Below are 115343 nucleotides of genomic sequence, written 5' to 3'. Positions count from 1 at the left end.
GCTTCATTGGTTGCCTGTGCAATCGTATTTGACTGCACGCCATTAAACGCCAAACCGAATGCCACCAACAGACACAATGAGAAAAATATCGCCAGCCAGCGTTTACCTAAACCTTTTTCTATATAATAAGCGGGACCACCACGGTAGACGTTATCTTTGTGTGGCACTTTATATGCCTGAGCCAACGTTGACTCAATAAAGCTGGTCGACATACCGACAATCGCTGTCATCCACATCCAAAACACAGCACCTGGCCCACCGAGGTAAATCGCAATCGCGACCCCAGCCAAGTTACCCGTACCCACACGCGCGGCAAGCGATGTCATTAACGCTTCAAATGAGCTAATCCCACCATCTTTACGGCCTTGATTAGAAACACGTAATAATTTCCACATGTGACCAAAGTGGCGAAACTGAATGAAACGCGTAACCACGGTAAAATAAATACCAGCACCAATCAGTAAGAACATCAATAGTCCGTACCATGGATTACTCGCAATCAACCAGTCATTATTACCCCAAATGATACTAACACCATAATTTACGATGTTGTTAAACCAACCTGCTATGCCCTCATCCCATATCATCACCTTCGATTGCTGATTTATATCTTACTGAGATTTGCACTCAAATCATAAGCTTCGATTACACATTGTTTTAGCACTGCCTACTTATTCTATTTCAGTTTTATACAGTAGCCGTTTTTTATGCCAGATATTCTTAGCATTTACGCTTAGCATTCTTGTATCGTACGCTAACATTTGTCAGTTATACAACTGAGATAACGATAGCCATCAACCCTTACTGTCTCTATCAAATCTTTATTAGAAATAAAAATAGCTTATGCGAAGTATAAACTTTAAAATAACCATAGAGATTAACGATATATTTATCGTATAATGATAGCATTAGAGTCAGTATTATCGTTTCAAGTGCTCTAAACCTTGTAAGACTTCTACTAAATAATTTTTTGTTACACAAAGTAATTTAAAATTATTTATTGTTAATTTTATAAAAATTGTATATATTCCTAATTAGTTTATAAGTGTTGAGTCTCCTAACAAAGTATAAAAACGGAAATCATAATCATTTACAGGCAGCATTTTATACAATAATAACCAACTTTCATATTCTTAACCTTTAATTAATACCATTGAATTTTGAATAAAATATCTAGTCAGGAAGACAAGAGAGATAAAGAACAGCGGAATGTTATACCCTACCAACCTTCCCCTAGAATTATCATCACATTAGTGACACTATAGTTAATATGTAATATGAGATATAACACCTAGCCCACCGTTTTGGCGATTAAATAATATAAAAATAAAACGCTAATTTGGTATATACAAATCGAGTATAAGTTATTAATGGTCGTGGATTATATATTTATCCATATTATTTTACACTCTATTCTATATTTTATTTGTTAGCAGTACTGAGTGTCTTATTGCTACCTCTTATAGATATGAGACCCAAGCGTCTATCATATCTAAAGAGTCATGTAACCTGCACTCATTTTAGTAACTTTGATCATTGATGCTAGTCGATCATTCTGCTTTAGTTGTCTATACCGTATGGCTTTACGATTACGATATACACGATACTGCCTTATGCGGTATGCGCTAAACCACAATGACTTGTTAGGATACAGTCAATGATCTTGTATTTTTTGTCAGGCAAAAGGAGTTGTCCTATGGAGAACCACAACGATCCATCCGGTTATTGGCGCGCCAACGTGCGTCTTATCTTAGGTAGCTTAGTTATTTGGGCACTATGTTCTTATGGCTTTGGAATCTTATTACGCCCTTTATTAGCAGGTATCAAAATTGGTGGTACCGACTTAGGCTTTTGGTTCGCTCAGCAAGGATCCATTGGGGTATTTATCGTTTTAATTTTCTTCTACGCATGGCGTATGAATAAATTAGATAAACAATATGGCGTAGACGAGGAATAGCCCCATGAGTCAATTTACGATTAACATTATTTTTGTGGGTCTATCCTTCGCTCTTTACTTCGGTATTGCGATTTGGGCTCGTGCTGGAACGACCAGTGAGTTCTATGTTGCAGGTGGCGGTGTCCACCCAGTAGTCAACGGTATGGCAACAGCAGCAGATTGGATGAGTGCTGCGTCATTCATTTCAATGGCAGGTATCATTGCCGCTGGTGGTTATGGCGCATCCACTTACTTGATGGGTTGGACGGGCGGTTATGTTCTATTAGCCATGCTTCTAGCGCCTTATCTACGTAAGTTCGGTAAGTTTACAGTACCTGATTTTATCGGTGATCGCTTTTATTCTAAGACCGCTGCTATGATCGCAGTAGTTTGTTTGATTATCGCTTCTACCACTTACGTTATCGGTCAGATGACAGGTGCTGGTGTTGCTTTCTCACGTTTCTTAGAAGTTGAAAACACTACTGGTCTGATTATTGCTGCTGTCGTCGTATTCTTCTACGCGGTACTTGGTGGTATGAAAGGGATTACCTACACGCAGGTTGCGCAGTATGTGGTTCTTATGATTGCTTATACTATCCCAGCGGTCTTTATCTCACTTGAGCTAACTGGTAATCCGATTCCAGGTTTGGGCTTGTTCTCAACCCATACTGAATCAGGTATTCCTTTATTAACCAAGCTTGATCAGATAGTAACTGATTTAGGCTTTACCGCTTATACGGCTGACGTACCCAACAAGCTAAACATGGTACTGTTTACTTTATCACTTATGATTGGTACAGCAGGTCTCCCACACGTCATCATTCGCTTCTTCACCGTACCTAAAGTCGCTGATGCCCGTTGGACAGCAGGTTGGACATTAGTCTTTATCTCATTGCTATACTTCACTGCTCCTGCAGTTGGTGCTATGGCGCGTCTAAACTTGAATGATACTATTTTCCCACAAGGCATTGATCAACCAGCTCTTTCATATGAGCAGCGTCCTGATTGGATGAAAACATGGGAAGATACGGGTCTTATTAAGTATAACGACTTAAATAATGATGGTCGTATTCAAAGATACTTTGATAGCGGGCTTGGTGCAGCTACGATAGCTTTGGCAACAGCCGAAGCTGAAGGCGGCGATGTTACAGCAGCACAAGCTGCAGTTGCAAAAGCACAGGCAGCACATGATCTAGAGCTTGATGGCCGCTTTGCAGAGGCTGGTTGGGCAGGTAATGAGCTTGATGTGAACGCTGATATCTTAGTACTGGCCAACCCAGAAATCGCCCAACTTCCACCTTGGGTTATCGGTCTTATCGCCGCTGGTGGTTTGGCAGCAGCATTATCGACAGCAGCAGGACTATTGCTTGCTATCTCATCTGCCATTAGTCATGACTTGATCAAACGTAACCTTAACCCTAACATCACGGATAAAGGCGAGCTACTAGTAGCACGTATCACCATGAGTGTTGCGATTGTGGTGGCCACATGGCTGGGTATTAATCCTCCAGGGTTTGCTGCACAGGTGGTAGCCTTAGCCTTTGGTATTGCTGGTGCGTCATTGTTCCCAGCGCTAATGATGGGGATTTTCTCTAAGCGTATTAACAACCTTGGCGCTATCGCTGGTATGTTAACGGGCTTGATTACTATCTTAGTCTATATCTTTGTGTTCAAAGGTTGGTTCTTCATCAGTGGTACCGCTAACTTCCCTGATACAGAAGAGTACTGGTTATTTGGTATCTCGCCACTATCATTTGGCGCGGTCGGTGCCTTAATCAACTTTATCGTAGCATTCGCAGTTTCTTATGCGACTGCACCACCACCGGCACATATCCAAGAGTTGGTTGAAAGCGTACGTTCTCCACGCGGTGCTGGCGGGGCAGTCGACCACTAGACACTAAGTGATTTGCAAGTGACTTATATTTACTAGACTAACTATCACTCACAGGCAGCAGCTGCTTGTGAGTGATTTTTTTATCCTATTATCGTTAAAAAACATCATTAAAAAAGATTTTTACTACTGGTGTTTGTTATATTAAATGCGCTTTTCGTATTAAGGAAAATTTTATGCTTTATGAGTTTATCGCGACCATAGCTGCTGCATTTGGCATGGCTGGGTTAGCACTTGTCATAACTCATCTCAGTAAACTGGCAGGAAAACGTGCACCAAAATGGCTGATACCGTTGTTCGCTGCTATCGGTATTTTCGGCTTTCAGATACATCAAGAATATAACTGGTATGATCAGCAGGTCAATCAGCTACCTGATGGAGTGACCGTTGTAAAAACAGCCGAAAGCACGGAATGGTTCCGTCCTTGGTCGTATGTTAAACCGCAAATATTACGTTTTATAGCTGCAGATACTGGCAACGCAACTGCACAAATAAATGACCCAAATATATATCTTGTGAATTTATACTTATTTGAAAGACGTAGAAGTGTGCAACAGATTCCACAAGTCATAGATTGCGCTGCCCCTGCACGCGCAGATTATGTGATACCAGCGAAAGACAATAAGCTGACAATCGACGAACATGTAAAACAAACGACTATGTGGCGACCATTAGAAACAGATGATCCATTATTTATCAATATCTGTAATAAAACCTAACTTTACCGTCGATTAATAACGCTGAACACGGTCCGTATATTGGTGTTTGGAGTTTGCCCCTAATAGTAAACCGGCGCATAGACCACCAAAGTGCGCCGCAAATGAGATTCCTGGCTGCGGCGTTAGACCCTGTTTAATGGTGAGCCAATATCCTGCACCCATCACAATACACGCAAGCAGATAACCCCAGCGTCGAGCGAATACTGCCCCACCTATCATATAACCAAGCATAGCAAAACAAAGCCCTGACGCGCCTATATGAATAGATAATGGCGATCCAAGTAGCCAAGTTACTGCACCTGATGCAACTATAAGTTTCAAAACTGTACGATAGGCATTACTTTCGAAAAGTCCAAATAAAAAGAGAATTTGCAATAACGTCAATGTATTACCCAGCAGATGCGCAAAATTACCATGCATCGTCCATGAAGCAAACACTCCGATCAGACTGCCCACATCAAAAGCACGTGGCACAATACCAAATATATTCCAGAGACCAAACAGTGCTACTTTATTAATGAAATACATTGCCCACATCGGTATTAGCACAAAAGCATATAAGCCAATAACTTGCTTGATCCTAACCATCATCAGTGCTAATAACTGTCGCCATTTCATACCTTGTTTTTTCCTCTGATTATTCTCATGCTCATTCTATTCAGTCTTATATTAATGGTTTATAGAAAAAACAGGCTGTTGTATGGGTGTAAAAGAGAGAGTAGAAACTTCTTCGTCAACGGTCAGATAACGATTGTCATGCAATAAAGAGTTAGAGTGATAAGGCACTAACGCAGTGGGTACAAAACTACGCGCGGCATCGATATGTTTGATCGAGTCATCAAAAAAGATATGTGGGGCAAATGTTTTGAGTACTGCTGTTTTTTCCAGACCTCCCAAGAAAAACGCCATATCCACATCCACACCCCACTCTCTTAGGGTTTTAATCGCACGCAGATCAGCAGGTGCATTACGCGCAGTAACCAAAGCAATCTGTATCGGACTGTGCTGCAATCTTGCTGGCAAACGCTCCTGTAAGTTCGATAGTTTAATGAGCAACTCAGCATAAGGTCCTTTCTCAATTGGCAGATCATGCATCTGTGCTTCACGCGCATGGAAAGCATCTAAGCCCTCTTGCTTATATAAAAGCTCTCCTGAATCATCGAACAATACTGCATCACCATCAAAAGCAATACGCAGCTGTTCAGTGTCAAGCTCATAGGTATTGACAGGGGTAGCATCAAGTATTGCACAGGCACAAATATTGGCATCTGCGACTTGCTGTGCATCTTCGCGATTGGTCGTTAAAAACAAATCAACTTCAAAATCAGCCATATAAGGCGCTACAAGACTACCCGAGATAAAAGCGGAACGGGAAATATTCAGCTTATACTCACGAATAGCATTTAACACCTGAATACCAGTATCAGGACTACTTTTGGAAACAATAACCACTTCAACCAATGGCGCTTCTATGTCTAGCTCTTTATCTGGGCATTCATTACAATATTTATTGAGGTTTAGCAGTGCCTGAATCAAAGGGTAGCCGGCACCGATGGCTAAGGGATCATCCTCGCGCTCTGCCATATAATCACGAAACTCTTTGATAGCGCTATCAGGGCGCTGCTGCAACAGCTGTAATAAATGATTCTCAGATTCTGATAAATCAAATAGCGCGGTTGCAGAAATTGCGACTATTAAGGTATTGCTAAAATCGACTGCCATGACTATCTCTACTTATAGATTTGTATATAATCAATCTATCTTAAAAAAATACAGTGCTACTGGGATGAATTTTGTGCAGCACCGAACAATGGCGAAGTCGCCCAGTAAGTAAGGATAACTTATACCCGTAGCACTCCATAATGGTTGTACCTTTTTATTTAAAATTCACTATATATGGAGTTTTTTGTGAGTTATTTGGTGGTGTTCTAAAAAGTATGCTAGCGATAGAAGTCAATAAGAAATCTATGCTAAGTTCTCTGATTCTATAGGGCTTTAAAGGCTTCAAAAATTGTTCAAGTTTTAATCAGCATACTTTTTGACACACCACCAGTTATTTTACTACATTCACTATCCTTTATAATAAGGAGTGTAATTATAATAACGTAATGAGAGAAAGTAGCAAGATAAGCTCTTGTCAAAAGAATGCCTTATGAGATTGGATAATTCTTATTTTAGATCGCTGACTAAGTAATCAATCGCTTAATTAACTTTTTAAGCTTGCACAAAAAAAGCCATGTCATCACAACATGGCTCTCATTAAACAACACCAGCAATCAACCCTACGCCCCAAGCAGTCCTAATGAAATCACCGGGAAAGCCAATAGGATAGCAAGCCTAACAAAGTCAGAGACAATAAAGGGCGCCACCCCCTTAAACATATCTGACAGCTTGATATGCGGTGCCACCGCCTTAATCACAAAGATATTCATCCCCATCGGCGGCGTAATCAGTCCAAGCTCTACCGTAAGTACCGCAATGATACCAAACCAGATCGGATCAAAGCCCAATGCTAGGATGATGGGGAACACCACCGGAATGGTGATCACCAGCATCGCCAAGGCGTCCATAAACAGACCGAGCAAGAAGTACATCAGCAAGATAGCAAGCAGAACGATCATCGGACTGACGGCCAGTCCTCCAATCCAGGTGGCTAACGAATAAGACAGACGCGAGACTGAGATGAAATATCCTAAGGCTTCTGCACCCAGTAGCATAAAGAACACCACGGCAGACAGTGCTAAGGTTTCAATCAGTGACTGTTTCAATCCTTTTAGGCGCATGCCTTTGGCGGCGGCATAAGCCCATGAGGCAAAGGCGCCGACTGCTGCGCCTTCGGTTGGGGTAAACAAACCAAAGAAGATACCGGCAATGATGACGACGAAGATAAAGCCAAAGGGGATGAGTCCGGTTAGGGACAGCAGTTTGTCTTTCCAGGGTGTCTTCTCGCCGCGCGGGGCGAGATGCGGTTTCCAGCGTACCATGATCATGACGGTCAATGAGTACATGACCATGCCAAGGATGCCTGGTAGGAAGCCGGCGATGAACATGTCACCGACTGACTGTTCGGTTAGGATGGCGTAGACCAGTAAGGCGATGCTGGGCGGAATCATGATGCCAAGGGTGCCACCAGCGGCTAAGATGCCACAGGCAAAGCCGGGTTGGTAGCCGTATTTCTCCATTTGCGGTAAGGCGACACGGGTCATGGTTGAGGCGGTGGCAAGGGAGGAGCCTGAGATGGAGGCAAAGATGCCTGAGGAGCCAATGCCTGCAATACCTAGGCTGCCTCTGACGCCACCAAAGATGGTGCGGGTGGATTCAAAGAGTTTGCCTGCCATGCCTGAGTGGGTGGCAAAGACGCCCATTAAGATGAATAGTGGGATGGCACTGAAGTCATACTTTGCTAAGACGTCGACTGGGAGGTCTTTGAGCATTTGTAGGGCCCCGTCTGGGGAGGTGACGGCGCCAAAGCCGACGAGGCCAACGCCGAGCATGGCAAGGGCGACGGGTACTCTGACGACGACCAGTATGATCATGACGATTAAGCCGATGGCTCCGATAATTTCTGGGCTCATGCGCCTGCCTCCTCGGCGTCAAAGAATTCGCCTGTTTTAAAGATGTTGATGGATTCGATCAATGAGCGGATGGCTAGTAGTAGGCTGAGTACTGCGCTGAGCACGTAGATGGGCATCATGGAGATTCTAAGGTCTTGGGTGACTTTGCCAAATTCTATGGCGTCTAGGGCGCTTTCATATAGTCCCCAGGTGAAGACGAGTCCGATAAGGAAGAAGCCCATCATGAAGACGCCCATCATGGTAGCCTTTGAGGGCTTTGGACATTTTTTGGGTGAAGACGTCGACGATGATTTGTGAGCGTTCAACAAAAGCGGCAAAGGCGGCCAGTAGGGCGAAGAGCATGAAGTAGGAGACGATCTCGACGCTGCCTTTGACGGTGAAGCCCATTTCTCCGCCGGTGAGTTTGAAGATGTAGCGGGCGCCGACGTCAAGGATGGTGACGAGGACGATGATCACTAGGCTGATGCCGCCGATAAGTTGGCACAGCCTGGAGATGAGGGTGCTGAGTTTGACCAAGTATGCCATGTTGACATTGCCTCTGATTAATTAGATTGCACAAGCAGCACTAGCAGCCTTGGCTTTTTCGTAGACACCATCAGCATCTAAACCTAGAGCATTGACATCATCAAGATACTTTTGTGTCCCTTCCAATAACGGGCCTTTCCAATCAGGATCGTTTAATGGATCTGGGATGTCAATCATCTCATCGCCATTATCTCTAGCAGCTTGTATAGCTATATCATCATGCTTATCAAACATTTCTCCAGTCTGATTGGCCATTGCCATACCTGAATTATCATCAATGACTTTTTTTAGGTCATCTGATAGTCCATCATAAGTGTTCTTATTCATAGTAACCATAACAGCAGACGTATAGAGCGGCAGATTTGTATGGTACTTAGTGAGCTCGTTGATTTTAAATGTAGTTACTGCTTCCCATGGGAAACTCAAACCATCAACGACGCCACGCTGTAACGAGGTATACATATCGTTGGCAGGTAGACCAACAGGAGATGCACCCATTTTTTCAATAATATCACCTGCTACTGCTGACGGACGACGGATACGCATACCTTTCATATCAGCAGGAGTGCGTATTAGCTTGTCAGTAGTATGCAATGCGCCGGGCCCAACACCATACATAAATAGTAGATGTGTGTCCTCATATTCGCTAGCAATAGTACCGTCTTCGTATAAAGTTTGTAATATACAACCCATTTGAACAGCTGAATTGGATAAGCCTGGAAGCTCTGTAATTTGAGTCAAAGGAAAACGACCAGCTGTATAGCCCTGAACTTGAGATCCGATATCGATAGTACCTTTAGCAGTAGCTTCATACGTGACATCAGCTTTAGCAAGACCAGCTGATGGATATAGCTCAACTTTTAGACGACCACCAGATTCATCCTCTATCTTTTTCGCCCAAGGCTCAAAAATTTCTTTGCTGATGTTAGACGTTGCAGGCCAAAAGTGTGAAAAGCGTAGAGTAGTCGTTTCTTGTGAGGCAGCTGAGGTAGTGGTGGCGGTATCATCGCTACTGGTATCAGACTGATTAGAACATCCCAGTAAGCTAACTGCGGCTAGAGCGCCAATAGAAAAGAGAGGGGCAAATCTCATTATCAATTCCTTTTGATAAGTAATAATAAAAGTGGTCATTCACTTTGTTAATTATTTACAACAATTTACTTAACTATGACAGAAATAGGTATCAGTTGTAAACTAAAAAATCATCAAGTAAAAATATCAACTATAACGATAGAAGTCAAATCATTTTATAAATGAATTATACATGACTTTAGTAATCTATCGACTATCATGTTAAATTTATCAAAATAATCATATTAAATTATAATCCCGCGCATAAAAAAAGCCCCCTGTACACAAGTACAGGGGGCTTCATCTAAAATAGAGAGCTGACGATGACCTACTCTCACATGGCCGGAGCCACACTACCATCGGCGCAACGATGTTTCACTTCTGAGTTCGGGAAGGGATCAGGTGGTGCCATCGTGCTATTGTCGTCAGCAAAGGGGTTAGATATGAGTCTGTTGTTTTATGTGACTTATCACACTACTTGACTGAATCAAGCAATAGGTGATATCGAAATAATTAGACTTGTATACAAACCACTTGGGTGTTGTATGGTCAAGCCAAACGAGCAATTAGTACAGGTTAGCTACACGCATCGCTGCGCTTCCACACCCTGCCTATCAACGTCCTAGTCTTGAACGGCTCTTTAGGGAAATCTTATCTTGAGGTAGGCTTCCCGCTTAGATGCTTTCAGCGGTTATCCCATCCGAACGTAGCTACCGGGCAATGCCATTGGCATGACAACGAACACCAGTGGTTCGTCCACTCTGGTCCTCTCGTACTAGGAGCAGCTCCTCTCAAATTTCCAACGCCCACGGTAGATAGGGACCGAACTGTCTCACGACGTTCTAAACCCAGCTCGCGTACCTCTTTAAATGGCGAACAGCCATACCCTTAGGACCTCTTTCAGCCCTAGGATGAGATGAGCCGACATCGAGGTGCCAAACACCGCCGTCGATATGAACTCTTGGGCGGTATCAGCCTGTTATCCCCAGAGTACCTTTTATCCGTTGAGCGATGGCCCTTCCATACAGAACCACCGGATCACTAAGACCTACTTTCGTACCTGCTCGACTTGTGGGTCTCGCAGTTAAGCGCGCTTTTGCCTTTATACTCTATGAACGATTTCCGACCGTTCTGAGCGCACCTTCGTACTCCTCCGTTACTCTTTAGGAGGAGACCGCCCCAGTCAAACTACCCACCATACATTGTCCTCGGTACTGTTATACCTGAGTTAGAACCCCGACATGACCAGGGTGGTATTTCAAGATTGGCTCCACAAACACTAGCGTGTCTCTTCAAAGCCTCCCACCTATCCTGCACAAGTCAGGTCAAAGTTCAATGTAAAGCTGTAGTAAAGGTTCACGGGGTCTTTCCGTCTAGCCGCGGGTACACAGCATCTTCACTGCGATTTCGATTTCACTGAGTCTCTGCTGGAGACAGCGCTGCCATCATTATGTCATTCGTGCAGGTCGGAACTTACCCGACAAGGAATTTCGCTACCTTAGGACCGTTATAGTTACGGCCGCCGTTTACTGGGGGCTCGATCAAGAGCTTCGCTTACGCTAACCCCATCAATTAACCTTCCAGCACCGGGCAGACATCACACCCTATACGTCCACTTTCGTGTTTGCAGAGTGCTGTGTTTTTAATAAACAGTTGCAGCAGCCTGGTATCTGCGACTGCCAATAGCTTACGGAGCAAGTCCTTCACCATCAGCAGCGTACCTTCTCCCGAAGTTACGGTACCATTTTGCCTAGTTCCTTCAGCAGAGTTCTCTCAAGCGCCTTGGTATTCTCTACCTGATCACCTGTGTCGGTTTAGGGTACGATTCGTTTATGACTATCGCTTAGAAGCTTTTCCTGGAAGCATGGTATTTGCCACTTCGCTGTACAAGTACAGCTTGCTATCAGATCTCGGTATGAAATAGCCCGGATTTACCTAAGCTATAAACCTACATCCTTCCACCTGGACAACCATCGCCAGGCTGGCATAACCTTCTCCGTCCCTCCATCGCATCATAAACAAGTATCGGAATATTAACCGATTTCCCATCGACTACGCCTTTCGGCCTCGCCTTAGGGGTCGACTCACCCAGCCCCGATTAACGTTGGACTGGAACCCTTGATCTTCCGGCGTGCGAGCTTTTCACTCGCATTATCGTTACTCACGTCAGCATTCGCTCTTGTGATACCTCCAGCATGCCTTACGACACACCTTCACAGGCTTACACAACGCTCCCCTACCACTTGAAAACAAATTCAAATCCGCAGCTTCGGCTCCTAGTTTGAGCCCCGTTACATCTTCCGCGCGGGCCGACTCGACTAGTGAGCTATTACGCTTTCTTTAAAGGATGGCTCTTCTAAGCCAACCTCCTAGCTGTCTATGCCTTCCCACCTCGTTTCCCACTTAACTAGGAATTTGGGGCCTTAGCTGGCGGTCTGGGTTGTTTCCCTCTCCACAATGGACGTTAGCACCCACTGTGTGTCTCCCGGATATCACTCATCGGTATTCGGAGTTTGCATCGGTTTGGTAAGTCGGTATGACCCCCTAGCCGAAACAGTGCTCTACCCCCAATGGTGTTCGTCCGAGGCGCTACCTAAATAGCTTTCGGGGAGAACCAGCTATCACCGAGTTTGATTAGCCTTTCACCCCTATCCACAAGTCATCCCCTGGCTTTTCAACGACAGTGGGTTCGGTCCTCCGGTGCCTGTTACGGCACTTTCAACCTGCTCATGGATAGATCACTCGGTTTCGGGTCTATACCCTGCAACTAGACGCCCTATTAAGACTCGGTTTCCCTACGGCTCCCTAAATGGTTAACCTTGCTACAGAATATAAGTCGCTGACCCATTATACAAAAGGTACGCGGTCACCACGCAAGGTGGCTCCCACTGCTTGTACGCACACGGTTTCAGGTTCTATTTCACTCCCCTCACAGGGGTTCTTTTCGCCTTTCCCTCACGGTACTGGTTCACTATCGGTCAGTCAGGAGTATTTAGCCTTGGAGGATGGTCCCCCATCTTCAAACAGGATTTCTCGTGCCCCGCTCTACTTAATATGTTAACGCTAATGTTTCGAATACAGGACTATCACCTACTATGGTCAGCTTTCCCACGCTGTTCTTCTACATTAGCATTAATCGGCTTCTCCCCGTTCGCTCGCCGCTACTAGGGGAATCTCAATTGATGTCTCTTCCTAAGGGTACTGAGATGTTTCACTTCCCCTCGTTCGCTTCTTGTACAAGTACAAGATACCTACCTTATGGTGTGGGTTTCCCCATTCAGAAATCTCCGGATCACAGGATATTGCCGCCTCCCCGAAGCTTATCGCAGGCTGTCACGTCTTTCATCGCCTCTGACTGCCAAGGCATCCACCATGTGCGCTTAATTACTTGACCATACAACCCCAAGTAGTCTTACTCTTAAAGAGTTTGATTACTAAGTGTTGTCTGTCGTAATTATAACGATATCACCTATGTTTACGCTTGATTCAGTTCTCTTTACTTTTTTAATAACTCACTACTGGGATAACAACTGATGTCGTTAAGTAGTGAGTTATTAAGGTTAATGACGACACGTGAACATGTCATCACTAACCCAGACTCATATCTATGTTTTTAAATAGTCTCTGTGCTCTCGTCGAGTCACAGATTCTGTATAAAACAGAAAGAAGTAATCAATGCCATCTTGGCTGAATCACTTGTTTCTATTTATACGTATTTAAATATTCTATCTAAAGCATGTCGTTTATAGTGGTGGAGCCAAACGGAGTCGAACCGTTGACCTCCTGCGTGCAAGGCAGGCGCTCTACCAACTGAGCTATGGCCCCATATATATGGTGGGTCTAAGTGGACTTGAACCACTGACCCCCGCGTTATCAACACGGTGCTCTAACCAGCTGAGCTACAGACCCTGAGCGAGGATACCATCAAAGCACTGCTTTGATCCGAGCGCAAGAGTAATTTGCTTAAAGGCAAATTGCTAAAAGCCCTGTATCTTCTTAATAAACTAAACTAAAGAACAACTTGTTGTGAATTCTTGCTGACCGAATGCGTCTATAAGGAGGTGATCCAGCCGCAGGTTCCCCTACGGCTACCTTGTTACGACTTCACCCCAGTCATCAACCACACCGTGGTGATCGCCTTCCTAAAAGGTTAGGCTAACCACTTCTGGTGCAATCAACTCCCATGGTGTGACGGGCGGTGTGTACAAGGCCCGGGAACGTATTCACCGCGGCATTCTGATCCGCGATTACTAGCGATTCCTACTTCATGGAGTCGGTTGCAGACTCCAATCCGGACTACGATAGGCTTTAAAAGATTCGCATCACATCGCTGTGTAGCTGCCCTCTGTACCTACCATTGTAGCACGTGTGTAGCCCTGGTCGTAAGGGCCATGATGACTTGACGTCGTCCCCGCCTTCCTCCAGTTTGTCACTGGCAGTATCCCTAGAGTTCCCGGCTTAACCCGCTGGTAACTAAGGAAAGGGGTTGCGCTCGTTGCGGGACTTAACCCAACATCTCACGACACGAGCTGACGACAGCCATGCAGCACCTGTATTCTAATTCCCGAAGGCACTCCCGCATCTCTGCAGGATTCTAGATATGTCAAGACCAGGTAAGGTTCTTCGCGTTGCATCGAATTAAACCACATGCTCCACCGCTTGTGCGGGCCCCCGTCAATTCATTTGAGTTTTAACCTTGCGGCCGTACTCCCCAGGCGGTCTACTTATTGCGTTAGCTGCGTCACTAAGTCCTCAAGGGACCCAACGACTAGTAGACATCGTTTACGGCGTGGACTACCAGGGTATCTAATCCTGTTTGCTACCCACGCTTTCGAGCCTCAGTGTCAGTATGATGCCAGGAAGCTGCCTTCGCCATCGGTATTCCTCCAGATCTCTACGCATTTCACCGCTACACCTGGAATTCTACCCTCTCACCTACTCTAGCTCAACAGTATCAGATGCAGTTCCCAGGTTAAGCCCGGGGATTTCACATCTGACTTATCAAGCCACCTACGCTCGCTTTACGCCCAGTAATTCCGATTAACGCTTGCACCCTCTGTATTACCGCGGCTGCTGGCACAGAGTTAGCCGGTGCTTATTCTGCAGCTAATGTCATCGTCTAGGGGTATTAACCCTAGAGTCTTCTTCACTGCTTAAAGTGCTTTACAACCAAAAGGCCTTCTTCACACACGCGGCATGGCTGGATCAGGGTTGCCCCCATTGTCCAATATTCCCCACTGCTGCCTCCCGTAGGAGTCCGGGCCGTGTCTCAGTCCCGGTGTGGCTGATCATCCTCTCAGACCAGCTACAGATCGTCGCCATGGTAGGCCTTTACCCCACCATCTAGCTAATCCGACTTAGGCTCATCTAATAGCGAGAGCAGTAAACTGCCCCCTTTCTCCCGTAGGTCGTATGCGGTATTAATTCGAGTTTCCCGAGCTATCCCCCACTACTAGGTAGATTCCTAAGTATTACTCACCCGTCCGCCGCTCGTCAGCGAGAAGAAGTTTCTCCTGTTACCGCTCGACTTGCATGTGTTAAGCCTGCCGCCAGCGTTCAATCTGAGCCATGATCAAACTCTTCAGTTTAATCTTGCTTGAAGTCTTCACTATAAATAGTAAGATGACTCCTAATCTTGGCTCATTCTTTTCTGGCTCGTCGCTCTAAATTATGTTCGTAATGAATTAACTTTGAGTTTTCTTGCTTTAAAGAATGATAATTTTTATAGTTATAAGTCCCCAGATAAACGAGGCCTCACAACTTTATTTTTTAGCATTCTGTGTCAGCAAAAATCCACACAAGTTGTTCTTTAGTTATGCTTTTAAATAGTGCTTATCTCTGTCGTCCAGTAGATAAGTGTTCTGTATAAAATATCTGACCAATTGTTACTTAGACAATACGTCTTTTCTTGATTGGCGAGCCGACTATCATATCACAATGGATTGGGTTGTCAAGCTGTTATTTTATTTAACTTCAACAGGTTAGACGGTTATAAGCTCTCGCTTCTAGCACTGCCTTGTCCTGATGAGCTGCGTATTATAGACGCTTTAATTCTTAAGTCAAGGGATAATTTTATTTAGTTTGAAGGTTTTTATCCAGCTACCTAGGTAGTTCAGATAAAACTGCAAACTATCAGCTGATTGGTTAATAGCTACGCTATTATTTATTAATAAGTGGTAATCCACTCCAATCTGCCTTCCCTTTCGACTGGAACGCATTATACTCGGTTTTAATAGGGGGTCAAGGGGGTTTGGGAGATGTTTTTACTATTCTCTAATAAGTCGTTTAATACTACATAGTTATCAATCAGTTAGCATTGAAAATAATTTTGCCTTAGTACGAATGTTATTCTATTAATCAATATCGCTTCTTTTTTCTGTATAGCATTCTTCTTATATACCCTATATATGACATATATGACTACTTTATAGCTTACCTATTTTCTCAAAGAAAGCTTTGTAGGCAGCTACCTTCTTATCTAAGGCTAATGGATAAGCACGTGAGGTAGAAGGCAACCTATATAAGGTTAAATTATTAACTTCAGCTGTTTGATTATTGTCATTCTTCCATTGGTAGAGGTAGTCGATCTCTGGTTGGTCTTGGGGTAACGTGATTTGGGGGTTGGGGTTGGAAGCAAGTTAAGCAATACTTCTGTTGCTTTACCGCCCGTGGTAAACAAGGTATTGACCTTGGGCACTTGTGCAAAGATATCATCTAAGTCTACTGGCGTTACCACAGTTAAGTTTTTATCAGAAGCGTTACCCGTCTCACGAATGGCTTGCCTGACCGTTGGACATGAGGCTATGCCACGCTCAAATAAAAAATTACGAATCTGTTCAGGATCAAAGCGCTTCTCATCGCCTACTCTGAAGTAATCGGCATCATCAAAAAATACCTTGCCATAAATACGCCACATATCATTATAAAAGTTCGGATAGTGAAAGCGCATCGCCCATTTATCAGCGGTCGGTGGAAACGTTCCCATCATCATAACGGTAGCATCTGACGGTAAGACAGGCTCGAATGGATGCGTTTCTACTTCTGTGGCTGCTATATTTGACGATACTAAATCGTTAACAGTCTTATTTGTGCCATTTTGAGCATGTGATGGTCGTGTGGTCATAAGATTCTCCATCAGAAAAGTGGTTTTTTTGCTATCATAGCAGGCCTAAACACTGCTTAGCATTCAATAACAGCATCTAACTGGCTTAAACAGCCGCACAATATATGAATAAACTTTAATTACCGTTATAACATATATCATCGTAACCTTTTTTATTAAGACAGTTATGAAAGCGTTAAGCTCAACTTATTAGCCCGACTACGTTATGACACTCCATATCCCAATAGCAAACGCAGCGAATGCGTAAGCCATAGACCAAAAACCAAGAGAATATTTATGAGCGACTTAAAAATCACTGTAATCGACCATCCGTTAGTCCGTCATAAGCTCAGCCTCATGCGCGAAAAAGACTGTAGTACGTATAAATTTCGTACACTAACCAAAGAGCTTGCGCGCTTGATGGCCTATGAAGCAAGCCGTGATTTTGAAATTGAAACCTTTCCAATGGAAGGCTGGTGCGGTGAGATAACAGGTGAGCAAATCATCGGTAAGACGGCAACGATTGTACCTATCTTACGCGCTGGAATTGGCATGCTAGATGGTGTACTCGATTTGATTCCTACTGCAAAAATCTCTGTAGTGGGCTTGCAGCGTGATGAAGAAACCTTACAGCCCGTTCCCTTCTTTGAAAAGTTTGTCAGCCACATGGATAAACGCCCTGCGCTTATCGTCGATCCAATGCTGGCGACTGGTGGTTCGATGGTTGCCACTATTGATATGTTGAAAAGAAATGGTTGTAAGAGTATCAAGGCACTCGTATTGGTTGCCGCTCCCGAAGGCGTACGTTTGGTCAATGAAGCGCATCCTGACGTGACCATTTATACTGCTGCGCTAGACAGCCACTTGGATGAGCACGGTTATATCATCCCAGGTCTTGGCGATGCGGGTGATAAAATCTTCGGTAAGCAATTGTTCAATAAATAAGCTGAGATAAACAGTCGCCATAACCATCATGAACAAGTACGCAGCATCAATGATAAGGATATAAAATGAACGTATTGATTACAGGGGCAAGTGCTGGTTTCGGTAAAGCGTTGGCAGAGCGTTTGGTCGCAGGCGGTCATCGGGTGATTGGCTGTGCCAGACGTCTCGATAAGCTCAATGCATTAGCAGATACATTAGGTGAGTCGTTTTTACCTGTGGTAATGGATGTCAGTGATACGGCCTCTATCCCGCAAATCATTGCTGACTTACCTGATGGCTTTGATAAAATCGACGTGTTGGTAAACAATGCAGGGCTGGCACTGGGTACAGAGCCAGCTCATGAGGCCAATCTCGATGATTGGATGCGTATGATTGATACCAATGTTAAAGGCCTCATGGCGCTGACCCATGCGGTCTTGCCGGCGATGGTAACACGCGACAGTGGCTATATCATTAATGTTGGTTCGATTGCAGGTAGCTGGCCATACTATGGCGGTAATGTGTACGGTGCCACCAAAGCCTTTGTAAAACAATTTAGTTTGAATCTACGAGCTGACTTACTTGGTACACAAGTGCGAGTCACCAATCTTGAGCCAGGTAACGTTGCAGGCACTGAGTTTTCAAACGTCCGCTATCATGGTGATGAAGATAAAGCAGCTAAGGTTTATGATGGCTTTAAAACCATGACTGGAGAAGATATTGGCGATATCTTACTGTGGTTAATTGAGTCGCCTGCTCATATTAACGTTAACCGCTTAGAAGTCATGCCAGTCGCACAAACCTATAATGGCCTAACGATTGCTAAGCAGAATCAGTAAGCAATTAATCTACTAACGTAGTTCATAATATCTAAGCAGGGCAGCTGTATCTGTGTTTATATCTATCGATGCGCATACCCTGCTTGTTTCTAACATCTCTTTTTCTACTGTTTTTTCATCAACCAAACGCAAACCCTTAAAATCCAAAATCAACACTTCATTACGAGTGCGCTCACTGGTGCGCTTGTTATGACGCAACGCAAATCCCACTACTTGCCTACTGGCGACCTTTATCTGATTGAGCACTATCTGCTGATTGTTTACTGTCATTCTTTGACTGAGGTTCTGCGCATTGATGACGGCGGTGGCAGGATTGAGCGTGGTCGTTAACAGCTTTTCTTGCCGAGCATTTTTGGGGATATTACCTGCGACAAACAATATCTGCTCTAATGGCAAAAACTGCGCATGACGCATCAATTCGCGGCGGAACAACGCTGGCATATCGACATTAAAACTGTCTTCCGTTTGCCGATAGAAGGCGGCAAAGTTTCGCTGCAGATAGCGACCAAACACCGAAAAATTAATCCATTCTTGATAAACGTCATTTGCCAATAACTGCTTGGTAAAAGCATTGGCATCTGGGGTAACACTCCCCGTCAACAGTGCCATTAATAATGACTGCGGACTACCAAACGTCTGCTGCTGCCAAGTCTGCGGATAAAGACTGTTATCAAGTGCTGGTAGCGTTTGTGTGCTCATCAATCAATATCCTTATCATTTTTTATTATCCCTATTTATAGCAGCCTTAGTCTTCCATATCTATAGTCCTTCACATTTATAAAGCTATTATGCTATGGTTAATTTGATTTCGTGAATATACTTCAATATAGCAGTCTTTTATGAGCGTCATAACAGTATTTATTGCTACATTTGTTGCTACGCTACTCAATATCAAGATAGATTAATAACCTCAAAACGGCATTGTTGCATGAAAAAAAACTTACTCACCTTACCGACAAAGTACCAGTTACAGACGATGAATATCGCTGTTACTGACGGGGTGACGCTGCCTGTGTCCGTTATCGGTCGTGGTAAACCTGTGCTGATGCTGCATGCCTATGGTATGGACGCGCGTGAATTTTTGCCATTTATCCTATCATTAACTGGCGAATATACGTTTTATCTGCCGCATTTGCGAGGTTTCGGGGAAGCAAAATCTATTGACCTCACTCAGTTTGATTTTGTGCGCCAATATGCTGATGATATAAGCGTCGTTATTGAGAAGGTTTGCCTATTACACACTGTTCCATCCATCCCTGTTGCGGCTATCTCGATGGGCGCGCAAGTCATGTGGGCATATTTTGAACGTTACGGTACAGTGAAAGTCAGTCGCTATTTAAATATCGACCAAAACCCTGCCATTCATAATCAATCTGATTGGCAAGGTGGCTTATTTGGCGAGAGACAGCAAGAGGTATTTGAGGTGTTTCACAATGTGGTCGATATGACGCTACCCTATGCCAAGGTCGATAGCTTTACGCACCTGCCGTTTGCTCTTAAACGTCACGTAACGGATGTCGAACGTCAGTTTTCCTTGATGTCTGTCAGCCGTCCACGCTCAAAGGCAATCGTTCAGGTTTTAACGCATCAAAATGATCATAAGCTGGTATTTTATGACCACAGTATTTGGCAGCATAAGATGCGCTGCTTACAGGCGTATTTAGCATTGCCCTATGACTTTCGAGCAACGATAGAGAAAGTCACTATTCCTGTGGTCAATCTCATCGGTGGTCGCTCCAAACTTTACGATGTAAAATGGCAGAAAAAAATCACCCACATGTTACCCAATGCTACCGAAATCGTGTTACCACGTTCAGGTCATGCGGTACCGATGGATGAGCCAATTGGGTTTTATAAAGTTTTGAAAAGATTCTTTCAGGGGTAGTTTTAATAGCTGCAAAAAAGCGACCTTAAAAGTCGCTGTTTATTGGGGTAATAAGTTTTAAAGATTTCCCGTCATCAGTCCGTGAGCGCTTTAATCAGCTCAAATCTAGGTACTTCTTTACCCTCTACTATGACCGTCTCAGTAAACATCTCAAGCGGTCGTACCCACACGCCATACTCACCGTAGAGACAGCGATAAACCACTAGTGACTCTTCGGTTTCTGAATGCTGAGCCGTGTGCAAAACTTGGTAAAGGTTGCCTTTGTAATGGCGGTAGATGCCTTGCGGGATATTGTTTTCTGTCATCTTAACGTCCTAGTATATAGATCAAATTATCTTAACAAAAAATAAGGCCGACCATCGATGTCGACCTTACTATTGCTTCCTACTTCCCACAATCTGTTAAGCCACCGTCACTCTAGCATACCCCTTCTTGCCTGCTTGGATGACCGCTGTCTGACCTGAGGTTAGGCTAAAGCCAGCATCGACTGTTTCGCCATCCACTTTTACCGCGCCACGTTTTACCATATCTTTGGCGGCTGAGTTGTTTTTGGCCAGCTCTGCTTGGTTGAGGATTTGAGTGATAAATAGCGCCTCTTGACCTTCTAGATCTAACATGACTTCTGGTAAATCGACTGGCAACTCACCATCAGCAAGCACGTTACCCGCTGATTTGTGCGCATTAACCGCAGCATCGGCATCGTGGAAACGCTCGATTAACTCTTCGGCAAGAATACGTTTGATTTCTTGTGGATTGCGACCACCTTCCATCTCTGTCATTAACGCTTCGACTTCTTCCATCGGCTTAAAGCTTAAAAACTCAAAGTAACGACGAATTAAGGTGTCTGGCATCGACAGCAGCTTTTGGTACATGGTACCTGGCGCGTCATAAATGCCGACGTAGTTGCCGAGTGACTTAGACATTTTATTGACGCCGTCTAACCCTTCTAAGATCGGCACCGTAATACAAACTTGCGGCTCCTGACCATAACGACCTTGCAAGGTACGTCCCATCAAGATGTTAAAGGTTTGATCGGTACCACCAAGCTCGACGTCGGCTTTGAGCGCAATAGAATCGTAGCCTTGTACCAATGGGTATAAAAACTCATGGATGGCAATGGGCGTCTGCGCCGCATAACGTTTGGCAAAATCATCACGCTCAAGCATACGTGAGACGGTCAACTGGCTACCAAGCTGAATCATATCAGCGGCTGACATGTCTTTGAACCATTCAGAATTAAAGACGATGCGGGTTTTTTCTTTATCTAAAATCTTAAAAACTTGCTCAGCATAAGTTTGAGCATTGATTTTGATCTGCTCATCGGTCAATGGTGGACGCGTAGAACTCTTACCCGAGGGGTCACCAATCTTGGCCGTATAATCACCGATTAGAAAATAAATCTCATGGCCCAAATCTTGAAAATGCTTAAGCTTATTAATCAATACCGTATGACCTAAATGCAGATCAGGCGCGGTAGGATCGAAGCCTGCCTTAATACGCAGCGGACGGTTTAGCTTGAGCTTAGCGATTAAATCCTTTTCAGATAAAATTTCTTGTGTACCGCGCTGGATAAGGGCAAGTTGCTCTTCTAGGGTGTGGGTTTGATTGGTCATGATGCTCTCTATTTATGGTCTTTATTTGGGGTTTTATTTATAACTTCTACTGGTAACTTCTTATGACTTCTACGGACTATTAACGCCTGACAAAGTTTAGAACCTCGTAGGCCAACAAAAAATGTTAGAATTTGGCAGATATATTAGCGTTTTTTAAGGTAAATTGCCATGACCAACCCTGTCCTTGCTACTAATGAGCATGAAAACACCAGCTTTTCAGGTGACCCGCTCAACTCAATAAATAATGACGATGATACAAATTATGCATCACTGACTGAAGCACTTGAACAAACAGTATTTGAAAACTTCGACGATGGTTTATATATCGGCATGATGTCAGGCACCAGCTTAGATGGTATGGATGCAGTTCTTTGTCAATTTAGTACTGGTGTCGATCATGAAGACGACATCCAGACACCCATGCGCCTGTTAGCTACTTATAGTAAAAGCTTTCCGCCACGTTTACGTGAAGTGTTATTGGCACTATGTCAACCAAATGGCGTCCAAGAGTTAGTAGCAACAGCGGATGAACCCAACAGCGAATTAGACTGGTTCGGTTGGGCAAGCAAAGCGTATGCTGAGTTTGCCAGCGAAGTAGTGAATACTTTATTGCAAAAAACCAATACCGATAGCGAGTCAGTATTGGCGATCGGTTGCCATGGACAAACCGTGCGCCATCGTCCACAGATGGGCTTTAGCTTGCAACTGCTCGATGCCAACATCATCGCTGAGCGTACTGGCATCAGTGTCGTCAGCGATTTTCGTCGCCGTGATATGGCAGTCGGTGGGCAAGGAGCGCCTTTGGTACCTGCTTTTCATCAAGCATTATTTGCCACGCCAGATAGCACACGGGTGTTATTGAACTTGGGCGGTATCGCCAATATAACGGTCTTGCCAGCGGTTTCTGCTGCTAGTGACACTCAAGCAAATGACAATGTCGTTGGCTATGATACTGGCCCTGCCAATTTATTATTAGATGCGTGGACAACGCTGCATACTGACAAAGACTATGATGAAGGCGGTGCGTGGGCACAGTCTGGACAGGTCGTGGAACCACTACTCAATCAGCTGATAGAGCATCCGTTTTTTGCACGTCATTATCCCAAAAGTACTGGCCGTGAGGAATTTAACTTAGAATGGCTGCAAGCTGAACTGCAAAGATTCGATCAAGCGTCTGCTCATATTCGCTATTCGTCAGCGGATGTGCAGGCAACGCTTACTGAATTGACGGCAATGAGTGCCAGTATGCAAATCAATCAGTTTGTCAAAAACCACGAAAACAGCTCGGTTTATGTCTGCGGTGGCGGTGCCCTGAACGAGTATTTGATGACGCGACTTCAAGCGCATTTACCGCATTGTACTATAGAGACTACTGCCAGCTTGGGGCTTGACCCGACATGGGTAGAAGCCGTTGCTTTTGCATGGCTAGCACGGCAAACGCTAATCGGCGAGAATGGCAATCTGCCAGCCGTCACTGGAGCAAACAAAGGCGTGGTACTGGGGCAGGTCTGTTTTGCTTAAGTTTTCTGTGTAAATATCATTCTATATAATTAAGTTTACAGGCGTAAACTAATATGTTTTATAATGGGTGATAAAATACGGATATAACGCTATCAATATCACAACCTAAAATGAGCCGTATTAAGACGGCAAGCCCTCTATAAAGCGCAATTATAGGATATAACGCATGAGCCAAAATAGTAATTCACCCACGCCCAACGCCAATAATAACACTCAAGCCACAGCAGCAAAACCTCGTAAACCACCACACTATGAGCGCTCAGATGAGACGCGTGTGGTCGTTACTGGTATGGGCGCTGTCACACCTCTGGGGTTAGATGTTGAGAGTACTTGGAGTCGTCTGCTGGCAGGTGAGAGTGGGATTGATACTATCTCGCACTTTGACGCCACTGATTACCGTGCGCAAATTGCAGGCGTCGTCAAAGACTTCGATGCCAAGCAATATATGAATGCCAAAGACGCACGCCGCTATGATGAGTTTATGCATTATGGAGTGGCCGCCACCTCAATGGCATTGCATAATGCAGGTTATATTGATGAGGTAAGCGCGGATGATGCCCCTGTCAAACATGTCGATCAGGAGCGTTTTGGTGTCATTTTAGGCTCAGGCATTGGTGGTATCCAAACCATCGAAAATAGCCGTGATATGCTGCGTGATAAAGGCGCCAAAAAAGTCTCTCCGTTTATCATTCCTGGCTCTATTGTCAATATGGCAGCAGGACTGGTAGCAATCAAGCACAGCCTAAAAGGCCCCAATCTTGCCACTGCCACCGCATGTACGACAGCGACTCACGCTATTGGTTTAGCAGCGCGACTCATCGCTTATGGTGATGCAGACGTGATGTTGGCTGGTGGTAGCGAAAAAGGCTCTAGCCCATTAGGAATGTCAGGATTTGGTGCGATGCACGCTCTCTCTACTCGCAATGATGAGCCAGTCAAAGCGTCGCGCCCGTTTGACAAAGACCGTGATGGATTCGTGCTTGGTGACGGGGCAGGTGTGTTGGTACTCGAAAGTCTTGCTCATGCAAAAGCACGCGGGGCGAAGATACTGGCAGAAGTGGTTGGCTTTGGCATGAGTGATGACGCCAGCCACATTACCGCGCCGCCTGAAGATGGTAGCGGCGCTGCACGAGCCATGCAAAATGCGCTTAATGATGCTGGTATTGATCCTTCAGTAGTGGGCTATGTCAATGCTCATGGTACCAGCACACCTGCTGGCGATGTCGCTGAGTCGATTGCCATTGAAACGGTATTTGCGCCTGTCAAAGACAGTATCTTAGTCAGCTCAACCAAGTCTATGACTGGCCATCTGCTTGGTGCCGCTGGTGGTATCGAAGCCATATTTTCCATACTTGCCCTGCAGCATCAGCATGTCCCGCCGACGATAAATCTAGACAACATCGAAGATAACTGTAACCTAGATTATGTGGCACACCAGTCACGTAAAGTTGATGACTTGAATTATGCTGTCTCTAATAGCTTTGGCTTTGGCGGCACTAATGGCTCATTGATATTTGCCCGCTGGCCTAGTGGTGAGTAAAGCTTAAAAGGTTACAATCTTGTTCGTTGTAACTTTATTGTCATATTTACTACGATTGTCCTCTTGCAGCCCCTTATCGTACTTGCGTATGATAAGGGGTAATTTTTGCGATATTTATGGAAGATACCATGTCAAGCTACTCATTTTCCCATCAATTCTATCAGCGTTGGACACTTGCGCCAGAGCCAGTACGTACTGCTATCACCCAAGAGCTAAAAGACATCACCACGTTACTGCAAACAGAGACGCCTTTTGAAAGCTTTGTTTTTAGTATCCATGATTTAGATGCTCATATCGATGAGCTCTATCAAAACCACGAAGCTGAACAAGCGATTGCCAAAGCCATCGCCGACAAACAAGCGCAAGAGCGAGCAGCCGCAGAGCAGCAGCGATTAGCAGAAGAACAGAAGATGGCACAAGAAGAAGCGCGCGCCTTGGCAGAAGCTGAGCGTGTAGAGGTTCAGCGTCAAGCAGAAAAAGAACAGAAAGAAAATTTAGAAAAAGAAAAAGCTGAAGCGATCGCACAACAAGAAACAGAAGACGCCAGTAGCCCTAGCGGCGAAGCGAATAAAAATACTAAAGGGCCAAGTGATAATAAAGATAGCAACAATAACAACGACAATAATCAAGATATTACTGCTGTGGCGGACAAGCCAAACGATGCCGTTAACCCTGCTACTCATGCCAAAAAAGAAGTAGCACTCGATATAGCGCCGACAAATACTGTCTTAAGTGATGACCACGAAGGCCTCATCCATGAGTTAGGCGTACACGTTGATGACTACCTAAGCGAACAGATGATGCAAATGTCTGAGGATTTAAAGTCATGGTTACGTGCTGAAGTGAGCCGTCAATTGGCTGGTATGGTAGAAAAACCCCAAGCTGTCGAAAATACTGTACAGAAAAACGATGCAAAGCAAAACTAAGGGGTTTTTGATTAGGGTCTAAACGTCGTATTCGTATATAGAAGACTGCAAATAAGAAAACCCCAGTAACTATAGTTACTGGGGTTTTTCGTTATAGAATTAAAAGGCTTTTTTTTAAATGGCTTGCGTACGCTCGGTCAGCCACTCAAGTGCCGCGCCATCAACGCGATCTTTTAGCTCAGCGTAGACTTGGCTATGATAGTCATTTAGCCAATCTATCTCTACCTGAGTCAACAATGAAGGCTCAATCAAACGGGTATCAATTGGGCAGTAAGTGATGGTTTCAAAGTTTAAAAAGTCACCAAACTCAGTCTCAGTTGGACTCGCCACTGTTGTATTGACGACCAAGTTTTCGATACGAATACCCCACTTGCCCTCTCGGTATAGACCTGGCTCATTACTAGATATCATACCTGCTTTCATCGCACGCTCTTTTGGTGTACTGGCACTATAGGCGATGACTTGCGGACCTTCATGCACGTTTAAGAAGTAACCAACACCATGACCCGTCCCATGACCATAATCCATCTGCGCTTGCCATAGTGGCGCACGGCAGATCGCATCGATGAGTGGCGAGGCAATACCATCAGGGAAGCTGGCACGTGCCAAAGCAATATGCGCTTTTAGTACTGTGGTAAAGTCGCGTTTATGCTCGTTACTTACTTGTCCAATACCCACCACGCGAGTGATATCGGTGGTACCGTTTTGATACTGGGCACCTGAGTCAATCAGTAATAAACCGCCCTCGCCTTCACTCACATCGAGGTAGCTGAATTTTTCTGCCGTTGCACGATAATGTGGCAATGCACCGTTTTCATTGAACCCTGCAATCGTTGGAAAGCTTGGCGATACATAATGTGGCTGCTGACTACGTACGTCGATGAGCATACTATCCACGTCCAGCTCACTTAAACGCTCACCGTCTGCTAAACGCTGCTCGAACGTGGCAAAAAACTCACACAGTGCCGCGCCATCTTGACGCATGGCTTCGCGCACATGATCGATATCAGCATCAGATTTGACAGATTTCAGCAAAGTACTGGGTGCCATTTGCTCGATAAAGCCCACATCGTCCGCCATTTTTGATAGCGTGCCCACCGCAACTTTACTTGGATCTAACAATAGCAAGTCTTCTGGCGTCAGCTCGCTCAAGGCATCCTGTACTGCCTCATAATCAGCAAGCGTGATACCACTCTCTTTTAGAGATTTTTCGATATCGCTACTGACTTTGTTTTTATCAACAAATAACGTCGCTTTGTCTGCACTGATGAGCATATGCGCCAAAAACACTGGGTTGTAATCGACATCAGCGCCGCGCAGATTGGTCAACCAAGCGATATCATCTAAGCTTGAAAGCAAGTGATGCGTGGTGCCTGCGTCAGCCATACCTGCACGCACGGTGGCAAGCTTTGAGGTAGCAGACTGCGCGACAAACTGCGCTTCATGTTGATATAGCTTTGCTGAAGGTAGCGCTGGACGATCTGTCCATATCTCGCTCAATACATCACGCTCAGTGATTAAAGTAATGTCGTTGGCATCAAAAGCATCTAGTAGCTTATCTTGCTCAGCGATAGACAGCACATTACCATCGACTGCTACGCTATCACCCTCTGCCAACTGCTCGGCGAGCCAGTCAATATGATTTGGCTGACCTGGAGCAAGTTTCTCCAAAGTAATACCCGTGCCCTCTAGTTGATCCGCTGCATGCACCCAATAGCGACTATCGGTCCATAGTCCAGCAAAATCAGCGGTAACGACGAGCGTACCGACTGAGCCTGTAAATCCTGATAACCATAAACGCGATTGCCAGTATTCTGGTAAATACTCAGACAAATGCGGATCAGCAGACGGTACGATAATTGCCGTGAGGTCTTGGGCAGCTATGCTCTTACGTAAACTATCGATACGGTCATGAATGATTTGTTTATTCATTAAAAGTGTCCTTATGAGTTTTGGAAAAATTAAATTTAGAAAGTTACTGCTGTGAGGCGACTATGGATAGCCGTCTTATGCGAGCGGGTAAATTGTTAAGCGTTCACTGAACGATGATTATTTGAATGTAAATCAATTAAATTGAAAACAGAACATCATTAGATGTTTGGGCAGAAAGTACGCTTTCAATGGCCTAGAAGAAACATCTCACTAATTACAATCATAAAACGTGCTACCAGTCATGGTAACACGTCTCATCATTTGCCTTTTACTCGTACTATATTTTTAAAAGCGTCGTTAAGCCTCTATTCATTAGCTCGCTTTATCAGCGTGCTCGCTTTTTTCAAGCATTTTATTGATAGGTTTCGCCAATAACAACAATACAACGGCTGTCACCACCAAAAAGACTGCCATCGTCGTAAAGAGTGTTGGCAATCCTTCGATTTTATCTGCTGAGACATTACCACCGAAGAATGCGGCAACAAGGTTACCCATGGCTAAAGAAGCAAAGAACAGCCCCATCATCTGTCCTTGCATGCCTTTTGGGGCAAGCTTAGTCATCGATGATAGACCTACAGGACTAAGTGCCAACTCACCAAGTGTCAGTAGCAGCAAACTACCCACCAACCACAACGGTGACGCGAGACCAGTATCATTGGTCAAGATACTCTTGGACGCCACAATCATCAAGCCAAAGCCTGCGGCGGCAAGCAGCATACCGAGAGCAAATTTTGCCATACTGCTAGGCTCAATGCCTCTGTTGCCAAGCTTAACCCAGATAATACTAATGATTGGCGCTAGCAATAAGATGAATAGAGGGTTGAGTGATTGAAACCAAATACTTGGTATCTCAAACCCTAAAACGTTCAAATCTGTATAACGATCAGCAAACAAGTTAAAAGAAGTCGGCTGCTGCTCAAAGCTTGACCAAAACAGCGTCGAGCCGATAATTAAAATAAAGCAAATCAACAAACGCAGCTTATCAGTCTTATCAAGTCTGGGTGAAATAAACATAATAACAAAGTAGAGTATCACCACGGCTGCGATGATGTAGGTCATATACTCTGCTACCATTTCAGGCTGAAACGGCATGATCCCTGCAGAGACTAAAACGACGACTGCCACTAACAAGGCTAGGAATCCTGCGACCCAGCGGCCTACGTTTCTGTAACGGTCATTTGAGCGCTCCCACTCAGGAGTGATGCCCTTTGCTTGCGCGTAATGGGTCAGTGTCTTTTGAGCAGAAAAACGATAGATGAGCAATGAGACCAACATACCCAGACCACCAACACCAAAGCCGACGTGCCACATGCCTTGTTCTTTGAACACTCCAACGATAAGCGCGGCTAATAACGCGCCGATATTGATGCCCATATAAAACAAGGTAAAGCCGCTATCACGGCGCACATCACCCTCTTCATACAACGCACCAACCATTACGGAGATACAGGTTTTAAACAGCCCTGAGCCCAAAACAATGCACATGAGACCGACAAAAAATAGCGTCATGCCAAACATAGCGGAGAGCGCAATACACAAATGCCCAAGGGCGATAATAATACTACCCCACCACAGAGCACGCTCTTGACCAAGCCAGTTATCAGCTAGCCAGCCCCCTGGTACCGCTGCTAAATATAACGAACCAGCAAAGATACCATAGATAGCAGATGCGGTGACTTCATCAAAACCAAAACCACCGCTGCCTACTGTCGCCACCATGAATAGTACTAATAGCGGGCGAATACTATAATAAGAAAACCGCTCCCACATCTCAGTAAAAAATAGCGGGCGCAGCGGTTTTGGGTGCCCCATAAAGCCATTGTCTAGCGACTCTAATTCAGCAGTACTGACCTCAGAACCTGATTCTCTGCTCATAACATTATTCCTTGAGGTATACGATAACAATAATGACCAAACCCTTTATTATTATGACGGACGGTCATATATTTGCGTTATTGTTTCATTAGATTATTCACAAGTAAAGAATAGATATGTTCATTAATTGAACAGACCATGCTAATTGTCATTTAGCGAGGATAACGCTTAGACGGCTTTTTCTACTGAATGTTTGGTGAGTAGCTATATATTAATAACAGAGATATGACTGACCTAACAACTGTAAATACATTGATAAAAAACTGACAAAAAAAAGCACCTATTTATAAATAGGTGCTTTTAGATAAATATAGTATGGCGATCAACTGCCCTGTTTCAGCAACCAGTCAATTAAGACGTGGTCTTTTCAAACGGCTCAGGTAATGGCGTGTTCTCATTCGATGGTGGTAATGTAGGATAGTTAATGACTGGCTGATCACCGGTAAGCGTCTTTAAGAAAGCCACTATATCTGTCGTTTCCTCTTCGGTATATTCACGGTTAAGCTGTATTTTACCCATGATATTGACCGCTTCAGCCAGTGAGTTTACTTGACCGTCATGGAAGTACGGATAGGTCAGCTCGATATTACGCAGGGTTGGTACTTTAAACACATACTTATCTGCTTCTTTACCAGTGACCGCATAGCGTCCTTCAGATAAATTTTGCGTGGTATATTTTTCAAACACCCCAAACTTCTGGAACGAGCTACCACCGAGTGCTATACCACTGTGACAAACAACACAGCCACTTTCTTTAAAGACTTTATAGCCATTTAGCTCTTGCGCCGTGATGGCGTCATCATCGCCACCAAGCCACTGATCAAAGCGTGAGTTGGGCGTTACTAAAGTATCTTCAAATATAGCAATAGCACTGGTGATTTGATCGATAGTAATATCACCATCGGTACCGAATGCTTCATTAAATCGTGCTTTGTACTCTGGAATAGAATTAAGTACCTTGACCACATGCTCATGGCTTGATGCCATTTCAATCGGGTTCTCGATTGGGCCGCCTGCTTGCTCCATTAGGTCTTTAGCACGGCCATCCCAAAATTGCGCCAAGAAAAAGCGGCTGTTGAGAACGGTTGGTGAGTTGATAGGCCCTTCTGCCCATCCATGCCCAATTGAAGTAGGTATGTTATCTGTACCACCTTTGGCAAGATCATGACAACTGTTGCAAGATAGGCCACCAGATTTGGATAAGCGCGTATCGAACCACAGCATATTACCCAGCTCAACTTTTTTAGGTTCAGTGATAGCGACTACCGGGATAGGCTCAATAGGCTCATCACGGACACTAACAATAGGCTCTGCCACAGTTTTTTCAGCACTGGCTGCAGCAGTGACTTCAGTCTCTACCACTTCAGCAGCGTCCTCATCCACCGCCACTTCCATATGCTCACCCGCTGGACGCAAGAAAGCCGAAATACCAATTAGCAGTACGATGGCTAAAAAAATGCCCACACCTGCCAAGGCATAGAGCAATTCTTTTTTTGGGTTATTTTGGCTTGAGTCGGCCATAGGTCACCTACTTATATTCATGGGTATGACGATGATTTTAAATTAAAATTTGCGTTTAAATCTAAGGTTAATACTGCTGATGGTAAAAGCTTATCAAGCTTATAAAAACGGTAGCTATGTAGCTGTCTGTATGACCGGCTGTATGATCGTACTACAGCAATAGACTACTGCTCGGTGTTTTCCATTTCAACATCACCTGCTTCCAAATCTCCATCCGCTTGCTCTGCAGTCAGATCAGCGTCGGCAACCGCTGCTTGATCGACGGTGTCATTAGCTCCATCCGTAGCCACTGGCGCTGCAGCTGCTGCGTCGGCAGCTGGAGTTTCTGCTGCGTCAGTAACAGAGGCTGTAGCATCTTCGGTTTCTTCTGCAGCTACCGGAGCGTCTTCTGTCGCCACAACTTCCGCTTCATCGACTACCGTTGTTACTTCAGTATTTTCAACTGTTATATGCTGACCAGCTGGACGCAAAAAGGCTGAGATACCGACGATTAAGACGATCGTCAAAAACAGGGCAACACCGCCTAAAGCATACAAAAACTCTTTTTTTGGACTATTACTTCTGATATCTGCTGACATACCTTATCCACCTTGCGCAAAATATTTAAAATTTTAGCCTATTATATCGCAATTTATACCGATTTGTTAAAACCCTTAACTATTTAAAGGAATTATTATTAAGTACCATTAGTAAGGCAATGATGATTACCCTCTCACTTGCCCAGATTAGCACGATTGGTTGCACGCTTGCCTAGGTAGCTCAATAACAACAATAGCGTTATGACAAATAAAACTGGGTAATGCCCAAAGCGCATAAAGGGCGTGTTACCGACCCGAGCCTGAACCTCACCACGTAATACGGTACGCTCAAACTGCGGGGCGCGCTCTACAATGCGGCCTTTGTGATCAATGATAGCGGTTACACCAGTATTCGTGGCACGCATAAACCAGCGCCCATTCTCTAATGCACGCATCTGCACCATTTGCAAGTGTTGCAACGGACCTGCTGAGGTGCCAAACCAAGCATCGTTTGAGATGGTTAATAAAAAGTCCGTACCAATCGCGTTTTTCCGAGTGGTATCAGGATATGCTACCTCATAACAAACTGCTGACCCCAAGCTATGCCCGCGCACCTGTAGTGGTGACTGCTGCTCACTCCCGCGGCTATAGCTCATGATGTCTTGACTACCTGCCAAATCAGGTAAGATATCCAACAAACCTTCGAACGGAATATACTCGCCAAAAGGCACTAGACGTTGTTTTTTATACAGACCTTCTGCCTCTGCTCCTAGGGCAATGACACTGTTATAAAACGGGGGGTACTTATCGGTACTGGGATCAAAAGCCGCTTCATCTTTATAAGGAATACCAGTCACCCAAGTAGTATTCGTTTCATTCGCTATTTTTACCATTTCATTGATAAATCCCCACGCTTCAGTCTGAAACATTGGAATCGATGACTCAGGCCACAGCACGATGTCACGCCCCCACTCTGTACTGGTCAACGTGGCGTAAATATTGAGCGTTTCTACTTGAAACTCTGTCAGCCACTTGAGATCTTGCGGGATATTACCTTGTATCAAGGATACCGATAAGTTGGGTGTGCCTTTGGGCTTGGTCCATTGTGGATTCAATAGCCACAACGACGTGCTAATCACCAATAGGGCTATCGAAACAATCATATAGCCACCGCGGCGACGCAGTAGCTCTACGATACTTGCCGCTAGCAATACCGCGACGAAAGAAACAGCAAACACGCCAGCTATCGGTGCAAGCGATGACAACCAATACTGTTCAGTAAACGCATAACCGACGAATAACCAAGGAAAGCCTGTAAATAGCCAGGTTTTCATCCATTCTTGTAGTATCCATAACGCTGCAAATGACAATGGCTGACGACCGAGCATACGATTGAATATCAAGGCTAAAAAACCATGAAACAATCCCATTCCCAGACCCATCAGCGCAATCATAATCAGCGCTAGCCATACTGGAGTATTACCATAGACATGAATAGAGGTATACAGCCAAAATGCGCCCACGCAGAACAGCCCTGTGCCATAAGCATGACCGATAAAAAACGCACGCTTACCAGTCATCTCTGGCAATAGCAAAGCATACAAAATAGCGGGCGATAGTAGCGCTATTGGCCAGATACCATAAGGCGCAAGGGCAAATAAAAACATCGCACCTGCAAATAAAGCGATCACGATAGTCAGTCCAAGCGGCATGCGCTTAGAGCTATCAGGGTTTAGACGCTTTTGTAAATCAACAGTAGTCAGGCGCATAGCAAGGTATCCAAAATATCATTGTCCAAAACATTAATTCTTTGGGGTGTGCGGAACAGTCCCCAAGCAAAATTCAATCCGAGGCCGCCTAACAAACAACGATTTCAGCCTCTAAAAATTAAACCCGCCCATGATACCAGTCTGTACTCATGAATGGGTAAATTTGCGTAGCTGATGGCATTCATTCCAAGGGTAATACTAACGTCAAATCTAAAAAGCAAAAACACGACCGAAGCCGTGTTTGCATGTTCAATGTAATCAATAAATCAATGACTACCTATCAGTAGTTGTTGCTCGCCAGTGGTCTTGGTCAGTTCTAGGTTTTGAATAAAGCGCCCTTCTACATCAATGACCTTAATCTGCCAGTCATCAATTTGTACGCTTTCTCCTTCTAAGTCACCGACATAACCAAGCGCCTGCATGACAAGTCCACCCATCGTATCGACATCAGTATCATCAAACTGGCTGCCTAGCTCGTCATTACAGTCTTCAATGACCGTAGACGCTTGGACTCGCCAAGTATTAGGCTTTTCTGGATGGGCAACGATATTATTGATATCACTGTCTTCATCAAAGTCATCATGCTCATCGACGATATCACCGACGATTTCTTCTAGCAGATCTTCCATAGTGACCACGCCAGCAAAGTTACCAAACTCATCAATCACAATTGCCATATGAACTTGCGTGCGCTGCAAGGAGCGCAGTAATGTATCAGAGCGTGCAGTCTCACTAATATATAGCGGCTGACGCACCAAGTCTTTTAGACGTTTGCTATCTATCCTATCTTCTTGATCGCGCACCATATGCACCAAGATAGGAATCAAATCCTTTGCCAATAAGATACCAATCACCGCATCATCATCTTGGCTATCAAATACTGGATAGCGCGAATGCGTCGTATCAAGGATGATATCCATCACCTCTTTGAGACTGGTGCTTTCATGTAGGCCAATAACTTGCGGGCGCGGCGTCATAATCTCACGCACTTGGGTGGCGGGCAAATCGAGCACACCCTCTAACATATCCACGGTGTCAGGCTCTAAGAACTGACGCGAGTCTTGTACCAAGCGAATCAATTCGTCACGGGTTTCGGGGGCGGTCGATAGCCAGCGTTTTAAGCCGCGCATCGACCAACTACTCGGGCTGGGAGTGTCGTCAGACATGTTGATGTGATTTAACCTCTTTAGTTAATAGCAATGAAAACGATAGATGGGGATAAAAAATGATAAAAAAACCAACCAATCAATTATTAGATAATAATAGACCAGCGTAGATTAGCTCCACTTTATCGTAAGCCTACAAGACATTCAACGACAAAATTATCCAATATTGTATTGTCAGTGTGTTATAAACTTTGCTATGGTCAAAGCCTTTATTTATTCAAATTACCTCTATGTCGCTACGCAATTTTTTCTCCAAGTTCTTGTCGTCTCGTAAAGCCGATCATAGCGGGTCAGCCAGTACGAGTAACGACGCACGTCGACCAAGAAGTTGGCGGCATCATATTGTGCAGTTTTTATTAATCATTGCCTTGATATTGTCAGCACTGTGGCTGTTGATGGCAGTCTGGTACCAGCTTGGCGCGACGTCACCTATGACATGGCTGGCAACGATTTTCATCATCGGCTCGCTCACAGCGTTACTCAGTAATCGTTATTGGCCAAAGCTGATTCACAAAGTACTTCCAAAGTCAGTCGCGAAGACCGTTATCAATCACCATATGAGTAGCAAATGGCTAGCAGGACTTTATGCTGCTATCTGGCTCATCGGTGCTGGCTGGTTCGTCTCCCTCTCTCCGCAGCAAGACCGTGATTGGCAACCTGAAGTCAGTCAAAGACTCTCTTATGAGCGGGATGCAAATAACCCTGACTTAATCACCTTTACCAATATACGTAACTTTGATTGGCACACTAGCGAGGATGCCACCGAACGTTGGGAGACGCGTACGGTGGATATGTCCAAGCTCTCTGGCGTCGATATCATCAACTCATACTGGATGGGACCACTGATTGCTCATACTTTAGTGAGCTTTCGCTTTGAAGATGAGCGTCCGCTGTCTTTTTCACTTGAGATTCGTAAAGAAAATGGAGAATCATTTTCATCGCTGGGCGGACTGTTTAAGCGTTATGAGCTGAGCCTGATCGCTGCTGAAGAGCGTGACATTATCTACACTCGCAGCAATGCACGCGGTGAGCAGGTATACCTATTCCCTGTCAGCAACTTAAAGCAGTCTGAAGTAAAATCGTTATTTGAGTCTTATCTGACGGTAGCTGATGAGCTAAATGCCGAGCCTGCTTGGTACAACACCTTGACCAGTAACTGTACCAATATTATCTTTTATATGGCACGTATCATCAGTGGTGAGAGGTTGCCATGGGACTATCGGATTTGGGCGTCGGGCTGGTTGCCCAACTATCTATACGAGATAGGTATGTTGCCAAAAGCGCCAAAAGAAGAGGCGCAACCTTGGTCAATGGACACTTGGTATGAGCGTGCGCATATTAATCCAAAAGTTAGGGGTTTTGATAACCAGTCCAATGTAGACGCAAGTGCTAATAGCAGTGAGTTTTCTACTCAAATTCGTCAAGACCTTCCCATTCCGATGCTTACTGATGCTAACAAAATCGCTGACTAGGGCGACTAAGGCGTCACCCAAGTCACCACGCGCATCTCCATTTCTTCATCAGACATACCTGTCTCTGAGACGCAGCGCCCTGCTACCCCAACGTTGGCCGCGCGCATTTGCTGCTGCGTGGCTACTGCATCTTTGGTCAATAATAGATGCCATGCAGGCAATGACTGGCCTTTATACAAGCGCTTGTAAGCACAGTGCGCGGGCAGCCACATCATGTCAGGTAAATTTTCCATCGTCAGCTGGATACAGTCTGGTACATACTCTTGGCGTGATTCGTAATGTCTACAGTAGCCTGTAGCACAGTCCATCAGCTTGCAAGTGACATCCGTATATTCGACCAACTCCTCGTCCACATTGCCCTGCTCATCTTCGTCGATATACTTAATGAGGCAGCAGCTGCCACAGCCATCGCATAACGCTTCCCATTCGCTATGATTGAGTTCTGCCAACGCAAAGCGCTCCCAAAACTGTGGCCGCAGTGAATCAGCCATTTTAGTACTGGTATCAGCACTCTTATCAGACTCAGGAAACAAAGTCACAGATGGATCCGTGTTAACATTTGCATCAAACTTTGATTGAGAGTCTGAATCAGAATTTGAGTTAGCTTCATTGTTATTTAACAAATTTATAGTCATAAAATTGCAGTAGCTCTTTAATATAGAGACATTTTGATAGAGAGAGTTACAGTATTATAGCTGTTTTTATTGCTGATGGGCGTTATGGTAATACGAGTCTGCACATTGAAGACACAAAAATATAAATAAATAAAACTCAAACTATAAAAGGGAAATAATATGTCAATTAAGACTTACGAGCTTATTAGTACGACAGAAAACGGCGTTGAGCTAATCAGTTATATTGCGCTACCCGAAGATGCTTCGGCAGACAACCCAGTCGCTGGTATCATGGTTGCACCAGAGTGGTGGGGAGTAGTAGATTACCCAAAATCAGTGACTGAGCGTTTAGCAAAGGCAGGCTATGCTGCGATAGCAATGGATGTCTACGGCGAAGGTAAGCTAACAGCAGATGCTGCCATGGCTAATATGTGGATGACGCAAGTACTTGAAGATCAAGACATGCTGATGGAACGCTGCCGTTTGATTCTTAACGACTTTAGTGATCAATTAGCGGTTGATAAAGACAATCTGGGCGCAATTGGCTTTTGCTTCGGTGGCAAAATCGTGCTTGATATGGCCCGCGTTGGCATGCCATTAAAAGCAGTTACCAGCTTCCACGGTAACCCGACACCCAAACAGCCTGCGGACAAAAACTTTACCGCAAAAGTCTTGTTTGCCCACGGACGTGATGATTCAATGGTATCTATGGATGCAGTAGAGGACTTCAAAAAAGAGATGGAAAACGCTGGCGTCGATTACACTGTTGATGTGTATGACAATGCCAAGCACGGCTTTACCAACCCTAATGCGGATGAGCGCGCTGCCAAAAACGATGTGGATTTGGGCTACAACGAAGCCGCTGCCAAGCAAAGCTGGGATAAAATGATGGACTTTATGAAGACTCATTTAGCGTAGTTTTTATAACTGCGTTTTATAAGGCCATGTATAAAACAAGCTAAATAGCCTTACGATAAACCATGAGAGCCGCTTAATGATATTAAGCGGCTTTTTTAGTTTTTGTCAATTTTAGCTTTTGTTAAAGAATAGAATGAATGGAAATTCTAGCCTGATGACTTTGTTTCTGTAGTAAACTTAACGCCATCACAAAAGTATGAAATCACCATCTTGCTTTTGACATATTATTAAAAAAGGTTGTTAGATCAATGAGTAATGTTAGTATCCAATGGTTCCCTGGACACATGAACAAAGCCCGCAACGAGATCAAAGAGATCATGCCAGAGATGGATGTGGTCATCGAGGTCATCGATGCGCGCATTCCATACAGTAGCGAAAACCCGATGGTGGCAGCGCTACGTGGACAAAAACCTGTCATTAAAATATTAAATAAAGCAGACCTTGCCGACCCCCATCAAACGCAAGCGTGGATTGAGTATTTAGAAAGTCAGGATCAAGTCAAAGCCATTGCCTGCGACGACAATAAATCCAGCGAAGTCAAACGTATCGTGCAGATATGTAAACAATTAATGCCTAATAAAGTAGGCACGGGCAGGCAAATTAAAGTGCTGATCATGGGCATACCAAACGTTGGTAAATCGACGCTGATCAACAGTCTGGCTGGACGCAGCATCGCCAAAACGGGCGATGAACCTGCCGTTACCAAGTCGCAGCAGCTCATCAAAATCGATGATGACATCATGCTCTATGATACACCTGGCATGCTCTGGCCAAAAATTGAAAACCCCAATTCAGGCTACCGCTTAGCAGCCACGGGCGGTATCAAAGATACGGCTTTTGACTTTGATGATGTGGCCGGCTACACCGCTGAATATTTGATTCAGGCATATCCTGAGCTGCTCAAAGAGCGTTATAAGGTCGAAGATTTACCAAAAACTGATTGGGAGTTTTTTGACGTTGCGGGACGCAATCGAGGATTGTTAAAAAAAGGCGGCGTCGTTGACACTTACCGTATGTCTGAGATTTTGGTCAATGAGCTGCGCAGTGGCACACTGGGTCGCATTACTTTAGAGACACCAAAAATGCGTGAAGAGGAGCTGTTATTGGTAGAGGAAATACGCGCACAAGCGGAAGCGAAAAAAGAAGCTAAACTAGAAGAAAAGCGTTTACGTAAAAAGCGTGCAAGGAAGAATCGGAAGTAGAGTTACTACATAGCTTGCGTAATTAAAAATTTTTAATATTCAAAGTTTAGACCAACTTTATTACTCATAAAGGCTACTATGACTCCATCTGCTAAGACCATTCAAATCTATCTCCCTAAAGGCAATCCGCGCAGACTACGTTTGGCGGAGATAACTACAATTCATACTTATAATATCAATCTGTATCTTTTTTTGAGCTTATGTAGGGTGCGCCCAGCGCACCGATAAGGACTCATTACATCCTTGCATCAACTCTCATTACACCCCATAAACCACCTTAATCATATATTTTTAAAAATGCTATTTTGATTTACAAGGAATACGCTTGTCTACTTTATTCTCTCAACCTGAATCATCTTTAAACACCTTCGCCCCCCGCCTACTCGACTGGTTCGAAATTAACGGTCGCCATGACTTACCTTGGCAACAGCATCAGACCGACACACCCAATCCTTATGTCGTTTGGTTATCAGAAGTCATGCTCCAGCAAACGCAAGTAACGACTGTACTGCCCTACTTTGCGCGTTTTATGGACACCTTTCCAACGGTGCAAGATTTAGCCGCAGCAGAGTGGGATACAGTGGCGGAGCATTGGGCGGGTTTGGGCTATTATGCGCGCGCGCGGAATTTGCATAAAGGCGCGAAGCAATTGGTCGAGATAATTGATAAGACTGGCGACTTTCCGCAAACCCTAGCAGGTTGGGAGTCGATATCTGGCGTTGGCCCGTCTACCGCTGGCGCAATTATGGCGATGGGGCTGCATCGTTATGGCGTCATCTGTGATGGTAATGTCAAAAGGGTGCTGACGCGTTGGGCGGCGATTGACGGTGATATTACCAAATCTGCCACGACTAAAGAGCTGTGGGCATTAGCGAAGCGTCTGACCCCTAGAGAGAGTTCAGGATTATTTGCGCAAGCCATGATGGATATGGGCGCAACTTTATGCACACGTAGCAAGCCTGCCTGCCTGTTATGCCCGCTACAAGACGACTGCTTGGCACATGCTGAGGGGCGCGAAACTGAGTATCCAGTCAAAGCAAAAAAGCCGCCCAAACCCAGTAAGTTTAGCCATGCATTATTGATTCAAAATACTGAGGATGAACTTCTATGGCTTCAACGCCCTGATAACGGTATTTGGGGTGGGCTATGGAGTCTGCCATTGCAGTTTGTAGAGAGAGTTGATGGCAAAACGGGTAAGGGACAAAACAGCACAAAAGATAAGTCGTTAAATGTGCGCAGCAACGAAAAAGTATATGAGACAGAATTTACCACCGCTGAGCAGATTATCAATGAATGGCTAGAAGAAAATAAGATAATCGCAGAATCAATGAACAATACTTTGCTTGACGATGCACCAATTAAGCATACGTTGACGCATTTTCATTGGTATTTGACGCCATACAAGCTATCTATTAGTACGACACAGATAACTGAATTAAACGATAAGCTAGGTGCTGCTGAAATAGAGTTTAGATGGCTCACCACGCAGCAAGCTGAGGACAGTTTAGGCTTACCACGCGCGATGGGCAAAATTATAGAGGGTTAAAGGCTAATTAATAATAGGGTTAAGACTTAGGCACCCGCAAACGCATCAAACCTTCTTGCTGTACAGTTGCCACTAGCTTGCCATCCTGCCAAAACTGACCATGATTAAGTCCCATCGCATTGGAGGTCGTATCGCTCCACATGTCATACAATAGCCAATCATTTAGATCAAACGGGCGATGAAAATGCATCGAATGATCAATACTTGCCGCTTGTAGACCCTTAGTCATAAAGCTAACTCCGTGTGACATCAGCCCTGTACCGACCAAATAAAAATCAGATGAGAATGCCAATAGTGCTTGCTGAATAGCGACAGGCTGTGCGCCAAGCTCGCGAATACGCAGCCAGTTGGCTTGCTTGGGTTTCATCGGCTCTGGATTGATGGGGTCGCGCGGCTTAACAGGCTTAATCTCTACGTGACGACGACGCATAAAACGTGCCTTAAGCGCATCAGGTATCTTGCCTACGTATTCTTCTTTTAAGTCTTGCTCGGTCGGCAGATCTTCTGGCGGTGGATACACAGGCATGTCTTCTTGATATTCCAAGCCCTCCTCCATCGCTGAAAATGAAGAGATCATTGAAAATATCACTTGCTCAACGGGCGGCTTACCTTTTACTTGCTTATATTGAATGGCCGTCACTTCACGCGCTGACAAGCTGCGACCATCCCGCAGGCGCCGCACTTGATAGATGACTGGCTGATCGATATCACCACCGCGCAAAAAATACCCGTGCAACGAATGGCAGGGCTTGTCTTCATCCAGTGTACGAGCAGCTGCCATGATTGCTTGCGCAAGCACTTGTCCACCAAAAATACGAGCACCGACATAGTCATGGCTTTTGCCTTCAAACACATCGGGACTTACTTCTATCAATGATACGGTAGCAAGGAGCTCATCAATAAGTTGTAAATAATTAGACATGACGGTAAGTCTCCTATTTTTTCAATGACTATGTTTTTTTATGGTTATAGATGAGCGTTATTTTGGTGATACGACATACTTATGAGCCAATATCTGGTGTTTATTATTAATATAATCGATACACTCTAAAAATGTCATAGCGCTACTGGGATGAATTTTGCGCAGCCTCTGGGTACGCAGCACGCAAGTAAAATTTATACCAGTAGCGCGTTTAAATCCATAACAGTCTTACATTCAGCTAAATATAAGGCGTATGCAGCACTCAACAAAGATGTATGACTCAGTACGCTCAGTAGCAGTCAGCTTTACTCAGATTCATAATCACATAAAACGGCAAACATCTTACCCAATATTTATGGCTTTGACCAGTTGCTGACAGCATACGCACACACTTTAGCCTGACCGCTTAGGCAGCACTTTTTTGAGCAATGACTTTACTTTTAAGTAATTCCAGCGCTGTCCATCAAAAAGAGAGGCGCTGTTTAGCACCTTTCCTTTACTCTCATTTATTACGGCTACGGTTTAACCGATACCAACACACGGATGGAGTCTGGTACTAATGATAAGTTGGCTAACGCCTGTTCACCTTGCTCTTGCAGCTGCTCTAAACGCTCAATTTCTGCAGGGCGTACATTAGGGTTAATGGTCTGCAGGTGTTTGAGACGCTTGATTTCACGAGACCACTGCTGACTGAAGCGCTCGTTTGCTTGCGCACCAATGTCAGCAAGCTGCGCGCGTGCAATCTCTTCGGCTTCATAGTAACGCTGCTCTATCACATCACCGCGCACTTTCACGACTTGCCGCGCACGGTTTTTATCTAAGCGCTCGATATGAGGCAGGATCATCTCACTGCTAATGCGTGCGGACAGATCGCTGCCTTGCTCACTAATAAAAACCCGAATCGTTTGGGCAGGTAAAGTCGCTGGCAAATTCAATACTTTCGGAGCAATGACTTCCACGCGGAAATTGACTTCTAGCATCACCATCCCTTGCGGCATAGCAGCACTCTTAAGCATCGCAACCGTGGTATTACCAAAGGTAGTATTGGTCGCCAGCTCATAAATCGCACGCATCAATGGGTGTTCATGAGTGATAAAATCAATGTCTTCACGCTGTAGCGCTTGTTCACGCTCAAACGTCAGTGTCATGCCGTCTTCTTCACCAAGTGGCAACCCTTCGATATACTCACTAATCTCTGTGCTATCGACTGGGGCAATCACCCATGAGCCATCACGTTGGATACTGTGATCTATATTGGCCGAGGCAAAGAAACGCTCAATGAACTGCGGCAGTAGATTATGACTGTCAAACTCGTGCATCGCGTTGGCAATACGACCAGCGACACGAGGACGACAAGAGTTATATTCTAGCAGGCGATCTCGTCCCGCTTGTAGCTGTGCTTCCAATGCCAGTCTTAATTGCTTGGCTTCTACGATTAAATCTTGTAAAAGCACATGATTGTCAGCGGTATCTGCGCCTTCAAGTAAGGGTTTGAGCGTTTGGATATATTGCTCTTGCACACTTTGAGCGGTTGGCGATATTTGGTTAAACATATTGAGTGCGCTGTCATACCAATGATACATGCGCTCTTGCGCCGTGCCTTGAACATAAGGCACATGCAAGGTGATTTGCTTGGTCTGCCCGATACGATCAAGGCGACCAATGCGCTGCTCTAAGATATCTGGATTGGCAGGTAAATCCCATAAGATAAGCTGGTTTGCAAACTGGAAGTTGCGCCCTTCAGAGCCAATCTCAGAGCACAGTAGTATCTGCGCTCCTTCGCTATCGGCAAAGAATGCCGCCGCTTGGTCACGTTCCAGTAACGCCATTTGCTCAGTAAAGATAGCGGTTTTGATACCAGCATGTAAGCGCAATACTGCTTCCAAACTTTCTACGGTCGCGCCACTACGGGCAATGAGCAGTACTTTTTCGTGTTTTAGCTCACCTTTTAAGATATCAATCAACCATGGCACACGTGGGTCATCTTCTAGCCAGCCACCGTCGGGCTGATTTTCTTCACCCCACAGCTGCTCACGCAGTTTGCCGTTGGTTTGATAGCTGTCTTGCCACGCCTCAGGTAGCGGCAAAGGATGTGGCCTACTGCTACGGCCATAAAACCCTTTGACACTCTCGCGGGTATTACGAAACAGTATCCGTCCAGTACCATGACGATCTAGTAGCTCATTGAGCGCATAAGTACGCAGCTTGTCATCTTCATTAATGGTAGCCAGCTCATCAGCATCTACGTCCAACAGATGAGTCAAAGCCGTAATCTGGCCAGCACTTAAGGGCTTGTCTTCTATCAATACCCCTGCCACGGCGGCGGTTTTAGCGAACGCATCTTGACCTACGATAAACTCATCTAAGTCATCAAAACGATCGGCATCAAGCAGGCGCAGACGAGCAAAGTGGCTTTGCGCACCCAACTGCTCTGGAGTTGCCGTCAGTAGCATAACGCCAGGCGTCTCTTCTGCAAAATCGGCGACCAAATCATATTTCTCATTGCCGCCCATCTCTTGATCCCAGTGCAAGTGATGCGCTTCATCGACGACGAGCAAATCAAAGCCAGCATCTATTGCCTGCTCATAAAGGTCATGGTGATCAAGCAGCAAGTCCATTCCCGCAATGATGCACTGCTCAGTCAAAAACACATTTTGCTCAGGATCATGTTCTTTAATAGCAGCGGTACGTACCAAATCAAATAACGCAAAGTTAAGATTAAAACGGCGACGCAGCTCAATCATCCACTGATATTGCAAGCTGTCAGGCACCAATATGAGGACACGCTCAGCCTTACCAGTGAGTAGCTGCTGGTGGATAATCAGGCCAGCTTCAATGGTCTTACCCAGACCCACCTCATCGGCGAGCAACACACGCGGTGCAATACGCTTGCCGACTTCGTGCGCAATATAAAGCTGATGCTCAATGATATCAACGCGCGCGCCCATCAAGCCTTTGAGTGGGTGACCCGCCAGCGCTGATTGCATACGCAAAATATCTTGACGCAGCTCATACCAATCGCCGCGCTCTATACGTCCTGCTAATAGACGCTCAAGCGGTTTTGCCAAGGTGATATTTGCTGCAAGCCGGGTTTCCATGATGCCTTTTTCGTGCTCATCGACACTGTATTTGAGTACGCCCATCACCTCATCGACAGCAGTGACAATATAATCATTGCCTTGTTGGTCACTGATACTATCGCCAACCTTAAATACTACCCGTGATAGCGGTGCAGAGTTTTTTGCATATACGCGTGTCTCTTCGCTTTGCGGGAACAAGATGTGCACACAGCGGTCATCGACATCGATGACCACACCCAATCCAAGCTCGGATTCAGTATCAGATAAATAACGTTGGCCAACGGCGAATTCGGTACTGTGCAATGAAGCGGCAGAGATAGTCATAGGGCGATGTCTTTTGTACTCAGATGATAAGAAAATAGTTGGTAACAGCGACTGCATTGATCCAAAAAGATCAGCATCAACCATTACCATATAAAGCGGGCACCATGTTTTAGCAGATGCTTATTTAATAGGTACTTATAAGTAGTTCTGGCTAAGCTTTTATCTGACTCAGCCAGTCAGGTGCAGCATTATATAACGTAACCTGCTAGATGCGTGCAGTAAGTTGCATTTTCAAGAGCATATCCCAATGCTCAGCCTGCTTTTTTGTTTTTGAGCAAAGCATGCTACATTGAATGCTTGTACAGACCATACAAAAAACAAGCCACATAAACAGCCATACAACCAGTATTAAAAACATCAGTATAAGAAACACTTTGTATAAATGATGAAATATCTGGCCAATAGTGATGTATAAACAAGGAGCGGACATGCAAGCAGTTTTTTTAGATAAAGGGACGTTTTCTGATGGCATAGATTTGCCAGCACCAACAGGAATAAGTGATTACATTACCTATGATGACACCGCCTCAGATCCAGAACTCATTATAGAGCGTAGTAAAGATGCTGAGATCATCATTGCCAATAAGGTGAAGATCTCTGCTGATGTCATCAGTCGCCTGCCTAACCTCAAGTTGATTCAATTAACAGCGACTGGTATGGATAACGTCGATCAAGACGCTTGTGATAAGCATGGCGTTACTCTCTATAATGTCGCCGGCTATGCGGTGAAAAGCGTGCCCGAACATACCTTTATGCTTATGCTCAGCGCCATGCGTGCAGGACTGCACTATCATAATAAAGCCATCGACGGCACCTGGCAGGATGATGGCAACTTCTGTCTACTTGATATCCCGTTGATAGATTTGGAAGATAAAACCCTAGGCATCATTGGTGTCGGTACCATTGGCAAACGCGTCACTGAAATTGCCCGTGCCTTTGGCATGACCGTCCTCTGGGCAGAGCATCAAGGGCGCACGCCGCGTAGCGATGACTATACGGCATTTGATGACGTACTCGCCCGCTCAGATGTGCTCAGCTTACATTGCCCGTTAAATGAACATACCAAGCATCTAATAAACAAAGACACCTTGGCAAAAATGGCTAAAAAACCGCTGATTGTCAACGTTGCCCGTGGCGGTGTCGTCGACAGTCAGGCGCTCACTGATGCTGTGAAAAACGAACAGATTATTGGCTATGCCAGTGACGTATTCGAACAAGAACCCATCGTTGATAATGACCCTTTACTAAGTATTGCTCACCATCCTCGCGTGATATTTAGCCCGCACAACGCTTGGGGCAGCAAAAGCGCACAGGAAACTTTATGGCAAATCTTAAGCAAACAAGTAGCTGAGTTCATTAGTCAGCACTAGAGGCCAAACTCAATTAATAGGATCTATTAAAAAGGTACTGGGCTTTCCCAATCCATCCAAGCACCTAATACTGGGTGCTTGAGTCGCAGTTGCTGCGCATGCAAATTCAGTCGCGGCGCAATTTCTAATGCAGCGCCCTCAGCATAGATAGGGTCTCCAATGATGACGTGCTCGCAATGCACCATATGTACCCGCAGCTGATGGCTGCGCCCTGTGACCGGCTTGAGTGCGATGCGTGTCACCGCTTGCCCGTTGCACTCCTCATAGCCAAGCACCTCATATAGCGTGAGGGCGTTTTTTTTCCAGTCATGGTCGACGATGTGGCGCGGCTTGGTTGTTGGCTCGTAACGCACTGGTACTGATATCCTGCCCGTTGCACCTATGGTTTCCCATTTACCAAAAACCCGCGCTTGATAGGTCTTTTGTGGTAAGCGATCAATGAACTGCTTACTGATATTGCTTTGCGCGGCAGCGTTTTTTGCAAATATCAGCAGCCCAGAGGTATCCATATCCAACCGATGAATCAATTTTACACTTGGATTGGCGCGCTCAAGTCGTGATAGCAGACTCACCTTCAGCGTTTTGCCATCGACGCTCAATAGTCCTGCAGGCTTATCGACCACCCAAATATCATCATCCTCATATACCGTAATCTCTCGTGCAAACGCTTGAAAAAACTCTATCGGATACTGGGTTTCTTGTTGGTTTAGTTCAATTACGACATCATCGGTAATAGGCATAAAAATTGGCTACTTATAGTAATGGATTAAATGTTGATTTATATATGATGAATAAACAATAGGTTCTATCCAAAAACCTACACAGTCGCTTCACTATAAAAACAGTTAAGCGCTACGGGTCTAATTCTAATATTGGTACTTATTTTCGTTAGGCGTGAATATAGACCATGCAACGCTTATTGACTGATATTGTCACTGAGTGTTGTGATTTATTGTACTTATATCAATTGTTGAGCAATTTAACCTGCTAGCAGCTACCAACGTCTGGCAAACATGTTAATATAATGGCATATTTTCATTCATACTTAACCTTTCTTTAGCTGCCAATGTGTACGCAATTAGCAGAATAAGTGTTTGAACTTATTCCATTAATGCGTTTATCATCGACTGGTAGCTGAGATAATACAACAAGAGAGAAAAACTATGTCAGACCTTATTGTTAATACTACCGATGCCAATTTTGACCAAGACGTGTTGCAGTCAGACGTACCTGTCTTGGTAGACTTTTGGGCTGCTTGGTGTGGTCCTTGTAAAGCCATTGCGCCTATTTTAGAAGATTTGGCCACCGACTACCAAGGCAAAGTTAAAATTGTCAAAGTGGACGTAGATAATAACCCACAAGCTGCTAGCCGTTTTGGCATTCGCAACATTCCAACCCTGTTTGTTTTCAAAGGCGGTGAAAAAGTGGATTCAGTCATGGGCTTACAGCCAAAAGCTGAGCTGGCTAAAGTGCTTGATAAGCACCTATAAGTCATTGGCTATGAGTGCTAAATAAAAAGTACTCAAAAACGCTTATGAAAACCAAATTGGCCATTATCTGTACAAGATGATGGCTTTTTTGTGGTTATATCAATAAAAAAATGAATAATACCACTTTTTTCGTAATAATTATTGACAAGTCTGGCGTGAAAACCGTATAGTCTGCTGACAAGAGAAACATAACAGTTTTCCTGAGCGTCTTGTCGCTATTCTCCTAGTGTTTATCAACACAAAACACAATTGTTATTTTTGAAAAAACTACTAAACACTATTACTGATACTGAGTTCTTATCGTAGACTCTTATGTAGCCTTCTTTATCATCTTCACTTTTTGTCATCCTGCCAACATATTGGGCAGCCAATGATAACCTGATGCATAAAAATCTATGCTAGATATAACTCAATTCTGTGCACACATCCTATCGATATACTATCGTTGTTTCATCCATGTCGTGGGTTGTGCTGCTAACGGCATCTCTCGCCTGATAAATTGCTAATGACCTATCTATGAATTTAACTGAATTAAAGAAAAAATCCATCGCCGAGCTATTGGCTATCGCCAAAGAAATGGGTCTTGATAATATGGCGCGTAGCCGTAAACAAGACATCATCTTTGCTATCCTAAAAACCCATGCCCGTAACGGCGAAGCCATCTATGGCGACGGTGTCCTTGAAGTGCTACCGGACGGTTTTGGTTTTTTACGCTCATCTGAAGGCTCATATTTGGCAGGTCCTGACGATATCTACGTCAGTCCCAGTCAGATTCGACGCTTTAGTCTCAAAACAGGCGACAGTATCGCTGGTACCATTCGGCCACCAAAAGATTCCGAGCGTTATTTTGCGCTACTAAAAGTAGGCGAAATCAACTTTGATACTCCAGATCGTTCGCGTCACAAGCTTATTTTTGAGAACTTAACGCCACTCTTCCCAACTGAGCAGCTTAAGCTTGAGATAGGTAACGGTACCACTGAGGATTTGACAGGTCGTATTATCGATCTGATCGCCCCTATTGGTAAAGGCCAGCGTTCTATTATTGTTGCACCGCCAAAAGCTGGTAAAACCGTCCTGTTGCAAAGTATCGCGCAGTCGATTACTCGTAACAATCCTGAATGCTACCTAATCGTGTTACTCATTGACGAGCGTCCAGAAGAAGTCACCGAGATGGTGCGTACCGTACGCGGTGAAGTGGTCGCCTCTACCTTTGATGAGCCACCACAGCGCCATGTACAAGTCGCTGAAATGGTCATTGAAAAAGCCAAACGTTTGGTCGAGCACAAGCAAGATGTGGTTATCTTACTTGACTCTATCACTCGTCTAGCTCGCGCTTACAACACTGTTATCCCATCATCGGGTAAAGTGCTGACGGGTGGTCTCGATGCCAACGCCCTTGAGCGCCCAAAACGTTTCTTCGGTGCTGCACGTAACGTTGAAGAAGGCGGTAGCTTGACCATTATTGCCAGTGCTCTGATTGATACTGGTAGTAAAATGGACAGCGTTATCTTTGAAGAGTTCAAAGGTACGGGTAACCAAGAGATTACCCTTGAGCGTGATTTGGCTGAAAAACGTGTTTTCCCTGCGATTAACATCAAAAAATCTGGCACACGCCGTGAAGAACGCCTGCTAGATGAAGATAAGCTACGCAAGGTCTGGATTCTGCGCAAGCTACTTCAGCCTATGGACGGCTCGCAAGCCACTGAATTCTTACTCGATCGTCTCAAAGAAGCAAAGACCAATGATGAGTTCTTTGAGCAAATGAAACGTAAGTCACAGAATTAATAAGCCTGAAGTAGCAGAACTCTTTCTTAGACTGTCAGCTGCTTTTTGAATAAACGTGTAACTTTATCTGAGTATGAAGACTGTGCTATTTAAACGTTTATGAAGGTTCTATTAAATTTTAAAAAGACTGCATGATTGCGGTCTTTTTTATTGCTTAAATAAATCCTCAATAGTGTTAGCTTACTATTGATAGAAATACAAGAATACTAATGATTAATAAACGAATTGATTGGTAATGATATAGTAGAGAAACATCGATTACACGGTATTGCAAAGATTAGCGTTTTTACTACGACTTGCAAGGTTTAATAGGTTATTCTTGAGCTTAGTAACTTGAGCTTAGTAACTTGAGCTTAGTACAAACATACTTTAGTAACTAACATCATTTATAGGATATCAGCATTGTGGCTTGGCTTAATTTACTTACTCATAATTGAATGAGAGAGTCTATCTATGCTATGTTGAACTCATGGCCAATGCCTTTAGTTTAGCATTTAATGCTTTTCTTAAAATCAGTGGCAATGAAATATCTTATTATAAAATTTTATGACTTAATAGGTGATAATATGAAATTCGCTAAAACTATCGCAATGACTGCTATTGCAAGCTCGGCTCTAATCATGACTGGTTGTAACTCAACTGGTGGATACGGGTATAATACTGGCTTGAGCAATACGGCTAAAGGTACTGCTGCAGGCGCTGCTGCTGGTGCACTTATCAGAAGTGGTGGCGACAGTAAAGACATCGCACGTGGCGCGCTCGCTGGTGCTGCTGTTGGTGGTGCAGGTGCTTATATTCTTGACAACAGCAACAAATAATTAAGCGGCTGTTATCGAACGTGCTCAAATTTAGGAACTTATAATGCTTAAATTCGAGCACAAAAAAGGCCTACAATTCAATTGTAGGCTTTTTTTATGATTAGCGTTTATTATAAGACCAAAAGACTTCTTTATAGTGCTCCACTAAAGGTATCACAAGATTGAACACTGCCACTCTCAAGGCCTCTAGTGAACCAGCTGACACGCTGCTGACTGCTACCATGAGTAAAACTATCTGGTGTCACCATCCGACCACTGGCCTGAGCAAGACGATCATCACCGATTTGACTGGCAGCATTTATTGCTTCATCGATATCACCAGGCTCCAAAAACTGTACACGTTGCTGATTACGATTCGCCCAAACGCCTGCAAAGCAATCTGCTTGTAGCTCCTGAAGTACTGACAGCTTATTTGCCTGTACTTTAGTGACTTGACGACTGGCCTGATTGACTTGCTGAGTAATTCCTAGCAACGTCTGCACATGATGACCAACCTCATGAGAGATGACATATGCTTGAGCGAAGTCTCCAGCTCTGCCTTGGTTCTCTTGATCGCCTGATCCTTGTTGATCACCTGCGATACCAAGATTTTGACGCATCTCTGCAAAAAAAGAAGTATCAAGATAAACGGTCTGGTCACCTGGGCAATAAAAAGGACCGGTTGCAGACGTCGCGCTGCCACAAGCTGAAGTCACTTGACCATTAAAGAGGATTAATGATGGCTCTTGATAAGTTTGTCCACCCTCATTAAATATTTGATGCCACACTTCTTCAGTATCAGCGAGTACAACCTTCACAAACTGAGTATCACGGTCATCGCCTGTCGCAGGCTCAGTTGAAGTACTACTACCCCCACCGGCCACTACTTGACCCGTTTGTAAGGCGGTCATTGGGTTCACGCCAAATACCAACCATAAAATACCAGCAATGATAATACCGCCAATACCGCCGCCGATCATTTTGCCACCGCCGCTACTGGTACGTACGTTGGAACTCCCTCTTCTACCGCGCCATTTCATAATGTATTCCTTAAATATATGGTTTGTATTTTTAATTATCGTTGTTGGTTTAACAGCTCATCATAGTCACAATATATCAGGCTCAATCTTCAAAAATACTAAAATGATATTAATTCTCATTAATTTTTAACATTCTAGATAAAGCTTTGTACTTTAATCGTTCATGTATGTCTTTTGTCAGTGGTTGTTAGACTTTCTTCATTTATTGACTACCTATATAGCTAAGCAGCCTTTTATATTTGCCTTTATTATCATGATGATATAAAGTCTCACAAATGACAGCGACAATAGAGATTATATCTCTAACTTTTATTGGCTGACGAATAAAGAGTTACTTGATACGATACTACTTCTCAGCGTTTTAGTTGATTATACGCAAAACATCTTCATAAGATGTATAAAATCCTATACCAAAGTAGTATTAGTAAAGTTTATTTACTATTTTATTGTTACTTAATTGTACAACCCCTTTTCTTTTGAAAAGAAAACGTATAGAATGCCTGCAAGCTGAGTAGCTGTAACTGAGACCAGTTGATTTTCGAAATATCTCGAATACTCAACCCTCAGGAGCTGCTACTGCTCATTTCATTTCCTGGAGAATATATATGAAACTTAAATTACTTGCTCTTGCTGGTATCATGACTGCTTCTATGGGCTTAGTTGCTTGTGACAGCAGCACCGAAAACGCTGCTGAAGACTTATCTGACGCACAAGAAGAAGTGCAAGACGCACAAGAAGAGCTAAACGAAGCTGCTGCTGACGGCGAAGTTGTTACTGCTGACGCTGTAGAAGCCGTAGAAGCTGCTGAAGCTGATATTGCTGATGCACAAGCTGCTACTGCTACTGACGAAATGGATGCTGAAGTTCCTGTCGACGGCGAAGCTACTACTAGCATGGACGTAGCTAGCGAAACTGACGTAGCTGTAGCTGAAGCTGATACAGTTGTTGAAGAGCCAGCACAGTAATTTTTGTTGCTTATGCAATAAAGACATACTGAGTCAAAAAAAGAGAGCCTAACGGCTCTCTTTTTTATTGTTGTTTTATTCTCTTAAAACGATGTCACTTTACTCAAGTACCTAGTTTTTTGACTGCATCAAAAGTAGTGTTATCTTGGATATATAATCACTCATTTTTTAGCTATGCTTTTTGAGCACTAAGCTCGCGCATCAGGTTACTTGCCGCTTCGGCACTCAATAAGTACGGATTGAAATCAATAGTCGTAGAGTACTTAAGATAGATAGCTGCATTCGCTTCTGTGGGTGAGGCATAGTTCATCGACCACTTGGCCCACTCTCTGTGTTTTAACTCGTGAGTTTCAATAAGTTGTAAATCGTGATGTCGCTGATCTGCAATCAAACCGTATAATAGACGATTTATCTGCGCTCTAGGGCCTTCAATAGTTTGTAAAAAATAATTTTTATTAAAAACCAGCATACCAGTAATACCATTAGCAGCATTGTTCTTTTGTGCTTGCTGTAAGATTTCATTGAAATCTTTAGCAGATACATCTGGATTTGCGCGGCTTGCATATGTCATGCTTACTAGAATGTGTGCATCTGAGTTCGATTGGGCCATATCTTATCTCTTATATAAGTTCTATTGAGTATAACTAGCTGATTGAAAACCAGGACTTTTTCTTTTTAGAAGCGATATTTGCTTCTGTTTCTTCTTGCTCTTGAATGGTTGATAATGTGTCAATTAACATCATAATTTGCTTGGTACTCATCAGGTAAGGGTTGAATTGGGACCCCGTTGAGTACTTAAGCGCAAGCTCTTTATTATCCTCACTTGGAATCAAGTATTTCATTGACCATTTATTCCAACGTCGCTGCTCAACCTCACAGCATTCAATAACTTGCAACGAAAAATGCCTATCATCTTTGATCAGTTTTCGTAGCAGCTCATTAATCATCGGCCTAGCTCCTTCGATACTTTGAAGAAAATAATTATGATTGAATACCAGCGCTCCTGTAATACCTTTGCGGGCATTGTTCTGTTGTGCTTGAGTAAGAATGCGCGTAACCTCGCCATTCTCATTGTGGTTGTTATAACGGCTAATATAAGTCAACCGCAAAATAATATGCTCGCCATGCAACATGTTGGCATTATTTGCTTCTGAGAGCTCAGCTAGTCCCATTAAGGTACTCCGATTAGTTAGCTAGATTTTTATTGAATGCGACAGTCAAATAAATAACTGCCAAGAAAGCATCACAGTTGACGCTTAATAGTTTTTAAGAAGCCACTCATACCACGTGAGAGGCTGCCACTGTTAGCGCTTTGAATTTCTTCAGCCAGAGCCAATAACTGTGAGCTATCATCGCACTGCTCTAAGCTCAGCAAATAACTCCAAGCTTCTTGAGCTGCTGCATTTTTTTCGATATAAGTCGCTAATTCCGACTTTAGCACTTCGTAAGTGTTATCAGGCTTTCCAGAGGTGAAAGCGTTGTTCGGCGTAGAGTTTTTATCTGACTGCTGAACACTAAATGCCTTATCAAACTCAGCCTCAATATTTTTTGAAGAAAGCTGCGTCGCTTGAGACTGAGATACTGGCTTAGGTGTTGGTATAACTTGAGAAGAAGCGTTGTCCTGACCGACTAACTCAATACATTGAAACTCTACGAGCAACTCAAAAAGTGGTTCTACCCCACCAAATTCTATAAACATTTTGCTCTGATTCAGTGTCTCAAGATAGTGCTGGTAAGTCTTTTTTCCATCAATCATGATGAGTAAGGTTCTTGCCTCACGCGGTAACACGCCCAGAGTTTGATTTTTGATCTCTTCTCGGCCTAAATCACTTTTTCGAAATACATCATTGTTGTTCATTTTATACGCCCATCACCGATACCTAAGCAGTCACTACAATGCGTGCTGTCTAAGTAAGTTTTTATGCTATAAGCCGTCATACAGCCTCCTCCTAACGTTATAAGCGCTATTAAAAAATGCCTATGATAACGTCAGAAGTTCATAGCAACTTAATTGATATACAGTCAGTTAATTTTTAAAAGGATACTTTGATGCTCTGTAAGAGTTTTGCATCGAGTAGATTACACTTTCCTAAAAGTCAGGATAGTGAAAACAATAATTTGAACTCCACCTTTAGTAGGGAATACAGTTTTATGCTTAGTCAGTTTATATCTCCAAACTTGACATAGTTTGATATAAGATAAATATTGGTGTGCGTATGCGAATTTGACTGTACCGCACTGATTTTATATAGACTCTATCAAGGACAAACGCTTCACTGGCAAACAAGCACGTATCTTTTCAAAGGTGCTTGTTTCTTGCTCTACAAGCTCGATGTATCCAAGCTCTAAAAACATCTCGAACAACGGTTTTATACCACCAAAATCAGAAAATATATTGCACTTATCAAGTGAGTCGATATATTTTTGATAAGGAGTTTTACCATTGATCATGATAAGTAGCGTTCTCGCTTCTTGCGACAATACGCCCAAGCTTTTATTTTTGCTTTCGTGCCGACCCAGATCACTTTTTTGAAATATATCTGTACTATTCATAATATAGCCCCTAGTGGACAATTAGATAGACGCCACCTTCACTATGTATTGTCTTTTTAGGCATACCTTCTAAGAGCGTATCTTCATAGCTCTTGCAGTAGATAAAATGATAACTATAGGTTCGGTGTGCAATATAACCAATCATATTGATTCAATACGACTGGTTACTTATATATTGTTTGATGCAAGAGGCATGCCAGAACTAATATGCTGTCTGATAGTCACTTGATAAAATAATGACTTATGTGTACAAGTGAAAGTAATTTTGGTTCAGAAGAGACTAGAAGAATAAGCAGAATAGAGCTGAGATAGTAGGGACAATTAACACACCAATACTATCGATAGTATTAATACTAGGAAACCGAGTGCAAGTTATACTGGAGCATGCTAAGTGAAAGTGACGCCGTAGCTATACTAAAGTAAAAAGCCCGCATGACCAGTTTATGTTCAAATCTGGTCATGCGGGCTCAAAGAAATCAATGAATATCAGCTAATCTACAGGCTGACTGGATTAATCATTAAATAAGCGCTCATCAACTTTTTGACGAAACTTTTGGCCTGTTTTAAAGGTAACGACGCGACGGGCAGAAACAGCAACAGGCTCCCCTGTCTTAGGGTTACGGCCTGGACGGCTGTTTTTATCTTTAAGTTCAAAATTACCAAACCCTGAAAGCTTGACCTCTTTACCTTCAATTAAGCTCTCTGATAACTCATCAAAAAAATTCTCAACCAAACAGCGGCTATCTTGACGCGTTAAGTTAAGCCGACTCATCAAATGCTCAATCATGTCAGACTTGGTTAAGGTGCTCACAGTACGACTCCTATGCTATGTCGTGATGTTAGGTATGTATATAGCTTAGTGGTATAGCAACTAAACTGCTGTAATAACACCAGTGCCGCCCCACTCTGCAAGTATTAGCCTGTAGATAGTAGGATGGTATTACGTTGGTGCTAATATTAATGATGGCATTGCTGCCAAGTGAAATAAGCTTAGCTATTATAAAGGATTTTTATCCTACTTTTAAGAGAACTGAAGATAAAATCCTTTATTAATAAGTGCTTAGCTGTTTTTTACCTGATTTTTCTTTATATTGACTGGTATGTTACCAGCTAGCTGTCACGCAGCTGCGCTGAATGCTGATCTGCCAATGCCAATACAACTTTGTCCGTTGCAGCCTTCACCGCGTCGTCTGATAAGGTTTGCGTACTGTCTTGCCATATTAGCGCAAAGGCCAATGAACGCTGGCCGGTGGGCACCTTGTCGCCTTGATAAACATCAAATAACCATAGATCAGTCAGCATCTCACCTGCCGCAGCGCGTATCGTCGACTCTAATGTCTGTAAGCTTATTTCACTATCCACTAAGATGGCAATATCACGGCGTACTTGTGGGAATTTACTTGGTGTAATGATCTCGTGTTGTTCACGTACTAGAGTCAACAGTGGCGCAAGTGACAACTGAGCGACCCAAGTAGCTGGCAAATCTAACTGTTTGGCAGTATTAGGATGCAATTGACCCAACAAACCGACATACTCATCATCGATATATATTTTGGCACTCTGACCAGGATGCAAGAAATTAAGATCACTGCGCTCATAGCGAATACGGGCGCCATCTATTTGCGTAGGTAATAACTGCTCAATGTCATGCTTAAGATCATAAAAGTCTAAAGCACGGTTTTGATAGGCTTGCTCGTCCCAGACATCACCAACTGCCACCAAAGCAATACTTGGCGTTTGTACCAAATCACTAATGCTATGACCGACGAAGCTAAGACCCGTCTCAAAGAAGCGGACACGTGGCTGCTGACGGTTTAGGTTATATTGCACACAGGGTAATAAGCTTGACAGCAAAGTACGGCGCATTACGGCTAAGTCACTAGAGATAGGGTTGGCCAGTGCCAACACTTCTCCCAATGCTTCATCGTCGAGCAATGCTTCTAATTTTGCATCACTGAAGCTAAAGCTAATGGCTTCCATATAGCCATTGTTGACCAGTGCCAGCTTCATCTCGTGAGTCAAATCCGATGTATCGTCATAGTTCATGCTGACTTGCAAGTGCGGCAAGACGCTTGGAATATTGTCATAGCCATAAATACGGGCAATCTCTTCGATTAAGTCTTCCTTGATGCTCATATCAAAGCGATAAGATGGCGGCGTACAAATAAGGCTATCTGCCTGCTGCGCGACTGTAAACCCTAACTGCTCTAAAATACGTACCATCACTGCTGGTTCAATCTCAATGCCGATGACATCGCGAACCTTAGCGACTGGCAAAGTAATTGGTGCACGTGCTGGTAAGTGCTCAGTACTTTCCGCTTTGACTTTTTGACCTGCTTGACCGCCTGTAACGCTAGTTATCAAATCGCAAGCACGTGCCAGCGCAAGCTCTGGTAACTCAAAGTCTACCCCACGCTCAAAGCGTTGTGAGGCATCTGTATGTAGACCGAAACGGCGGGCACGCGCAGCGATAGCCATCGGACTAAAAAAGGCGCTCTCTAATACAATATTAGTCGTGCTATCGGTCACACTACTACGCTGACCACCCATGATACCGGCAAGTGCCAGTGCGCCTTTATCATCAGCAATCACTAACTCATCGCCAGTTAAAGTAATGGTTTGCTCATTGAGTAAAGTAATGGTCTCTTGCGGCTGCGCCAGACGCACAACGATATCACCCACAATGGTATCAGCATCAAACGCATGTAGCGGTTGACCTAGCTCCATCAATATATAGTTGGTCACATCAACCAAGAAATTATGCGAGCGTAGTCCTGACTGCACCAAGGCGTCTTGCATCCATTTTGGTGTCTCAATGCTACGATCTATATTGCTAATCGATTGTAATAAATAACGAGGGCAAGCGGTAATCGCGCTTACGGTAACCGCTGGTGTAGCATCATTTTCAGCAACTTCTAAGTTGGCAGGAATCTCAGGCATTTGCATCGGCAAATCGTTGATGACCGATATCTCACGCGCAATACCGCGGACACTAAAGCAGTCACCACGGTTTGGCGTGATAGAGATATCGAATATTTGATTGTCTAAGCCCAAATACTCACGGATATCTGTACCGACGGGTGCATCTTCTGGCAACTCAAGCAGACCGTCAATATCGTCAACCAAATCAATCTCTGAAGCACCGCAAAGCATTCCGTTTGAGGCCACACCGCGTAGCTTGCTTTTCTTAATCTTAAAGCCTGCATCATCATTGGAAGGCAACACTGCCCCAACAGTCGCAACGGGCGCTTTCATACCGACATAGACGTTAGGCGCACCGCAAACGATTTGTAGTGGCTCAGCGGCACCAATATTAACCTGCGTGACGCGCAATTTATCGGCATCTGGATGCTGCTCGACGCTGACCACTTCACCAACAACCACACCACTAAAGGCACGGGCAACCGCAAAGCGATCATCAATCTCAAGCCCTGCCATGGTTAATTGTTCGGCCAATTGCTCGCTGCTATTGTTGGGATTCACCCATTGACGTAGCCACTGTTCGCTAATTTTCATAAATATCTCGGGTCAGAATTTTATAATAAAGATTTTGGATTAAAGGTTGGCGAATCAACTTGTTGTATTAACAAGGAGCACTGTTTATATAAACAGAGAGCACTCTAGCCAAACTGCTTTAAGAAACGTACGTCGTTTTGGAAAAACAAACGCAAATCATCGATACCGTAATACAGCATCGCAAAGCGCTCAATACCCATGCCAAAAGCAAAGCCAGTATATTTATCGCTATCAATACCGCAGTTGGTCAGTACTTGTGGATGCACCATGCCGCAGCCCATAACCTCAAGCCATTTACCATTATCATCGAGGATATCTACTTCAGCAGAAGGCTCAGTAAATGGGAAAAATGACGGGCGGAAACGCACGGTCAACTCTTTGGCAAAGAACGCTTCTAAGAACTCGCTAATCAAGCCTTTTAGCTCAGCAAAAGTGCTCGACTCAGTCACCATTAGACCTTCTAACTGATGAAACATCGGTGAATGAGTTTGATCCGAATCATTGCGATAAACGCGGCCCGGACAGATGATACGAATCGGTGGTTCGTTTTTTTCCATTGTACGAATCTGCACTGGACTGGTATGCGTACGCAGTAAGTAGTGCGCATCAAAATAAAAGGTGTCGTGCATCGCGCGTGCTGGATGATGCGACGGAATATTTAGGGCTTCAAAGTTATAATAGTCGCTCTCAACTTCAGGGCCAGTGGCAACGTTAAAGCCTGCTTGTATGAAGTATTGCTGCATGCGCTGGGTAATCATGGTCACTGGATGCAGATGGCCTTTTTGACCACCGCGTGCAGGCAAGGTGATATCAATACGCTCGCTTTCAAGCTTGGCATTCAATGCGATAACTTCTAACTGCTGCTGCTGATCGGTCAATGCCTCTTGGATGCGGCTACGTACCCCATGCAACCAGCCACCATAGACTTTTTTATCGTCAGCATCGAGCTTGCCCATCTGCTTGGACCAACCCGTTAACGGGCTCTTTTTACCCGTCAACTGGACACGTAAGTCTTGTAAGGTGCGTGCATCGGTTACTTGTAGGATTAGAGCTTCAGCAGCGCTGGCAAACTCATTGAGCAGAGCTTCATTGAGCTCATTAAGCTCTGAGGACAAGGTCGGTAGCGCCGACAAGTCGTTGGTGGTAGCAGGGGTAGTCATAAGACGCATTATTCCTGATTTAAACGGGCTATTAATAATAGTGACTAGTAATTGTAGGGATTTGACCAAATATTGCAAACCATTTGCCCAATCATTTTAATATACAGACTGGTTGTATGAATGGCTTGAATATTTAGACAGTTAGAGCTGTAACAACACATCATGATAATAATACCATTTCCAAAAAGTGCGATTAACTTTGTCAAACTTGCTAAGCTTACTAGGAGTAGTACTTGCACAAGTTTTCCGCGCTACTCTAATTTTTGGAAATGGTGCTAATAGTAGAATACTTTAATATAAAAAAAGCCACCGACCAGCGGTAGCTTTTATTAATATCACACTATTAATCAATATTGTTCCTATCCATTTAAACAATCACTTAAAAAGCTGAATACCTAAAGGACAGTTAATATTTAGGCCAATTCCGCTTTTGCTTTTTCGACCAATGCGGTGAAAGCAGCTGCATCATGCATAGCGATGTCTGCTAGTACGCGACGATCGATTGCGATGTTTGCTTTTTTCATGCCATTGATAAAGCGGCTATAGCTTAAGCCGTTTAAACGTGCACCAGCATTGATACGTGCGATCCAAAGACGACGGAAAGTACGTTTTTTGTTGCGACGGTCACGATATGCATATTGACCAGCTTTGGTTACTGCCTGTACCGCTACGCGGTAAACACGTGAACGGGCACCGTAGTAGCCTTTTGCGCGCTTTAAGATTTTTTTGTGACGGCGATTTGCCTGTACACCACGTTTTACACGGGCCATAAATTACTCCAAGATATTTTTAATCACTGTTAAACGAATCACGATGTCATTCAATAGTAGACATCATTATCAGATTGCAAAGTCAAATATTTCTAATCCAGTAATACCAAATCAAACATAAATGACGATATGTCGGCTACTAGAGGTAAGGACACATACGACGAACTGCTGCTTCGTCAGACTTGTCTACCATCTTAAGACCGCGCAACTGGCGAATACGCTTAGGTGATTTCTTGGTCAAGATATGGCTTTTGAACGCTTGCTTACGCTTAAAACCGTTCGCTGTCTTTTTGAAGCGTTTAGCTGCACCGCTTCTGGTTTTCATCTTAACTTTCATGATGATTTGCCTCTTTGTCTTTGATAGAACCTGGTCGTCAAGTATAAAATTCAAACTAATGAACTACTTGCCTCGAGGTGGGAGGCGCTATTTTAGCAGAACTGCGACGATATTGCCAAGCAAAGTTTTGACACCGCTAGCAAAGCCTATATTTTGAGTCCAGTCGTTCTGATTTATGTATTTATTTTCTTGCTCAAACACCCTGCTCTGTACCTTTTACTTTCTAGCTGTAAAAAAGCTCATTCATGGCCACTATCGAGTTAATAATGGATAATTATGACCTTATAAAACAGCTGGTTAGCTTATACGACCGCTCATACCCAAATAGATTGAATGTCCTTCTCAGCTATGTTTTATTGATATTAACGAGAATAAAGACGACCAAATCATTGGTGGGGGAGAAAGCATTGAAAGATCAAGAGCTGGAATTCGACGACGGGTTATTTACCTTTGAAACAGTTATGCGTATACGCAATACAGAGATTGATATCGGTCAGCATTTGAGGTTAGAGTCTCTTACAGAGCTGCTGACAGAAGCGCAAATGAGATTTTTGTATTCTAAAGGTATTAAAGAAATCACTGCCGACCGTCAGGGTTTGACTGTTACCAACTTACAGTTGGCTATCATCAGCCGTGCACGTGCCCGCGAAGATATTTTATTTGAGGTTGGCTTAGAGCAAATCACTGATAATGATGCTGATATAGCAATTAAAGTCACGCGTATGTATGATGGCACATTGGTAGCAAAAGCTCGTATGCACCTGAGTCTGTATGATTATCGCCTAAACAAAACCATAGCGCTTAATAAAAATATCAAGGACGCTTTAAACCAATAGCTGCTCAAGCTCTAAGAAGCCTCTTAATATTTACATAATACTCATGATTTAATTCTAACGACTCTACGAAATTGCACGCCGCTGCCAGCTCTTTATTGTATATTAGCAAAGCATTTATTGCTAAAATCTCAACCACCCTATCTCTTTATTCTAACTTATACAAGATGACTGACTATGACTGTACCCGCTTGGCTAGCTACTGTGAATTTCAATACTGATGGTCTGATACCTGCGATTGCACAAGACCATCAATCTGGGCGAATCCTGATGATGGCATGGATGAACGCCGAGGCATTACAGTTAACAGCACAAACGCAGACTGCGGTTTATTTTTCACGCTCACGTAATAAATTATGGCACAAAGGCGAGTCTTCAGGCCATACGCAACAGGTGCATGACATCCGCATAGATTGCGATACTGATGTCATCGTACTTAGCGTGACTCAAGTGGGTGGTATTGCCTGTCATACTGGCCGCGAATCTTGTTTCTATCAACGTCTAGACTTGACAGGCGCAGAGCCAGTTTGGCAAACAGTCGATGCCGTACTAAAAGACCCTGCTGATATTTATAATTCTAATAACAGCACTGGCAACTCTGACTCTGATACCTCTTCCACTCCCAAAGATAAACTATATAACCATAAGAGTAACTCTCACAATACAACTATCCTATCCCAGCTTGATCGTGTGCTAGCAGAGCGCAAACAAGCCGATGCCGATAGCTCTTATGTGGCAAGCTTATACGCCAAGGGTTTAAATAAGATATTAGAAAAAGTCGGCGAAGAAAGCACAGAAAGCATCATCGCTGCCAAAGACTTTGCCAGTTGCGATGAAAATACCGATAAAATACACTATGATGAAGCGCGTCATGAGCTGATCTATGAGGTGGCCGATGTCTGGTTTCATACCTTGATTGGCCTTGCTTGGTTCGACATAGAGTCAGGTGCCGTCTTAAACGAGCTAGGTCGGCGCTTTGGCTTATCAGGTATCGACGAAAAAGCAGCTCGATAACAGATGACATTGTAAAAACAACGTGCGAAATCTTAAAGTAAGCATTTACTCTGTTTGATTATGATTGCTTTCACCTTTTTGTCACAAGGGCAGGTTATAATGTAGGTCTTTTTTAACTTTGCATCTTACGTCTATATTTTTTATTTTTTGTTTAATAGATCAATACCCTATAAAATAAAAGCATTCATGTAGATGTATTAAAACTAAGACATAAGGATACCGTTATGGGCAGTTTTTCCATTACTCACTGGCTAATTTTATTGGTTGTGGTGGTTATCGTATTTGGTACTTCCAAGCTCAAGAATGCTGGCAAGGACTTAGGCGGTGCAGTTAAAGGCTTTAAAGAAGCCGTCAAAGACGAAGAGACTGAGCATGCACGCAAGCACCGCGTTCTTGATCACGAAGCAGATACCCCTACTCCTGACCCACAAGCAGACACGCGTACTAGCAAAGAGGTTGATGATAAGCATCAGGTATAAATCGTGCCGCGTGATGAGAGCCCCTAGAATACCAATAAATATATTTGACAATTATGTTTGATATCGGCTTTTCCGAGCTACTCTTGTTTGGCGTCATCGCTTTGATTGTACTGGGTCCAGAAAAAATGCCTCAGGCTGCACGCACGGCTGGACAATGGTATGGTAAAATGCGCCGCATGGTTTCCACTCTGCAATCTGAAATAGAAGCTGAGCTTGATTTGGCTGAAACTCGTAAGCTGATGCAAGATGAGATTGCCAAAATTCGTAAAACTGAAGCGGAAATGAAGCGTGAAATGGCTGAGATGCGCGGCAGCATGCAAGAGTTTGAGCAGTCACAAAACAAAAGCCTCAATACCATGCATCAGCTCGATGCCGATGCTCTTGAAAGCAATACCGCGCAAAAATCATCAGAGGCAAAAGCTGATCTGACAAAACAAGCACCAGCAGAGTTTGCTTATGATTATCAAGACCATGAAGGCTATTCAGAAAATGAAAAGCCTAAAACGCCTGCTAGCCTTAGCGAAGACGAGAGTCTCAATGAAGACTTAAATAATGGCTCACCGACTGTAGCAGCTCAGCCGATCATCACCAAACCATGGGAAAATATGTGGTTTCGACTGGGTAGCTACGACAAAGCCCGCCGTCTACCTCCAGCGCCACGCCTGCCTAACTATCAAGCCGATATCTTATTATATACACAGCCAGATACTCTAGGTAACACAGCATCTACTCCTTCATCGACAGAGTCTGCACCCTTAGCTAAAAAGGAGGTGGATGAATGAATTTATTTAAAGGGCGAAAAAGCCGACAAGAAAAAATAGACAGCGCAAAAGACGGTGACTCTGACGACGGATCCCACTCTCTTGCTGATATGCCCATCACGGAGCACTTAATCGAACTGCGCTCACATCTCATCAAAATTTGTGTGGCAGTGCTGCTGATATTCTTGCTATTGGCAGGGTTTTCACGTGACCTGTACGACTTTTTATCAGACCCTTTGGTTGCACAGCTGCCCGCCAATTCAACCATGATTGCCACAGACATTACCTCGAACTTCATGGCGCCGATACGCTTGACGATATTTGTCGCTGCATTTTTAGCAATGCCTTATATTTTGTATCAAATATGGTCGTTTGTCGCTCCAGGCTTATATAAAAAAGAAAAAAAGGTCGCGATTCCTGTCTTACTTTCATCGATTGTGCTGTTTTATACAGGTGTCGCTTTTGCCTACTTCGTGGTACTCAAAGGGGTGTTGAAGTTCTTCATCATGTTTGCGCCCCAAAACGTGCTGCCGATGACTGATATTGATAGTTATTTGAGCTTTTCCTTAAAGCTATTTATGGTGTTTGGGCTGACCTTTGAGATACCTGTCGTCACCTTGCTATTGATATTGGCGCGAATTGTCTCCATTGAAAGCTTAGAAGATAAGCGGCGCTATATTATTGTGGGCTGTTTTGCTATTGCTGCGGTAGCCACGCCACCTGATGGCGTCTCTATGCTGATGTTAGCGTTCCCGATGTGGTTATTATTTGAGTTGGGGTTGTTTTTGGCTAAAATTCTGATCAAAGAAGAGAAAGAACCTGAGTTATTAGCAGATAATGATTAATGCTGCATCTTATAAGTACTAAAACGCAAGTGTGACTCTATACTTATATTTTGACAGCCCGCTTACCCTTCACCATAGCGTTTATTAATACCACTCAGTTGTTATTATAACTTTCGCAAAAACTAGCCATTGTGTCAGCAATGGCTTTTTTACCCCCGCCATTTTTAGTTTTAGGTAGCTTTTTTATGTCTGCATCTATGCCCGCTTATATGAGCGACCCAACCGATGAGCAGTTAAATGCGCTCAATATGGCGATGGATCACAAATCGTTCAAAGTTGTGGCCTATGCGGGTGCTGGTAAAACTACTACCCTAAAGCTCATTGGTGAGCGCTTGCGTGGGCGCGGATTGTATTTGGCGTTTAACAAAGGGATTGCTAATGATGCACGCGCAAAATTCCCTGGTCACGTCGATTGTCGCACCTTCCATTCACTGGCTTACCGACATGTCGCCCGTGATATTACCGCTAAGTTATCTTTGCCGCGCTTCTCTCCGAAGCGTCTGGGCGATGATTTGGGATTACAACCAGTACAAGTGCGTCGGCAAATGGATGGCGTCAACAAATATATTACTTTGACACCCGCAAGGCTCTCGCGTTTTGTCAGTGATGCGGTCAGTAATTTTTGTAGCACCCATGCCAGCTATCCTGCACCAAGGCATTTGTTATTTCCCAGCTGGCTTGCTGAGTCAGATAGCGAACAGCTACGTGAAATGCTCTACCCTGCCGTTGAGCAGCGCTGGTTACAATCTATTGATGCCCGTCATCCCGCTGGTATCGGTCACGATATTTATCTTAAATTGTGGGCGCTATCTAAGCCAAGCATTCCTGCTGACTTTATCTTATTTGATGAAGCACAGGATGCTGATCCCTTAATGATGGGGATTTTGACTCAGCAGCCACGGCAAGTGATCTATGTTGGTGATGCCCATCAGCAGATTTATGAATGGCGCGGTGCGGTGAATGCGATGAAAAAACTGCCATTGCCGCAAACCTTACTTACCCAATCTTTTCGCTTTGGCGAACCAATTGCCGAAGTTGCGAATACACTGCTAAAAGCATTACAAGAAGACGTGCCGCTCAAAGGCAATCCCAATAAGCAGTCCTCAACGGAAAAAGGCATGGTACATAGCAAAAAAGACGCCATCCTTTGCCGTACGAATGCCGCAGCAATGGCACAGTTACTGACAGGGCTTAAGCTTGGCCATCGGGTGGCTTTACAGGCCGATACCGATCGTATGCTGAAGTTCTGTCAGGCAGCAGAGAACCTTAAAAACGGTAAGTCGGCTTATGGTGTCCCTGAGCTGGCGTATTTTTATAATTGGAGTGATGTACAAGAGTATTCAGAGACCAATGAGGGGAGCGACCTTAAAACTCTGGTCAAGCTCGTCGATGATCACGGCACCAAGGTTTTGAGTCAAGCAGTCAATAGCCTGACCAGTATCGCCAACGCTGACTATGTCATCTCAACGGCACATAAAGCCAAAGGGCTTGAGTGGTCTCGCGTACAGCTAGATGATGATTTTTATTATGATGTCACGACTAATGGCATTAAAATTAATCCTGAAGAATTACGCTTGCTGTATGTCGCCTGTACCCGTGCCAAGACCAATTTAGACATTCATAATATTAAGGATTTGATATCGGGATTACAGACGGGCAAAAAGGTTATTTATGGAACTTAACAGCCCTTCCATCTACCCATCTACTGTCAAATCCTTTAAGCCACGCCACTTTATAATGATGACTAGCCGCTAATGAATAATGATACTCAGCAAGCTCAGCTTTTAGGGCAACACTCTCATATACAGCAGCTATTTGCGCATCCTGTACGCCTCCTCGCACCAATGGAAGGCTTGACCGATCCTTTGATGCGGCAAATTTTAACGCAAATAGCAGCGGATCTAGGTCGACCTTATGATTGGTCCGTCAGTGAATTCATTCGTATCACCCAGAATGTCCTGCCAGCGCACGTATTTTATAAATATGTGCCCGAGCTGCATCATGATGCCAAGACCGCTTCTGGCACGCCCATTCATTTGCAACTATTAGGCAGTGAAGCACAGCTAATGGCAGAAAACGCTGCTTACGCGTGTGAGCTTGGTGCACCCGCTATTGATATCAATTTTGGTTGTCCTGCCAAGACCGTCAATAATCATCGTGGTGGCTCAGTTCTGCTTGATGAGCCTACTATCATGTATGAGATCATCAGCGCGGTACGGCGCGCGGTGCCTGCCCATATTCCAGTATCGGCAAAGATTCGTTTGGGTTATACAGACACCAGTAGAATGGATGATATTCGCGGGGCAATTGCTGACAGTGGTGCTGATTGGCTGACCATTCATGCACGTACCAAAACCCAAGGTTATAAGCCGCCCGCTTATTGGGATAAAATCCAGAGCTTTAACTCGCTAGATATTCCAGTCATTGCCAACGGTGAGATATGGGATGCAGAGCAAGCACAAAACTGTATGGCACAGTCAGGCTCGCAGCATCTTATGCTTGGCCGCGGTGCAGTCACCCGTCCAGATTTGATTGCGCAGGTTGATGGCTTCAAAAAGAACCTAGAAAGTTTAGAGGCCTATACAGAACTCTCATGGCAAGATTTGATAGCGCATCAGATTAAGTTTTTAGAAGGACAGGCCAAAAATGATATCGTGTTGGTAGGACGTTATAAGCAATGGCTAGGCATGCTCACTAAAGGCTATCGTGAGGCGCAAATATTATGGGAGAGCATTAAACGCGAAAAAAACAAAGCAACGATCATTAGTGCCCTGCAAAGCAGCGTGCAGTAACGCTGCCTTAATGGGCTTCTACGGTAATGAGCTATAAATGAAAACCTAGACAACTAGGTACTCATACGAATCGCTAGATAAAACAACATAAAGCAGCAAGCCATTGACAGCGCCCATAATATCGAACGAAATATCGATAAATTAATAATATAGGCTACGCCATAACCAATCCGAATAAATACATACAACCAGGCCAAGTTGTTAATTATTGACTGTGGCACAAAAAACAGCATCGCTACCAATACCGCTACTAAAAACACGGGCAAAGTCTCAAAGCTGTTTTGTTGGGCGGCGTTCGCTCTGGCCGCCTTCCCTGTAAGCTTTGCTAATGCTTCTCTAGGGTGTGCATTGTCTGCCAGTTGAAAATTTCCAAACATTTTTGCCAGCATCGCAAACACAAACGGTAATATACTGGCGATTACCATGGCCCAAATTGCGGCGGCAGCAGTATCAGGAATAAACCCAAAGAGTGTACTCATTAGTGTATTAACCCCTACCCTGCAATGACTTCAAAATCATGGGTAACATTCACCCCACCTTGTACTAGCATGCGACTGGCTGAGCAGTACTTATCGCTTGACAGCCTGATGGCACGCTCAACTTGCTTGTCTGAAATATCCTGACCTGTTACCACAAAATGCATATGAATATCGGTATACACCGCTGGGACAGTCTCTGCACGCTGAGCCGTCAGCTCACAACGCACATCCTGTACCTCTTGACGCGACTTTTGCAAAATCGCCACCACATCATAACTGGCACAACCACCAAGCCCAAGCAGGATTAGCTCCATCGGGCTCGCACCTTTTTCTTTATCCGCATCAATCTGTACATTATGACCAGATGGCGCCACGCCCATAAATGCTTTATTCTCTTGCCACGTCACGCTTGCTTTTAACTCTGCCATTTCGCTGTCCCTTTTCTTAATTGCTCTTTAATTGTGCCAAGTCGGCTAGATGTTTTTGTATTGAATGATCTTTATTGGATCTTCTTTATTGAATGACCTTCATCGAGTGATACAACCGCACATGGCTAGTGTAACATAAGCCAAAACAGGATTTTATAGCGTAACTGTCATTCGTTATAACATGCTAGCAAAAATCCAGTCACATAACCCCTATAAACGCCGGTAAAACCCTTATGCTAAACCTTTGATTTATAAGGTTTATATTTGTGAAACATTTTATAGCAAAATAGGGTTACACATTTCGACCAATTCTTGGTTTAATAACGGTAATGAATCTTATTTTGAAATGGTATTGATGACAATCGACTTATAATAATTATGATTGTTGTCACTGTATCAGTTCGAGATAAGCTATTTTTAAATAAATTAAAAGGGTTAGTCATGATAGATGCAGACGGCTTTCGCGCCAATGTCGGCATTATCTTGGCAAATACACAAGGGCAAGTTCTGTGGGCGAAACGTATTGGTCACAACGCTTGGCAGTTTCCTCAAGGCGGTATCGACCGTGGGGAGACGCCGATGGATGCGATGTATCGCGAGCTCTGGGAAGAGGTCGGTTTGCATCCGCGTCACGTAGACTTATTGGCAGTGACGCAAGATTGGCTGCGTTATCGTCTGCCAAAACGTTACGTGCGTCAAGGACAGTATCCTTTGTGTATTGGGCAAAAACAAAAATGGTTTTTGCTACGCTTAGATGAGCCGAATACTCAACACATCCGCTTCGATGAGGGCAAACCAGAATTTGACCATTGGCAATGGGTCAGCTACTGGTATCCACTCGGACAAGTGATTCACTTCAAACGCGGGGTATATCGCAGAGCTTTGCAAGAGCTCGCACGTGAGTTACCTCTTAGACAAGAGCTTATTATTCCTGAGCAAGACAATCATTTGTTGATGGAATAAACAGCTGACTTGATATACTTCACACAATAAAAACGCCCACTCTGATATCTAGAAATCCTAGAGGCCAGAGTGGGCGTTTTTATTGTGTTTAACTCAGATTTATTTCACGGCTCATAAGTTTAACATTAACTTTCGAACCTTTATCACTGTCTAAGCTATTATCAACACCCTGACGCAACGTTAAAATGCTTTGAGTACGCGTCCCATAAGTGGGTACATTCTGTTCCGTATTTCCAAAAGCTATGGGCTCGATATAGATAGATGATAGTGCTTGCTCAATCTCAGTAGCCATACCAGTATCCGGTAGCCTGTCTGCTGGTGCTGGAGTCGTATCTGACAATACATTAAAGGCTGCATCTTGCCAGTATTCAAGAGAGCTATCTTCTGCAATCAGAGGCAGTACCTCTTGACGTAGCCGACCGCGTAGTCTCTCAGTCTTAAACCAACTGTCCTCAGGTTGACCATTAGAGACTACATGTAGCCCTGCATATAATGGCGTGGGTGCATGACCGCGATTATTGACCATGACCGCTTGCTGGCTATCACCAATAATCAAGTTAAACCCAGCATAGTCTTGCAAGCCAATCTGCCGTGCAAATGCCATCGGACTTAACTCACTGGTCAAAAAACCCGTGACCAACTCGCCGCGTGAGCGCTCATCAGGTCTTGCCAGCACACCATCGCGAAAGTTCAATACTGCCGCCCAGCGTCCGTTTTGCTGATGAAAATCCGAATGCAGCTCTTGATGTATACCCAGCCAGGTGCCGCCACTTTGGCTATCACGTCCAGCATAAATGGGCATGTCCGCCCACTGGTGCAAAGGCTCGGTTGGACGCTGCAAAAACTCATCACGGTTTGATAACAACACCAGTGGCAGCTCATCAAATAGTTGCCAAGCGATGGCGACGATACACATAAGACTCCTTTTTGTCTAATTAATTGCCAGTTTTTTACTAGCAGGATAGCTCACCTGAGAGGTGGACTGTATGACTTTCGATTGTTTGCTTGGCAAATCAAACTCCCATGCCACCATGCCTTTATTGTCATTCCAGTCGCGCTCAGTCACTGGCGGCGTATGGGTAATGGTCACTTTAAGGTTGTCATCACGGCTGACAGGCTCGCTACCCAATACTTGCAAGCGTATATTACGATTGTGTTGATTGGTGAATTGATAAGCTTGGGTTTTGGTCAGCGTTTGCGTGCGATTAAACGCGCCTTTATCACCTTGCTTATCTTCATCAGTGATTTGCTTTACAATCGTATTGGGGTCAATGCCGAAGCCAATACCCTGCTCTTTTAGGGTCTGATAACTGTATCTTGATTGGCCAATATAATTGTCATCACGGTATAGCTGTAGCGAACCATCGACCCAAGCTGGAGTCAAGAATGGCGCAGATGCGTACCAATAACCAGCGGTTTCCACACTGGGCGTACTACGAATCCAAAGCTTGCTGCTGCCAGACTGCTCATCAATAACCGTACGTACATGCCTGCCATCGCTCGGAATACTGACCCGCTGCGGTAGCTTGTATTCAGTGATGCCGTTTTTATTTTGGCTACTAACCGTAAAGCTTGGCAGCGGTGCTATATTTGGTGCAGATGCAGCGCCACCATAACTATCCATTGCAGAGACAACTACTGGAGCAGGTTCCATCATTGGCTGTGCAAACTTGGCAAGCCTTTGTTGGTCTTCTTCATATAATGAGAGACGCTCTACATTGGGCAGACGGCCGGTAGTATTTTGATTGGGATTAACCGAGCTGAGGGTTAAGGGTATATTTAGCCAATTCTCCCCTGTTTGTTGGGCAATGATGGCCGATGCGGTAATGTTCAACTGCTCAGTCGTCGTATTTAAACGCGCCTGATAAGTCGGTTGCCAACCAGCACCGCGCACTTGGTAATGTAGTTTTACTGAGCTTGGCGTGCGGCTAGCGGTACGTACACTCACCTGTGTCACGCTATTACGAGTCGACGTAGCACTGCCCGCCATTAGCTGATTAAGGGCATCTTGAGCACGCGCTTGGCGCTGCTGAATATCTAAAATTCTTTTATTAATGCTTGCCGCTTGAGCTTCTATATCGCGCGCATTATTGGCCAATGTGCCGTCTGTGCTGATTTGCGTAACCTTGGTCAGATTTTGCAGATAAGCTTTTGCCAGACGTGCGGCTTCTAGCTCAGCGCTGATATCAGCTAAGATCGCCTGCTGCTTCTGCACGTTGGCATCGCCTTGATATTGACATTGGGCTGCTTGCTCACCGCTTAGCGTCTCGATACTGACTTCACCCACATTGACAGCATTGGCCGCTTGTACGCTCAAGCTGTCTTTATCAATATAAGGAGACAAGCAAGAAAACACCAGCGTCTGCTCACCACTGCCATTGATTGGCAGCGCGCGGGTGACACTGGCTAAGCCTTGATAGATAGTCACTTGCTCGATACTACTATTTGCTGCATAAGTCGGAGTCACGCTGAAAGCAGCTAGGCTAAATAAACTCAGCGGTGCAAGCATTTTTTTTGATACTCGCTTACTAGACTGAAGTTGCACTGAACGCTGCTGATCCGTCAAAGCGGCTGCTTTTAACCATTGAGACTGCATAATTATTCCTTAAAATTATTATTAATCCATTACGGCGTGTTCGATAGTCACTATGCTAAGTATGTCTTGAAGCCTTCTGTATCTTAGCCGTTTTTTTGCCAATATTCTAGATAATCGCAATGCTGTTAGATAAGTAATGACGAGTGCTCATTCAAGTAATCTAGTATGCCTAAGTGGCTATTTTTGCTATCATAGTCAGCACTTTATTATCAATATTTATGATGCCCTTATGATGATTCACCCTCAGTATGATCCCGTGGCGCTGTCCTTGGGCCCAGTAGAAATACACTGGTACGGCTTAATGTACTTATTGGCCTTCGCCGCCGCTTACGGTCTAGCATGGTATCGCAGCAGCAAGCGTGATAGTTGGTCAACCGACATGGTCTCCGACTTAGTGTTTTATGGTGCGCTTGGCGTCATTTTAGGTGGCCGTGTTGGTTATGTATTATTTTATCAATTCGGTGAGCTGTTACAAAACCCAGCCTATCTTCTCAAGGTTTGGGAAGGTGGCATGTCATTCCATGGTGGTTTTTTGGGTGTGATGCTCGGCATGTGGTTCTTTGCCCGCAAATACAAAAAGAGCGCCTTTGAAGTATTTGACTTTGTGGTGCCTTGTGTCCCAACTGGCTTGCTATTTGGCCGTATCGGTAACTATATCAACGGTGAGCTGTGGGGTCGAGTGTCTGACGGCGGTTATAATTGGTTGAATTACTTTCCGCAAGCTGCCGCCTTTGATATGCAACAGCTGCAAGACAACCCAGCACTGCAAGAACTGATGGTTGAAGTGAATGGTCAGTATTTATTACCGCGTCACCCATCACAGTTATACGAAGCCTTTGCCGAAGGCTTATTGTTATTTATCTTCCTTTGGTGGTACTCATCTAAGCCGCGCCCACGTATGGCAGCGACCGCTGTGTTCCTACTAGGCTATGGCATCAGCCGCTTTATCATTGAGTTTTTCCGTCAGCCAGATGCCGACCAAGGGTTTGTGTTATTAGGTTGGATGACTAAAGGACAAATACTCAGCGCTCCGATGATTATCGTTGGCTTTATCTTGCTGGTTTATGCTTACAAACGCGGTATTTATGACTGGGGTAAGCAAGCGGCTTATTGATATAAGGATTAAAATGCTTGAAAAATTAAGTCCACATATCGTTTTAACAAGATATGTTTCGTTTGTAAAATTAATATCTATGTTAGAACAAGGTTTCTTTATTCCTAAAGCCAATCTTTTCACTGACAACTGGGAAGGCAGTCTTCATTTATTCAATGGTGAAAAAGATCAATTCCAGACTGAAAATGAGTTAGTAACTGCTAAAGATTGGGTATATGTAAGCTGCTGGTATCAAGATGAACCTGAATCGCACGCTATGTGGAACAGCTATGGTCAATCTAATGATTCTTTAGCAATACAGACTACTAATAGTGATCTTAAGTCAGCTTATAATGCTTCAACTTTTGATCCTATGTGTTCTTATTTCGACAAAGTTTATTATCAACAGCCTGATAATGTTCACAATTTATATGATAGAAAAAATATTTTCCCTTGGTCTTCTGATAATAATGGTTTTTCAGTGAACGGTAAAATTAGCCATCTTACATACAGGCTTTATCATAAACATAAAGCCTTCTCTTTTGAAAATGAAGCCAGACTAGTACTAGTAGACAACGATGCTACCTTAGAGAGTAATAATAATAAAGCTGGCATCCACCTTTCCGTTGAACATAGTAGAGAAATGATAAAAAAGATTATTTTACATCCTAATTCTTCAACTTGGTTTGAAGATACAGTTCACAAACTTATCAAAGATACCTATAAATTAGATATTCCAATTCATAAATCTTCATTAATTGGCTCAAAAAACTAATAGATCGGAACTTTAGAATCTAATAAATTTATATATATTCATCAAAGTTGAAAACCATGATTACTAGCAAAAACGAACAAGCTTATCTCGATTTACTCCAGTACGTATTGGCGCACGGTACTGAAAAAGGCGATCGCACTGGTACGGGTACGCTAAGCCACTTCGGTGCGCAGCTGCGTTTTGACTTAGCGTCAGGATTTCCGCTGTTAACCACCAAAAAAGTCCACTTTAAGTCTATTACCTACGAGCTATTATGGTTTTTGAGTGGCAGCACGCACGTCGACTACTTACAAGAGCATAATGTGCGGATATGGAACGAATGGGCAACCGCTGAACAGACAGCACGCTTCAATCGTCCTGCGGGTGATTTAGGGCCTATTTATGGTCATCAGTGGCGTAATTATGGCGCTACTAAAAGCGATGACGGTAGCTATAATAATGATGGCTTCGATCAAATCACCCAAGTGATTGAGCAAATAAAAACCAACCCCAATTCACGACGTCTAATCGTCTCTGGCTGGAATCCAGGTGAAGCGGAGCAGGTTGCCCTACCACCTTGTCACACGCTATTTCAGTTTTTTGTCGCAGATAATAAACTGTCCTGCCAGCTGTATCAGCGTTCAGCAGATCTATTCCTAGGTGTGCCGTTTAATATCGCCAGCTATGCATTGTTGACCCATATGGTCGCGCAAGTTTGCGGACTAGAAGTTGGCGAATTTATCTGGACGGGTGGCGACTGCCATATTTATCAAAACCATCGTGAGCAAGTTGAACTACAGCTGACGCGCGAGCTTTATGACTTGCCAACATTGACGCTCAACCCTGATGTCGATGATATTTTTGCTTTTAAATTTGAAGATATTAGCGTCGATGGTTATGAATCCCATCCTGCTATCAAAGCCAAAGTCGCAGTATAAGCAGCCGTTTCTACTTCATTGTTGGATGAGAATAAAAAGGATACGTTATGAGTTATGCCCATACTGAAGTCGCCCAAATCGCTGCTATCAGCAGCAATCGCTGTATCGGTAAGGATAATGAGTTGCCGTGGCATATCTCAGCAGATTTGCAGCACTTTAAAAAGATGACGACCAAAAAAAATGATAGTAATAGTAATAGTAATAGCGATAGCGCCATTCAAGGCATTGTCATTATGGGTCGCAAGACGTTTGAGTCGATGGGCAGCAAGCCTTTGCCAAAGCGCGTCAGCTTTATCATCAGCAGTCAGTTAGATTATGCTGAACAAAAAGGTCTGGTAGGCAAAGACAATGCCTACGTCGTACATAATTTAGATGATGCCTTGACGCAAGCTGCCAGCCTTGCACATGGAGCGCACCTTGATACGATTTGGGTGATTGGTGGCGAGCGCGTATTTAGTGATGCTTTAATGTATACGGATCGCATTGAGCTGACTCATGTAGACATCGAAATCGCTGGTGGCGATGCCTTTTATCCTGAGCTACCAAGCGCATTTGCTGTATCAACAGAATCTGAGCAGATGCATGATGAAAAAAGTGCATTAGATTTTAGATTTGTGACTTATAAAAGAAAAGCAAACTAATGCTGTAGCGCTATTTAATGTCATGCTTACTATTTCTAAGCTAGAATCGAAGAGGAGAACCAAATATGGAAAATTAAAAAAGCCCAGCAACGCCAATTGCTGAGCTTAAAAAACTTTTAGATTAGACAGCTATGGAGCAAGACTCCATTGTTAGCATACTAATCAAGTTTATTTACCTTCCACAGGTTTGTATATTTTATAGTAAATGCTGACAATAGCAAATGCTAATAAGTGTCTATGCTCCGTAGTTATGAAACTTTCATAACAAATATGGAGAAATAAATGACAACAGTATATTGTCGTTATCCTAAAGCTGTGCACGTACGTTGGTACTGGAGATACAGATTTAATCGTTGGGAGCGTGTTTGCGAACATTGTCGCAGTTACCCAAATCAACAACTAAGCTTCGATTTTTAATATTTTAAACTTTTAACGGCTAAATATTATTAATTTTAAAATGCCAATAATCTTAGGATTGTTGGCATTTTTTATGATGAATCAGCTTATTCATGCAATACTTTATAAATGGTCTTTGCTAACACTGGACCAATCCCCTGCACACCTCCCAACTCTTGTTGAGAAGCACCGAGCAGCTGTTGCATGCCGCCAAAGTGATTCAGTAGGTCACGACGGCGCTTCTCACCCAGTCCAGGTATGACTTCTAACACTGACGACGAACGGCGCTTATCGCGCTTCTTACGGTGCGCTGTGATGGCAAAACGATGTGCCTCATCGCGGATATGCATCAGTAAATGTAGCGCCTTACTGTCCATTGGCAAATCAAGCGGCTCATGATCGATGAAGTGCAATACTTCGAGTCCCGCTTTGCGCCCCTCGCCTTTTGCAACCCCTACCAATAACGTGTCGCCAAGAATACCCAGCTCTGTCAATACTTCTTTGGCGATTCCAAGCTGACCTTTTCCGCCATCAATGAGCAGTAAGTCAGGTAGAGGCTGTTTTTTATAGCGGCGTGTCAGCACTTGCTTCATCGCGGCATAGTCATCTCCGCCTTGAATATCGTGAATGGCATACTGACGGTAGTCACGCCTGCGTGCACCTCCTTGATCAAAGACCACGCAGCTGCCAATGGTCGCCTCACCCATCGTATGAGAGATATCAAAACATTCAATACGATCGATAGCACGATCTGTCACTTCAGCCAATACATCTTTGAGGGCGCCGAAACGCGCATGCAGCTCTAAGTAATCACCCAGCTTGGTTTTGAGCGCATTATTGGCATTGAGTTTTGCCAGGTCCAACCACTCTGAGCGATGTTCACGCACACTGGTTTTTATAACGACTTTGCTGTCAAAATGCGTGGCCAGCGCTTCACTGACAGCAACCTGATCTGGCAATTCATGACTCAATATAATCTCTGCAGGCAAATCATCGGTCACCTGAAAATAAAATGAGCTGATAAAAGCAGACAAATTATCCGCTAGCGATTCACTACTATCGACATCAGGAAAGTAGTTTTTGCCGCCAAGTACCCGACCACCGCGTACCGTTAAGACGTTCACACACGTCATGCCTGCCTGACTGGCAATAGAAATTACATCCGCCTCACCCTGTACGGTATAGACAGCTTGTCTTGCTTGTACTTCGCGTAGCATAGAAAGCTGGTCGCGATAAAACACCGCTTTTTCAAAGTCTAGTACTTCAGCGGCACTCTCCATCTTTTCAATCAAAGCATTGTGAATATCACTAGAATCGCCCTTTAAAAAGCGAATGGTGTTGTTGACATCTTCCGCATACTCTTCTGGTGATACCAAGCCGACACAAGGCGCACGGCAGCGCTTAATCTGATACTCCAAACATGGACGCTTCCGTTGCTTGAAAAAAGTATTGGTACATTGACGCATTTGAAACATTTTTTGCATCAAGACCAGCGTTTCTTTTGCAGCATGAGCAGACGGAAATGGCCCAAAAAACCGACCCTTTTGATGGTTGCCTTTGCCGCGGCCATAAGCCAATCTTGGATAAGGCTTGTCCGCAGATATAAACACATAAAGGTAGGATTTATCATCACGCAGCAGCACATTATAAGGCGGACGATATTCTTTAATCAGATTCTGCTCAAGTAGTAACGCCTCAGTCTCACTACGGGTAATGATGGTTTCGATATTATGAATCCGCGCTACCAATGCCCGCGTCTTTGGGTGGTCAATTGTCTTAGCAAAATAGCTGTTTACACGACTTTTGAGTGATTTCGCTTTACCAACGTATAAAATATCACCGTTTTTACCCAGCATTTTATATACCCCTGGCAAGTTTGGCAGGCGTTTTATTAAATGATTAAGACGAACCTTCTTGTCATCGACAGGCGTTGTTTCTGAGACGTTTGTCATAGGGGTTTATTGCTCTTAAGCTATTGATATATGGTTATTTATGGGGCGATAGATTGTGCTTTGCAAGCACCATTATAAGCTTATCTATATACATAAAAAAAGCCAGCACCATGGCTGACTTTTTATAATTACTGACAACTATCTAAGCTTATTAATGATCTAGGTTTTATTAATGACGGAAACTCGGTAGTAATGCTGGAATACCAGGCAACATACCAACGATCGCCATCACTCCTGTCAATACAATAAAAGTGACGACTGGAATAATCCAGCGGCTCATCTTGGACAAGTTTGCACTACGCTCTTTTGAGCCAATCAGCCCCAAATTATCAAGCACCAACGTAATCGACCAACCAAACGCAGGATTCACCAGTGCTGACGCAAACACCACAATGGCAGCAGACTGGGTAGTTTTACCTTCGCGTGTCATCTCCATACCCGCCTCAAGCAGCGGAATAAAGACACCCACGATGAGCGCCACACACATGACTGGCTCCCAAATCGCGAGATCCATTGGATAGCCCCATACACCTGCGATGATACAGAAGATACCAGTTAAGACAGCACCTGCTGGAATTGGACGCTTAGCAATCGCCGCTGGTACAATATAAGTACCCCATGACGACGCAAAGTTGGTACCACCAAGTACCGAGCCTGCTACCTGACGAATGGAAGCACTGGTCATCGTATCATCGATATCCATCTGTACACGCTCAGTACGCTCAGGATAGCTGATTTTTTGGAATACCTGATGACCTAAGAAGTCTGGTGACCACATCGCTACCGCCAATACTGCAAACGGCAGTACCACAATAAAACTCTCCACGGTTGGCAGACCTAGCATCCAACCGGTATTGTCACCCCACCAGTACATTGGGTTCATGTTTGGCAGGCCTGGTGCTGTTTCAAATGCAAACGGTGCACCCATAGCAAAGGCGACCCCGCCACCTAATAAACAACTGAGTGGTACTGCAAGCCAGCGCTTATTGTAGTTTTCTAACACGGCATAAAGCACAATCGTCAATAAAATCACTGTAAAAGCAATGTGCCCCATATTGATGGCTTCTGCCCACGCAAATAGATTTTTGACTTGCGAGATGGTACCAATAAAGCCTAGGTATAGCAGTAAACCACCACACACGCCTTTACTGGTCAAGTTTGCCAGCAAACTCCCCCCTTTACTGATTGCCAGCAACAGACCAAAGGCACCAATAAGCAGACCAAAGGCCATTGGATGGCCGCCAGCAGCGACGACAATAGGGATTAAAGGAATTAGCGGACCATGGGTACCTGCAAGGTTGGCAGTAGGTAGTAAAAACCCTGAAAATAAAATAACAAAGAACGCAACGATTAATAGCTCGTAACGCACGTTTTCTAATACAAAGGCATCACTTAAACCCAATGGCCCTGCAAAGGTTGCAGCAATGGCGCCCACCATCACTACTTTACCGATTGTCGCCGCCATCGCTGGAATGGTATCTTCGTATTCAAAACGATAGTCACGAAATGGCAGGTTAGCACGCCAACGTTTAGGCTGCATGATTTGCAGTTCATGATTTAGATAAGCATCACGGCTCTCAAAGCTTGAGTTTGGCTTGTGCAACTCAGCATAGCTACCTTGTAATTCTCTATCGTAATTAGATGGATTTGGTTGCTGGGGATTAGACCCTGAAGCGGGAATCTCATTACTACTCATCACATCTCCTTATGTCGACTAAGATTTTGACTATAAGTGACCATTTATATCATTTCCAAAAATTAGAGTAGCGCGAAAAACTTGTGCAAGTACTACTCCTAGTAGGGTTAGCAAGTTTGACAAAGCTTATCGCACTTTTTGGGTTTGGTATTACTTACCAAGACTTGTTGATAAATAAGTCACCGAACATAAATTGGCAGCCATTGTATGCTATCAAATAGTATAATGCGAGGTTTACTAGCTAAATACCGAACATTTATTAGTGCTTAACTGGTATTTTTATCTCAACTATCCATTTTTTAGTATGGTTAATGTGCTTTTATATCTTGCTATACGCGAATACGTACTCAATACTATCAATATTGATATCGTAGTGATTCTTACGCTAAAACCTATAAAAACACCGTGAGTTTGACTGTCAAGAAGTGACTTTGCTTAACAGTCGTTACGCTTTAAGACTGGTGACCATGGTTATTTTTAATTATGATGGTTATCTTTTGCTCAGCCAGTATCCAGTTGTCAGGCAAAAATTATAAATACTCTATAATTACACGACGCTATTTATGGATTATGGAACCATTACTTATACTGTCAGCATAACGGGCACTTCTGGCATGATCATCAAAAGACAAAAGGATAAAACATGAACTTGCTACCTAAAAACTTAGAAAACTTAAGACGCAAAACCAAAAAAAACGTGATGCCGTTACTGACACCACATTTGCTTAAGCTACGCATTAATACCTACGCGCCTTACGTCGGCGCTGGTATCAAGGTAGAGCATGTAGATTTAGATCAAGGTCTGTGTGTGGTCAGTATGGGGCTCAATGCTTGGAATAAAAACATTGTCGGTACTCAATTTGGTGGTAGCTTGTATTCTATGGTCGACCCTTTCTATATGCTCATGCTCATGCACCAATTAGGCAGCACTTATGTGGTATGGGACAAAAGCTCACATATTGAATTCATTGCACCTGGTACTAGCAAAGTAACAACGCGGATGAAGATACCCAGTACAGAGATTGGAGTTATCCAAGAGTTAGCCAAAGATGGAGAGGCTGTATTCCGTGAATATAAAGCCGATATCGTCGACAGTCAGCAAAAGGTAATTGCGACTGTGACTAAAAATATCTATATCCGCTTGCGCAAGCACAGCAAATCTAAAGACCAAAGTAGCCGTATTGATATTCTTGATACTTAGATAACATAATCTGTGCAAGCCATACATACAAAAACCCCAATCTGGCATCTGCACAGATTGGGGTTTTGTCTTTTTTGGCATGCCTACTTATTTATAAATAAACCTATGAATAAGGGCTTGTATCTACTTTTGCTTCATTACCAAGCTGCCTAATAAGCAGCTTAGCAACTTCGGCAAGCTTAAGCGCATAGCTTAAACTTAAATACCAGGAGCAGTTTCAACCGCATCAGGTACACCAGCGTCAGTTTTTTTCTGAGCAGCTGGACGGCCGCCAAGCTTTTCGCGAATACGTGCTGATTTACCAGAACGCTCACGTAAGTAGTACAGTTTCGCACGGCGAACAGCACCACGGCGTTTCACTTCAATGCTATCAATGATTGGTGAATGCAATTGGAATGCACGCTCAACGCCTACACCGCTTGAGATTTTACGCACAGTGAATGCTGAATTTAGACCACGGTTACGCTTAGCGATAACCACGCCTTCAAAAGCCTGTAGACGCTCACGCTCACCTTCACGTACTTTTACTTGAACCACGACGGTATCGCCTGGTGCAAAGTCTGGACGTTCAAGCAGCTGCGAGTTTTCAATACTTTGAACCAATGGATGCTTGTTGCTCATGAGAGTTATCTCCTCACATTAGATGATAGAGGCTTAACGCGTATCACCTGTTTGTAATAATTGATCGTATCTTAATGGATACGACATAAAGGGGGTTGGCAAACGGCCATTATGGTATGACCCGTTTCATTATTGCGCAAAATTCTAAAATACTCACTGTGTATAAATGCTAGTGATTTTTTACTTAACTGTTTTTGACTCATTAATTAGTGAGCTATTTTGTTTTGCCGATGCCTTGAGCCATTTAGCTTGCTGCTCTGTCGGGGTAAACGCTTGCCATAATTCAGGACGCCGCGCCTTGGTGCGCGAAACCTGTTGACAAAAACGCCACTGAGCGATGTTTGCATGATGTCCAGATAAAAGCACCTCAGGTACTGTCATACCAGCAAACTCATGCGGCTTGGTATAGTGTGGACAATCAAGCAAGCCATCGACGAACGAGTCTTGCTCTGCTGACTTGTCATCACCCATAATATCAGGCAAACGACGTATCACACTATCCATCAGTACCATCGCTGGCAGCTCGCCACCAGTCAGAACATAGTCCCCAATCGATACTTCCATATCAACATATTGCGATAATAGGCGCTCATCAATACCTTCGTAACGACCACATAACAGAATCATGCCGTCATACTCAGTCATACTGACCACACTACTTTCGCTGAGCGTCTGCCCTTGTGGTGACATATAAACCACCGGACAATGCTCGCTGCCGATACGGCAACCATGCTGGCTTGCTCGCAAACGCGCATCGTCAATGGCTTTTGCGAGTGGCTCAGCCATCATGACCATACCAGGGCCACCGCCATAAGGACGTTCATCAATACGGCGATAATTATCAGTGGTATAATCACGTGGATTAATGCACTCAATCGTGACTTGCTCCTGAGTTACTGCTCGTCCCGTGATACCAAACTCACGGATCGTCGCAAACATCTCAGGAAAAATACTAATCACGGCAAAATACATCTGACCTCTGTCTAAATAACGATTGTTTGCTAACAAGGCTCTGAATAACGACCATCACTCAACCAGACTGACGTCTAATTAATAGTCGCTTGGCCACGCCACAAGGACTGTTTTGCCAGTCATATCAACTTGCACTACAGTTTGCTTATGCCAAGGTATTAGGCGCTCTTCATTATCCAAACTGTCTGAGTTGGCAGCCACACGCATAATATCGTGGGCACCATTATCAAACATTTCAGTGATATTACCAAGATACTCATCCTGCTCATTCACAACTCGCATGCCCAGCAGATCTGACCAATAAAATTCGTCTTCTGCGAGTTCTGGCAATACGTCTTGTGCGACCCAGATAGCAACACCGTTCATGGTTTCAGCAATATTACGATCAGGAACTTGCTCAAACTGAGCAACAAGTCCTGTTCCTTGCTGACGCCACTTACTGACAGTCAATGGCTTAATACCAGTAGCGGTTTTAATCCACCACGGCTGCATATCAAAGATAGCCGAGCGATCATCTGTGTCACTAAACACCCATAACCAGCCCTTAATGCCATAAGGCTTTTTGAGCTGACCAATTTTCATGAGGGTGCTGGCGTCTGGTGCAGATGACATAACGGCTAACCTAAACGTAATTAAACCAATGACAGTTAGAACAGCGATTGCCAAAACAACAATCAAACTAACAATTAAATTGACAATCAAAAACTAAGCAGCAAAAACAGTTAATGGCGTACACTGGTAATACCAGCTACGCTATGTGTTCTAAAGTCTACTCACTAAGGCAGCGCAGCTTTCACGCCATCTATAGTCAATAACCAAAACTTAAGCAGTTGCTTCAGTTGTAGTTGCAGACTTATTGTAAGCTTTTGCCAATGAAGCAACGCGATCTGAAGGCTGTGCACCTTTAGCGACCCACGCATTGTACGCTTCCATATCTAAGCGTACTGCTTCTTCTGACTCTTTAGCTAGCGGATTAAAAAAGCCGATGTTTTCGATGTAGCGGCCATCACGCGCGCGGCGTTGATCAGCAACAACTACTTGATAAAATGGGCGTTTCTTGGCACCGCCCCGTGCTAAACGAATAACAACCATGTGAATTCTCTCTTTCGCAGGTATACCAAAAAGGGCATAATTATACCATAGTCTTGTTTTATTGAAAACATAAACTGTATTTATTTTATTATTTGATAACAATAACTTAAATAGCATCTGAACTGAAATAAAAATGCTGATAATTACGACTCAGCTTACATCAGCTACTATTCAAAATAGCCTCCTTGTTATCTTATAGACCACCTGGAACACAAGCCTTTTTTTGGCACCAGACATCGTAGCGATAAGAATATTAGGCATTTATGCTATGCTTAAGCAATCTGGGCTTAAGCAGTCTGGCTATTTACTCAGCTCCTCTTATCTAACCCTTAATATTGGATTCTCATGACTACGCCAAAACCAAAGCGCTCTACCTCCTGGCTACCACGTTCATACTCTAATAGTTGGCTCACGACTTTAATGGTCGCTTTCATCGTGTTCATTAGTGTTGGTCTATCCATCTGGCTTTTTTGGCGCAGTCTGTATTTACCAGAGTTAAAGAACCATGCACGCTATTTAACCACTGAGTTACAGCTCATGAATAGCGCCAAACAAGACTGGAAAGATAACCCACAGGTAAAGCAGTGGATCTATCAGCACTCACATGTCGTGGTGGTAGAGAATCCAAGCGACTTTCCACAGGTTGAAGATAAGGCCTTTGTAGGTGTCTTTACAGATGTATTACAGCATGAAATTGGTGCGCAATTAGGGCGTCCTGTTGAAGTTTATTTTAAATTCAAACCAACACCGCAGCTATGGGTACAAGACAGCCGTGATGACAGCTTTTGGATTCGTGAGCCTGTTGTTTATTATTCGCAATACAGCCCGACTTTATTACTATTATTTTTATTAGGGCTGCCCATTCTGTCGCTACTAACGATTGTTTTATTGGTACGACAGCTCAATCGTCCATTACGCCATCTACAACGTGCGGCAACCAACTATATCAGCTTAGGACATGCCACTACCTTGCCCACACGAGCAGGCCCTACCGAGATCCGCCAAGTTAACATGGCATTCAACCAGCTTTTTACCACACTTAATCAAGCGCAAAAAGAGCGCACAATCATGCTTGCTGGCATCTCTCACGATCTACGAACCCCGCTTACGCGCATGCGTCTGACCGCTGAGATGCTGCCAGATGACTTTTTTCGTGAAGGTCTTATTTATGATATAGAAGACATGGATGCCATCTTGGAGCAGTTTATTTCATTTATGAAAGATGGCTCAGATGAACCTGTGCATCTGACAAACTTAGACGTCATATTTAATGAAATCATGGTGCAGTTTGCGCCCATGAAATTTATTTATCAGTCAGAGCTTAACAAGGCCGTACCCGTCAGACCATTATCCATTAAGCGACTGGTGATCAACCTTGTCAATAATGCTAATCGTTATGGTAAGCCGCCGATTTACTTGACTGCAACCGTAGAGCCAATTTTTTCAGAAGCAGCAGCCACGGAAGATACTGACGTAATAAGCGAAAGTGAGGTCAACAAAGAAGCGCAAGAGCAACTGGTCATCTGTGTGCGGGATTGTGGTTCAGGAGTAGCAGAAGATCAGCTAGAGCGCATTATGCAACCTTTTGAGCGTGGTGAGACTGCTCGTACCACTCAGGGTAGCGGTTTAGGACTTGCTATTGTTAGCCGTATTGCGCGACTACATCATGGTACAGTGGAAGCGGTTAATCATCCAGATGGCGGCTTACAAGTTTGTATCCGTATTCCTCTCATCTCTAAAGTCGCTGGTGAAGAAGCTATTGCAGCCGATGTGCCGATACCCAGCAATGTCATCAATGGCGATGATCATTAATATCTATTAATCTTTAGTACCAATAAGTGGTGGCGCATGGGCAGCACTATTGATAAAGGTTATCTCATGCGTCAGCTCAGCTTGCGCTGACTGCACACTCTCTGTCGTGCTTGGCTGCTGTAAAAACAGATAGTAGCCAAGTAACAGTGCGTTTAGTACTACCAGTCCGCCAAATATATAAGGCATTCGCGACCTCTCTTAAGTTTTAAATGCATGGCTTTCAACCAATCCATTAATTTAAATACATCATGTTAAGCTTTCAAAAGTAGACGCTGTTGATGACTAAAACTGAAGACTGGATCAACTTCAGACTCTTAAAGTTACCTACTCATCACTGAGACTACGCTCGCTTTTTTCTTGAGTCAGCTGATCCGCTGCAATCGTTTGCGTGAGTGGTTTGACAGGCCAAGTCATGACAAATCTTGCGCCACCAAGCTCTGGGCTTTCATCAACTTTCATACTGCCGCTAAACCAAAAAGCAATACGCGACACAATGGATAAACCCAGCCCATAACCGCCCGATGCACGGGTGCGACTATCATCTAAGCGTGAAAATGGCACAAATACTTTTTCACGATCTTCTTCTGCAATACCCTGTCCATCGTCTTCCACGCTCACAAATGCATTGCCCTTTTTGACCTCAGCACTAATAACGATGGTGGTTTCAGCATAACGCAGTGCGTTACCAGCAAGGTTTTGAATCACGCGATGTAGATAACGTCTATCCGCTATTGCAGTGACTTTAGCGTTGGGCGGCTGACCAATGACTTCAATAGACTTACCTAAAGCCTTGGTCTCACGTACGACTTGCTCGACCAACTCTTTTAAGTTGACTGGCTCAAGGTCAAGCTTTGGAGACCCCTCTTCAAGCTTAGCGTAAGTCAAAATCTCATCAATCAATCCATTAAGCGCTTCAATATCTTCATCAATGAAGTCACGTTGCATATATCGTGAGTCTTCATCATCAGTGTCAGCCAGCATGTCTACTGCAAAGCGAATACGAGCCACTGGGGTGCGCAGCTCATGGGAAACAGCACGCGTCAGCTCACGCTGTGACTCAATCAATCGCTTGATATGTTCGGTCATCGCATTAAAGGTCGCTGACAGCCGAGCTATCTCATCTTGACCGATGACTTGTACTTGAATATCAAGGTTGCCTTGACTGACTTCATTGACCCCTACTTGGATTAGTTGCAATTTTCGTTCCAATGGAAAGATAAGAGCGTAAACGCCTAAACTGATCAAAAACATACTAATCAAAATCATACTGACGATTAGATTCAGTGGAAACCAGTTAAATAGCGGTACAGGCCCCATTAGGATCGCCATATCATTGATTTCAGAGGGCACGACGACGCTGATAGCAGACTGACTTTGGCTGCTACTATCTTGCAGCAAGATAACGACTTCATCACGGCGCAGCCGCATCATTTGATCATTATCGAGGTTGAGGGTGTTTGAGGCTTTTAGCTCAAGTGGATAGGAGAATCTTTCTTCTAATACTGCCAAACGTTCACGTTTAGCCGATAAGGTCGTATAGTAGGACAAATCATCTAACAAGAACACTGCCATTGCCCGTACTTGTTGCTCAGTAACTTGCGATATCCGAACCGTTAATACCTTATCAGCATCTGGTAATCGATGATATATATCAGCATAGTTATCTTGTCCGATATAGCGTACCACCGTCTCACCATTATCAAAACGCCGTAGCTCACTGGCGCTGAAGTCCACCTCATCAATGGGTATTATCCTAAAAGTCGAACCAAACAAACTACTGGCGTCCGTTAACCAATATTCGCGCTGCGTTGCATCCTCTTGACGGCTCACACCTTCACTGACCAGATAAAAAGCACCCGTTGCCATATTTTCACGATAGGATTGCACGCGCTCTTTGTTGATGGTATCCATCAATAACTGGGCAAATAACGCCACACACAAACAGACGATTAATAGCCCTGCGTAAATTCGAACAAAGATACTGTGTTTTAAAGAAGAAACTAATGACATATGCGTCGTGACCAAACTGTTAAATAATGACTGCTGACCCTATCCAGCGCTTTATATAGGGTCAAACTTGGTTAAATACAAAAAATTGACAACTGCTCTAGTCGAGCTACTATAAAATAAATACTGACTAGAAAATATGTTAAACCTCTTACATACAGAGCATCCACAGCTATGGCTTAATTAAACCACATAACCTCTCTATTAAGTTTAAAAATTAAAACCTAGCCACAAAAAAACCAGCTTCACGCTGGTTTTTAGTATAAAACTGACAATAAAGCACGACCATATCGGAGCAAGTAGAATTAATTGCCTTCTTTGACGAACAAATAGCCTTTACTACGGACGGTTTTAATACGTTTTGGATTCTCTGGATCATCACCGATTTTCGGGCGGATACGTGAAATACGCACGTCGATAGAGCGATCTTGTCCGTCATACTCAATACCGCGCAGACGCTCAAAGATATCTTCACGTGACAAGATACGACCCGCATTAGAAGCAAGCAGCCATAGCAAGTCATATTCAGCACTGGTAAAGTCAACCAACTCATCACTAAGCGTGACTGAACGACCACCATTGTCAATAACCAACTCGCCAAACTCTAAGCGCTGAGGGACGTCTTCTGATGGCGCGTTTTCTGAACGGCGTAATAAAGCACGAATACGTGCAAGCAATACACGCGGCTGAGCGGGTTTGGCGACATAATCATCAGCACCCATCTCAAGTCCTAGCACCTGATCCATATCTTCTGTACGTGCAGTCAGCATCAAGATTGGGTTTTGGTAGTGTGGACGTACCTCACGGCAGACAGTGAGACCATCACTACCAGGAAGCATGACATCAAGCACCACTAAATCTGGCTGTTCATTAACGATACGACGAATAGCACGATTACCATCAGTTTCAATCGCCACTTCCAAACCATTTTTGACCAAATAATCTTGCGTCAACATGGCCAGACGCTCATCATCTTCAACAATTAAAATTCGCGGGGTGTTGTCTTCTTCTGTCATTGTTATATCCTCTAATGTAAAAATTAATAGCAGGGAAGTTCATAGCACAATAAAATGGAACAATGGATGTTCATATGGATGGTGCAAAGTTGGTAACACAGTATACTATCAAACATACGGCTACCTATACTATAGCTTATTGTCGTTAACAAAACCTATAAACAACTTCAAATAATCCTTTAATTTATACCCAATAATCATGTGCACTTTCCCATTAGTGCCTTTAATATAACCAAATCTATCAATTACTGCTAATGGTTTTCATCTAAATCTATTATCCAACTTTAAGCGCTGCCAATTTATAAATTTTTAGCAAAAAAAAACAGTCCAAGATGGACTGTTTTTTTTGATCTATAGACTACCAATACTCAAATCTTAACGTTAAATATTACTGATTAAAATTAAGCACGGTTTTTATATTTACGAATGGTTTGTAGCTGTGCTACTGACTCGGCCAATGATGCTAATGCCGCATTGGTATGAACCGTATCAGACTGGTTCACGAGCATTTGCTCAGCTTTTTTGCGTGCCTGAATGATTTTGCTTTCATCAAGATTGCTCGCACGTACTGCAGTATCTGCCAGTACGGTCACCATCTTTGGCTGTATCTCAAGCACACCACCTGATACGTAGATAACTTCTTCTTCGCCATCTGGTGTTTGCACACGCATCGCGCCAGGTTTGAGCAAAGTAATGAGCGGTGTATGACCTGCTAGTACACCGACTTCGCCTTCAGTACCCGTAGCGATCAACATGCTAATTTCCCCTGAATACAGCTCTTCACGGGCACTTACGACGCGACATTGAAACGTTGCCATCCCTAACTCCTTACAATCGAAACTGCGATGCGAACTAGCAAATGGCTTATATACTCAACCATTTGCTAATTAACGATTACTTTTCTCGCTTACGCTGAAGCAGCTTTCATTTTTTCTGCTTTAGCCACTACTTCGTCGATACCACCAGCCATATAGAATGCTTGCTCTGGTAAGTCATCATATTCACCTGCGATGATGGCTTTAAAGCTAGCAATGGTGTCACGTAGAGAGACATATTTACCAGGTGCACCAGTAAAGACTTCGGCTACGTGGAATGGCTGTGATAAGAAGCGCTGAATCTTACGCGCACGATAAACAACCAGTTTATCTTCTTCTGACAGCTCATCCATACCTAAGATAGCAATAATATCTTTAAGCTCTTTATAGCGCTGCAATACTTCTTGCACGCCACGAGCTACGTTGTAATGCTCTTCGCCAATCACTAATGGATCAAGCTGACGTGAGGTTGAATCTAGTGGATCAACCGCAGGATAGATACCCTGTGAAGCAATATCACGGCTCAGTACAACAGTCGCATCCAAGTGAGCAAACGTCGTTGCAGGTGATGGATCCGTCAAGTCATCCGCAGGTACGTATACGGCTTGTACTGAAGTGATTGACCCTGACTGAGTTGAAGTAATACGCTCTTGTAGTAGACCCATCTCTTCTGCTAGTGTTGGCTGATAACCAACCGCTGATGGCATACGTCCTAGCAATGCTGATACTTCAGTACCGGCAAGCGTGTAACGATAAATATTATCAACGAACAATAACACGTCACGACCTTTACCCGTTTCAGGATCTTTGGTATCACGGAAGTATTCAGCCATGGTTAGACCAGACAGTGCAACACGTAAACGGTTACCTGGTGGCTCATTCATCTGACCATATACCATCGCAACTTTAGATTTGCTAAAGTCTTCGGTATTTACAACGCCAGCTTCTTGCATTTCGTGATAGAAGTCATTACCTTCACGCGTACGCTCACCAACACCAGCAAATACTGACAAACCTTCATGCTTAAGAGCGATGTTGTTGATCAATTCCATCATGTTGACGGTTTTACCAACACCAGCACCACCAAACAAACCAACTTTACCACCTTTAGCGAACGGGCAAAGTAGATCGATAACTTTAATACCAGTCTCTAACAGTTCAGTACTGTTTGACTGCTCCGCATAGCTTGGCGCTTCACGGTGGATAGACCATCTTTCTTCAGTAGGTACTGGACCTTCTTCATCGATAGGACGACCAAGAACATCCATAATACGACCAAGCGTACCAACGCCTACAGGCACTGAGATAGGAGCGCCAGTATTGGTAACTGGAAGGTTACGTTTCAGGCCTTCTGTTGAGCCCATTGCGATAGTACGTACGATACCGTCACCTAGCTGTTGCTGTACTTCTAGGGTGGTTTCGGTACCATCTACTTGCAGGGCATCATAAATCTGAGGTACTTCGTCACGGTTGAATTCAACGTCAATAACCGCGCCAATGATCTGTACAATACGACCGCTATTCATTGCGTTCTCCTTGAACTTCTATATATAGGTGTAGTCAATTATGAAACAGCAGCAGCACCGCCAACGATTTCCGAGATTTCTCGAGTAATCGCCGCTTGACGCAGCTTGTTATAAACCAACTGTAAATCGTTAATTAGGTCACCAGCATTATCTGTTGCTGCTTTCATAGCGACCATACGCGATGACTGTTCAGAGGCAATGTTTTCCATTACCGCTTGATAGACAATCGACTCAATGTAGCGCCCTAGCAAGCCATCAACCAAAGTTTTGATGTCAGGCTCATAGATATAATCCCAGCTAAGATCAGTGCGCATACCACTGTCTTCACCAGTAAGCGTTCCCTCAGGCAAAGGTACTAACTGACTAACTGTCGGCTGTTGGGTCATGGCATTAACAAACTTGTTATATACCACATAGATACGGTCAATTTTACCGTTATCGTAGTCCTCTAGCATCGCTTGTACAGATGAGTTCAACTGTTCAAACGTGGGGTTATCGCCATAGTCAGTGATTGCTGAGGTGACTTTACCGCCAAAGTTTTTGAAGAAGCTGACGCCTTTAGCACCGATAACAGAAAACTCAGCCTTTACAGACTGGTTTTGATAGTCATCAATACTATTAGTTAGCGCTTTGAATAAGTTGATGTTCAAACCACCCGCAAGTCCACGGTCTGAGGTGATAACGATATAGCCCACTGTATTAATTGGACGCGTTACCATATACGGATGTTTGTAATCTGATGAAGCATGCACCAAATGTGAAATAACCCGGCGCATACTATCAGCATACGGGCGACCCACGTCCATGCGCTCTTGAGCACGGCGCATCTTACTCGCCGCTACCATTTGCATGGCACGAGTAATTTTCTGGGTGCTTTTAATACTGGTGACTTTGGCACGTATTTCTTTTAAGCTTGCCATAATGATTCCAATATAAGAGGGTTAAAAAAGCATTGGCGAATGCAACAATAACTTGTGGCACTACGCGGTCACATGCCGTTGATTGTGGATGCAGCGGCGCGACTGTCATGAGACATCGCGCCACTGTATTCGCTACAAAGTAGCCTCTCTACAATCAACCAAACCGGCTTAACCCGTTAACTTAGTCTTTATTAACTTAGTAACTGTGGTTTTGTTTAAAAGTCTCAACTGCTGACTTTAAACGACCTGCAATATCATCATTATAATTTGCAGTGTCATCAATCTCACGCATCAAGTCGGCTTGTTCGTCATGCATATAACGTAAGAAAGACTCTTCAAAAGAACCAATCTTTTCAACTGGTACGTCTGCTAAGAAACCTTCGTTTGATGCATAAATAACCGCTGCTTGTTCAGCGACAGACATTGGCTGGTACTGTTTCTGCTTCATTAGCTCAGTAACACGCTCACCATGGTCTAGCTGTTCACGAGTGGCATCATCCAAATCTGAAGCAAACTGCGCGAATGCTGCGAGTTCTCGGTACTGTGCAAGTGCGGTACGAATACCACCTGACAGCTTCTTGATAATCTTAGTCTGAGCAGCACCACCAACACGTGATACCGAGATACCAGCGTTAACTGCAGGACGAATACCTGAGTTAAATAGGCTTGATTCTAAGAAAATCTGACCATCGGTAATAGAAATTACGTTGGTTGGTACGAATGCAGAGACGTCACCCGCTTGGGTTTCAATGATAGGTAGTGCGGTTAAAGAACCCGTCTTGCCTTTCACTTCACCATTAGTAAAGTTTTCTACATAGTCAGCGTTGACGCGTGAGGCACGCTCAAGTAGACGTGAGTGTAAATAGAATACGTCACCTGGATATGCTTCACGGCCTGGCGGACGACGTAGTAGTAGTGAGATCTGACGATACGCTACCGCTTGTTTTGATAAGTCATCAAACACGATTAGTGCATCTTCACCGCGGTCACGGAAGTACTCACCCATCGTACAGCCTGAGTACGGTGCAATGTACTGTAGTGCTGCTGGCTCTGACGCAGAAGCAACCACAACCGTGGTATATTCTAAAGCGCCTGTCTCTTCAAGCTTACGCACGACGTTAGCAATTGTAGAACGTTTTTGACCAACCGCTACGTACACACACTTAATACCAGAAGTTTTCTGTGCGATGATGGTATCGATAGCCAGTGCCGTTTTACCGGTCTGACGGTCACCAATGATAAGCTCACGCTGACCACGACCGATTGGAATCATGGTATCGACCGCTTTATAACCGGTCATTACTGGCTCATCAACCGATTGACGGTCAATAACGCCTGGAGCGATTTTTTCGACTTTATCAGTCATCTTGGCATTGATAGGACCTTTGCCATCAATAGGATTACCCAAAGCATCAACAACGCGGCCGAGCAACTCAGGACCCACTGGCACTTCAAGAATACGACCAGTACAATAGGCTTTTTGGCCTTCTTGTAGTTTTAGATAATCGCCTAGTATCACCGCACCGACGGAGTCACGCTCTAAGTTTAGAGCCATGCCGTAGATTTCGCCTTCAAACTCAATCATTTCGCCGTACATGGCATCTTCAAGACCATGAATCTGCACGATACCGTCAGATACTTTGACAATCGTGCCTTCATTCTTTGCAGTTGCACCCGCATCAAGGTCTTGAATACGCTGCTTAATCAGGTTACTGATTTCCGCTGGATTCAATTGTTGCATTGCCTTGTTTCCTTTAATTTATGATAACCCGCCCACTGACTTAAATGCTCTTATTTCACACAGCCTTCAGTTAGCAAGGCTGAGTTAATGAATGGCATTAGGCAGTTAGCTGTGTTTTTAACTGTTGTAACTTGCCGCGCATTGAATCATCAATGACCTTGTCACCGACTTTGATTGTAGCGCCTGCCAAAAGACTAGGATCAACCGACTCATGGATCACCACACTAGCATTCAGTGAGGCTGCGAGACGTGTTTGAAGCATCTCACGCTGTGCGTCAGTCAATGGATAGGCAGTGGTCACATAAGCGTCAAGCTGTTTTAAGCTTAGCGCTTTGTGACGACGATAATGCTCATAAACTTCAGGAAGCAGCGCCAGACGCTCTTGTTCTGATAGCTGATTAACGAAGTTGCTAAGCGCTGCTGATACTTTTGGGTAGCTGGCGTCGGTATTCTGATGCCCTTTAGCGTCATTTAATAACCGCTTAAAAGCAGAATCACTAGCGCTTGCTACTTGTGTATCATAAAGATCGACCAAAGCGGCTGACTTATGCTCAGCAGAAACGGCTGGATTGTCTAGCAATGTGTGGAACGATTTGTCATTGACAATCGCACTGGCAATAAACAAGAAGTTTTCCCATTCATTAACCACCCCGTGTTCATTGGCATAGTCAAACGCGGCTTTAGCGTAGGGTCGTGCTAAGGTTGATAAGTCAGCCATTATATCCTCACAGTTACAGCTTAGCCGCCAGTTGGTCTAACATGCTGGCATGTTTTTGCACATCGACTTTATCTTGCAAAATCTTTTCAGCACCAAGCACAGACAGTTCAGCGACCTGAGCACGTAATGATTCGCGTGCTTGATTGATTTCTTGGTCGATAGACGCTTGTGCTTGTTGACGAATGCGCTCGCCTTCTATTTGTGCTTGCGATTTAGCGTCTTCAACCAACTGGTTGGCACTCTTGTTCGCTTGCTCAATTAGTGCAGCAGCTTTCGCCTTAGCAGCATTAAGCTCCTGCTCTGCATCTTGCTCAGCGGTAGCCAAGTCTGCTTTTGCTTTTTCAGCGGCATTTAAGCCGTCAGCAATCTTACGCTGACGTTCATTGATGGCGCCAATAAGTGGTGGCCACACGAATTTCATGCAAAAAACCACAAATATTGCAAAAGCAATGGCTTGACCGATGATGGTAAAATTGATATTCACGTGATCACCTCTTTGTTAATGAAAAATCAGTTTCATTGATCATGTTTGGCTCTCAGAAATATGACAACCAAACACTTACAACTGAGCTTTCTGATTAACCTGCTAGAGGGTTAGCGAATAATAGTAACATCGCGATACCAACACCAATCATTGGAATAGCATCCAATAGACCTGCTACGATAAACATACGTGTTTGCAACTGTGAACCAAGCTCTGGCTGACGTGCAACACTTTCTAGGAACTTGCCACCTAAAAGAGCAAAGCCAATACCTGTTGCAATAGCGCCTGCGCCGATAAGCATTGCAACTGCGATAACTGTAGAACTACCTAATACTGGATCCATTGATGTATCCTCTTTACCTATTTATTGATGAAGTGTCTAATTAATGTTCAGTTGACGAAGCTAATGATAAGTAAATTATCGTCAGCATCATAAAAATGAACGCTTGAAGGGTAATAATTAAAATATGGAAGATAGCCCATGGTACTGATAGTGCCCACTGAATCCAGAATGGCATCAAGGCAATCAAAATAAATACCAACTCACCAGCATACATGTTACCGAACAGACGTAAGCCAAGTGAAATTGGTTTTGCAATCAAAGTCACGACTTCTAGGATGAAGTTGACAGGGATTAAGATAATTTTCAATATAATATTATTCGAGCTAAATGGATGTAGCGTCAGTTCAGCGAGAAATCCACCGATACCTTTTTCTTTAATGCTATAACCGATAATCAGTGCGAAAACTGAAAAAGCCATACCTAGGGTAATGTTAGGATCAGTTGTCGGTACAATTTTGAAAAAGACGTGATGTGGATCACCTCCACCCGCTCCCATCGCAGCACCGATCTGGCCAGCCAAACCTGGAATGAAGTCGATAGGCATTAAATCCATCAAGTTCATTAACCAAATCCAGACGAAGATGGTTAACGCTAGAGGTGCTATTAGCTTTGAAGTACCGCTATAAGACTCGCGCACGCTATTATCGACGAACTCGACAATCATCTCAACCGCTGCTTGAGTCTTGCTTGGCACATCTGAGGTCACTTTTTTCGCCACCTTCCAGAAGAACCAGCAGAATAAGATACCTAGACCGATTGACCATAGCATAGAGTCAAGATGGATAGCATTAAAGCCCATCTGTCCCGCTTCTTCTGCGGTATAGGCAACCTTCCAGCCTTCGCCAGGCAGATAGCCATAGGTCCAATTGGTTAAATGGTGAGAGATATAATCTGTTGATGATTGTTCGGCTGCCATAATGTAAGCTTCTTATTAATCAAATATTTAATCAATTACCAAAAATATGGTTGTCATCTGATGGGTGAATTAGCGATATCAATGACACAAGGTCAATCAAACTTTTAAAAAACGCAGCAAGCGCATTACTAGCTTGACCTACTGTGTGCGAATTATGATGCTAAGGCACTCATGTAAGCAACAACATCCAGCCCATTGTTCTTTTGCGGTACTAGCTTCACTCATTTTAATAAATTCTAGCTATCAAAAAAGGGCTTATGAGTATTCATTACTAGCCCTTGGTACCTGCATATAACGTGATATCTGAGTATTTGCTTATGATTTTGTCAAATCGGCGCTCAATACAGCGGCTATAAGCGAAATTATTAGCTGAGTATCTTAAAGCAGCGTTGCATTTATGTAAAGTCTATTGTGTGTTTTTTATTAGCTTTATGAGTAAGTTAGTCACGTTCATCGTTTGTCAGTATGGTTTTACACCAGTAATTTAATTGTAAAAAATTGTTTCTCTAACAATCAACTTATATCCGTTTTCTGTCTCTCGTACTAACAGCGTGACTTTTTAATGAGCTCATTTTAGCTATGGATAACACTTTTAATATACTTAGCACCTTCGTATAACGGTGCTTTTATTATTTTGAATGAACTAAAGAGGTTTTAAATGGGGATTAACAATCAAACAGTAATGTTGTGGCTAACGTACGTACATCAACATCCAACTGTGGCTAATCTGCATTACTATAAAACCGATGAACAGCGCAGGCGCAGACAGAGGTCGTATGGTAATAAAAATTAGTGCAAAGCCAAACACCGTCAGTAGCCATTTGACCATCTGACCACGATATAGCTGGCTGACAATATGTCGGCGCGCGCGATAGCCAGTATACCAAAAGACAAATGCTGCAAATATTGCTTGAGAAGTAAAGCTTAACAAAGCACCAAGAGCGGTGCTTTTTGCTACAATCAGCTCACTATGCAGCCAAACAATATCTAGCATCGAAACGCTAACAATCAGGATAAACAGTATCCACGCTTGGCGTTTGATGTAGAGGCCTATTTTATCTTTTTGCGTGCGTTTGGCAGGCTTGGTCATCAGCTATCCTATGATATAGCGGTGGAATAAAAGCAGTGCATCACAAGCCTGCTTATCCGTGAACGGCTCACTATACAAGTCTAACCTTTTAACCAAAATAAAACGCCACTTATTATAAGGAGCAAGTCATCACTAAGCAAGCAAAATGTGACCTTTGTTTGTTATTTTGAGCGCTTCTTGCTTCCTATACAATGAGGACAAGATAGTAAACGCTGCAAACCTCACTGTTTCGATAAAAAACTAGGGAAAGTTGCAACGTATATTACAGTTCAAGATATACAACTGCGTATCTGCTGTGCCATATTATACCATCCATCAACGAAGGTTTTACTACCACTCATATCTTCAGCTTGCACTGTGGTGTTGACAGGTTGCAGTTTGGCAAGTAACCCCTTCGCAGGATCACTTTGAGCCACCAAACACATTTGTTTAGCAGGGCGTTGCTCGTTTAACCAGCGCAGCTGACTGGCTTTGGGAGAAAGATGGTGATCAGCACTTAAGCTTCCAATCATCTGCAGCCCTAAACTTGCTTCAATATATTGATAAGCGTCATGATAGGCCCAGTAAGGGTATGGTTTTTGACTGCCTTGTTGCATGGTCTGTACCGTCCTATCCATGCGCTGAGCGAATTTTTTTGCATTGGCCTGATATAGGCTTTTATATTGTGGATTGGCATGACTATGAATAACCGCCAGTGCACGGGTAATGGCTTTGGCGTTTTCAGGATCTAACCAAATATGTGGGTCTAGCGTATTTGCAATAAGCTTGCCTTTGACATCACGCAACGGATGGCGAGTGAAAGCATCAAATGCAAATAAGGAGATGGCATTGGGCGCAGTATTCAAACTCGATGCAAGATTATTCTCTAGCGACTCACCAAACCATACGACAAAGGTGCTCTCTTGAATGGCTTTAATGTCACCAGGACTGATACTACCATGATGTCCCACCTCCCCTGCTTGTAACAATTGATTGGCAGAAGGTGCGCCTTCCGTCACTGCTTGACTCAATAAAAACAACGGATAATTACTCACACTGACAGTGGCTGCATGCGCACTCATCATTATTGAGCTAAACAGTATCAGGGTCGCGGCCATCCAACGTTTAGACCATCTAAATACCCTTGATACAGAACCAGACGATGTCTTATGACTTTTTTTATTGTGTGTTTTGCTAAGTGCACTGATACAGCGACGATAATTTACATACATGCGATAAGTGTCCTATCCGTTTTATTTTAGACCTGTTTTTTTAGAAAAGCCTAGCAAGTTATGAATAGTAGTATGTTATACTATAACAATTAAAAACGCACTATTAATTTTGGGAGTTGGTGTTGTGTCAATGATCTCATCTACTTGTGAACACTTACATGATGTTCAGCACTTTACGCCGCAGGATGTGGCTAAGCGTTTAGAGGCAGCAAAAGAGCAGTCTCGATTGCGTGAGGTGCGCTTTACTCCGCTACGTCAGCAGATATATACACTGGTGCTGCAAGCCAATAAACCAGTGGGTGCGTATGACTTAATCACACAGCTTCAGCAAATACGCTTAGAATCAACAGATGAGAGCGCAAACAAGCAAACGCAAAAAAACGTCGCACCACCAACGGTCTATCGCAGTTTGGAGTTTTTATTGAGCGAGGGCTTGATTCATCAGCTCACTTCACTCAATGCTTATGTTCCCTGTTGCCATCCCCGCGCACAGCATACAGCTGCATTTTTGATCTGTCAGCACTGTCAACGTGTACAGGAATGTAGTAGTTTGCCAGTACAGGAAATGATGAGCTTTGCAGAACAGGATATAGGATTTGTCGTCGATCACAGTGTCATTGAACTGAGTGGACGCTGCCAAAACTGTCAGTAGCATTTATGACTTATCATTTTTATAACCTTTAACCTAGTGATTGTGAGCGCATGAGCCTTTTATTATCAGCCCTAGAACAACCACCAGCATTAAGCGTAAGCAGCAGTACACCTCTGCTCAGCTTAAATGACGTGAGTTATTATATTGGTAAGCAGCGCTTGGTCGCCAATATCAATATTGATATTGCCGTCAATGAGACTGTCAGTCTAATAGGACCAAATGGTGCAGGAAAATCGACACTGGTTAAACTCATTTTAGATTTAATCCAGCCCACGCAAGGTCATATCACTGCGCATCAGCCGCTACAGCTTGGCTATGTACCGCAGCGCTTCACTGTGCCGCCAATCTTGCCGTTAAGGGTCAAAGACCTATTAGAGCAAGCGGACAAACGGCGGTTGAGCGCTGAGCAACGGCAGTTTATTTTTGATAACTTATCCCTCAATCATCTACTGCCACGGCAAATGGGGCACTTATCAGGTGGTGAGACCCAGCGCGTGCTGCTGGCACGAGCGCTATTGGATAAGCCCAATCTGCTGATATTGGACGAGCCTATGCAAGGGCTTGATCCTGATACTGAAGTCTGGCTCTATCAATTCATCGATGAATTGCCAGATTTTTTACGCTGTGCAATGTTGGTCGTGTCGCATGATTTACATTGGGTGATGAAGGGCAGCCGCCGAGTGATTTGTTTGAATAAGCATATTTGCTGCGAGGGACAACCCAGCGAGCTTGCGATCACAGCAGAGTTTCAAAAGCTGTTTGGTCATCATTATGAGCAGCCCTATGTGCATCAGCACCATGCCTGTGAGCATCAAGCCCCAAGTGACTTGCTGTAAAACAATAATCTATAAAATAATAATTTAACGGACAACACCTGTTATGACTGCTTGGTTAGCCATCATTGCCCCTGCCTGGATTGCCGGCAGTATTTTAGGTCTATTATCAGCGCCGCTTGGCTGCTTGGTATTATGGCGACGCATGGCGTTTTTTGCTGATGCTTTAGCACATGGCACTCTACTTGGAGTCGGGCTTGCCGTCTGGTGGCAGCTACCAATGGGCATGGGTATTGTACTTGTCAGTGTCATGGTAGTCGCAGGGCTAGTTTTGATAGACGATGAGCGCCTGCCCATTGATGCCGTACTGGCAGTGCTGGCCGTTTCATTATTATGCTTGGGTCTCCTCACCTTAACCCAGTTGACTGACCAGCAAGCAAATGTATTAGGTTTCTTATTTGGTAATTTACTTGAGCTTGATTGGGCTGACTTGCCACTCCTTGCTGCTAGCGTACTGCTAGGCTTAGGGTTCTTAATTTATATCTGGCCTGCACAGTTAAAACTGGCAACTCATGAAGCCCTAGCCCGAATCCAAGGTATCAACCCCACCAAACAACGACTATTCTTTATGGGCGTACTAGCAGGGTTTTGCGCGATTGCCTTGCAAGCAGTTGGTAGCTTACTGATCAGTGGCTTACTGGTACTACCCGCACTCACTGCCCGTTTATGGTCAACCGCCCCCAGACAGATGGTCATCTTTGCACTCATCATCGCACAAGTAGGCGTAACCTTAGGCGTTTGGGGTAGCATTTGGCTAGATATACAGACTGGACTTGCCATTGTATTGGTGCTGGCTATCTTGTTTTTTGCCGCGCTTATCCTCTCTAAGCTCGGGACGCAGCAAAATTAGAGCCGCTATCTCTGTCTTTAGGGCTTTGTCCTTAGAAAAGTAGTTTAGGAAAAGTAAACTTTATTTGATAATTATCACTAGAGATTTTATAAAATATATGCTATAAACTCGCTTATATAGCGCCGTATATCAGCAGTAGCCGCTCATACAGCTATTACTGATAAAACTCACGATGATAGTTTTACGGTTTATCTCCATTTTTGAGGGCGTCTTAGCTGTTTGAGCCTGTGATATTTTCTAGCTCATAAAGGATAAAGTCTATGCCACAGTACCCTGCTCGCACTATCTTATCACCTGACGAGCAAGTGAATGTACTGCAGATCACGGACATGCATTTGGCGAGCATTGACGATATAACAGATGAAAACGTAGCATCTAAACATCACTGTCGGCAGAGCTTTGAAGCTGTTATTGAACAAGCGTTAAGTGAAGATATTCGTTGTGATTTGATTTTAGTCACTGGTGACTTAGTAAATGAAGTTAAGACCTCTATTTACGATTATATTTTCGAGGTACTCAGCGCCACAAACATCCCCTTTGCTTGCATTGCGGGTAATCATGACGTGACTGATGAAATTGATAGTCATCTTCCATTTTCTCAGCGTAAGCTCGTCGCAAAAACAGCAGATAAACGTCTTTTAAGCCAGCATGTCATTGATACTGAATACTGGCAATTGCTATTAATTAATTCCGCAGTCGCTGGCAAGATAGCAGGTGAGATTACTGACCTTGATATTGATTGGCTGTGTACGCAATTGAACACCTGTGATAAGCCAGCTCTGATAGTACTGCATCATCATGTGTTGCCGATGCAGTCAGAATGGATAGATGCCCATATCGCAGAAAACACCGCCGAGTTTTGGCGAAGGATGTCCGCATTTAAACAGTTAAAGGTCATTGTGAGTGGTCATACGCATCAAGAGCAAACGCGCGACCATAATGGCGTGACTGCCTATACTACGCCGTCAACCTGCTACCAGTTCCAGCCTTATGAAGATGACTTTGCTTATGATAAGGATGCCCAGCCTGGCTACCGTTGGTTGCAATTAGCCAACACTGGACGGGTTGCAAGTTGGATTAAGAGATTAGATACTTGATGCCCATTCTTATGGGATGGGGTCAATTTACTACTGTGCTAAAATGCTAGTAAGCTTTTGAAAATTAACATAGAATGACCCGTTCAAAATAGTACTAGGCAAGCAGAGTAAAATAACCGATACTGCAAATATACTCACGTTATACAAACAACTAAGAAAACAGGAAGGTCTAACGTCAAATGTTAGGCAACAAAATAATGGCTAGGATAGCTACGACAACCACCAGCCAAGATTTCGCAATCGGCAATCACGATAAGTGATACACCGATATAAACGTATCATGAGATCCTCTATGTTACTTGCGTTACCACGTGGTGAAACGTTCTGTAAGAGACAGACTATAGTATTCATTGAAAATGCTGAGTTCTTGTCTTTTGTAAATGTCGTTTTGTTGAATTAATTTGAAAAACTAGGATACCCATATGAGCACTGTAACTACCAATCCAAGTGATGTTAAATTCACCCCTTATGTGCCTGCCAAAGACGAAGAATATATGTCTGATGCGCAGTTAGAGCACTTTAGAACTATTTTATTGGATTGGAAAAGCCAGCTTATTGGCGAGGCTGACCGCACTAAAACTTATATTCAAGACGAATCCAGTGCGATGCCAGATATCAATGATCGCGCCACTCAAGAAGAAGAGTTCGCTCTCGCGTTACGCACACGTGACCGTGAGCGTAAATTGATTCGTAAAATCGATAAGTCTATCGCTGAAATCGAAGGTGACGACTATGGTTTTTGTGAGACCTGCGGCGTAGAGATTGGCTTACGCCGTTTGGAAGCGCGTCCAACAGCGACTCAATGTATTGACTGCAAAACTCTGTCTGAAATGAAAGAGCGTCAAAACCAAGGTCATACCTAGAAGTACGCTGTATTTGTAAATGCTTCATATAAATATGACGAAAGCGACCATCATGGTCGCTTTTTTGCATTCATATATATGCGGTTATTTATAGAATCGACTAACAAAACAGATAAGTTTAATAAATAGCTTTTCATAACTGTTTTATTTATCCTGTTGTCATACTTTTTTTTGATAGCTACTCACTTTGAATTCATTAAATATCAATACAAATCACTCACTCCAGTCTATACGTCCTGTAGGCCGCTTCGCCCCTTCGCCGACGGGCGAGCTGCACCTTGGCTCACTGACCACAGCGCTGGCAAGTTATTGTCATATCAAATCCTTGGGTGGTAAGTGGCTATTGCGTATCGAAGATACCGATACTGAACGCTGTGACCGACAGTTCAGTGAACAAATTCTAATGGATTTAAAAGCGCTCAGTTTACACTGGGATGATGATGTCATTTACCAGTCTGAGCGTATCGATATCTATAATGACTATCTATCATCACAGCTTGCACCATTAACCTACGGCTGCCAGTGCTCGCGTAAAAGCTTGGCACAATACTGGGAACGGCATGCTATATTAGAAAATGCTAACTCGCATAGTAGCAGCAAAAATCCTGCTGATACGCAGCGTTATCCTCGCTGCTGTATAGATGCCAACCTTGATAAAAATAAGCATAAGCAGCGTATCCAACTGCCTGATTACGCCATAGGTTTTATGGATGGTATCCAAGGCATGCAATGGCATAATCCACAGCAGAGCTTGGGTGACATGGTGGTACGCCGCCAAGATGGGATGATCAACTATATTTTGGCAGCAAGTATCGATGATGGGCTACAACAGGTCAGCCATATCATGCGTGGGTTAGACATCTTACCGATGACCACTGCTCAAATCAGCATCATGCATGCGGCCAACCTACCTGCAATAGACTACTGGTACCACTTGCCACTGATACGCAACCCTGATGGGCAAAAGCTCTCTAAACAAAACCTAGCTCAGCCCATCGATACAAGTAGGCCCAGCGAGCTTATTGCCACCGCTTTGCAATTACTGCAGCAACCCACCGTTGAGATGGATACGCCAGCACGTATGCTAGAGCAAGCTATTGAACAGTGGGATAATACCCCTTTACAAAATAAGCTGTCTTTAACTATAGCCAGCTCCTAAATAGAAAAACGCCGCTGATAGCGACGCTTTTTTATAACCAAATTTTTTAAAATCTGCCTATTCAAACTATTCTCTTTAAAAAACAGTTTTTTTTAAAACAATCTTTTTAAAAGTAGCGACACTGGCTCTTTTCTATTTGCGGGCTTTCTTTATTGATCTTGAGCAGCAATGCCACCATCACCAGACTGATGAGCATCGAGGAGCCACCATAACTAAAGAATGGCATGGTCAGGCCTTTGGTTGGCATCGCACCCATGTTCATTGCCGCGTTGATAATCGTTTGTGCAATAAAAATAATACCAATACCAAAAGCAGTATAGCTCATACGCATTTGCCGGCGTTTTAGCGCATTATAACTGATGCGCATGGCGCTACCGATGATGAGTGCTTCTAATATGAGAACCATCGACACACCGACGAATCCTAACTCTTCACCCGTGATGGCTAATAAAAAGTCGGTATGTGCCTCAGGTAAATGCGCGAGCTTCTGTACACTTTCGCCATAGCCGACCCCCGTAAACTCACCGCGTCCAAAGGCAATCAAACTGCGTGCCAGCTGATAGTCAGTGTCTTGAATATCATCAAAGGGATCTAAAAAAGATAATGCCCGTGTCAGTCGATACTGCACCATCGTGACTGCTAGCACACCCAATACACCAACGACGGCTGCAAGCGCGACAAACTGCTTATACGGAGCACCAGCAATATAAAATATCGCGAATACTGTGCCCACAATCACCACTAAAGAACCAAAATCAGGCTGTAATAATAATAAAAAAGTGAGTAAGCCAATAACTAAAGAGATTCGCAAAAAGCCATCCCAACCGTTACGCACCTCAAAAGAGCGCCGCACCACAAAGTCAGCCACAAAAACTACGACGACTAGCTTCGCTAACTCTGCAACCTGAAAGTTAATCACTCCTAAGTCTAACCAACGTTTTGAGCCATTAATCGGTGTACCAAAGAGTGTTGCCACTAGCAGCGCACCTGTCACTGCCAATAATATAAACTGTGTCTCGGTTTGATACAGTGTTTTTAATGGCACAAAATAATAAGGTATCGCTGCAGCAAGTAAGCCGATACCCATATATAGCAGTTGGTTCTCAAAAAAATGCAACTCTGTCATTCCGCGACTGAGCGCGAAAGGAATGGAAGCAGAGGCGACCATTAACAAGCTGAGTACCATCATACAGCCGACACTAGACAATAATATAGCGCGGGCTGAAGGCCAAGACAGAACACCATCTGAGTCAGAAGTTGAGCGAGAATTTTGCGAAAAACGAGAAAGAAAAGAGAGCGCCATAATATTTTAAGTACACTAACAAACAAAAAACACGGCGTTTATAAAACGCCACCGTTGAGACTTTAAAAGTCAGCTATTCCGTTGTTGACAGTAGCAGTAATTCATAACCAAAACAATCATTTATACTGCCATTATTAATATTCAATAGCAGTATCAGCAGGATTGTTATTAGCAACCACTCGCTCGACCAGTTGAATAAAGTGTTCGCCACGTGCAGCGTAGCTGGCATACTGATCAAAGCTCGCACAGGCTGGTGATAGCAGCACTGCTTTTACTTGCGACAAGCTACTAGCCGTAAGCTGTTCAATGGTTGCAAACGCACTCTCTAGCGTTTGACACTGATGTAGCACCACCTCATCGCTTAACTCTGCAGCGTGTAGATGCTGCTCAATTTGCTTGCCGTCTTCACCGATGCATAATACTTGGCTGACATATTGGTTAATCAGAGGCGTCAACTCACCAAACTGCTGTCCTTTGCCTTGACCACCTAATATCAATAGCAGCTTACCATCTTTGGGAGCATAGACTGCCCCTAGCCCTTCGATGGCGGCCATGGTCGAACCAATATTGGTGCCCTTTGAGTCATTGAAGTAATCAATACCTGCAGCGCTCGCCACGTACTGACAACGATGTTCAAGACCTGTAAAGCGCTGTAAAGTACCAAGCATACTATCAAGAGGCAGTCCAGCAAGCTCGCCCAATGCAAGAGCCGCTTGCGCATTTAACAGATTATGGCGGCCTTTGACTAGCAGCTTGTCAGCGGATAATAAACGCTCTGTGCCACGCGCCAAATAAATCTGCCCGTCAGGATCCGTAATCAAGCCATATTGACTTTTGTCAGGAGCATGGATACCTGTACTTATTCGCGGCAAATTGTCAGCGACCAAAGGCCGCGTCAAGGCGTCTTCACGGTTAATCACTACCGACTTGGCACCTTGAAAGATGCGATGTTTGGCTTGATGATAACCCAGCATATCACCATGGCGATCCAGATGATCAGGCGACATATTGAGAACAGTCGCCACCTGTGCACCCAAATTGGTCACAGTCTCTAATTGAAAACTGGATAGCTCAAGCACAGCCAAAGTCATATCACTGTTAGACAGCAGGTTCAATGCTGGCACGCCAATATTTCCGCCAACACCAACATTGATGCCGGCATCAGCAGCCATCTCTCCTACCAAAGTCGTCACGGTGCTTTTGGCATTGGAGCCTGTAATAGCTACTATGGGCACCTCACAGGCTTCACAAAAAAGCTGAATATCGCTTACTACAGGAATATTAGCTTGCCGTGCGGCAGCAACAGCGTCCGTTTCTAAAGAGATACCAGGGCTGATAATAATACGTGCCGCTTGTTGCAGCAGCTCTGCATCAATCGCACCGAACAGCCGAATCTCAACCGCTGCAGGTAGCTCTTTCGCCAATGCAGGTGCGGATTGCTTATCGGTGACCGCTACTCGGTAGCCTTTTTCGCTCAGATAACGCGCAGCCGACAACCCTGACTGCCCTAATCCGACCACCACTTGTAGACCATCGCCTTTATAGATGAGTGTTTCTGGTGTTGCGAGGGTTGTCATATACTTTCCTTTTATAGTGCTTTTTAGCTATAGTGCCTTATAACGCCATGTCATCCGCTATCGAAAATCAGCGATTGTCTAAATCTGTATGCAACCATTATAAAACAGGTGTGGTAAACACAGGATTATTAAATTGACAGTGAGCATCATAACGGTATCGTTCATTTTTCGGTACTGCTTTTTTGCCACTTTGTGCTATTATGCGCATAATTTTATATTAAGTTACTGAAGTTTGAACTGGACATTTCATTTTGTGTGCCAGTTTAGCATGATGTGACCTTTATCATGTGATGGTCTCGCCATATTCAGCAACTGCTCACTACGTCATGACATTGCGGCAAACGCATGTTTATGTTTGTTTTGCCTACCTTATCTGACACTCTATCTACCACGATCATTCATCGTGGTCATTTATGCACTACCTTAAGTTTTTTATCAAATTTTACTATCGGCAATACGGTAAATGCTTCAGTAGCCATTTTAGTTACGAAGCTTTGATAAGCTTTATATAACCTCTGAGGATAATGCAAGTGCAAGACCGCTTAACAGTATTGATTTGTTAAGCGACGTGGTAATGAAAGTCTGAGTGGTCGGTATTGTCCATAGACTATTATTGTCTATGAGTGATACGCCTACCAGATAACGATTACTTTTTTGCCCTTAACTATATGTAGTTTAATTATGACGTCTCTTTTTGATAATTTGCATGACGAATGGTTCTCCAATATACGCGGCGATACTCTGTCGGGAATAGTGGTCGCACTGGCATTGATTCCAGAAGCCATTGCTTTTTCTATTATCGCTGGTGTCGATCCAAAAGTTGGGCTGTATGCCTCGTTTTGTATCGCGGTGGTGATTAGCTTCGTCGGTGGTCGTCCTGGGATGATTTCAGCAGCGACAGGGGCTATGGCACTGGTCATGGTAGATTTGGTTGCTGACCATGGTCTACAATACTTGCTTGCCGCCACCTTATTGTGCGGTGGTATTCAAATTGTAATGGGTATCTTAAAACTTGGTAACCTGATGCGCTTTGTCTCTCGTTCAGTGGTGATTGGCTTCGTCAACGCCTTAGCGATTTTGATATTTGCCGCGCAGCTACCAGAGCTGAACCCAGCGACTGAACGGGTTGGCATGACAGTATATATGATGACGGCAGCAGGCTTGGCTATTATCTATCTGTTTCCACTGATTCCCAAAATTGGACGCGTCGTTCCCTCGCCGCTCATCTGTATCGTGGGTCTAACCGCAGTGGCTCTATACATGGGACTAGATATTCGTAATGTCGGCGATATGGGCGACTTACCAGATACCCTGCCTGTGTTTTTGTTTCCAGATATTCCGCTAAACCTCAATACACTATTAATCATTGCACCCTACTCTATTGCACTGGCTGTTATCGGTTTGCTTGAGTCTATGATGACCGCTACTATCGTCGATGAGCTAACGGACACGCCAAGTGATAAAAACCGTGAGTGCCGTGGTCAAGGTATTGCCAACGTCGTCTCAGGCTTCTTTGGCGGTATGGCTGGTTGTGCGATGATTGGCCAATCGATGATCAACGTAAAGTCTGGCGGGCGTACCCGTCTGTCGACCTTGATAGCAGGTGTGGTGTTACTGATCATGGTGGTATTCTTGAGCGACTGGGTCAGTCAAATACCAATGGCCGCGTTAGTCGCAGTCATGATCATGGTCTCTATTGGTACCTTCAACTGGCAGTCTATCCGTGAATTCAAAACGCATCCGATGTCATTTAATATCGTGATGTTAGCAACCGTTTTGACCACCGTATTTACTCATAACCTTGCTTACGGTGTCGGCGTCGGCGTGTTACTGTCTGCCTTATCATTTGCCAATAAGATTGGGCAGTTCTTGACCATATTTAGTGAGTATGATGACAGCAATAATACTCGATACTACTATGTACAAGGTCAAGTATTCTTTGCCTCCACCACCCAGTTTCTTGATAGCTTTGATACCAAAGAGGCGCTCGATAACGTTCAAATTGATGTGAGTAAAGCACACTTTTGGGATGTGACTGCCGTGGATACTTTGGACAAGCTGGTCATGCGCTTGCAACGCGAGGGAATAGATGTCAAGGTGGTTGGCTTGAATAGTGCCAGTCGCACCCTCATTGATCGCTTCTCTGTCCATGATCGCCGTGATATCGGCCTATTAGACTAGAGCGTAATCTGCGGAATTTGACCGTGTTTTTATTATTGAGATAATGTGGTTGCCTTATGAGTAACTTAAAACCAGACAGTGTGATTGCTTGTTTAGATTGTCCTGATCATGTGCAAGCGGTATTGGTTGCTAGCATGTGGGCGTCTACGCGCCTACAAGCACCCATTGGGCTACTTCATGCCGTGCCAAGCTTGCAACAAAAGGCCGCTATCAATTATTCAGGTTGTCTGAATATCGATGATGAAAGTGCGCTGCTGGATAACTTTACCAGTCATGAGCATCAAGGCAACTCTGAGCTCAAGGCGCAAGGTCGACTGCTCTTACATCAAGCAGCAGCCTATTGTGAGCAACATTTGCACAAGCGCAAGGTCTACAGCCTGCATCGACATGAAACCCTGAGCGAAAGCATTGATTATGTCGATGAAATGTCACAGCTCATTGTCATTGGCCATCATGTCACCTGCAGATCTACGTTGGGTCAACTCATACGCCCAAGTCTGTGCCCTATTTTGGTGACTCACACAACATTTGTGCCCCCAAAGAGTGCACTATTTGCTTTTGATAACCGTGCTACCTCCCACAAAATGTTGAATTGGTTATGTAAAACGCCACTTGTACGCGCGTTAACCATTCATATCGTCATGGTTGGTAAAGAAAACTCTGAAAACTGCGACGCGCTGCGTGAAGCTTATGCCCGCCTCAAGCAAGCAGGTATCAATTGCAAAAAATCCTTACTAGACTGCCGCGATGTTAGCGCTGCCTTAAACTACTATCAAAGCGAGCACGACATCGACCTTCTGATGTCAGGTGCCTTTGGTCAATCACGGCTACGTGAGCTGCTGCGAGGCAGCGATACTGAAAAGCTATTGGGTAGCACCAAAACCTCTTATCTACTGTTTCCTAAAACTTAATACTTTGGTTTCTCATCCCTTATAACCTCTAGCCTTCAGGCTTTGTTATCATAACTGCGGCAATCCCATTTTTAATATTCTTGTACATTCTGCTCTAGGTTTTTGCCATTAGAGCAGCGTACACTTTTCGCGTATCTTGTACTATCACCACAAACCTCTCTACAAGCGGCCCTGTACTTGCTATTTTTTAGCAATTCATCACAGGATAGCCTCCCCGCAACACGAAAAAGTTGGTTATAATAAAGCCCTCGTTGAATCTAACGTCGCAGGCGACTCCACTGCACTTGTTCTATATTGGCTGTATTTTTATTGGGGTTTTCATCCGTCATTCTTGCATTATGTATCCATAACAGTAGTCATTTAAGAAGCAATTAAGCCCAAGCGATTCTCCCCCTTGAGGATCTTTGGCACATTTCTTGAATAACTTACTGTAAGCATGGTAAAGGCATGATGCTCTAAAAGTCTGCAATAACCTGCGACATCATTTAAATAAGGAAGTTTCTTATGAAGCTAATCACTGCGATTCTAAAACCATTTAAGCTCGATGACGTACGTGAAGCGTTATCTGACATTGGCGTTAAAGGCGTTACCGTCACTGAAGTTAAAGGGTTTGGTCGTCAAAAAGGACATACCGAGCTGTATCGCGGTGCTGAATACGTGGTGGACTTTTTGCCAAAGGTCAAAGTCGAAGTCGCCGTCATTGATGAGATGGTTGAGCCTGCGATTGAAGCCATCACTCGCATCGCCAGCACCGGTAAAATCGGCGATGGCAAGATTTTTGTCACGCCACTTGAGCAAGTCATTCGTATACGTACGGGTGAAACAGGTCCTGATGCTATCTGATAGCTATCAACGCTATTAGACAGATAAACAGCCTTGCCCACTATTGGTGCAAGTATGATTTAAAGATCGCAACTGCTCAATGAAATACATTTAAAAGCAAGCCTAACTATCGCATTGTCAATTCAAGGGGGAATTAAGATGCAAAGTCAGATTTTTGAGCTACAATACGCACTCGACACGTTTTATTTTTTGGTATGTGGAGCACTGGTCATGTGGATGGCCGCTGGCTTTACAATGTTAGAAGCTGGCTTGGTTCGATCAAAAAATACAGTTGAGATTCTCACTAAGAATATCTCACTATTCGCCACCGCTTGTACCATGTACATGATATGCGGTTATGCCATTATGTATGATGGCAACCTCTTTCTAAGCGGTATCGCAGGTGGTGAGACCTTGGTAAATGATGCCTTGATAGCGTCAGCTAGTAACGGCTTTGATGGGGATTCGGTCTACTCTGCAGCGTCTGACTTCTTCTTCCAAGTGGTCTTCGTCGCTACCTGTATGTCAATTGTCTCAGGGGCTGTTGCTGAGCGCATGAAACTCTGGGCTTTTTTGCTATTTGCCGTTGTGATGACCGGCTTTATCTATCCTTTAGAAGGCAGCTGGACTTGGGGTGAAAAGGACGTCTTGGGCTTGTTTAGCTTAAGCGAAATGGGGTTTTCTGACTTTGCTGGATCTGGTATCGTCCATATGGCAGGGGCTGCTGCTGCACTATCAGGTGTATTGCTTTTAGGCGCACGTAAAGGCAAGTATGGTCTTAACGGTGAGATTCGTGCTATTCCAGGAGCGAATCTACCTCTAGCCGCACTTGGTACGCTTATTTTATGGATGGGCTGGTTTGGTTTTAATGGCGGCTCGGTTCTCAAGCTAGGTGATGTCGCCAGTGCCAACTCGGTCGCTATGGTATTTGTGAATACCAACGCGGCGGCAGCAGGCGGCGCTATTGGTGCTTTGCTGCTAGCGCGTGCTATCTTTGGCAAAGCAGACTTAACCATGCTCTTAAATGGTGCGCTGGCAGGTCTGGTCGCGATTACCGCAGAGCCTTCAACCCCGTCAGTACTACAGGCCACTATGTTTGGTATCTGTGCTGGTGTCATTGTCGTGATATCCATTCTGGCTTTAGATAGAATCAAAATCGACGATCCAGTTGGTGCTATTTCGGTACATGGAGTTGCTGGTCTCTTTGGCCTATTAATTGTACCTATTACTAATTCCTCAGCCAGCTTCCTCGGTCAAGTCGTAGGTGCAGCCACTATCTTTGCTTGGGTATTTATTACCAGCGCCATAGTGTGGGCGATTATTAAAGCAGTGATTGGTTTGCGTATATCTAAAGAGCATGAATACGAAGGTGCTGATATAGCAGAGTGCGGAATGGAAGCTTATCCTGAATTCACTCATTGAGCACATAAGTAAATAAAGTAATATGCTATATAAAGCGATAAAAAAACCCGCATAACCGATTGGTCATGCGGGTTTTACTATTCTTAACTGACTGCTTTTATCTGACTGAGTTTTTTATGGTATTTTTTAATACAATATATCAATCAAGCAGAGTAGACATAAAAGGCTTACTTCTTTTTCCACGTTTGGCTACGTGAGAATGGGCCTAGGTAACCTTTTAGATTGAGGGTATTACCTTCCAAACTTGCGGTCATACGATAGGTTTTGTTTTTCTCAGGATCAGTGATATTACCACCGCTATACTTACCGCCACCGTCAGCTTTTAGACCAGAAATAACTGTCATGCCAACGTGCTTTTTGCCTTTTTCTGAGACAGTGCTGATGAGCTTACCGGTCAATACACCATTCGATTCAGTGATTTTGACCACACCCTTAGGCTTGCCGTCATCAAAGGTCTGCCAAGTAGTGTTGGCTAACGGATCAGCAGCGAATGCCATAGTGGCCATGCTGATACCAGCAACTGCTAACATAGATTTTGTAAATAGTTTCATAGATCGACTCCTTTCTTACAATGATTATTCAAAACATGATAGTTTTGCGCTTTTCCTATGCTATCGCTTGCCGATTACTAATAGTTATTAGTCATTTGAATCACACAGGCGATATCATTGATTTATCCATTATAGACAAAATTTTTACTTTGCCTAGTAATTTCTTTATAGCTTAACACTTCTATAATTTATCACTATATCAAATAGTTACAAGAAGGGATTGTCAATACTTTCATCTGATTGGTCATTTTTTTCTTTTGACGAAAGCGATTTTTTCATATTTTCATCTGATTTTTCAAAAGCTTGTAGTATTTTACTGGTGAGCTCATGCAGCTGTTTGGCTTGCTCATACCCTGACGCATCAAGATATAAATCTATGTCACCATAAATAATAATTTTATCTTCTTGGTTCTCTATGACCAGCTCACCAATCTGCATACTTTGATGGTTGTTCGCAAATGGATCAATCATGGTACTCTCCTCTATATTGACGAAACTAGGCGTTTCTAGCTTGCAGTTGCTCCATTAGCCATTCAAGTATGGCCCAGACAAACAATAGCCATATAGGCTCCTCACCTGAAGAGTCTGACTGGTCTATATCCTCACCTGCTTTTAAGGGTAGATCTAAAGCTTCTGCCTTGGTTTGCTGATCCAGCACAGGCAAAACGTCAATACCAGTCTCGGCGGCTAACGCGTCGATGCTAATAACTTCTATGCGCTCAGACTCATCATTTGGCGCGTAATACACACCTGCTTGATTAATCGCTGGTATATAAACTGCCTTAAAAAAATGACTGGGTACCAGTACACGTCCTGCCAGCTGCTTAGTTTTTTTATTGGTAAAGGCAACCCCTGTTACCGTATACACTTCACCATATTGCTGAGTAAGGTAGCGCGTTGCAGACTCAATATTACGCCAAATATAGCGGTTATTGCGCGGAGACTGCGGCGCAATATTGGCCAAACTAAAACTGTCATACTGCTGGCTACGATTGGCCATGTCACCATTCGGCGCTAAGTGCCCGCGATCATAGCCAGAGCCCGAGTAATCTGATAGTTTGGCGCGTGCTGAGGTTGGTAGGCGGCTCTCTTCATGAAAGCTGTCCTCACGGTCGATGGTCTTAGCTTGCTGTAAACGCTTGCGGGTCAAGTGCTCTGCTGACCAGAGCGGTGTACGTGAAACACCAGAGTACATGACAGAAAAACCATCAAAACACAGCGGATGGGTATTGGTATTGAGCTTATCATTGACGAATTCAGGATATATCCCAGCATAAAAAGACTGGTTGCACTGAGTAAAGTCATCAGCATACACCGATGACATGCTTAATATACCCAACATGACCATTACTATTGTCATTATTATGCGACTTTTCAGGCTATCTATGAGCCCATTCAAACTTACCATGCGGTTTCTTACCATTTATGCTTGCCAATACGAAGACGCTATCCTAGCAGGCGTTTACCAATAAAGAAAGATAAGGCGCAAACCGTGACATTTCAAATCTTATCCGCTATACTTAGCCATTCAAAAATCGGTGAAGTGGGTGAGTGGCTGAAACCGCACGCCTGGAAAGTGTGTATACGTTCATAGCGTATCGAGGGTTCGAATCCCTCCTTCACCGCCAATCTTATAAAATCTTATTTTTCCTAGCTTGTCCTAAACTATCCTATATACATCTTAAACCCTTTAAATATAACGCGTCTAGCGTTTTTTTTATGTCTATCGTTTTCCCAGTCTATCCGAACATAACCCATCTATCCCGTGACTTGTGTTGGTCTATCTGTTGGTCTATGATTTCATTAGACCTCAAAAAGACCAACATTTAGGCTTTATAATTCAGCTTTAGACCAACTTTTTAGTTGTAACGCTTGAATCATATGGCTTGTAGCCACAGGAATAGACCAACATGCTAAGCGATAGTAAGATCCGCAAGCTTAAACCAAGTGAAAAATGCACGCCTTCGCGTCCTGACAAATACAGCGATCAGTACGCAGTACGGGCACAAAAACATGGATAAGCGCTTATCGCTTTGATAACAAGCAGACGCGTATGACGCTTGGCACCTACCCCATTATGTCATTGTCTGAAGCAAGACAGGCCAACACTGAGATAAAGGCTCTGCTAGCTGACGGTATCGATCCAAAGAACAAAAAGCGTCAAGATAAGCTTGCGAATATCCACGCACAAAAATTCAATGATTATGCGTTAGAATGGCTCGCTGAGCGCCAGCGTAACGTCAAGCCTCGTACTTATCAGCAAGACTATAACCGTATGCATAAAGACGTGTTGCCACACTTTGAAGGCATCGTACTAAAAGATGTGAGCTTTGAAGATTGCCGATCAATGGCAGATGAGATCGAAAAGCGTGTGAACAAAGACGGTGAGCCGCCACGTGAGGTGACCAGACGCACTATCGATCTGGTGGCTAATGTTTTAAGACGTGCCAAACGCGAGCGCATCATTGACCAAAACCCAATCGATGATCTAAAAGCACTCTACCCTAAAGCCAAAAGCCAGCACATGAAGCATGTAGATATACATGAGCTGCCTGCCCTACTCCAAGCTATCGAGGGCTATTATGGTCATGATCAAACCCGCTTAGGTATGAAGTTTTTAGCTTATTCATTTTGCCGCACCATTGAGCTACGTATGATGAAATGGGCACATATTGATTTTGCTAACCGTTTATGGCGTGTTGATATCGATAACCTTAAAATTGCCCGTAAGCATGTCGTACCATTGTCAGACCAAATGCTTGCGGTGCTAGAAGAAATGAAAGCTATCACGGGGCAATATGAGTACGTGTTCTACCATACAGGTATGCATCAGCCCTATAGTGAGGAATTCATTAATAATGCACTAGATATACTAGGATATGCTGGTAAACAAACTGGACATGGCTTCCGTCATATCGCATCTACCAACCTCAATGAGCTTGGCTATATGGGTGACGCCATTGAGAAGCAAATGGCGCATGATAAAAAAAGTAGCATACGTGCGGTTTATAACCACGCGCAGCATTTAGAGGAGCGCCGTAAGATCATGCAGGTCTGGGCAGACTTTTTAGACCTACTCAGAGACACAGGCGAGGTTGTAGACTTTCAGACAGCGCGGCAGCAGATTGAAAATTCTTTAGCTAAATATGAAGATGGATTAACTAAACATAAGAAAAATATAATGATCAAAGCTTTATTAAACCAGGGGTTAACTAGAGAGGATCTAAAACGCTTTATGATCGAAAGCGAAGGTATACCGAATTGAGCC

101 protein-coding genes, 3 tRNA genes, 3 rRNA genes and 1 pseudogene (1 of these 108 running past the window's edge) are annotated in these 115343 nt (G+C 44.0%); 44 read left to right on the top strand and 64 right to left on the bottom strand.

Annotated features, from left to right (window positions below):
- Positions 1-587 carry the beginning of a sodium:alanine symporter family protein gene (locus tag JMY01_RS00535; RefSeq protein ID WP_201573398.1) on the bottom strand. It extends 916 nt beyond the left edge of the window, so 587 of the gene's 1503 nt are visible here — the first part of the coding sequence; it begins with the start codon at positions 585-587; its stop codon lies off the left edge, out of view.
- 1109 nt (positions 588-1696) lie between these two features.
- Between JMY01_RS00535 and JMY01_RS00530 the strand changes: the two genes are divergently transcribed.
- The 3 genes from JMY01_RS00530 (at position 1697) to JMY01_RS00520 (ending at position 4546) form a co-directional block, all read left to right on the top strand.
- Positions 1697-1957, top strand: a complete 261-nt coding sequence (locus JMY01_RS00530; protein WP_201573396.1) for a DUF4212 domain-containing protein — start codon at positions 1697-1699, stop codon at positions 1955-1957.
- A gap of 4 nt (positions 1958-1961) precedes the next feature.
- Entirely contained in the window at positions 1962-3830 is a 1869-nt protein-coding gene (locus JMY01_RS00525) for a sodium:solute symporter family protein (protein ID WP_201573393.1), read from the top strand.
- A gap of 173 nt (positions 3831-4003) precedes the next feature.
- The gene (locus JMY01_RS00520) at positions 4004-4546 is read left to right on the top strand and encodes a hypothetical protein (protein ID WP_201573391.1); all 543 of its coding nucleotides are present in this window, start codon (positions 4004-4006) and stop codon (positions 4544-4546) included.
- 12 nt (positions 4547-4558) lie between these two features.
- Here JMY01_RS00520 and JMY01_RS00515 read toward each other — a convergent pair whose 3' ends face one another.
- The 12 genes and pseudogenes from JMY01_RS00515 to JMY01_RS00465 form a co-directional block, all read right to left on the bottom strand.
- Positions 4559-5164 carry a rhomboid family intramembrane serine protease gene (locus tag JMY01_RS00515; RefSeq protein WP_201573389.1) on the bottom strand — a complete coding sequence of 202 codons (606 nt, stop codon included), beginning with the start codon at positions 5162-5164 and terminating at the stop codon, positions 4559-4561.
- Positions 5165-5215: 51 nt separating this feature from the next.
- Positions 5216-6268 (bottom strand): 5'-nucleotidase, encoded by a 1053-nt coding sequence (locus JMY01_RS00510; RefSeq protein ID WP_201573380.1) that lies wholly within the window; start codon positions 6266-6268, stop codon positions 5216-5218.
- A 560-nt stretch (positions 6269-6828) separates the two neighbouring features.
- Positions 6829-8121 (bottom strand): TRAP transporter large permease, encoded by a 1293-nt coding sequence (locus JMY01_RS00505; RefSeq protein ID WP_201573378.1) that lies wholly within the window; start codon positions 8119-8121, stop codon positions 6829-6831.
- A complete protein-coding gene (locus JMY01_RS14215) occupies positions 8118-8240 on the bottom strand; it encodes a hypothetical protein (RefSeq protein ID WP_265089827.1) in 123 nt (40 codons plus the stop codon). Before JMY01_RS14215 ends, JMY01_RS00505 begins: the two co-directional genes overlap by 4 nt.
- A 55-nt stretch (positions 8241-8295) precedes the next feature.
- Positions 8296-8646 (bottom strand): hypothetical protein, encoded by a 351-nt coding sequence (locus JMY01_RS00500; RefSeq protein ID WP_227677606.1) that lies wholly within the window; start codon positions 8644-8646, stop codon positions 8296-8298.
- A 21-nt stretch (positions 8647-8667) separates the two neighbouring features.
- A complete protein-coding gene (locus JMY01_RS00495) occupies positions 8668-9738 on the bottom strand; it encodes a TRAP transporter substrate-binding protein (protein WP_201573376.1) in 1071 nt (356 codons plus the stop codon).
- 294 nt (positions 9739-10032) lie between these two features.
- Positions 10033-10147, bottom strand: a 5S ribosomal RNA gene (gene rrf, locus JMY01_RS00490).
- Positions 10148-10262: 115 nt separating this feature from the next.
- Positions 10263-13111, bottom strand: a 23S ribosomal RNA gene (locus JMY01_RS00485).
- A 355-nt stretch (positions 13112-13466) separates the two neighbouring features.
- A tRNA-Ala gene (locus JMY01_RS00480) sits at positions 13467-13542 on the bottom strand.
- 7 nt (positions 13543-13549) lie between these two features.
- Positions 13550-13626, bottom strand: a tRNA-Ile gene (locus JMY01_RS00475).
- 145 nt (positions 13627-13771) lie between these two features.
- Positions 13772-15305 (bottom strand): 16S ribosomal RNA (locus tag JMY01_RS00470).
- Together the 16S, 23S and 5S rRNA genes with 2 tRNA genes alongside form the textbook arrangement of a ribosomal RNA operon.
- A gap of 837 nt (positions 15306-16142) precedes the next feature.
- Positions 16143-16771: pseudogene (locus JMY01_RS00465) on the bottom strand (DNA glycosylase).
- 345 nt (positions 16772-17116) lie between these two features.
- Here JMY01_RS00465 and upp point away from each other — a divergent pair.
- The gene (gene upp, locus JMY01_RS00460) at positions 17117-17764 is read left to right on the top strand and encodes a uracil phosphoribosyltransferase (RefSeq protein ID WP_201573374.1); all 648 of its coding nucleotides are present in this window, start codon (positions 17117-17119) and stop codon (positions 17762-17764) included.
- A gap of 65 nt (positions 17765-17829) precedes the next feature.
- Positions 17830-18582: an SDR family NAD(P)-dependent oxidoreductase gene (locus tag JMY01_RS00455; protein ID WP_201573372.1), complete on the top strand. Its 753-nt coding sequence runs from the start codon at positions 17830-17832 to the stop codon at positions 18580-18582.
- 12 nt (positions 18583-18594) lie between these two features.
- Here JMY01_RS00455 and JMY01_RS00450 read toward each other — a convergent pair whose 3' ends face one another.
- Positions 18595-19281 (bottom strand): hypothetical protein, encoded by a 687-nt coding sequence (locus JMY01_RS00450; protein WP_227677605.1) that lies wholly within the window; start codon positions 19279-19281, stop codon positions 18595-18597.
- Positions 19282-19510: 229 nt separating this feature from the next.
- Here JMY01_RS00450 and JMY01_RS00445 point away from each other — a divergent pair, with 229 nt between their 5' ends.
- The gene (locus tag JMY01_RS00445; RefSeq protein WP_201573363.1) at positions 19511-20467 is read left to right on the top strand and encodes an alpha/beta fold hydrolase; all 957 of its coding nucleotides are present in this window, start codon (positions 19511-19513) and stop codon (positions 20465-20467) included.
- Between the two features lie 74 nt (positions 20468-20541).
- Here JMY01_RS00445 and JMY01_RS00440 read toward each other — a convergent pair whose 3' ends face one another.
- Both JMY01_RS00440 and tyrS read right to left on the bottom strand, forming a co-directional pair.
- Complete coding sequence (locus JMY01_RS00440; protein WP_201573361.1) at positions 20542-20772, bottom strand: DUF1653 domain-containing protein; 231 nt, start codon at positions 20770-20772, stop codon at positions 20542-20544.
- Between the two features lie 96 nt (positions 20773-20868).
- Entirely contained in the window at positions 20869-22080 is a 1212-nt protein-coding gene (gene tyrS / locus JMY01_RS00435) for a tyrosine--tRNA ligase (protein WP_201573359.1), read from the bottom strand.
- Between the two features lie 168 nt (positions 22081-22248).
- On the opposite strand from tyrS, the gene JMY01_RS00430 reads away from it, so the two are divergent.
- The 3 genes from JMY01_RS00430 (at position 22249) to JMY01_RS00420 (ending at position 26067) form a co-directional block, all read left to right on the top strand.
- On the top strand, positions 22249-23601 hold the full coding sequence (locus tag JMY01_RS00430) for an anhydro-N-acetylmuramic acid kinase (RefSeq protein WP_201573357.1): 1353 nt from the start codon (positions 22249-22251) through the stop codon (positions 23599-23601).
- Positions 23602-23767: 166 nt separating this feature from the next.
- Positions 23768-25141 (top strand): beta-ketoacyl-ACP synthase II, encoded by a 1374-nt coding sequence (fabF, locus tag JMY01_RS00425; RefSeq protein ID WP_201573348.1) that lies wholly within the window; start codon positions 23768-23770, stop codon positions 25139-25141.
- Between the two features lie 128 nt (positions 25142-25269).
- Positions 25270-26067 (top strand): hypothetical protein, encoded by a 798-nt coding sequence (locus JMY01_RS00420; protein WP_227677604.1) that lies wholly within the window; start codon positions 25270-25272, stop codon positions 26065-26067.
- A 114-nt stretch (positions 26068-26181) separates the two neighbouring features.
- Here JMY01_RS00420 and JMY01_RS00415 read toward each other — a convergent pair whose 3' ends face one another.
- The 6 genes from JMY01_RS00415 to JMY01_RS00390 all read right to left on the bottom strand — a co-directional run bounded on the left by JMY01_RS00415 (position 26182) and on the right by JMY01_RS00390 (position 34848).
- On the bottom strand, positions 26182-27999 hold the full coding sequence (locus tag JMY01_RS00415) for an aminopeptidase P family protein (RefSeq protein ID WP_201573336.1): 1818 nt from the start codon (positions 27997-27999) through the stop codon (positions 26182-26184).
- A gap of 312 nt (positions 28000-28311) precedes the next feature.
- Positions 28312-29874, bottom strand: a complete 1563-nt coding sequence (locus JMY01_RS00410) for a peptide MFS transporter (protein ID WP_201573334.1) — start codon at positions 29872-29874, stop codon at positions 28312-28314.
- A 351-nt stretch (positions 29875-30225) separates the two neighbouring features.
- On the bottom strand, positions 30226-31395 hold the full coding sequence (locus JMY01_RS00405; protein ID WP_201573332.1) for a cytochrome-c peroxidase: 1170 nt from the start codon (positions 31393-31395) through the stop codon (positions 30226-30228).
- Positions 31396-31559: 164 nt separating this feature from the next.
- A complete protein-coding gene (locus JMY01_RS00400) occupies positions 31560-31973 on the bottom strand; it encodes a hypothetical protein (protein ID WP_201573330.1) in 414 nt (137 codons plus the stop codon).
- 134 nt (positions 31974-32107) lie between these two features.
- Complete coding sequence (gene lnt / locus JMY01_RS00395; RefSeq protein ID WP_201573328.1) at positions 32108-33682, bottom strand: apolipoprotein N-acyltransferase; 1575 nt, start codon at positions 33680-33682, stop codon at positions 32108-32110.
- Positions 33683-33948: 266 nt separating this feature from the next.
- Positions 33949-34848 (bottom strand): CBS domain-containing protein, encoded by a 900-nt coding sequence (locus tag JMY01_RS00390; protein WP_201573326.1) that lies wholly within the window; start codon positions 34846-34848, stop codon positions 33949-33951.
- A gap of 230 nt (positions 34849-35078) precedes the next feature.
- On the opposite strand from JMY01_RS00390, the gene JMY01_RS00385 reads away from it, so the two are divergent.
- Positions 35079-36320 carry a DUF4105 domain-containing protein gene (locus JMY01_RS00385; RefSeq protein ID WP_201573317.1) on the top strand — a complete coding sequence of 414 codons (1242 nt, stop codon included), beginning with the start codon at positions 35079-35081 and terminating at the stop codon, positions 36318-36320.
- A gap of 5 nt (positions 36321-36325) precedes the next feature.
- Here the strand turns inward: JMY01_RS00385 and JMY01_RS00380 are convergent, their stop codons facing one another.
- The gene (locus JMY01_RS00380; RefSeq protein ID WP_201576966.1) at positions 36326-36811 is read right to left on the bottom strand and encodes a YcgN family cysteine cluster protein; all 486 of its coding nucleotides are present in this window, start codon (positions 36809-36811) and stop codon (positions 36326-36328) included.
- A 303-nt stretch (positions 36812-37114) separates the two neighbouring features.
- On the opposite strand from JMY01_RS00380, the gene JMY01_RS00375 reads away from it, so the two are divergent.
- From JMY01_RS00375 to mutY, 3 genes are all read left to right on the top strand, one after another.
- The gene (locus tag JMY01_RS00375) at positions 37115-37852 is read left to right on the top strand and encodes a dienelactone hydrolase family protein (RefSeq protein ID WP_201573315.1); all 738 of its coding nucleotides are present in this window, start codon (positions 37115-37117) and stop codon (positions 37850-37852) included.
- Between the two features lie 248 nt (positions 37853-38100).
- Complete coding sequence (gene ylqF / locus JMY01_RS00370; RefSeq protein ID WP_201573313.1) at positions 38101-39054, top strand: ribosome biogenesis GTPase YlqF; 954 nt, start codon at positions 38101-38103, stop codon at positions 39052-39054.
- A 325-nt stretch (positions 39055-39379) separates the two neighbouring features.
- Complete coding sequence (gene mutY / locus JMY01_RS00365) at positions 39380-40600, top strand: A/G-specific adenine glycosylase (RefSeq protein ID WP_201573311.1); 1221 nt, start codon at positions 39380-39382, stop codon at positions 40598-40600.
- Between the two features lie 19 nt (positions 40601-40619).
- Here the strand turns inward: mutY and JMY01_RS00360 are convergent, their stop codons facing one another.
- Together JMY01_RS00360 and rapA are read right to left on the bottom strand one after the other, a co-directional pair.
- Entirely contained in the window at positions 40620-41522 is a 903-nt protein-coding gene (locus tag JMY01_RS00360; protein WP_201573302.1) for an acyl-CoA thioesterase II, read from the bottom strand.
- 515 nt (positions 41523-42037) lie between these two features.
- Positions 42038-44926 carry an RNA polymerase-associated protein RapA gene (gene rapA, locus JMY01_RS00355; RefSeq protein ID WP_201573300.1) on the bottom strand — a complete coding sequence of 963 codons (2889 nt, stop codon included), beginning with the start codon at positions 44924-44926 and terminating at the stop codon, positions 42038-42040.
- Positions 44927-45354: 428 nt separating this feature from the next.
- On the opposite strand from rapA, the gene JMY01_RS00350 reads away from it, so the two are divergent.
- Complete coding sequence (locus tag JMY01_RS00350; protein WP_201573298.1) at positions 45355-46296, top strand: D-2-hydroxyacid dehydrogenase; 942 nt, start codon at positions 45355-45357, stop codon at positions 46294-46296.
- A gap of 26 nt (positions 46297-46322) precedes the next feature.
- On the opposite strand, the gene JMY01_RS00345 is transcribed toward JMY01_RS00350, so the two are convergent.
- Positions 46323-47036, bottom strand: coding sequence for an RluA family pseudouridine synthase (locus tag JMY01_RS00345; protein ID WP_201573296.1), 714 nt, complete (start codon positions 47034-47036; stop codon positions 46323-46325).
- 423 nt (positions 47037-47459) lie between these two features.
- Between JMY01_RS00345 and trxA the strand changes: the two genes are divergently transcribed.
- The 3 genes from trxA to JMY01_RS00330 all read left to right on the top strand — a co-directional run bounded on the left by trxA (position 47460) and on the right by JMY01_RS00330 (position 50389).
- On the top strand, positions 47460-47786 hold the full coding sequence (gene trxA, locus JMY01_RS00340; protein WP_201573294.1) for a thioredoxin: 327 nt from the start codon (positions 47460-47462) through the stop codon (positions 47784-47786).
- Between the two features lie 516 nt (positions 47787-48302).
- A complete protein-coding gene (rho, locus tag JMY01_RS00335; protein ID WP_201573292.1) occupies positions 48303-49571 on the top strand; it encodes a transcription termination factor Rho in 1269 nt (422 codons plus the stop codon).
- Positions 49572-50137: 566 nt separating this feature from the next.
- Entirely contained in the window at positions 50138-50389 is a 252-nt protein-coding gene (locus JMY01_RS00330) for a hypothetical protein (protein WP_201573290.1), read from the top strand.
- Between the two features lie 131 nt (positions 50390-50520).
- Here the strand turns inward: JMY01_RS00330 and JMY01_RS00325 are convergent, their stop codons facing one another.
- Positions 50521-51408: a neutral zinc metallopeptidase gene (locus JMY01_RS00325; protein ID WP_201573288.1), complete on the bottom strand. Its 888-nt coding sequence runs from the start codon at positions 51406-51408 to the stop codon at positions 50521-50523.
- 605 nt (positions 51409-52013) lie between these two features.
- Between JMY01_RS00325 and JMY01_RS00320 the strand changes: the two genes are divergently transcribed.
- A complete protein-coding gene (locus JMY01_RS00320) occupies positions 52014-52373 on the top strand; it encodes a hypothetical protein (RefSeq protein WP_201573286.1) in 360 nt (119 codons plus the stop codon).
- Between the two features lie 172 nt (positions 52374-52545).
- Here the strand turns inward: JMY01_RS00320 and JMY01_RS00315 are convergent, their stop codons facing one another.
- The 9 genes from JMY01_RS00315 to rpmI form a co-directional block, all read right to left on the bottom strand.
- The gene (locus JMY01_RS00315) at positions 52546-52983 is read right to left on the bottom strand and encodes a BLUF domain-containing protein (protein WP_201573284.1); all 438 of its coding nucleotides are present in this window, start codon (positions 52981-52983) and stop codon (positions 52546-52548) included.
- 34 nt (positions 52984-53017) lie between these two features.
- Positions 53018-53545 (bottom strand): BLUF domain-containing protein, encoded by a 528-nt coding sequence (locus JMY01_RS00310; RefSeq protein WP_201573282.1) that lies wholly within the window; start codon positions 53543-53545, stop codon positions 53018-53020.
- Between the two features lie 71 nt (positions 53546-53616).
- Positions 53617-54231, bottom strand: coding sequence for a hypothetical protein (locus JMY01_RS00305; protein WP_201573280.1), 615 nt, complete (start codon positions 54229-54231; stop codon positions 53617-53619).
- Between the two features lie 386 nt (positions 54232-54617).
- On the bottom strand, positions 54618-54926 hold the full coding sequence (locus JMY01_RS00300) for a hypothetical protein (protein ID WP_201573278.1): 309 nt from the start codon (positions 54924-54926) through the stop codon (positions 54618-54620).
- A 511-nt stretch (positions 54927-55437) separates the two neighbouring features.
- Positions 55438-55737: an integration host factor subunit alpha gene (locus JMY01_RS00295; RefSeq protein WP_201573275.1), complete on the bottom strand. Its 300-nt coding sequence runs from the start codon at positions 55735-55737 to the stop codon at positions 55438-55440.
- Between the two features lie 299 nt (positions 55738-56036).
- A complete protein-coding gene (gene pheT / locus JMY01_RS00290; RefSeq protein ID WP_201573273.1) occupies positions 56037-58442 on the bottom strand; it encodes a phenylalanine--tRNA ligase subunit beta in 2406 nt (801 codons plus the stop codon).
- Positions 58443-58546: 104 nt separating this feature from the next.
- A complete protein-coding gene (gene pheS / locus JMY01_RS00285; RefSeq protein ID WP_201573271.1) occupies positions 58547-59602 on the bottom strand; it encodes a phenylalanine--tRNA ligase subunit alpha in 1056 nt (351 codons plus the stop codon).
- A gap of 413 nt (positions 59603-60015) precedes the next feature.
- Positions 60016-60372: a 50S ribosomal protein L20 gene (gene rplT, locus JMY01_RS00280; protein ID WP_201573269.1), complete on the bottom strand. Its 357-nt coding sequence runs from the start codon at positions 60370-60372 to the stop codon at positions 60016-60018.
- Between the two features lie 139 nt (positions 60373-60511).
- Positions 60512-60709: a 50S ribosomal protein L35 gene (gene rpmI / locus JMY01_RS00275; RefSeq protein ID WP_201573267.1), complete on the bottom strand. Its 198-nt coding sequence runs from the start codon at positions 60707-60709 to the stop codon at positions 60512-60514.
- Between the two features lie 407 nt (positions 60710-61116).
- Here rpmI and JMY01_RS00270 point away from each other — a divergent pair, with 407 nt between their 5' ends.
- The 7 genes from JMY01_RS00270 (at position 61117) to JMY01_RS00240 (ending at position 67433) form a co-directional block, all read left to right on the top strand.
- The gene (locus JMY01_RS00270; RefSeq protein WP_201573265.1) at positions 61117-61545 is read left to right on the top strand and encodes a thioesterase family protein; all 429 of its coding nucleotides are present in this window, start codon (positions 61117-61119) and stop codon (positions 61543-61545) included.
- A gap of 174 nt (positions 61546-61719) precedes the next feature.
- Positions 61720-62556 (top strand): bifunctional phosphoribosyl-AMP cyclohydrolase/phosphoribosyl-ATP diphosphatase HisIE, encoded by an 837-nt coding sequence (hisIE, locus tag JMY01_RS00265; protein ID WP_201573263.1) that lies wholly within the window; start codon positions 61720-61722, stop codon positions 62554-62556.
- A 224-nt stretch (positions 62557-62780) separates the two neighbouring features.
- A complete protein-coding gene (gene tatA / locus JMY01_RS00260; RefSeq protein ID WP_201573254.1) occupies positions 62781-63035 on the top strand; it encodes a Sec-independent protein translocase subunit TatA in 255 nt (84 codons plus the stop codon).
- Between the two features lie 53 nt (positions 63036-63088).
- Positions 63089-63817, top strand: a complete 729-nt coding sequence (tatB, locus tag JMY01_RS00255; protein ID WP_201573253.1) for a Sec-independent protein translocase protein TatB — start codon at positions 63089-63091, stop codon at positions 63815-63817.
- On the top strand, positions 63814-64641 hold the full coding sequence (gene tatC, locus JMY01_RS00250) for a twin-arginine translocase subunit TatC (RefSeq protein WP_201573252.1): 828 nt from the start codon (positions 63814-63816) through the stop codon (positions 64639-64641). The genes tatB and tatC overlap by 4 nt, the downstream gene beginning before the upstream one ends.
- Before the next feature lie 185 nt (positions 64642-64826).
- Positions 64827-66323, top strand: a complete 1497-nt coding sequence (locus tag JMY01_RS00245; protein ID WP_201573246.1) for a UvrD-helicase domain-containing protein — start codon at positions 64827-64829, stop codon at positions 66321-66323.
- Between the two features lie 72 nt (positions 66324-66395).
- Positions 66396-67433 carry a tRNA-dihydrouridine synthase gene (locus tag JMY01_RS00240; protein WP_201573244.1) on the top strand — a complete coding sequence of 346 codons (1038 nt, stop codon included), beginning with the start codon at positions 66396-66398 and terminating at the stop codon, positions 67431-67433.
- A gap of 53 nt (positions 67434-67486) precedes the next feature.
- Here the strand turns inward: JMY01_RS00240 and JMY01_RS00235 are convergent, their stop codons facing one another.
- Positions 67487-67912 (bottom strand): MAPEG family protein, encoded by a 426-nt coding sequence (locus JMY01_RS00235; protein ID WP_201573242.1) that lies wholly within the window; start codon positions 67910-67912, stop codon positions 67487-67489.
- A gap of 14 nt (positions 67913-67926) precedes the next feature.
- Complete coding sequence (locus tag JMY01_RS00230) at positions 67927-68340, bottom strand: OsmC family protein (protein ID WP_201573240.1); 414 nt, start codon at positions 68338-68340, stop codon at positions 67927-67929.
- A 441-nt stretch (positions 68341-68781) separates the two neighbouring features.
- On the opposite strand from JMY01_RS00230, the gene JMY01_RS00225 reads away from it, so the two are divergent.
- Entirely contained in the window at positions 68782-69303 is a 522-nt protein-coding gene (locus JMY01_RS00225; RefSeq protein WP_201573238.1) for an RNA pyrophosphohydrolase, read from the top strand.
- Between the two features lie 88 nt (positions 69304-69391).
- Here JMY01_RS00225 and JMY01_RS00220 read toward each other — a convergent pair whose 3' ends face one another.
- Both JMY01_RS00220 and JMY01_RS00215 read right to left on the bottom strand, forming a co-directional pair.
- Positions 69392-70219 carry an NRDE family protein gene (locus tag JMY01_RS00220; RefSeq protein ID WP_201573236.1) on the bottom strand — a complete coding sequence of 276 codons (828 nt, stop codon included), beginning with the start codon at positions 70217-70219 and terminating at the stop codon, positions 69392-69394.
- Between the two features lie 15 nt (positions 70220-70234).
- The gene (locus JMY01_RS00215; RefSeq protein WP_201573234.1) at positions 70235-71899 is read right to left on the bottom strand and encodes a DUF4139 domain-containing protein; all 1665 of its coding nucleotides are present in this window, start codon (positions 71897-71899) and stop codon (positions 70235-70237) included.
- Positions 71900-72128: 229 nt separating this feature from the next.
- Between JMY01_RS00215 and lgt the strand changes: the two genes are divergently transcribed.
- Genes lgt through JMY01_RS00195 form a run of 4 tightly spaced genes read left to right on the top strand, consistent with a single transcriptional unit; the run spans position 72129 to position 75325 of the window.
- The gene (lgt, locus tag JMY01_RS00210) at positions 72129-73013 is read left to right on the top strand and encodes a prolipoprotein diacylglyceryl transferase (RefSeq protein WP_201573232.1); all 885 of its coding nucleotides are present in this window, start codon (positions 72129-72131) and stop codon (positions 73011-73013) included.
- Between the two features lie 13 nt (positions 73014-73026).
- Positions 73027-73767 (top strand): DUF2971 domain-containing protein, encoded by a 741-nt coding sequence (locus tag JMY01_RS00205; RefSeq protein WP_201573230.1) that lies wholly within the window; start codon positions 73027-73029, stop codon positions 73765-73767.
- Between the two features lie 56 nt (positions 73768-73823).
- Positions 73824-74684 carry a thymidylate synthase gene (locus tag JMY01_RS00200; RefSeq protein WP_201573228.1) on the top strand — a complete coding sequence of 287 codons (861 nt, stop codon included), beginning with the start codon at positions 73824-73826 and terminating at the stop codon, positions 74682-74684.
- Between the two features lie 47 nt (positions 74685-74731).
- On the top strand, positions 74732-75325 hold the full coding sequence (locus JMY01_RS00195) for a dihydrofolate reductase (RefSeq protein ID WP_201573220.1): 594 nt from the start codon (positions 74732-74734) through the stop codon (positions 75323-75325).
- A 503-nt stretch (positions 75326-75828) separates the two neighbouring features.
- Here JMY01_RS00195 and uvrC read toward each other — a convergent pair.
- Positions 75829-77673, bottom strand: coding sequence for an excinuclease ABC subunit UvrC (gene uvrC, locus JMY01_RS00190; protein ID WP_201573218.1), 1845 nt, complete (start codon positions 77671-77673; stop codon positions 75829-75831).
- Positions 77674-77842: 169 nt separating this feature from the next.
- Positions 77843-79369, bottom strand: coding sequence for a DUF3360 family protein (locus JMY01_RS00185; RefSeq protein WP_201573216.1), 1527 nt, complete (start codon positions 79367-79369; stop codon positions 77843-77845).
- A 643-nt stretch (positions 79370-80012) separates the two neighbouring features.
- Between JMY01_RS00185 and JMY01_RS00180 the strand changes: the two genes are divergently transcribed.
- Positions 80013-80570, top strand: coding sequence for a DUF4442 domain-containing protein (locus JMY01_RS00180; RefSeq protein WP_201573214.1), 558 nt, complete (start codon positions 80013-80015; stop codon positions 80568-80570).
- 198 nt (positions 80571-80768) lie between these two features.
- Here the strand turns inward: JMY01_RS00180 and rplS are convergent, their stop codons facing one another.
- From rplS to rpsP, 4 genes are all read right to left on the bottom strand, one after another.
- Positions 80769-81191: a 50S ribosomal protein L19 gene (rplS, locus tag JMY01_RS00175; protein WP_201573212.1), complete on the bottom strand. Its 423-nt coding sequence runs from the start codon at positions 81189-81191 to the stop codon at positions 80769-80771.
- 180 nt (positions 81192-81371) lie between these two features.
- Complete coding sequence (gene trmD, locus JMY01_RS00170) at positions 81372-82163, bottom strand: tRNA (guanosine(37)-N1)-methyltransferase TrmD (RefSeq protein ID WP_201573210.1); 792 nt, start codon at positions 82161-82163, stop codon at positions 81372-81374.
- A gap of 78 nt (positions 82164-82241) precedes the next feature.
- The gene (rimM, locus tag JMY01_RS00165; RefSeq protein ID WP_201573198.1) at positions 82242-82775 is read right to left on the bottom strand and encodes a ribosome maturation factor RimM; all 534 of its coding nucleotides are present in this window, start codon (positions 82773-82775) and stop codon (positions 82242-82244) included.
- 210 nt (positions 82776-82985) lie between these two features.
- Positions 82986-83255: a 30S ribosomal protein S16 gene (rpsP, locus tag JMY01_RS00160; RefSeq protein WP_201573195.1), complete on the bottom strand. Its 270-nt coding sequence runs from the start codon at positions 83253-83255 to the stop codon at positions 82986-82988.
- A gap of 345 nt (positions 83256-83600) precedes the next feature.
- Between rpsP and JMY01_RS00155 the strand changes: the two genes are divergently transcribed.
- Positions 83601-85067 carry an ATP-binding protein gene (locus tag JMY01_RS00155; protein WP_201573179.1) on the top strand — a complete coding sequence of 489 codons (1467 nt, stop codon included), beginning with the start codon at positions 83601-83603 and terminating at the stop codon, positions 85065-85067.
- A gap of 6 nt (positions 85068-85073) precedes the next feature.
- Here JMY01_RS00155 and JMY01_RS00150 read toward each other — a convergent pair whose 3' ends face one another.
- From JMY01_RS00150 to JMY01_RS00090, 13 genes are all read right to left on the bottom strand, one after another.
- Positions 85074-85253, bottom strand: a complete 180-nt coding sequence (locus JMY01_RS00150) for a hypothetical protein (protein WP_201573176.1) — start codon at positions 85251-85253, stop codon at positions 85074-85076.
- Between the two features lie 138 nt (positions 85254-85391).
- Positions 85392-87077, bottom strand: coding sequence for an ATP-binding protein (locus JMY01_RS00145; protein WP_201573173.1), 1686 nt, complete (start codon positions 87075-87077; stop codon positions 85392-85394).
- 302 nt (positions 87078-87379) lie between these two features.
- Positions 87380-88090 carry a response regulator gene (locus JMY01_RS00140; protein WP_201573170.1) on the bottom strand — a complete coding sequence of 237 codons (711 nt, stop codon included), beginning with the start codon at positions 88088-88090 and terminating at the stop codon, positions 87380-87382.
- A 401-nt stretch (positions 88091-88491) separates the two neighbouring features.
- On the bottom strand, positions 88492-88908 hold the full coding sequence (locus JMY01_RS00135; RefSeq protein ID WP_201573167.1) for a F0F1 ATP synthase subunit epsilon: 417 nt from the start codon (positions 88906-88908) through the stop codon (positions 88492-88494).
- A gap of 89 nt (positions 88909-88997) precedes the next feature.
- Positions 88998-90431 (bottom strand): F0F1 ATP synthase subunit beta, encoded by a 1434-nt coding sequence (gene atpD / locus JMY01_RS00130; protein WP_201573164.1) that lies wholly within the window; start codon positions 90429-90431, stop codon positions 88998-89000.
- 38 nt (positions 90432-90469) lie between these two features.
- Positions 90470-91351, bottom strand: coding sequence for a F0F1 ATP synthase subunit gamma (gene atpG / locus JMY01_RS00125; RefSeq protein ID WP_201573161.1), 882 nt, complete (start codon positions 91349-91351; stop codon positions 90470-90472).
- A 196-nt stretch (positions 91352-91547) separates the two neighbouring features.
- Positions 91548-93092, bottom strand: coding sequence for a F0F1 ATP synthase subunit alpha (atpA, locus tag JMY01_RS00120; protein WP_201573158.1), 1545 nt, complete (start codon positions 93090-93092; stop codon positions 91548-91550).
- 97 nt (positions 93093-93189) lie between these two features.
- The gene (locus tag JMY01_RS00115) at positions 93190-93810 is read right to left on the bottom strand and encodes a F0F1 ATP synthase subunit delta (RefSeq protein ID WP_201573155.1); all 621 of its coding nucleotides are present in this window, start codon (positions 93808-93810) and stop codon (positions 93190-93192) included.
- A 13-nt stretch (positions 93811-93823) separates the two neighbouring features.
- Positions 93824-94294 carry a F0F1 ATP synthase subunit B gene (locus JMY01_RS00110; RefSeq protein WP_201573152.1) on the bottom strand — a complete coding sequence of 157 codons (471 nt, stop codon included), beginning with the start codon at positions 94292-94294 and terminating at the stop codon, positions 93824-93826.
- Positions 94295-94388: 94 nt separating this feature from the next.
- Positions 94389-94637, bottom strand: a complete 249-nt coding sequence (atpE, locus tag JMY01_RS00105) for a F0F1 ATP synthase subunit C (protein WP_201573150.1) — start codon at positions 94635-94637, stop codon at positions 94389-94391.
- A 40-nt stretch (positions 94638-94677) separates the two neighbouring features.
- Positions 94678-95553 carry a F0F1 ATP synthase subunit A gene (gene atpB / locus JMY01_RS00100; RefSeq protein WP_201573148.1) on the bottom strand — a complete coding sequence of 292 codons (876 nt, stop codon included), beginning with the start codon at positions 95551-95553 and terminating at the stop codon, positions 94678-94680.
- Positions 95554-96244: 691 nt separating this feature from the next.
- Positions 96245-96643 carry an ATP synthase subunit I gene (locus JMY01_RS00095; protein ID WP_201573146.1) on the bottom strand — a complete coding sequence of 133 codons (399 nt, stop codon included), beginning with the start codon at positions 96641-96643 and terminating at the stop codon, positions 96245-96247.
- A 269-nt stretch (positions 96644-96912) separates the two neighbouring features.
- Positions 96913-97740: a metal ABC transporter solute-binding protein, Zn/Mn family gene (locus JMY01_RS00090; protein ID WP_227677603.1), complete on the bottom strand. Its 828-nt coding sequence runs from the start codon at positions 97738-97740 to the stop codon at positions 96913-96915.
- Between the two features lie 244 nt (positions 97741-97984).
- On the opposite strand from JMY01_RS00090, the gene JMY01_RS00085 reads away from it, so the two are divergent.
- From JMY01_RS00085 to gluQRS, 6 genes are all read left to right on the top strand, one after another.
- Entirely contained in the window at positions 97985-98506 is a 522-nt protein-coding gene (locus JMY01_RS00085; protein WP_201576962.1) for a transcriptional repressor, read from the top strand.
- 50 nt (positions 98507-98556) lie between these two features.
- The gene (locus JMY01_RS00080; protein WP_201573114.1) at positions 98557-99342 is read left to right on the top strand and encodes a metal ABC transporter ATP-binding protein; all 786 of its coding nucleotides are present in this window, start codon (positions 98557-98559) and stop codon (positions 99340-99342) included.
- A gap of 43 nt (positions 99343-99385) precedes the next feature.
- Entirely contained in the window at positions 99386-100189 is an 804-nt protein-coding gene (locus tag JMY01_RS00075; RefSeq protein WP_201573111.1) for a metal ABC transporter permease, read from the top strand.
- A gap of 260 nt (positions 100190-100449) precedes the next feature.
- Entirely contained in the window at positions 100450-101286 is an 837-nt protein-coding gene (locus JMY01_RS00070) for a metallophosphoesterase (protein WP_201573108.1), read from the top strand.
- A 422-nt stretch (positions 101287-101708) separates the two neighbouring features.
- Positions 101709-102149, top strand: coding sequence for an RNA polymerase-binding protein DksA (gene dksA / locus JMY01_RS00065; protein ID WP_201573105.1), 441 nt, complete (start codon positions 101709-101711; stop codon positions 102147-102149).
- A 187-nt stretch (positions 102150-102336) separates the two neighbouring features.
- A complete protein-coding gene (gene gluQRS, locus JMY01_RS00060) occupies positions 102337-103308 on the top strand; it encodes a tRNA glutamyl-Q(34) synthetase GluQRS (RefSeq protein ID WP_227677602.1) in 972 nt (323 codons plus the stop codon).
- A gap of 106 nt (positions 103309-103414) precedes the next feature.
- Here gluQRS and ftsW read toward each other — a convergent pair whose 3' ends face one another.
- Both ftsW and murD read right to left on the bottom strand, forming a co-directional pair.
- Positions 103415-104611 carry a putative lipid II flippase FtsW gene (ftsW, locus tag JMY01_RS00055; protein WP_201573086.1) on the bottom strand — a complete coding sequence of 399 codons (1197 nt, stop codon included), beginning with the start codon at positions 104609-104611 and terminating at the stop codon, positions 103415-103417.
- A 134-nt stretch (positions 104612-104745) separates the two neighbouring features.
- The gene (murD, locus tag JMY01_RS00050) at positions 104746-106188 is read right to left on the bottom strand and encodes a UDP-N-acetylmuramoyl-L-alanine--D-glutamate ligase (protein WP_201573069.1); all 1443 of its coding nucleotides are present in this window, start codon (positions 106186-106188) and stop codon (positions 104746-104748) included.
- 681 nt (positions 106189-106869) lie between these two features.
- Between murD and JMY01_RS00045 the strand changes: the two genes are divergently transcribed.
- From JMY01_RS00045 to JMY01_RS00030, 4 genes are all read left to right on the top strand, one after another.
- Positions 106870-108369: a SulP family inorganic anion transporter gene (locus tag JMY01_RS00045; RefSeq protein ID WP_201573066.1), complete on the top strand. Its 1500-nt coding sequence runs from the start codon at positions 106870-106872 to the stop codon at positions 108367-108369.
- A 56-nt stretch (positions 108370-108425) separates the two neighbouring features.
- The gene (locus JMY01_RS00040) at positions 108426-109280 is read left to right on the top strand and encodes a universal stress protein (RefSeq protein ID WP_201573062.1); all 855 of its coding nucleotides are present in this window, start codon (positions 108426-108428) and stop codon (positions 109278-109280) included.
- Between the two features lie 504 nt (positions 109281-109784).
- Complete coding sequence (locus tag JMY01_RS00035) at positions 109785-110123, top strand: P-II family nitrogen regulator (protein ID WP_201573059.1); 339 nt, start codon at positions 109785-109787, stop codon at positions 110121-110123.
- Between the two features lie 138 nt (positions 110124-110261).
- Positions 110262-111524 (top strand): ammonium transporter, encoded by a 1263-nt coding sequence (locus tag JMY01_RS00030; RefSeq protein WP_201573056.1) that lies wholly within the window; start codon positions 110262-110264, stop codon positions 111522-111524.
- Positions 111525-111691: 167 nt separating this feature from the next.
- On the opposite strand, the gene JMY01_RS00025 is transcribed toward JMY01_RS00030, so the two are convergent.
- The 3 genes from JMY01_RS00025 to JMY01_RS00015 form a co-directional block, all read right to left on the bottom strand.
- The gene (locus JMY01_RS00025) at positions 111692-112075 is read right to left on the bottom strand and encodes a DUF2147 domain-containing protein (RefSeq protein WP_201573053.1); all 384 of its coding nucleotides are present in this window, start codon (positions 112073-112075) and stop codon (positions 111692-111694) included.
- Between the two features lie 207 nt (positions 112076-112282).
- Entirely contained in the window at positions 112283-112546 is a 264-nt protein-coding gene (locus JMY01_RS00020; RefSeq protein ID WP_201573050.1) for a hypothetical protein, read from the bottom strand.
- A gap of 25 nt (positions 112547-112571) precedes the next feature.
- Positions 112572-113435 (bottom strand): DNA/RNA non-specific endonuclease, encoded by an 864-nt coding sequence (locus JMY01_RS00015; RefSeq protein WP_227677601.1) that lies wholly within the window; start codon positions 113433-113435, stop codon positions 112572-112574.
- Between the two features lie 177 nt (positions 113436-113612).
- On the opposite strand from JMY01_RS00015, the gene JMY01_RS00010 reads away from it, so the two are divergent.
- Positions 113613-113703 (top strand) — tRNA-Ser (locus tag JMY01_RS00010).
- A 350-nt stretch (positions 113704-114053) separates the two neighbouring features.
- Positions 114054-115340 carry a tyrosine-type recombinase/integrase gene (locus tag JMY01_RS00005; RefSeq protein ID WP_227677948.1) on the top strand — a complete coding sequence of 429 codons (1287 nt, stop codon included), beginning with the start codon at positions 114054-114056 and terminating at the stop codon, positions 115338-115340.
- Positions 115341-115343 lie beyond the last annotated feature (3 nt).

Origin of the sequence: Psychrobacter sp. H8-1, assembly GCF_904846575.1 — a bacterium.
Classification (GTDB): Bacteria; Pseudomonadota; Gammaproteobacteria; order Pseudomonadales; family Moraxellaceae; genus Psychrobacter; species Psychrobacter fulvigenes.
This window is presented reverse-complemented; position numbering and strand designations above follow the sequence as displayed.

What these genes read in the sequence shown, in the direction of transcription:
- atpE (WP_201573150.1), bottom strand. Translation starts at nt 94,637, where the DNA reads ATGGATCCAGTATTAGGTAGTTCTACAGTTATCGCAGTTGCAATGCTT.
- JMY01_RS00440 (WP_201573361.1), bottom strand. Translation starts at nt 20,772, where the DNA reads ATGACAGAAAACAATATCCCGCAAGGCATCTACCGCCATTACAAAGGC.
- JMY01_RS00135 (WP_201573167.1), bottom strand. Translation starts at nt 88,908, where the DNA reads ATGGCAACGTTTCAATGTCGCGTCGTAAGTGCCCGTGAAGAGCTGTAT.
- JMY01_RS00380 (WP_201576966.1), bottom strand. Translation starts at nt 36,811, where the DNA reads ATGGCTGATTCACTGCGGCCACAGTTTTGGGAGCGCTTTGCGTTGGCA.
- JMY01_RS00505 (WP_201573378.1), bottom strand. Translation starts at nt 8,121, where the DNA reads ATGAGCCCAGAAATTATCGGAGCCATCGGCTTAATCGTCATGATCATA.
- JMY01_RS00015 (WP_227677601.1), bottom strand. Translation starts at nt 113,435, where the DNA reads ATGACAATAGTAATGGTCATGTTGGGTATATTAAGCATGTCATCGGTG.
- JMY01_RS00090 (WP_227677603.1), bottom strand. Translation starts at nt 97,740, where the DNA reads ATGGCCGCGACCCTGATACTGTTTAGCTCAATAATGATGAGTGCGCAT.
- rplS (WP_201573212.1), bottom strand. Translation starts at nt 81,191, where the DNA reads ATGAGCAACAAGCATCCATTGGTTCAAAGTATTGAAAACTCGCAGCTG.
- JMY01_RS00450 (WP_227677605.1), bottom strand. Translation starts at nt 19,281, where the DNA reads ATGAGCACACAAACGCTACCAGCACTTGATAACAGTCTTTATCCGCAG.
- JMY01_RS00390 (WP_201573326.1), bottom strand. Translation starts at nt 34,848, where the DNA reads ATGTCTGACGACACTCCCAGCCCGAGTAGTTGGTCGATGCGCGGCTTA.
- JMY01_RS00400 (WP_201573330.1), bottom strand. Translation starts at nt 31,973, where the DNA reads ATGTCAGCAGATATCAGAAGTAATAGTCCAAAAAAAGAGTTTTTGTAT.
- JMY01_RS00080 (WP_201573114.1), top strand. Translation starts at nt 98,557, where the DNA reads ATGAGCCTTTTATTATCAGCCCTAGAACAACCACCAGCATTAAGCGTA.
- JMY01_RS00420 (WP_227677604.1), top strand. Translation starts at nt 25,270, where the DNA reads ATGTCAAGCTACTCATTTTCCCATCAATTCTATCAGCGTTGGACACTT.
- pheT (WP_201573273.1), bottom strand. Translation starts at nt 58,442, where the DNA reads ATGAAAATTAGCGAACAGTGGCTACGTCAATGGGTGAATCCCAACAAT.
- JMY01_RS00030 (WP_201573056.1), top strand. Translation starts at nt 110,262, where the DNA reads ATGCAAAGTCAGATTTTTGAGCTACAATACGCACTCGACACGTTTTAT.
- rplT (WP_201573269.1), bottom strand. Translation starts at nt 60,372, where the DNA reads ATGGCCCGTGTAAAACGTGGTGTACAGGCAAATCGCCGTCACAAAAAA.
- JMY01_RS00405 (WP_201573332.1), bottom strand. Translation starts at nt 31,395, where the DNA reads ATGGCCGACTCAAGCCAAAATAACCCAAAAAAAGAATTGCTCTATGCC.
- ylqF (WP_201573313.1), top strand. Translation starts at nt 38,101, where the DNA reads ATGAGTAATGTTAGTATCCAATGGTTCCCTGGACACATGAACAAAGCC.
- JMY01_RS00145 (WP_201573173.1), bottom strand. Translation starts at nt 87,077, where the DNA reads ATGTCATTAGTTTCTTCTTTAAAACACAGTATCTTTGTTCGAATTTAC.
- JMY01_RS00205 (WP_201573230.1), top strand. Translation starts at nt 73,027, where the DNA reads ATGCTTGAAAAATTAAGTCCACATATCGTTTTAACAAGATATGTTTCG.
- tyrS (WP_201573359.1), bottom strand. Translation starts at nt 22,080, where the DNA reads ATGACCAATCAAACCCACACCCTAGAAGAGCAACTTGCCCTTATCCAG.
- JMY01_RS00150 (WP_201573176.1), bottom strand. Translation starts at nt 85,253, where the DNA reads ATGCCTTATATATTTGGCGGACTGGTAGTACTAAACGCACTGTTACTT.
- JMY01_RS00510 (WP_201573380.1), bottom strand. Translation starts at nt 6,268, where the DNA reads ATGGCAGTCGATTTTAGCAATACCTTAATAGTCGCAATTTCTGCAACC.
- JMY01_RS00085 (WP_201576962.1), top strand. Translation starts at nt 97,985, where the DNA reads ATGATCTCATCTACTTGTGAACACTTACATGATGTTCAGCACTTTACG.
- JMY01_RS00195 (WP_201573220.1), top strand. Translation starts at nt 74,732, where the DNA reads ATGAGTTATGCCCATACTGAAGTCGCCCAAATCGCTGCTATCAGCAGC.
- JMY01_RS00520 (WP_201573391.1), top strand. Translation starts at nt 4,004, where the DNA reads ATGCTTTATGAGTTTATCGCGACCATAGCTGCTGCATTTGGCATGGCT.
- JMY01_RS14215 (WP_265089827.1), bottom strand. Translation starts at nt 8,240, where the DNA reads ATGATGCCCATCTACGTGCTCAGCGCAGTACTCAGCCTACTACTAGCC.
- JMY01_RS00410 (WP_201573334.1), bottom strand. Translation starts at nt 29,874, where the DNA reads ATGAGCAGAGAATCAGGTTCTGAGGTCAGTACTGCTGAATTAGAGTCG.
- tatB (WP_201573253.1), top strand. Translation starts at nt 63,089, where the DNA reads ATGTTTGATATCGGCTTTTCCGAGCTACTCTTGTTTGGCGTCATCGCT.
- JMY01_RS00115 (WP_201573155.1), bottom strand. Translation starts at nt 93,810, where the DNA reads ATGGCTGACTTATCAACCTTAGCACGACCCTACGCTAAAGCCGCGTTT.
- JMY01_RS00300 (WP_201573278.1), bottom strand. Translation starts at nt 54,926, where the DNA reads ATGAATAGTACAGATATATTTCAAAAAAGTGATCTGGGTCGGCACGAA.
- JMY01_RS00230 (WP_201573240.1), bottom strand. Translation starts at nt 68,340, where the DNA reads ATGGCAGAGTTAAAAGCAAGCGTGACGTGGCAAGAGAATAAAGCATTT.
- JMY01_RS00020 (WP_201573050.1), bottom strand. Translation starts at nt 112,546, where the DNA reads ATGATTGATCCATTTGCGAACAACCATCAAAGTATGCAGATTGGTGAG.
- rpmI (WP_201573267.1), bottom strand. Translation starts at nt 60,709, where the DNA reads ATGAAAGTTAAGATGAAAACCAGAAGCGGTGCAGCTAAACGCTTCAAA.
- fabF (WP_201573348.1), top strand. Translation starts at nt 23,768, where the DNA reads ATGAGCCAAAATAGTAATTCACCCACGCCCAACGCCAATAATAACACT.
- JMY01_RS00025 (WP_201573053.1), bottom strand. Translation starts at nt 112,075, where the DNA reads ATGAAACTATTTACAAAATCTATGTTAGCAGTTGCTGGTATCAGCATG.
- JMY01_RS00180 (WP_201573214.1), top strand. Translation starts at nt 80,013, where the DNA reads ATGAACTTGCTACCTAAAAACTTAGAAAACTTAAGACGCAAAACCAAA.
- JMY01_RS00310 (WP_201573282.1), bottom strand. Translation starts at nt 53,545, where the DNA reads ATGGGACTAGCTGAGCTCTCAGAAGCAAATAATGCCAACATGTTGCAT.
- lgt (WP_201573232.1), top strand. Translation starts at nt 72,129, where the DNA reads ATGATGATTCACCCTCAGTATGATCCCGTGGCGCTGTCCTTGGGCCCA.
- JMY01_RS00445 (WP_201573363.1), top strand. Translation starts at nt 19,511, where the DNA reads ATGAAAAAAAACTTACTCACCTTACCGACAAAGTACCAGTTACAGACG.
- JMY01_RS00345 (WP_201573296.1), bottom strand. Translation starts at nt 47,036, where the DNA reads ATGCCTATTACCGATGATGTCGTAATTGAACTAAACCAACAAGAAACC.
- murD (WP_201573069.1), bottom strand. Translation starts at nt 106,188, where the DNA reads ATGACAACCCTCGCAACACCAGAAACACTCATCTATAAAGGCGATGGT.
- JMY01_RS00530 (WP_201573396.1), top strand. Translation starts at nt 1,697, where the DNA reads ATGGAGAACCACAACGATCCATCCGGTTATTGGCGCGCCAACGTGCGT.
- JMY01_RS00330 (WP_201573290.1), top strand. Translation starts at nt 50,138, where the DNA reads ATGAAATTCGCTAAAACTATCGCAATGACTGCTATTGCAAGCTCGGCT.
- JMY01_RS00095 (WP_201573146.1), bottom strand. Translation starts at nt 96,643, where the DNA reads ATGACCAAGCCTGCCAAACGCACGCAAAAAGATAAAATAGGCCTCTAC.
- trxA (WP_201573294.1), top strand. Translation starts at nt 47,460, where the DNA reads ATGTCAGACCTTATTGTTAATACTACCGATGCCAATTTTGACCAAGAC.
- rho (WP_201573292.1), top strand. Translation starts at nt 48,303, where the DNA reads ATGAATTTAACTGAATTAAAGAAAAAATCCATCGCCGAGCTATTGGCT.
- JMY01_RS00045 (WP_201573066.1), top strand. Translation starts at nt 106,870, where the DNA reads ATGACGTCTCTTTTTGATAATTTGCATGACGAATGGTTCTCCAATATA.
- JMY01_RS00040 (WP_201573062.1), top strand. Translation starts at nt 108,426, where the DNA reads ATGAGTAACTTAAAACCAGACAGTGTGATTGCTTGTTTAGATTGTCCT.
- JMY01_RS00070 (WP_201573108.1), top strand. Translation starts at nt 100,450, where the DNA reads ATGCCACAGTACCCTGCTCGCACTATCTTATCACCTGACGAGCAAGTG.
- rpsP (WP_201573195.1), bottom strand. Translation starts at nt 83,255, where the DNA reads ATGGTTGTTATTCGTTTAGCACGGGGCGGTGCCAAGAAACGCCCATTT.
- JMY01_RS00500 (WP_227677606.1), bottom strand. Translation starts at nt 8,646, where the DNA reads ATGGCATACTTGGTCAAACTCAGCACCCTCATCTCCAGGCTGTGCCAA.
- JMY01_RS00240 (WP_201573244.1), top strand. Translation starts at nt 66,396, where the DNA reads ATGAATAATGATACTCAGCAAGCTCAGCTTTTAGGGCAACACTCTCAT.
- uvrC (WP_201573218.1), bottom strand. Translation starts at nt 77,673, where the DNA reads ATGACAAACGTCTCAGAAACAACGCCTGTCGATGACAAGAAGGTTCGT.
- ftsW (WP_201573086.1), bottom strand. Translation starts at nt 104,611, where the DNA reads ATGGCGCTCTCTTTTCTTTCTCGTTTTTCGCAAAATTCTCGCTCAACT.
- atpG (WP_201573161.1), bottom strand. Translation starts at nt 91,351, where the DNA reads ATGGCAAGCTTAAAAGAAATACGTGCCAAAGTCACCAGTATTAAAAGC.
- JMY01_RS00385 (WP_201573317.1), top strand. Translation starts at nt 35,079, where the DNA reads ATGTCGCTACGCAATTTTTTCTCCAAGTTCTTGTCGTCTCGTAAAGCC.
- JMY01_RS00350 (WP_201573298.1), top strand. Translation starts at nt 45,355, where the DNA reads ATGCAAGCAGTTTTTTTAGATAAAGGGACGTTTTCTGATGGCATAGAT.
- atpB (WP_201573148.1), bottom strand. Translation starts at nt 95,553, where the DNA reads ATGGCAGCCGAACAATCATCAACAGATTATATCTCTCACCATTTAACC.
- JMY01_RS00455 (WP_201573372.1), top strand. Translation starts at nt 17,830, where the DNA reads ATGAACGTATTGATTACAGGGGCAAGTGCTGGTTTCGGTAAAGCGTTG.
- JMY01_RS00360 (WP_201573302.1), bottom strand. Translation starts at nt 41,522, where the DNA reads ATGTCTAATTATTTACAACTTATTGATGAGCTCCTTGCTACCGTATCA.
- atpA (WP_201573158.1), bottom strand. Translation starts at nt 93,092, where the DNA reads ATGCAACAATTGAATCCAGCGGAAATCAGTAACCTGATTAAGCAGCGT.
- JMY01_RS00245 (WP_201573246.1), top strand. Translation starts at nt 64,827, where the DNA reads ATGTCTGCATCTATGCCCGCTTATATGAGCGACCCAACCGATGAGCAG.
- JMY01_RS00225 (WP_201573238.1), top strand. Translation starts at nt 68,782, where the DNA reads ATGATAGATGCAGACGGCTTTCGCGCCAATGTCGGCATTATCTTGGCA.
- JMY01_RS00200 (WP_201573228.1), top strand. Translation starts at nt 73,824, where the DNA reads ATGATTACTAGCAAAAACGAACAAGCTTATCTCGATTTACTCCAGTAC.
- JMY01_RS00430 (WP_201573357.1), top strand. Translation starts at nt 22,249, where the DNA reads ATGACCAACCCTGTCCTTGCTACTAATGAGCATGAAAACACCAGCTTT.
- tatA (WP_201573254.1), top strand. Translation starts at nt 62,781, where the DNA reads ATGGGCAGTTTTTCCATTACTCACTGGCTAATTTTATTGGTTGTGGTG.
- hisIE (WP_201573263.1), top strand. Translation starts at nt 61,720, where the DNA reads ATGACTGTACCCGCTTGGCTAGCTACTGTGAATTTCAATACTGATGGT.
- JMY01_RS00495 (WP_201573376.1), bottom strand. Translation starts at nt 9,738, where the DNA reads ATGAGATTTGCCCCTCTCTTTTCTATTGGCGCTCTAGCCGCAGTTAGC.
- upp (WP_201573374.1), top strand. Translation starts at nt 17,117, where the DNA reads ATGAGCGACTTAAAAATCACTGTAATCGACCATCCGTTAGTCCGTCAT.
- trmD (WP_201573210.1), bottom strand. Translation starts at nt 82,163, where the DNA reads ATGTATTTTGCCGTGATTAGTATTTTTCCTGAGATGTTTGCGACGATC.
- JMY01_RS00315 (WP_201573284.1), bottom strand. Translation starts at nt 52,983, where the DNA reads ATGGCCCAATCGAACTCAGATGCACACATTCTAGTAAGCATGACATAT.
- JMY01_RS00515 (WP_201573389.1), bottom strand. Translation starts at nt 5,164, where the DNA reads ATGAAATGGCGACAGTTATTAGCACTGATGATGGTTAGGATCAAGCAA.
- JMY01_RS00035 (WP_201573059.1), top strand. Translation starts at nt 109,785, where the DNA reads ATGAAGCTAATCACTGCGATTCTAAAACCATTTAAGCTCGATGACGTA.
- JMY01_RS00075 (WP_201573111.1), top strand. Translation starts at nt 99,386, where the DNA reads ATGACTGCTTGGTTAGCCATCATTGCCCCTGCCTGGATTGCCGGCAGT.
- JMY01_RS00525 (WP_201573393.1), top strand. Translation starts at nt 1,962, where the DNA reads ATGAGTCAATTTACGATTAACATTATTTTTGTGGGTCTATCCTTCGCT.
- JMY01_RS00220 (WP_201573236.1), bottom strand. Translation starts at nt 70,219, where the DNA reads ATGTGTATCGTCGCCATCGCTTGGCAACTATTTGATGAGCTGCCACTG.
- JMY01_RS00155 (WP_201573179.1), top strand. Translation starts at nt 83,601, where the DNA reads ATGACTACGCCAAAACCAAAGCGCTCTACCTCCTGGCTACCACGTTCA.
- JMY01_RS00320 (WP_201573286.1), top strand. Translation starts at nt 52,014, where the DNA reads ATGAAACTTAAATTACTTGCTCTTGCTGGTATCATGACTGCTTCTATG.
- atpD (WP_201573164.1), bottom strand. Translation starts at nt 90,431, where the DNA reads ATGAATAGCGGTCGTATTGTACAGATCATTGGCGCGGTTATTGACGTT.
- rimM (WP_201573198.1), bottom strand. Translation starts at nt 82,775, where the DNA reads ATGTCATCTGCACCAGACGCCAGCACCCTCATGAAAATTGGTCAGCTC.
- JMY01_RS00325 (WP_201573288.1), bottom strand. Translation starts at nt 51,408, where the DNA reads ATGAAATGGCGCGGTAGAAGAGGGAGTTCCAACGTACGTACCAGTAGC.
- pheS (WP_201573271.1), bottom strand. Translation starts at nt 59,602, where the DNA reads ATGACTACCCCTGCTACCACCAACGACTTGTCGGCGCTACCGACCTTG.
- JMY01_RS00235 (WP_201573242.1), bottom strand. Translation starts at nt 67,912, where the DNA reads ATGAGTACACTCTTTGGGTTTATTCCTGATACTGCTGCCGCCGCAATT.
- JMY01_RS00185 (WP_201573216.1), bottom strand. Translation starts at nt 79,369, where the DNA reads ATGAGTAGTAATGAGATTCCCGCTTCAGGGTCTAATCCCCAGCAACCA.
- rapA (WP_201573300.1), bottom strand. Translation starts at nt 44,926, where the DNA reads ATGACTATCTCTGCCGCTTCATTGCACAGTACCGAATTCGCCGTTGGC.
- lnt (WP_201573328.1), bottom strand. Translation starts at nt 33,682, where the DNA reads ATGCGCCTGACTACTGTTGATTTACAAAAGCGTCTAAACCCTGATAGC.
- dksA (WP_201573105.1), top strand. Translation starts at nt 101,709, where the DNA reads ATGAGCACTGTAACTACCAATCCAAGTGATGTTAAATTCACCCCTTAT.
- JMY01_RS00305 (WP_201573280.1), bottom strand. Translation starts at nt 54,231, where the DNA reads ATGAACAACAATGATGTATTTCGAAAAAGTGATTTAGGCCGAGAAGAG.
- JMY01_RS00215 (WP_201573234.1), bottom strand. Translation starts at nt 71,899, where the DNA reads ATGCAGTCTCAATGGTTAAAAGCAGCCGCTTTGACGGATCAGCAGCGT.
- JMY01_RS00140 (WP_201573170.1), bottom strand. Translation starts at nt 88,090, where the DNA reads ATGACAGAAGAAGACAACACCCCGCGAATTTTAATTGTTGAAGATGAT.
- JMY01_RS00375 (WP_201573315.1), top strand. Translation starts at nt 37,115, where the DNA reads ATGTCAATTAAGACTTACGAGCTTATTAGTACGACAGAAAACGGCGTT.
- JMY01_RS00415 (WP_201573336.1), bottom strand. Translation starts at nt 27,999, where the DNA reads ATGAATAAACAAATCATTCATGACCGTATCGATAGTTTACGTAAGAGC.
- tatC (WP_201573252.1), top strand. Translation starts at nt 63,814, where the DNA reads ATGAATTTATTTAAAGGGCGAAAAAGCCGACAAGAAAAAATAGACAGC.